118 protein-coding genes and 1 tRNA gene (1 of these 119 cut by a window edge) are annotated in these 109,321 nt (G+C 66.2%); 32 read left to right on the top strand and 87 right to left on the bottom strand.

Going from position 1 to position 109,321, the window contains the following annotated elements; translation table 11 throughout:
• A protein-coding gene (locus NUW50_RS20090; RefSeq protein WP_258290967.1) for an OmpA family protein crosses the window boundary here: on the bottom strand, positions 1–921 show its beginning. 1,023 nt of this gene lie to the left of the window's left edge; only the first 921 of its 1,944 coding nucleotides appear in the window; it begins with the start codon at positions 919–921; its stop codon lies beyond the left edge, outside the window.
• 59 nt (positions 922–980) lie between these two features.
• Positions 981–1,958 carry a 4-hydroxybenzoate octaprenyltransferase gene (gene ubiA, locus NUW50_RS20085; protein WP_258290966.1) on the bottom strand — a complete coding sequence of 326 codons (978 nt, stop codon included), beginning with the start codon at positions 1,956–1,958 and terminating at the stop codon, positions 981–983.
• An 11-nt stretch (positions 1,959–1,969) separates the two neighbouring features.
• Here ubiA and NUW50_RS20080 point away from each other — a divergent pair, with 11 nt between their 5' ends.
• The 4 genes from NUW50_RS20080 to NUW50_RS20065 all read left to right on the top strand — a co-directional run bounded on the left by NUW50_RS20080 (position 1,970) and on the right by NUW50_RS20065 (position 5,172).
• Positions 1,970–2,692 carry a 16S rRNA (uracil(1498)-N(3))-methyltransferase gene (locus tag NUW50_RS20080; protein ID WP_258290965.1) on the top strand — a complete coding sequence of 241 codons (723 nt, stop codon included), beginning with the start codon at positions 1,970–1,972 and terminating at the stop codon, positions 2,690–2,692.
• A complete protein-coding gene (locus tag NUW50_RS20075; RefSeq protein ID WP_258290964.1) occupies positions 2,689–3,231 on the top strand; it encodes a hypothetical protein in 543 nt (180 codons plus the stop codon). The genes NUW50_RS20080 and NUW50_RS20075 overlap by 4 nt, the downstream gene beginning before the upstream one ends.
• 102 nt (positions 3,232–3,333) lie before the next feature.
• Positions 3,334–4,704, top strand: coding sequence for a glutamate--cysteine ligase (locus NUW50_RS20070; protein ID WP_258290963.1), 1,371 nt, complete (start codon positions 3,334–3,336; stop codon positions 4,702–4,704).
• A gap of 225 nt (positions 4,705–4,929) precedes the next feature.
• A complete protein-coding gene (locus NUW50_RS20065) occupies positions 4,930–5,172 on the top strand; it encodes a hypothetical protein (RefSeq protein WP_258290962.1) in 243 nt (80 codons plus the stop codon).
• Between the two features lie 143 nt (positions 5,173–5,315).
• Here NUW50_RS20065 and plsY read toward each other — a convergent pair whose 3' ends face one another.
• From plsY to NUW50_RS20040, 5 genes are all read right to left on the bottom strand, one after another.
• Positions 5,316–5,924 (bottom strand): glycerol-3-phosphate 1-O-acyltransferase PlsY, encoded by a 609-nt coding sequence (plsY, locus tag NUW50_RS20060; RefSeq protein WP_258290961.1) that lies wholly within the window; start codon positions 5,922–5,924, stop codon positions 5,316–5,318.
• Positions 5,917–7,197 carry a dihydroorotase gene (pyrC, locus tag NUW50_RS20055; RefSeq protein WP_258290960.1) on the bottom strand — a complete coding sequence of 427 codons (1,281 nt, stop codon included), beginning with the start codon at positions 7,195–7,197 and terminating at the stop codon, positions 5,917–5,919. Before pyrC ends, plsY begins: the two co-directional genes overlap by 8 nt.
• Positions 7,198–7,283: 86 nt before the next feature.
• Positions 7,284–7,907 (bottom strand): aspartate carbamoyltransferase catalytic subunit, encoded by a 624-nt coding sequence (locus tag NUW50_RS20050; RefSeq protein ID WP_258290959.1) that lies wholly within the window; start codon positions 7,905–7,907, stop codon positions 7,284–7,286.
• A gap of 114 nt (positions 7,908–8,021) precedes the next feature.
• On the bottom strand, positions 8,022–8,648 hold the full coding sequence (locus NUW50_RS20045) for a hypothetical protein (RefSeq protein ID WP_258290958.1): 627 nt from the start codon (positions 8,646–8,648) through the stop codon (positions 8,022–8,024).
• A gap of 137 nt (positions 8,649–8,785) precedes the next feature.
• The gene (locus NUW50_RS20040) at positions 8,786–9,742 is read right to left on the bottom strand and encodes an aspartate carbamoyltransferase catalytic subunit (protein ID WP_258290957.1); all 957 of its coding nucleotides are present in this window, start codon (positions 9,740–9,742) and stop codon (positions 8,786–8,788) included.
• A 173-nt stretch (positions 9,743–9,915) separates the two neighbouring features.
• Between NUW50_RS20040 and NUW50_RS20035 the strand changes: the two genes are divergently transcribed.
• From NUW50_RS20035 to NUW50_RS19990, 10 genes are all read left to right on the top strand, one after another.
• Positions 9,916–10,704: a uracil-DNA glycosylase gene (locus NUW50_RS20035; RefSeq protein ID WP_258290956.1), complete on the top strand. Its 789-nt coding sequence runs from the start codon at positions 9,916–9,918 to the stop codon at positions 10,702–10,704.
• 9 nt (positions 10,705–10,713) lie between these two features.
• Entirely contained in the window at positions 10,714–11,259 is a 546-nt protein-coding gene (moaB, locus tag NUW50_RS20030; protein ID WP_258290955.1) for a molybdenum cofactor biosynthesis protein B, read from the top strand.
• 180 nt (positions 11,260–11,439) lie between these two features.
• Positions 11,440–12,942, top strand: coding sequence for an efflux RND transporter periplasmic adaptor subunit (locus NUW50_RS20025; protein ID WP_258290954.1), 1,503 nt, complete (start codon positions 11,440–11,442; stop codon positions 12,940–12,942).
• A gap of 9 nt (positions 12,943–12,951) precedes the next feature.
• Entirely contained in the window at positions 12,952–16,335 is a 3,384-nt protein-coding gene (locus NUW50_RS20020; RefSeq protein WP_258290953.1) for an efflux RND transporter permease subunit, read from the top strand.
• A 158-nt stretch (positions 16,336–16,493) separates the two neighbouring features.
• A complete protein-coding gene (locus tag NUW50_RS20015; protein ID WP_258290952.1) occupies positions 16,494–17,423 on the top strand; it encodes an AEC family transporter in 930 nt (309 codons plus the stop codon).
• The gene (locus NUW50_RS20010) at positions 17,417–17,881 is read left to right on the top strand and encodes a YaiI/YqxD family protein (RefSeq protein WP_258290983.1); all 465 of its coding nucleotides are present in this window, start codon (positions 17,417–17,419) and stop codon (positions 17,879–17,881) included. Before NUW50_RS20015 ends, NUW50_RS20010 begins: the two co-directional genes overlap by 7 nt.
• Positions 17,871–18,491 (top strand): HAD family hydrolase, encoded by a 621-nt coding sequence (locus tag NUW50_RS20005; protein ID WP_258290951.1) that lies wholly within the window; start codon positions 17,871–17,873, stop codon positions 18,489–18,491. Before NUW50_RS20010 ends, NUW50_RS20005 begins: the two co-directional genes overlap by 11 nt.
• A complete protein-coding gene (locus NUW50_RS20000) occupies positions 18,488–19,408 on the top strand; it encodes an ornithine cyclodeaminase family protein (protein WP_258290950.1) in 921 nt (306 codons plus the stop codon). The genes NUW50_RS20005 and NUW50_RS20000 overlap by 4 nt, the downstream gene beginning before the upstream one ends.
• Positions 19,393–20,187: a phytanoyl-CoA dioxygenase family protein gene (locus tag NUW50_RS19995; RefSeq protein WP_258290949.1), complete on the top strand. Its 795-nt coding sequence runs from the start codon at positions 19,393–19,395 to the stop codon at positions 20,185–20,187. The genes NUW50_RS20000 and NUW50_RS19995 overlap by 16 nt, the downstream gene beginning before the upstream one ends.
• Positions 20,187–21,122, top strand: coding sequence for an alpha/beta fold hydrolase (locus tag NUW50_RS19990; RefSeq protein WP_258290948.1), 936 nt, complete (start codon positions 20,187–20,189; stop codon positions 21,120–21,122). The genes NUW50_RS19995 and NUW50_RS19990 overlap by 1 nt, the downstream gene beginning before the upstream one ends.
• Positions 21,123–21,131: 9 nt before the next feature.
• Here the strand turns inward: NUW50_RS19990 and NUW50_RS19985 are convergent, their stop codons facing one another.
• The gene (locus NUW50_RS19985; protein ID WP_258290947.1) at positions 21,132–22,385 is read right to left on the bottom strand and encodes an MFS transporter; all 1,254 of its coding nucleotides are present in this window, start codon (positions 22,383–22,385) and stop codon (positions 21,132–21,134) included.
• 231 nt (positions 22,386–22,616) lie between these two features.
• Between NUW50_RS19985 and zapE the strand changes: the two genes are divergently transcribed.
• From zapE to NUW50_RS19970, 3 genes are all read left to right on the top strand, one after another.
• Positions 22,617–23,684, top strand: coding sequence for a cell division protein ZapE (zapE, locus tag NUW50_RS19980; protein WP_258290946.1), 1,068 nt, complete (start codon positions 22,617–22,619; stop codon positions 23,682–23,684).
• A 194-nt stretch (positions 23,685–23,878) separates the two neighbouring features.
• Positions 23,879–24,526 (top strand): peroxiredoxin, encoded by a 648-nt coding sequence (locus NUW50_RS19975; RefSeq protein WP_258290945.1) that lies wholly within the window; start codon positions 23,879–23,881, stop codon positions 24,524–24,526.
• Between the two features lie 72 nt (positions 24,527–24,598).
• Positions 24,599–25,000: a (R)-mandelonitrile lyase gene (locus tag NUW50_RS19970; protein WP_258290944.1), complete on the top strand. Its 402-nt coding sequence runs from the start codon at positions 24,599–24,601 to the stop codon at positions 24,998–25,000.
• Positions 25,001–25,056: 56 nt separating this feature from the next.
• On the opposite strand, the gene NUW50_RS19965 is transcribed toward NUW50_RS19970, so the two are convergent.
• From NUW50_RS19965 to NUW50_RS19910, 12 genes are all read right to left on the bottom strand, one after another.
• The gene (locus tag NUW50_RS19965) at positions 25,057–25,287 is read right to left on the bottom strand and encodes a hypothetical protein (RefSeq protein WP_258290943.1); all 231 of its coding nucleotides are present in this window, start codon (positions 25,285–25,287) and stop codon (positions 25,057–25,059) included.
• Positions 25,288–25,716: 429 nt separating this feature from the next.
• The gene (locus tag NUW50_RS19960; RefSeq protein ID WP_275982263.1) at positions 25,717–26,505 is read right to left on the bottom strand and encodes an amino acid ABC transporter ATP-binding protein; all 789 of its coding nucleotides are present in this window, start codon (positions 26,503–26,505) and stop codon (positions 25,717–25,719) included.
• A 12-nt stretch (positions 26,506–26,517) separates the two neighbouring features.
• The gene (locus NUW50_RS19955; protein ID WP_258290942.1) at positions 26,518–28,182 is read right to left on the bottom strand and encodes an amino acid ABC transporter permease; all 1,665 of its coding nucleotides are present in this window, start codon (positions 28,180–28,182) and stop codon (positions 26,518–26,520) included.
• Position 28,183: 1 nt separating this feature from the next.
• Positions 28,184–29,401 (bottom strand): amino acid ABC transporter permease, encoded by a 1,218-nt coding sequence (locus NUW50_RS19950; RefSeq protein WP_258290941.1) that lies wholly within the window; start codon positions 29,399–29,401, stop codon positions 28,184–28,186.
• Between the two features lie 174 nt (positions 29,402–29,575).
• Positions 29,576–30,595 (bottom strand): amino acid ABC transporter substrate-binding protein, encoded by a 1,020-nt coding sequence (locus tag NUW50_RS19945; protein WP_258290940.1) that lies wholly within the window; start codon positions 30,593–30,595, stop codon positions 29,576–29,578.
• 219 nt (positions 30,596–30,814) lie between these two features.
• Complete coding sequence (locus tag NUW50_RS19940; protein WP_258290939.1) at positions 30,815–31,522, bottom strand: ATP12 family chaperone protein; 708 nt, start codon at positions 31,520–31,522, stop codon at positions 30,815–30,817.
• Positions 31,519–32,187 (bottom strand): HAD-IA family hydrolase, encoded by a 669-nt coding sequence (locus NUW50_RS19935; RefSeq protein WP_258290938.1) that lies wholly within the window; start codon positions 32,185–32,187, stop codon positions 31,519–31,521. Before NUW50_RS19935 ends, NUW50_RS19940 begins: the two co-directional genes overlap by 4 nt.
• A complete protein-coding gene (locus NUW50_RS19930; RefSeq protein ID WP_258290937.1) occupies positions 32,187–33,218 on the bottom strand; it encodes an RluA family pseudouridine synthase in 1,032 nt (343 codons plus the stop codon). The genes NUW50_RS19935 and NUW50_RS19930 overlap by 1 nt, the downstream gene beginning before the upstream one ends.
• On the bottom strand, positions 33,215–33,592 hold the full coding sequence (crcB, locus tag NUW50_RS19925; RefSeq protein WP_258290936.1) for a fluoride efflux transporter CrcB: 378 nt from the start codon (positions 33,590–33,592) through the stop codon (positions 33,215–33,217). The genes NUW50_RS19930 and crcB overlap by 4 nt, the downstream gene beginning before the upstream one ends.
• Positions 33,593–33,687: 95 nt before the next feature.
• Positions 33,688–35,037, bottom strand: coding sequence for a replication-associated recombination protein A (locus tag NUW50_RS19920; RefSeq protein WP_258290935.1), 1,350 nt, complete (start codon positions 35,035–35,037; stop codon positions 33,688–33,690).
• 69 nt (positions 35,038–35,106) lie between these two features.
• Entirely contained in the window at positions 35,107–35,694 is a 588-nt protein-coding gene (locus NUW50_RS19915; protein WP_258290934.1) for an acyl-homoserine-lactone synthase, read from the bottom strand.
• Between the two features lie 75 nt (positions 35,695–35,769).
• Entirely contained in the window at positions 35,770–36,363 is a 594-nt protein-coding gene (locus tag NUW50_RS19910; protein WP_258290933.1) for an autoinducer binding domain-containing protein, read from the bottom strand.
• Positions 36,364–36,734: 371 nt separating this feature from the next.
• Between NUW50_RS19910 and NUW50_RS19905 the strand changes: the two genes are divergently transcribed.
• Positions 36,735–36,932 carry a hypothetical protein gene (locus NUW50_RS19905; protein WP_258290932.1) on the top strand — a complete coding sequence of 66 codons (198 nt, stop codon included), beginning with the start codon at positions 36,735–36,737 and terminating at the stop codon, positions 36,930–36,932.
• Between the two features lie 80 nt (positions 36,933–37,012).
• On the opposite strand, the gene rplQ is transcribed toward NUW50_RS19905, so the two are convergent.
• The 7 genes from rplQ to rplO all read right to left on the bottom strand — a co-directional run bounded on the left by rplQ (position 37,013) and on the right by rplO (position 42,260).
• The gene (rplQ, locus tag NUW50_RS19900; protein ID WP_258290931.1) at positions 37,013–37,432 is read right to left on the bottom strand and encodes a 50S ribosomal protein L17; all 420 of its coding nucleotides are present in this window, start codon (positions 37,430–37,432) and stop codon (positions 37,013–37,015) included.
• Positions 37,433–37,575: 143 nt separating this feature from the next.
• Positions 37,576–38,592 (bottom strand): DNA-directed RNA polymerase subunit alpha, encoded by a 1,017-nt coding sequence (locus NUW50_RS19895; RefSeq protein WP_258290930.1) that lies wholly within the window; start codon positions 38,590–38,592, stop codon positions 37,576–37,578.
• A 116-nt stretch (positions 38,593–38,708) separates the two neighbouring features.
• The gene (rpsK, locus tag NUW50_RS19890) at positions 38,709–39,098 is read right to left on the bottom strand and encodes a 30S ribosomal protein S11 (protein ID WP_258290929.1); all 390 of its coding nucleotides are present in this window, start codon (positions 39,096–39,098) and stop codon (positions 38,709–38,711) included.
• A 12-nt stretch (positions 39,099–39,110) separates the two neighbouring features.
• The gene (gene rpsM / locus NUW50_RS19885; RefSeq protein ID WP_258290928.1) at positions 39,111–39,479 is read right to left on the bottom strand and encodes a 30S ribosomal protein S13; all 369 of its coding nucleotides are present in this window, start codon (positions 39,477–39,479) and stop codon (positions 39,111–39,113) included.
• 195 nt (positions 39,480–39,674) lie between these two features.
• Entirely contained in the window at positions 39,675–40,316 is a 642-nt protein-coding gene (locus NUW50_RS19880) for an adenylate kinase (RefSeq protein WP_258290927.1), read from the bottom strand.
• Entirely contained in the window at positions 40,313–41,671 is a 1,359-nt protein-coding gene (gene secY, locus NUW50_RS19875; protein WP_258290926.1) for a preprotein translocase subunit SecY, read from the bottom strand. The genes NUW50_RS19880 and secY overlap by 4 nt, the downstream gene beginning before the upstream one ends.
• Positions 41,672–41,774: 103 nt before the next feature.
• Entirely contained in the window at positions 41,775–42,260 is a 486-nt protein-coding gene (gene rplO, locus NUW50_RS19870) for a 50S ribosomal protein L15 (protein WP_258290925.1), read from the bottom strand.
• Between the two features lie 230 nt (positions 42,261–42,490).
• Here rplO and NUW50_RS19865 point away from each other — a divergent pair, with 230 nt between their 5' ends.
• Entirely contained in the window at positions 42,491–43,195 is a 705-nt protein-coding gene (locus tag NUW50_RS19865; protein WP_258290924.1) for a VIT1/CCC1 transporter family protein, read from the top strand.
• A 195-nt stretch (positions 43,196–43,390) separates the two neighbouring features.
• Here the strand turns inward: NUW50_RS19865 and rpmD are convergent, their stop codons facing one another.
• The 37 genes from rpmD to NUW50_RS19680 all read right to left on the bottom strand — a co-directional run bounded on the left by rpmD (position 43,391) and on the right by NUW50_RS19680 (position 73,382).
• Positions 43,391–43,582: a 50S ribosomal protein L30 gene (gene rpmD / locus NUW50_RS19860; RefSeq protein ID WP_258290923.1), complete on the bottom strand. Its 192-nt coding sequence runs from the start codon at positions 43,580–43,582 to the stop codon at positions 43,391–43,393.
• Positions 43,583–43,593: 11 nt separating this feature from the next.
• A complete protein-coding gene (gene rpsE / locus NUW50_RS19855; protein ID WP_258290922.1) occupies positions 43,594–44,175 on the bottom strand; it encodes a 30S ribosomal protein S5 in 582 nt (193 codons plus the stop codon).
• 171 nt (positions 44,176–44,346) lie between these two features.
• A complete protein-coding gene (gene rplR, locus NUW50_RS19850; RefSeq protein WP_258290921.1) occupies positions 44,347–44,706 on the bottom strand; it encodes a 50S ribosomal protein L18 in 360 nt (119 codons plus the stop codon).
• A gap of 10 nt (positions 44,707–44,716) precedes the next feature.
• A complete protein-coding gene (gene rplF / locus NUW50_RS19845) occupies positions 44,717–45,250 on the bottom strand; it encodes a 50S ribosomal protein L6 (protein WP_258290920.1) in 534 nt (177 codons plus the stop codon).
• Positions 45,251–45,263: 13 nt separating this feature from the next.
• Entirely contained in the window at positions 45,264–45,656 is a 393-nt protein-coding gene (gene rpsH / locus NUW50_RS19840) for a 30S ribosomal protein S8 (RefSeq protein WP_258290919.1), read from the bottom strand.
• 12 nt (positions 45,657–45,668) lie between these two features.
• Positions 45,669–45,974, bottom strand: coding sequence for a 30S ribosomal protein S14 (rpsN, locus tag NUW50_RS19835; RefSeq protein ID WP_258290918.1), 306 nt, complete (start codon positions 45,972–45,974; stop codon positions 45,669–45,671).
• Positions 45,975–45,990: 16 nt separating this feature from the next.
• A complete protein-coding gene (gene rplE, locus NUW50_RS19830; protein WP_258290917.1) occupies positions 45,991–46,554 on the bottom strand; it encodes a 50S ribosomal protein L5 in 564 nt (187 codons plus the stop codon).
• The gene (gene rplX, locus NUW50_RS19825; RefSeq protein WP_258290916.1) at positions 46,554–46,859 is read right to left on the bottom strand and encodes a 50S ribosomal protein L24; all 306 of its coding nucleotides are present in this window, start codon (positions 46,857–46,859) and stop codon (positions 46,554–46,556) included. Before rplX ends, rplE begins: the two co-directional genes overlap by 1 nt.
• Positions 46,859–47,227: a 50S ribosomal protein L14 gene (rplN, locus tag NUW50_RS19820; RefSeq protein WP_258290915.1), complete on the bottom strand. Its 369-nt coding sequence runs from the start codon at positions 47,225–47,227 to the stop codon at positions 46,859–46,861. The genes rplX and rplN overlap by 1 nt, the downstream gene beginning before the upstream one ends.
• A gap of 76 nt (positions 47,228–47,303) precedes the next feature.
• The gene (rpsQ, locus tag NUW50_RS19815; RefSeq protein ID WP_258290914.1) at positions 47,304–47,543 is read right to left on the bottom strand and encodes a 30S ribosomal protein S17; all 240 of its coding nucleotides are present in this window, start codon (positions 47,541–47,543) and stop codon (positions 47,304–47,306) included.
• Between the two features lie 4 nt (positions 47,544–47,547).
• Entirely contained in the window at positions 47,548–47,763 is a 216-nt protein-coding gene (gene rpmC, locus NUW50_RS19810; RefSeq protein ID WP_258290913.1) for a 50S ribosomal protein L29, read from the bottom strand.
• 182 nt (positions 47,764–47,945) lie between these two features.
• Positions 47,946–48,359, bottom strand: a complete 414-nt coding sequence (gene rplP / locus NUW50_RS19805; protein WP_258290912.1) for a 50S ribosomal protein L16 — start codon at positions 48,357–48,359, stop codon at positions 47,946–47,948.
• A gap of 12 nt (positions 48,360–48,371) precedes the next feature.
• Positions 48,372–49,088: a 30S ribosomal protein S3 gene (gene rpsC / locus NUW50_RS19800; protein ID WP_258290911.1), complete on the bottom strand. Its 717-nt coding sequence runs from the start codon at positions 49,086–49,088 to the stop codon at positions 48,372–48,374.
• On the bottom strand, positions 49,088–49,477 hold the full coding sequence (gene rplV, locus NUW50_RS19795; RefSeq protein WP_258290910.1) for a 50S ribosomal protein L22: 390 nt from the start codon (positions 49,475–49,477) through the stop codon (positions 49,088–49,090). Before rplV ends, rpsC begins: the two co-directional genes overlap by 1 nt.
• Positions 49,478–49,479: 2 nt before the next feature.
• Entirely contained in the window at positions 49,480–49,758 is a 279-nt protein-coding gene (gene rpsS / locus NUW50_RS19790; protein ID WP_258290909.1) for a 30S ribosomal protein S19, read from the bottom strand.
• 3 nt (positions 49,759–49,761) lie between these two features.
• Complete coding sequence (gene rplB / locus NUW50_RS19785) at positions 49,762–50,601, bottom strand: 50S ribosomal protein L2 (RefSeq protein WP_258290908.1); 840 nt, start codon at positions 50,599–50,601, stop codon at positions 49,762–49,764.
• Positions 50,602–50,728: 127 nt separating this feature from the next.
• Positions 50,729–51,025, bottom strand: a complete 297-nt coding sequence (locus NUW50_RS19780; RefSeq protein WP_258290907.1) for a 50S ribosomal protein L23 — start codon at positions 51,023–51,025, stop codon at positions 50,729–50,731.
• Entirely contained in the window at positions 51,022–51,642 is a 621-nt protein-coding gene (gene rplD / locus NUW50_RS19775; RefSeq protein WP_258290906.1) for a 50S ribosomal protein L4, read from the bottom strand. The genes NUW50_RS19780 and rplD overlap by 4 nt, the downstream gene beginning before the upstream one ends.
• Positions 51,632–52,489: a 50S ribosomal protein L3 gene (rplC, locus tag NUW50_RS19770; RefSeq protein ID WP_258290981.1), complete on the bottom strand. Its 858-nt coding sequence runs from the start codon at positions 52,487–52,489 to the stop codon at positions 51,632–51,634. The genes rplD and rplC overlap by 11 nt, the downstream gene beginning before the upstream one ends.
• 14 nt (positions 52,490–52,503) lie before the next feature.
• Entirely contained in the window at positions 52,504–52,815 is a 312-nt protein-coding gene (rpsJ, locus tag NUW50_RS19765; protein ID WP_258290905.1) for a 30S ribosomal protein S10, read from the bottom strand.
• Positions 52,816–52,886: 71 nt separating this feature from the next.
• The gene (tuf, locus tag NUW50_RS19760) at positions 52,887–54,062 is read right to left on the bottom strand and encodes an elongation factor Tu (RefSeq protein ID WP_258290886.1); all 1,176 of its coding nucleotides are present in this window, start codon (positions 54,060–54,062) and stop codon (positions 52,887–52,889) included.
• Between the two features lie 74 nt (positions 54,063–54,136).
• Positions 54,137–56,254 carry an elongation factor G gene (fusA, locus tag NUW50_RS19755; protein ID WP_258290904.1) on the bottom strand — a complete coding sequence of 706 codons (2,118 nt, stop codon included), beginning with the start codon at positions 56,252–56,254 and terminating at the stop codon, positions 54,137–54,139.
• A gap of 12 nt (positions 56,255–56,266) precedes the next feature.
• Complete coding sequence (gene rpsG / locus NUW50_RS19750) at positions 56,267–56,737, bottom strand: 30S ribosomal protein S7 (protein WP_258290903.1); 471 nt, start codon at positions 56,735–56,737, stop codon at positions 56,267–56,269.
• An 11-nt stretch (positions 56,738–56,748) separates the two neighbouring features.
• The gene (rpsL, locus tag NUW50_RS19745; protein WP_258290902.1) at positions 56,749–57,120 is read right to left on the bottom strand and encodes a 30S ribosomal protein S12; all 372 of its coding nucleotides are present in this window, start codon (positions 57,118–57,120) and stop codon (positions 56,749–56,751) included.
• Positions 57,121–57,387: 267 nt separating this feature from the next.
• Positions 57,388–58,314 carry a DMT family transporter gene (locus NUW50_RS19740; protein WP_258290901.1) on the bottom strand — a complete coding sequence of 309 codons (927 nt, stop codon included), beginning with the start codon at positions 58,312–58,314 and terminating at the stop codon, positions 57,388–57,390.
• Positions 58,311–59,123: a putative rhamnosyl transferase gene (locus NUW50_RS19735; protein ID WP_258290900.1), complete on the bottom strand. Its 813-nt coding sequence runs from the start codon at positions 59,121–59,123 to the stop codon at positions 58,311–58,313. Before NUW50_RS19735 ends, NUW50_RS19740 begins: the two co-directional genes overlap by 4 nt.
• Positions 59,124–59,158: 35 nt before the next feature.
• Entirely contained in the window at positions 59,159–60,022 is an 864-nt protein-coding gene (locus tag NUW50_RS19730) for a putative rhamnosyl transferase (RefSeq protein WP_258290898.1), read from the bottom strand.
• A gap of 98 nt (positions 60,023–60,120) precedes the next feature.
• On the bottom strand, positions 60,121–60,552 hold the full coding sequence (locus NUW50_RS19725) for a MarR family winged helix-turn-helix transcriptional regulator (RefSeq protein WP_258290897.1): 432 nt from the start codon (positions 60,550–60,552) through the stop codon (positions 60,121–60,123).
• Between the two features lie 260 nt (positions 60,553–60,812).
• Positions 60,813–65,066 carry a DNA-directed RNA polymerase subunit beta' gene (rpoC, locus tag NUW50_RS19720; protein WP_258290896.1) on the bottom strand — a complete coding sequence of 1,418 codons (4,254 nt, stop codon included), beginning with the start codon at positions 65,064–65,066 and terminating at the stop codon, positions 60,813–60,815.
• A 68-nt stretch (positions 65,067–65,134) separates the two neighbouring features.
• Positions 65,135–69,271 (bottom strand): DNA-directed RNA polymerase subunit beta, encoded by a 4,137-nt coding sequence (gene rpoB / locus NUW50_RS19715; RefSeq protein WP_258290895.1) that lies wholly within the window; start codon positions 69,269–69,271, stop codon positions 65,135–65,137.
• 236 nt (positions 69,272–69,507) lie between these two features.
• Entirely contained in the window at positions 69,508–69,885 is a 378-nt protein-coding gene (gene rplL, locus NUW50_RS19710) for a 50S ribosomal protein L7/L12 (RefSeq protein WP_258290894.1), read from the bottom strand.
• 72 nt (positions 69,886–69,957) lie between these two features.
• Positions 69,958–70,476 carry a 50S ribosomal protein L10 gene (gene rplJ, locus NUW50_RS19705; RefSeq protein ID WP_258290893.1) on the bottom strand — a complete coding sequence of 173 codons (519 nt, stop codon included), beginning with the start codon at positions 70,474–70,476 and terminating at the stop codon, positions 69,958–69,960.
• Between the two features lie 439 nt (positions 70,477–70,915).
• Entirely contained in the window at positions 70,916–71,614 is a 699-nt protein-coding gene (rplA, locus tag NUW50_RS19700; protein ID WP_258290892.1) for a 50S ribosomal protein L1, read from the bottom strand.
• 4 nt (positions 71,615–71,618) lie between these two features.
• Positions 71,619–72,071, bottom strand: a complete 453-nt coding sequence (rplK, locus tag NUW50_RS19695; RefSeq protein ID WP_258290891.1) for a 50S ribosomal protein L11 — start codon at positions 72,069–72,071, stop codon at positions 71,619–71,621.
• Between the two features lie 128 nt (positions 72,072–72,199).
• Entirely contained in the window at positions 72,200–72,733 is a 534-nt protein-coding gene (gene nusG, locus NUW50_RS19690; RefSeq protein ID WP_258290890.1) for a transcription termination/antitermination protein NusG, read from the bottom strand.
• 208 nt (positions 72,734–72,941) lie between these two features.
• Complete coding sequence (gene secE, locus NUW50_RS19685) at positions 72,942–73,139, bottom strand: preprotein translocase subunit SecE (RefSeq protein WP_258290889.1); 198 nt, start codon at positions 73,137–73,139, stop codon at positions 72,942–72,944.
• Between the two features lie 167 nt (positions 73,140–73,306).
• A tRNA-Trp gene (locus tag NUW50_RS19680) sits at positions 73,307–73,382 on the bottom strand.
• A 99-nt stretch (positions 73,383–73,481) separates the two neighbouring features.
• On the opposite strand from NUW50_RS19680, the gene NUW50_RS19675 reads away from it, so the two are divergent.
• Positions 73,482–74,027 carry a glycosyltransferase gene (locus NUW50_RS19675; protein ID WP_338001373.1) on the top strand — a complete coding sequence of 182 codons (546 nt, stop codon included), beginning with the start codon at positions 73,482–73,484 and terminating at the stop codon, positions 74,025–74,027.
• A 21-nt stretch (positions 74,028–74,048) separates the two neighbouring features.
• Here NUW50_RS19675 and NUW50_RS19670 read toward each other — a convergent pair whose 3' ends face one another.
• From NUW50_RS19670 to NUW50_RS19655, 4 genes are all read right to left on the bottom strand, one after another.
• Positions 74,049–74,705 (bottom strand): CatB-related O-acetyltransferase, encoded by a 657-nt coding sequence (locus NUW50_RS19670; protein ID WP_258290887.1) that lies wholly within the window; start codon positions 74,703–74,705, stop codon positions 74,049–74,051.
• A gap of 183 nt (positions 74,706–74,888) precedes the next feature.
• Entirely contained in the window at positions 74,889–76,064 is a 1,176-nt protein-coding gene (gene tuf, locus NUW50_RS19665) for an elongation factor Tu (protein ID WP_258290886.1), read from the bottom strand.
• A gap of 91 nt (positions 76,065–76,155) precedes the next feature.
• Positions 76,156–76,695, bottom strand: coding sequence for a hypothetical protein (locus NUW50_RS19660; protein WP_258290885.1), 540 nt, complete (start codon positions 76,693–76,695; stop codon positions 76,156–76,158).
• Between the two features lie 120 nt (positions 76,696–76,815).
• A complete protein-coding gene (locus tag NUW50_RS19655) occupies positions 76,816–77,691 on the bottom strand; it encodes a 3-hydroxybutyryl-CoA dehydrogenase (RefSeq protein ID WP_258290884.1) in 876 nt (291 codons plus the stop codon).
• A 159-nt stretch (positions 77,692–77,850) separates the two neighbouring features.
• Between NUW50_RS19655 and NUW50_RS19650 the strand changes: the two genes are divergently transcribed.
• Both NUW50_RS19650 and NUW50_RS19645 read left to right on the top strand, forming a co-directional pair.
• Positions 77,851–79,089 carry an Hsp70 family protein gene (locus tag NUW50_RS19650; protein ID WP_258290883.1) on the top strand — a complete coding sequence of 413 codons (1,239 nt, stop codon included), beginning with the start codon at positions 77,851–77,853 and terminating at the stop codon, positions 79,087–79,089.
• 129 nt (positions 79,090–79,218) lie between these two features.
• Entirely contained in the window at positions 79,219–80,043 is an 825-nt protein-coding gene (locus NUW50_RS19645) for a DUF6473 family protein (RefSeq protein WP_258290882.1), read from the top strand.
• A 106-nt stretch (positions 80,044–80,149) separates the two neighbouring features.
• Here NUW50_RS19645 and NUW50_RS19640 read toward each other — a convergent pair whose 3' ends face one another.
• From NUW50_RS19640 to NUW50_RS19615, 6 genes are all read right to left on the bottom strand, one after another.
• On the bottom strand, positions 80,150–81,076 hold the full coding sequence (locus NUW50_RS19640; protein ID WP_258290881.1) for an electron transfer flavoprotein subunit alpha/FixB family protein: 927 nt from the start codon (positions 81,074–81,076) through the stop codon (positions 80,150–80,152).
• Positions 81,076–81,834, bottom strand: coding sequence for an electron transfer flavoprotein subunit beta/FixA family protein (locus NUW50_RS19635; protein ID WP_258290880.1), 759 nt, complete (start codon positions 81,832–81,834; stop codon positions 81,076–81,078). Before NUW50_RS19635 ends, NUW50_RS19640 begins: the two co-directional genes overlap by 1 nt.
• A gap of 148 nt (positions 81,835–81,982) precedes the next feature.
• On the bottom strand, positions 81,983–82,549 hold the full coding sequence (locus NUW50_RS19630; protein ID WP_258290879.1) for a cob(I)yrinic acid a,c-diamide adenosyltransferase: 567 nt from the start codon (positions 82,547–82,549) through the stop codon (positions 81,983–81,985).
• Positions 82,550–82,610: 61 nt separating this feature from the next.
• Positions 82,611–82,817 carry a twin transmembrane helix small protein gene (locus NUW50_RS19625; RefSeq protein WP_258290878.1) on the bottom strand — a complete coding sequence of 69 codons (207 nt, stop codon included), beginning with the start codon at positions 82,815–82,817 and terminating at the stop codon, positions 82,611–82,613.
• A gap of 26 nt (positions 82,818–82,843) precedes the next feature.
• Positions 82,844–83,662, bottom strand: coding sequence for an SDR family NAD(P)-dependent oxidoreductase (locus NUW50_RS19620; RefSeq protein ID WP_258290877.1), 819 nt, complete (start codon positions 83,660–83,662; stop codon positions 82,844–82,846).
• A gap of 69 nt (positions 83,663–83,731) precedes the next feature.
• Complete coding sequence (locus tag NUW50_RS19615) at positions 83,732–84,277, bottom strand: SH3 domain-containing protein (RefSeq protein WP_258290876.1); 546 nt, start codon at positions 84,275–84,277, stop codon at positions 83,732–83,734.
• Positions 84,278–84,570: 293 nt separating this feature from the next.
• Between NUW50_RS19615 and NUW50_RS19610 the strand changes: the two genes are divergently transcribed.
• From NUW50_RS19610 to NUW50_RS19600, 3 genes are read left to right on the top strand one after another with little or no spacing between them, the layout of a single operon-like run.
• Positions 84,571–86,883: a DNA topoisomerase IV subunit A gene (locus NUW50_RS19610; protein WP_258290875.1), complete on the top strand. Its 2,313-nt coding sequence runs from the start codon at positions 84,571–84,573 to the stop codon at positions 86,881–86,883.
• Between the two features lie 38 nt (positions 86,884–86,921).
• Positions 86,922–88,133: a YjgN family protein gene (locus NUW50_RS19605; protein ID WP_258290874.1), complete on the top strand. Its 1,212-nt coding sequence runs from the start codon at positions 86,922–86,924 to the stop codon at positions 88,131–88,133.
• The gene (locus tag NUW50_RS19600) at positions 88,130–89,272 is read left to right on the top strand and encodes a M48 family metallopeptidase (protein WP_258290873.1); all 1,143 of its coding nucleotides are present in this window, start codon (positions 88,130–88,132) and stop codon (positions 89,270–89,272) included. The genes NUW50_RS19605 and NUW50_RS19600 overlap by 4 nt, the downstream gene beginning before the upstream one ends.
• Before the next feature lie 17 nt (positions 89,273–89,289).
• On the opposite strand, the gene NUW50_RS19595 is transcribed toward NUW50_RS19600, so the two are convergent.
• From NUW50_RS19595 to NUW50_RS19565, 7 genes are all read right to left on the bottom strand, one after another.
• Positions 89,290–90,147, bottom strand: a complete 858-nt coding sequence (locus tag NUW50_RS19595; RefSeq protein WP_258290980.1) for a lysophospholipid acyltransferase family protein — start codon at positions 90,145–90,147, stop codon at positions 89,290–89,292.
• A gap of 65 nt (positions 90,148–90,212) precedes the next feature.
• The gene (locus NUW50_RS19590; RefSeq protein WP_258290872.1) at positions 90,213–90,491 is read right to left on the bottom strand and encodes an HPr family phosphocarrier protein; all 279 of its coding nucleotides are present in this window, start codon (positions 90,489–90,491) and stop codon (positions 90,213–90,215) included.
• A gap of 9 nt (positions 90,492–90,500) precedes the next feature.
• Positions 90,501–90,890, bottom strand: coding sequence for a PTS sugar transporter subunit IIA (locus NUW50_RS19585; RefSeq protein ID WP_258290871.1), 390 nt, complete (start codon positions 90,888–90,890; stop codon positions 90,501–90,503).
• A 5-nt stretch (positions 90,891–90,895) separates the two neighbouring features.
• The gene (gene rapZ, locus NUW50_RS19580) at positions 90,896–91,756 is read right to left on the bottom strand and encodes an RNase adapter RapZ (RefSeq protein ID WP_258290979.1); all 861 of its coding nucleotides are present in this window, start codon (positions 91,754–91,756) and stop codon (positions 90,896–90,898) included.
• Positions 91,757–91,815: 59 nt separating this feature from the next.
• Positions 91,816–92,268, bottom strand: coding sequence for an HPr kinase/phosphorylase (locus tag NUW50_RS19575; protein ID WP_258290870.1), 453 nt, complete (start codon positions 92,266–92,268; stop codon positions 91,816–91,818).
• An 82-nt stretch (positions 92,269–92,350) separates the two neighbouring features.
• Complete coding sequence (locus NUW50_RS19570) at positions 92,351–94,057, bottom strand: sensor histidine kinase (RefSeq protein ID WP_258290869.1); 1,707 nt, start codon at positions 94,055–94,057, stop codon at positions 92,351–92,353.
• A gap of 36 nt (positions 94,058–94,093) precedes the next feature.
• The gene (locus NUW50_RS19565; protein ID WP_258290868.1) at positions 94,094–94,795 is read right to left on the bottom strand and encodes a response regulator transcription factor; all 702 of its coding nucleotides are present in this window, start codon (positions 94,793–94,795) and stop codon (positions 94,094–94,096) included.
• Positions 94,796–95,155: 360 nt separating this feature from the next.
• On the opposite strand from NUW50_RS19565, the gene NUW50_RS19560 reads away from it, so the two are divergent.
• Positions 95,156–96,754 (top strand): phosphoenolpyruvate carboxykinase, encoded by a 1,599-nt coding sequence (locus tag NUW50_RS19560; protein WP_258290867.1) that lies wholly within the window; start codon positions 95,156–95,158, stop codon positions 96,752–96,754.
• 100 nt (positions 96,755–96,854) lie between these two features.
• On the opposite strand, the gene NUW50_RS19555 is transcribed toward NUW50_RS19560, so the two are convergent.
• Positions 96,855–98,525, bottom strand: coding sequence for a thiamine pyrophosphate-binding protein (locus NUW50_RS19555; RefSeq protein ID WP_258290866.1), 1,671 nt, complete (start codon positions 98,523–98,525; stop codon positions 96,855–96,857).
• Between the two features lie 69 nt (positions 98,526–98,594).
• Here NUW50_RS19555 and NUW50_RS19550 point away from each other — a divergent pair, with 69 nt between their 5' ends.
• The gene (locus NUW50_RS19550) at positions 98,595–99,134 is read left to right on the top strand and encodes an NADPH-dependent FMN reductase (RefSeq protein ID WP_258290865.1); all 540 of its coding nucleotides are present in this window, start codon (positions 98,595–98,597) and stop codon (positions 99,132–99,134) included.
• 16 nt (positions 99,135–99,150) lie between these two features.
• Here the strand turns inward: NUW50_RS19550 and NUW50_RS19545 are convergent, their stop codons facing one another.
• On the bottom strand, positions 99,151–100,182 hold the full coding sequence (locus NUW50_RS19545; RefSeq protein WP_258290864.1) for an NAD(P)/FAD-dependent oxidoreductase: 1,032 nt from the start codon (positions 100,180–100,182) through the stop codon (positions 99,151–99,153).
• 52 nt (positions 100,183–100,234) lie between these two features.
• Here NUW50_RS19545 and mnmD point away from each other — a divergent pair, with 52 nt between their 5' ends.
• Positions 100,235–100,963 carry a tRNA (5-methylaminomethyl-2-thiouridine)(34)-methyltransferase MnmD gene (gene mnmD, locus NUW50_RS19540; protein WP_258290863.1) on the top strand — a complete coding sequence of 243 codons (729 nt, stop codon included), beginning with the start codon at positions 100,235–100,237 and terminating at the stop codon, positions 100,961–100,963.
• Positions 100,960–101,832, top strand: coding sequence for a DMT family transporter (locus NUW50_RS19535; RefSeq protein WP_258290862.1), 873 nt, complete (start codon positions 100,960–100,962; stop codon positions 101,830–101,832). Before mnmD ends, NUW50_RS19535 begins: the two co-directional genes overlap by 4 nt.
• Positions 101,833–101,929: 97 nt before the next feature.
• Here NUW50_RS19535 and NUW50_RS19530 read toward each other — a convergent pair whose 3' ends face one another.
• Genes NUW50_RS19530 through ilvD form a run of 4 tightly spaced genes read right to left on the bottom strand, consistent with a single transcriptional unit; the run spans position 101,930 to position 105,604 of the window.
• Positions 101,930–102,295: a hypothetical protein gene (locus NUW50_RS19530; RefSeq protein WP_258290861.1), complete on the bottom strand. Its 366-nt coding sequence runs from the start codon at positions 102,293–102,295 to the stop codon at positions 101,930–101,932.
• A gap of 28 nt (positions 102,296–102,323) precedes the next feature.
• The gene (locus tag NUW50_RS19525) at positions 102,324–103,097 is read right to left on the bottom strand and encodes a DUF6478 family protein (RefSeq protein ID WP_258290860.1); all 774 of its coding nucleotides are present in this window, start codon (positions 103,095–103,097) and stop codon (positions 102,324–102,326) included.
• A gap of 28 nt (positions 103,098–103,125) precedes the next feature.
• Positions 103,126–103,866, bottom strand: a complete 741-nt coding sequence (locus NUW50_RS19520) for a hypothetical protein (RefSeq protein WP_258290859.1) — start codon at positions 103,864–103,866, stop codon at positions 103,126–103,128.
• Positions 103,867–103,870: 4 nt separating this feature from the next.
• Complete coding sequence (gene ilvD / locus NUW50_RS19515; protein ID WP_258290858.1) at positions 103,871–105,604, bottom strand: dihydroxy-acid dehydratase; 1,734 nt, start codon at positions 105,602–105,604, stop codon at positions 103,871–103,873.
• Between the two features lie 312 nt (positions 105,605–105,916).
• Here ilvD and NUW50_RS19510 point away from each other — a divergent pair, with 312 nt between their 5' ends.
• The 3 genes from NUW50_RS19510 to NUW50_RS19500 all read left to right on the top strand — a co-directional run bounded on the left by NUW50_RS19510 (position 105,917) and on the right by NUW50_RS19500 (position 109,171).
• The gene (locus NUW50_RS19510) at positions 105,917–106,819 is read left to right on the top strand and encodes a CPBP family intramembrane glutamic endopeptidase (RefSeq protein ID WP_258290857.1); all 903 of its coding nucleotides are present in this window, start codon (positions 105,917–105,919) and stop codon (positions 106,817–106,819) included.
• Between the two features lie 67 nt (positions 106,820–106,886).
• Entirely contained in the window at positions 106,887–107,900 is a 1,014-nt protein-coding gene (gene accD / locus NUW50_RS19505) for an acetyl-CoA carboxylase, carboxyltransferase subunit beta (RefSeq protein ID WP_258290856.1), read from the top strand.
• Positions 107,897–109,171 carry a bifunctional folylpolyglutamate synthase/dihydrofolate synthase gene (locus tag NUW50_RS19500; RefSeq protein WP_258290855.1) on the top strand — a complete coding sequence of 425 codons (1,275 nt, stop codon included), beginning with the start codon at positions 107,897–107,899 and terminating at the stop codon, positions 109,169–109,171. Before accD ends, NUW50_RS19500 begins: the two co-directional genes overlap by 4 nt.
• Positions 109,172–109,321: the final 150 nt, after the last annotated feature.

Genomic DNA, 109,321 nt, shown 5'->3' with positions numbered 1-109,321 from the left:
ATCGACATCCGAGATCGTCACCGCCCCGGCCCCGAGTTCCTTAACCGCGCCGATCGCCAGCACCGCCGCATCGGCCCAACGCGGGCTGGGCGCCCCCATGCCGATCACGCAATTGGTCTTGCCCGCCATCCCCGCCGCCAGCGCGGCCTGCACGATGCGGCGCTGCGCCTCGGCGGTATCGGCCGAACAGGCATCGAAGCGGGCGCGACCGTTGCCGTCGATCAGGAACCGCAGGGTGAAGGGGGTGATCGCCGGCCGCGGGGCAGTGATGTCGAGCGCCACCTTCAGCCCGTCCGGCGCCTTGCGGGCCAGTTCGGATTCCAGCCGATGCTTGTCGGACAGGCTGTCGGACATGCCCGAGACCTTGACCTGATCGGCCGAGATCGAGATTTTCGCCCGCGCCAGCATCTCGAGAGCATCGAGCCCGTATTCGACCGAGCGGTCCCAGCCCTCGGGCACCGGATGGTCGGCGCTTTCCAGCAGGTCCACCACCTCGCCCCCGGACGACAGTTCGTTCACCCGGGCCAGGAAGGCATCGCGGTCCATGGCCTTGGGCAGCAGGCCGATCAGGGAGAAATCATCCTCGTTGCGCAGCACCTCGATCGAGAAATGCGGCGGCTCGATCTGCGCTTCGACAACGTCGATCTGGTCCAGCACCCGGGCGGAATCGACGACGGTTCCGGCGGCGGTCAGTGCACGAAAGCGGATCGCCTCGGACGGCGCCGTGCCCATCACCTTGACCTGCAGGCCATCGACCGAGACCCGCGCCCAGTCATAGCCGGACAGACGCAGCACCTGGACGACATCCGACAGCGACCGCGCCTCGATCATCCTGACCAGCAGGCCCGAGGCCAGGATCGCCAGGATGGCGGCCACTGTCAGGGCGGTGATGGCGGGAAGGCGTCGGGCGATGGCGTTCATCTGGGGCTGGGGGTTGTTGCTGCTCGCCGTTGTCTAGGCGGTTGGCCGCGGGGCTGCAATCAAAGAGCCGCTGCCAAGGCAAGAAACAGCCCAGCTATCAGGCCGCTGTCGCGATTCGAGCGGAACAGGCGCAGGCAGTTTTCCGGATCCTCCGTATCGAGATGGCGCAGTTGCCAGACCAGATGCCAGCCCATCGCCCAGGGTGCCGCCAGCGCCAGCACCAGCGCCAGGACATTGCGCCCCGGCCCGTAGGCGAGCATCACCGCCACCCCCATCAGGATGACCGTTGCGACCAGGAAGCCGCGCAGCCAGGCGTGGGTCGCGGCGCCGAACAGCCGGGCCGTCGAGCGGACACCGATCAAGGCGTCGTCCTCCTTGTCCTGATGCGCATAGATCGTGTCGTAGAACAGCGTCCACATGATGCCGGAGAGATACAGCGCGACCGGCGCGGCACTCAGGCTGCCGGTCACCGCCGCCCAGCACAGCAGCGCGCCCCAGTTGAAGGCCAGCCCCAGGAACACCTGCGGCCACCAGGTGAAGCGCTTGGCAAAGGGGTAGATTGCCACCAGTGCCAGCGAGCCGACGCCCAGCCAGATCGCCAGCGGGTGGAAGGTCAGCAGGATCAGGAAGGCCAGCCCGGCCTGCGCCACCATCCAGACCGCCGCGGCCCTGACCGAAACCCGGCCGGAAGGGATCGGCCGCGACCGGGTGCGGGCCACCTTGCCGTCGATGTCGCGGTCGGTGATGTCGTTCCAGGTGCAGCCGGCGCCGCGCATCAGAAAGGCCCCGGCCCCCGAGGCGACGAAGACCCAGAGCACGGTCCAGCTGTAGCCCACCGTCCCGGCAGCCAGCAGCGCCCCCCACCAGCAGGGCAGCAGCAACAGCCAGGTGCCGATCGGACGGTCGGCCCGGCTCAGCCGCAGATAGGGCCGGGTGGCGGGCGGCGCCAGGCGATCGACCCAGTTGTCGGTGGCGTCGGCAACCTGTCCGGTCGCTTCGGGCCGATCACTCTCTGGCAATGTCACGGGGTCGGTCATAGATTGATTGCATGTCCGAAGCGTCTCTTCGCCTCTACCTAGACCAGCCCTTGGCCCCGGGGCAATCCGTGGCCTTGTCGCAAGACCAGGCGCATTACCTCTCGACAGTGATGCGGCAGGCGGCCGGCTCGGTCTTTCTGGCCTTCAACGGGCGGGACGGCGAATGGCAGCTGCGGCTGATCGAGATCAACAGGCGCCGCGGGCTGGCGGTGGTCGAGCATCAGACCCGCGAACAGGGCCTGCCGCCCGACCTCTGGCTGCTCTTTGCACCGATCAAGAAGGCGCGGACCGATTTCATCGTCGAGAAGGCGGTCGAGATGGGGGCGGCGCGGATCCTGCCGGTCATGACCGCGCATACCAATTCGGAACGCATCCGCCAGGACCGGTTGCAGGCTCATGCCCGCGAGGCCGCCGAGCAATGCGGCGCGACCTTCGTGCCGCCGGTGGCCGAGCTGACCAAGCTGGGCAAGCTGCTGACCGGCTGGCCCGAGGACCGGCGGCTGGCCTTCTGCGACGAATCCGCCCCGCCCGGTCCGGCCTTCGCCAACGCGGCCCCCGGTCCCTGGGCCCTGCTGATCGGACCCGAGGGCGGATTCAGCGGTGCCGAGAGGGCACAGCTACTGGCAAAGCCATTCGTGACACAAATCCGCCTTGGTCCGCGCATATTGCGGGCCGATACTGCCGCCGTTGCGGCATTGGCCCTGTGGCAGAATGCAGTAGGTGACTGGAGATGAGTTTCATTCGTCCTGAAGTCAGAAGCGGCCTGTGGCGCTGGCGCGAGACGCTGGCCGGATTGCTTGTCGGAGGCTTCGGACTCTGGGGCGCGATCGGCAGCGAAGGCGCCGCGGAAATGCTCGGCTATGCTTTCACGGTGGCGGGTGCGGTGCTGACCTTTGCCGGGATTCAGCGCGCCCGGTTCCGGATCGGCTCGGATGGGCCGGGGCTGGTCGAGGTGACCGAAGGCCAGGTGACCTATTTCGGACCCAACGACGGCGGCACCATCGCGGTGAACGACATCGCGCTGGTCGAGCTCGACCCCAAGGCGCGGCCGCATGCCAGCTGGCTGCTCACCGAGAACGGCCAGCCGCCGCTGGCGATCCCGACCACCGCGCAGGGTGCCGATGCCTTGTTCGACGTCTTTGCCGCGCTCGACGGTATCCGCACCGAGCGGATGCTGGCCGAGCTGAAGAAATCCCCCAGCAAGCGGGTGGTGATCTGGCAATCGCCCAAGCCTCTGAGCCACGCGGTGGCGATTCCCTCGGCGCTGCACTGAAGCAACGCGGCGGACCTGCCAGAGAACCCGCCGCCCCGCATTGACTTCGGCGCCAAAAGCCCACACCTCTGGCATCCCGTAACCCGCGCCGGAGCCTGTGACATGTCTATACCCCAATCCGGTGGCGGACCGATCGAACGGCCGGAGCAACTGGCCGAATATCTGGCCGAAGGCTGCAAGCCCAAGGCCGACTGGCGGATCGGGACCGAGCACGAGAAATTCGGCTATTGCAAGGACACGCTGCTGCCGTTGCCCTACGAGGGGAAGCGCTCGATCAAGGCGGTGCTGGAAGGGCTGCGCGACAGTTTCGGCTGGGAGCCGGTGCTGGAGGCCGGCAACATCATCGGGCTGATCAAGGACGGCGCCAATGTCTCGCTGGAACCCGGCGGGCAACTGGAGCTGTCGGGTGCGCCGCTCGAATCGATCCACCAGACCTGCGACGAGGTGAACGAGCATCTGCGCGAGGTCCGCGAGGTGGCCGACAAGATCGGGGTGGGGTTCATCGGTCTGGGCGCGGCGCCGATCTGGACGCATGAGCAGATGCCGCTGATGCCCAAGGGCCGCTATGTGCTGATGAACGAATACATGGGCCGGGTCGGCACCCATGGCAAGCAGATGATGCGGCGGACCTGCACGGTGCAGGTCAATCTCGACTTCGGCTCGGAAGCCGACATGGTCGAGAAGTTCCGCGTCTCGCTGGCCCTGCAGCCGGTGACGACGGCGCTGTTTGCCAATTCGCCCTTCTTCGAGGGCAAGCCCAACGGGCACAAGTCCTGGCGCAGCCGGATCTGGCGCAGCCTGGACGACAGCCGCACCGGGATGCTGCCCTTCGTCTTCGAGGATGGTTTCGGCTTTCAGCGCTATGTCGATTACGTGCTCGATGTGCCGATGTATTTCGTCTACCGGGACGGCAACTACATCGACGCCCGCGGCCAGTCGTTCCGCGATTTCATGGCCGGGAAACTCCCCGCGCTGCCGGGCGAGATCCCGACGCTGTCGGACTGGGCCGACCATCTGACGACGATCTTCCCCGAGGCCCGGCTGAAGAGGTTCATCGAGATGCGCGGCGCCGACGGCGGGCCGTGGCGGCGGCTCTGCGCGATGCCGGCGCTCTGGGTCGGGCTGATCTATGACCAGTCGAGCCTCGATGCCGCCTGGGATCTGGTCAAGGACTGGGACGCGGAAACCCGCGAGGCGCTGCGGGTCTCGGCCTCGGTGGACGGGCTGGCCGGCGGCGCCGGCGGGATCAAGATGCTCGACCTCGCGCGCGAGGTCGTGGCGATCGCCGAAGCCGGCCTGAAGGCGCGCGCGGTGCCCGGCGCCGGCGGGCTGGTCCCGGACGAGACGCATTTCCTCTCGGCCGTGAAGGACACGCTGGAAAGCGGCAAGACCCCGGCGGACGAATTGCTGGAGCATTACCACGGCGATTGGCACGGCGACCTGACCCGGATCTACGCCGAATACAGCTATTGATACCGATTGTTCGAATCAGGATACGCGCACCCGGCACCGATAATTCATTGCCCTTCGACAGCGCTGTTTCCGCCCCTCGGGCGGTCTTGTCGCAAAAAGTGAGGCAAATAGGTGACAGAACTGTATCTATGTCGTGCTGCGGCAATCTGCCCTAGATTTTGATTGACGTGAGGTAATTTTCTCGAAAATATTTTTGGACGCGTCATTAATTTGGAAGGGACAGTCATGCGTCAGGCAATCATCAATTCACTCGACATTCTAATCTGGATCATGGGCGGCCTCATCGCCCTTGGCGGTGTTGTCGGCGGCATCATGGTGCTGGCTCAGGGCGAGGCGATGGGCCTTGTCTTCATCATCGGCGCCCTGCTTTACGCGATCATCTTCATGGGCATGTTCTTCCTGATCATCGGGATGCACAACAACACCCGGCGGACCGCCGAAGCGGTCGAGAAGCTGGCGATGCGCTGATGCCGCGGCGCCTTCGGGCGCCGGTGGCCAAACGGCAGACGGAGGCCCCGGGCGCGGGGCAGACCGACGGATTAGCTTGCCCCCGGACGTCCGATTAGGCGTGCCGGGGGCATTTCGTTCGGACAGGTCGATGAACGCCGCGATCAGCCCTTCTGGCCGATCCGGGTCTCGGTCCCGGCCTTCAGGCGCTTGATGTTGTCGCGGTGCCGATACCAGACGATCAGCGCCAGCAGCGTGGTCAGCACCATGTATTCCGAGCGGCCCAGCAGCACCGCCCAGAGCGGGCTCATCGCCACCGAGACCAGCGCCGCGGCCGAGGAATAGCGGCTGGCCGCCGCCATCACCAGCCAGGTGGCGCAGCAGGCCAGTCCAAGCGGCCAGTAGAGCGCCAGCAGCGTGCCCAGGAAGGTCGCCATGCCCTTGCCGCCGCGAAACCGCAGCCAGATGGGGAAGCAATGGCCCAGGAAGGCCGCGAGGCCCGCCAGCTGCGCGGCGTCCTCGGCCAGCAGCCAGCGCGCCAGCAGCACCGCCACGCCGCCCTTGCCGGCATCGAAGACCACCGTCAGCGCGGCGGCCGTCTTGTTGCCGGTGCGCAGAACATTGGTGGCGCCGATATTGCCCGAACCGATGCGGCGCAGATCGCCCAGCCCGAACAGTCGGGCCATGACGATGCCGAAGGGCACGGACCCCAGCAGATAGGCCGCCAGTGCGGTCAGCGCCATCAGGCCATTGGGTGTCACAAACTCAGGCATCGGCGGTCATCCCGTGAACGATCTCGCCCGCGACGAGCGTCATCCGCACCTTGCCCTGCATCCGGGCGCCGTCAAAGGGGGTGTTCTTGGATTTCGAGCGCAGCGCGAAGCGATCCAGCACGAAAGGCGCATCCGGGTCGAAGACCACCAGATCGGCGGGCGCTCCGGGCGCCAGCCGTCCGGCATCGAGCCCCAGGCGCCGGGCCGGATTCAACGACAGGGCGCGGAACAGCTGCGGCAGGGTCAGTTCTCCCGAATGGAACAGGCGCAGCGCGGCGGGCAAGAGCGTCTCCAGCGCCACCGCACCCGAAGCGGCCTCGTCGAAGGGCAGGCGCTTCGATTCCTCGTCCTGCGGCGTGTGCATCGAGGAGATCACGTCGATCAGCCCGTCGGCGACGGCCTCGACCATCGCCTTGCGGTCATCCTCGGAACGCAGCGGCGGCTTGACCTTGAAGAAGGTCCGGTAGTCGCCGACATCGAATTCGTTCAGGGTCAGGTGATGGATCGAGACCCCCGCCGTCACGTCCAGCCCGTTGGCCTTGGCCCGGGCCAGCGGCGGCAGGGCGCGGGCGGTGGTGATCTGGTCGGCGTGGTAGCGGACGCCGGTCATCTCGACCAGGCCGATGTCGCGGTCGAGCCCGATGCGCTCGGCCATCGGCGAGACATGCGGCAGGCCCTTGAGGCTGGCGAACTTGCCCGCGGTGGCGGCGGCGCCCAGCGACAGGCCCGGTTCCTGTGGGTGGCCGATGACCAGGGCGCCGAGGCTGCGGGCATAGGTCATCGCGCGTGTCAGGACCTTGGTATCGGTGACGACATGGTCGCAATCGCTAAAGGCGATCGCCCCGGCATCCAGAAGAAAGCTGATCTCGACCATCTCGCGCCCGGCCCGGCCCTTGGTCAGGGCCGCCATGTGGCGGATGTTGACCCGGGCCGCATCGCGGGCGCGGCGGGTGACGAATTCCAGGATCTCCGGGGTGTCGATCGCCGGGTCGGTATCGGGCCGGGTGACCATGGTGGTGACGCCCCCCGCCGCAGCCGCCAGCCCGGCCGAGCGGAAGCTCTCCTTGTGCCGTTCGCCGGGTTCGCAGACCTTGACGCCGATATCGACGATACCCGGCGCCAGGCAGGCGCCGGCACAGTCGATCTGCTCCACCACGTCGGGCGGCGGCGCCCCGACCGAGACGATCCGGCCCTTGTCCAGCATCACGCCGCCCGTGGTGACGGTCCCGGCCTCGGGGTCGATCAACCGGGCATTGCCAAGGTAGAGTGCCATTGCCGCTCCTGTCCGGGGGGCCCCAAGCGGGGCATCTGCCCGGGGGTCATAACGCGGGCGCGGCGCGGCTGGCAACCGTGCGCCGGTCAGGCACGGACGGCGGCAGCACCGTTCATGGCGGCCTGCGCATCGCGCATCAACGCAAAGACCCTGCGCGGGCTCTCGATCCTGCGAAAGCCGACCGGATGCACGGTGGTCCTCGGCCCGCGATAGCGGCGGCTGCTGCCGGTGCCGGTATAGCCCCCGGCTCGATGCACCACGCGCTCGGCGAACCACAGGTTGCCGATCTCGCCATCGTTCAGGATCAGCCGGGTATCGGGTTCGATCGGATAGCGCTCCAGCTTGCGGCCCCGCAGGGTGTCCGTGGCGATATAGGCGGTGCGGTCGCTGAGCGTGTACCAGGTCCGGCCGCGCAGATAGGCATCCCAGAACAGCCGTCCGACGACCATGTAGAGCCCGACCGCCACGAAGGGCAGGCCGAAGAGCGGGAAGAAGCGGAAGACGTCCGGGCCGGACATCCGGTGAAAGCCGCCGGTGATCGAGGCGGCGCCGAGAACCCAGAACACCGCGAATCCCGCGAAGAACAGGCCGAAGACGCTCTGCACCGACAGCAGATCGGTCCAGATCACGCCGCCGCGCGGGCGGCCCTGCCACAGAATGCGTTCGCCCGGGTCCAGGATATCGTCCCAGCCGCCGCGGTCATCGGTCATGCCGACCCTCCCCTGCTTTCGATCCCCGCATCACCTCCGGAACCTTGCCGCCATGATCGGCATCCCGGGGCCCGCTGTCACCTGACAACCACCGTCATCCGGCGGGTTTTCGGGCTAGGCTGGCTTGCGGGTCTCGGTCTTGGTGCCGCCCTTGCCGCGCGCCGCCCGCAATGCGGCGGCGGCAGCTTCGGCATCGGCCTGGCGCAACCCGGGAAATCCCAGCAGCCGACGCACCGGCGCCCGCATTCCCGGCACGTCGTTGCCGGTCCGGACCAGGGCGATGTTGTAGCCCCAGAGCGCCTGCCATCCCCGCTTGCCAAGGTCCTCTGCCCGGGGCTCGGCCTCTTCGCCCAGCGGATAGAAATGCGCCCCGCCCGGGGAACAGATCGCGGCAAAGCGGTCGGTGACGGCATAGCGGGTCTTGCGGCGCTGGCTCCGGTTCAGCATCGGAATACCGACAAGAAAGCCGAGGGCGACCAGCATCGGCAGGCTGCCGAAGACGATCGCCAGCCCCGTCGATCCGCCCAGTTCGGCCCGGTTGGCCCAGAGGATCGCCCAGACCCCCAGCCCGATCAGCAGCAGCGCCCAGCCGAAGCCCCGGACCACCCCGACCGCACGCGGCGCGGCGACGGACATGTCGGGGCGGCCATGCCAGAGGATCGTCTCGCCGGGGCGCAGGAGCCGGCCCCAGATGTCGGGAATTTCCGCGTCCGTCGTGACAGGCGCCTGTGGGTCGGTCATCTTCATTCTCCCGGTCGGGCCGAAGCCCGGCAGGAATCCGGAGCAGCGACGAATGGGAAATGTTTATCGCGTTATGCGCCGGACGCAACCGCTGCCGGTCTTCGCCACGGTGCCGGAGCCCCGCCGTGCGCCCCTTGCTAGACCATCACCCGGCGCGGCGTGTTCCGCGCCTTGAGGTTGCGGGCCAGCAGGTCCATCGCGGCCATACGCACCGCCACACCCATCTCGACCTGTTCCTGAATGACGCTGCGGTTGATGTCGTCGGCGATGGTGCCGTCGATCTCGACCCCGCGATTCATCGGCCCCGGGTGCATGACGATGGCGTCGTCCCTGGCCTTGGCCAGCTTTTCGGCATCCAGCCCGAACCGGTGGAAATACTCGCGTTCCGACGGGATGAAGCCGCCGTCCATCCGCTCTTTCTGGAGCCGCAACATCATCACCACATCGGCGCCGGCCAGCCCTTCCGCCATGTCGTCAAAGACCTCGACGCCCCAATCGACGGCGCCGGGCGGCAACAGCGTCGGCGGGCCGATCAGGCGGACCCGGTTCTCCATTTTGCCGAGCAGATGGATGTTCGACCGCGCCACCCGGCTGTGCGCGATATCGCCGCATATTGCCACCGTCAGCCGGTGCAGCCGGCCCTTGGCGCGGCGGATCGTCAGCGCGTCGAGCAGAGCCTGGGTCGGATGCTCGTGCCGTCCGTCGCCGGCGTTCAGCACGGCGCAATTGACCTTGGAGGCCAGCAGGTTCACCGCCCCGGACGAGCCATGCCGCACCACCAGAAGGTCCGGCCGCATCGCGTTCAGCGTCAGGGCGGTGTCGATCAGCGTCTCGCCCTTCTTCACGCTGCTGGTGGCCACGCCCATGTTCATCACATCGGCGCCCAGCCGCTTGCCCGCCAGTTCGAAACTGGCCTGGGTGCGGGTCGAGTTCTCGAAGAACATGTTGATCTGGGTCAGCCCGGCCAGGACCGGATCGGGGCGCTGGCCGCTGCGGTTCTGCTCGGCATAGCGGTCGGCGAGGTCGAGTAGGCTGCGAATCTCATCCGGATGAAGCGGTTCGATTCCCAGAAGATGGTCCTGACCGAAGATCATGGGCGCTTGTCCTTTTGGGCGTTATAGGAAGCGCGGCCCGGTGCGGCAACAACCAACACGGGCGGCCTTGTTCCCGGGCGGTGACCCGACCCCAGGGATCGAGATTTCGCACCGCTGCGCGCCGGTTCGCCAAAGCCGTTTACCTTGCCGGGCCGCCGCCGTAGGTTTGCGCCATGCTGGACTCGCCCGACGATCAGGAGTTTCACGCCTTGAAGGCGGCGCTTGACTGGCAGGTCGAGATGGGCGCCACCGATGCCATCTCCGACGCGCCGATCGACCGCTATGCAGCCCCGCCGCCGCCCCCCAAGCCGCAACCTGCCGCCGCGCCGGCCGGCCGGATGCCCCCGGCCCCCGGACCCGACCCGGTGGCCGAAGCGCGGGCCGCCGCCGAGGCCGCCACCACGCTCGACGCGCTGCGTGCCGCCATGGCCGCCTATGACCATTGCGAATTGAAACGCGGCGCCCGGCAGCTTGTCTTTGCCGATGGCAACCCTTCCGCCCGCGTGATGATCGTCGGCGAAGCGCCGGGGCGCGAGGAGGACCGCGCCGGCCGCCCCTTCGTCGGTCAGGCGGGGCAGCTGCTGGACCGGATGCTGGCCGCCATCAATCTGGCGCGAACCAGCGAAGACCCGGCCGGCGCGGTCTATATCACCAATGTCCTGCCCTGGCGCCCGCCAGAGAACCGCGACCCCTCGCCCGAGGAAATCGCCATGCTGAAACCGTTCCTGGAACGGCATGTGGCGCTGGTGAACCCCGAGCTTCTGGTGGTGATGGGCAACCATGCCTGCATGGCGCTGCTGGGCAAACGCGGCATCACCCGGCTGCGCGGACAATGGGACGAAGCCCTGGGCCGCCCGGCGCTGCCGATGTTCCACCCCGCCTATCTGCTGCGCTCACCGCATGAGAAGCGCGCCACCTGGGCGGATCTTCTGGCGCTTCAGGCGCGGTTGCGACAGTCATAGGGGGCCGGCATGGCGATCGACGACAGCAAGGCGTTCATCCCGGTCCGCATCGCGGTGCTGACCGTCTCGGACACGCGCAGCCTCGACGAGGACCGCTCGGGGCAGGTGCTCGTGGACCGGATCGCCGAGGCCGGGCACCACCTTGCCGCGCGCGAGATCGTCCGCGACGAGCGTGACCAGATCGCGGCCAGGCTGCGGGAATGGATCGCCGATCCCGGGATCGACGTGGTCCTGTCCACCGGCGGCACCGGGCTGACCGGGCGCGACGTGACGGTCGAGGCGCATCGCGATGTCTACGAGAAGGAGATCGACGCCTTCGGCACCGTCTTCACCATCGTCTCGATGCAGAAGATCGGCACATCGGCGGTGCAGAGCCGCGCCACCGGCGGCGTGGCGGGCGGCACCTATCTCTTTGCCCTGCCCGGCAGCCCCGGCGCCTGCCGCGACGCCTGGGACGAGATACTGAAGGCCCAGTTCGACTATCGCCACCGGCCCTGCAATTTCGTCGAGATCATGCCGCGTCTCGACGAGCATCTGCGGCGCAAGAAGGGCTGATTTTCGGGCAAAACCGGCCCAGACCCGAAAAAATTGGCCCGACCCGCAAGATTCCGCGACGGAATCCGCCGGTTCGGGCGTAACACCCTTGTTGATTGGAATTGTGTGGGTCTGAGGCTAATCTCTCACCCCGGGCGTGCGCCCTTCCGCGGCGCCATCTGATGAAAGGTCGCGCAGCGCATGCGGTTTCTTCGGCGCAGTCTGGTCGGGCTGTTTCTCATGTCCCTGACATTGGCGGTGCTGGCCCTGGCGGGTCAGACGCTCTGGTCGTCGATCCAGGCCCGGCTGTCGGACGAACCGCCGGCCCGCCGCGCTGCCGAACGGGTCTATGCCGTCAATGTGGTCACGGTCGAGCCGCAGGAGATCACCCCGGTGCTCTCGGTGTTCGGTGAAATCCGTTCGCGGCGCACACTCGAGATACGGGCCACCGCGCCGGGGCGGGTGGTCTGGCTGGCCGATGCCTTCGAGGAAGGCGGCGAAGTGACCGAGGGCGAGACCCTGGTGCGGATCGACCCCGCCGACGCCGCCTCGGCGCTGCGGGTGGCGGAAAGCGACATGGACGAGGCCGAAGCGGAACTGGCGCAGGCGACCAAGGCCATCGAACTGGCACGCGACGATCTGGCGGCGGCGGAAAGCCAGGCCGCCCTGCGCGAGCAGGCGCTGGCCCGCCAGAAGGACGCCAAGAACCGCGGCATCGCCACCGATACCTCGGTCGAGGATGCCGAACTGGTCGCCGCCTCGTCGCGGCAGGCGGTCCTGTCGAAACGCTCGGCGCTGGCCCAGGCCGAGGCGCGGGAGGCACTGGCCAGAACCCGGCTGAGCCGGCAGGAGATCATCGTGGCCGAGGCCGAGCGTGCGCTGGCGGATACCGAGATCAAGGCCCCGTTCTCGGGGACGCTCTCGGGCGTCACGCTGGTGACCGGGCGGCTGGTCGCCAACAACGAGAACCTGGCCCAGCTGATCGACCCGAATGCGCTGGAAGTGGTGTTCCGGCTTTCGGCTTCGGAATACGCGCGACTGCTGGACGCGCAGGGCAGGCTGATCCCGGCGCGGGTGCAGGTGGGGCTGGACGTGGCGGGGATCGACCTCACCGCCGAGGGCGCGATCGAGCGCGAGAGCGCGGAGGTGGGCACCGGCCAGACCGGGCGGCAGATCTTCGCCCGGCTCGATCGTCCGCGCGGGCTGCGTCCCGGCGATTTCGTCTCGGTCCGGATCCGCGAATTGCCGCTGGAGAATGTGGCGTTGCTGCCCTCGACCGCCGTCGGCGCCGATCAGACCGTGCTGGTGGTCGGGGACGGGGACCGGCTGGAGCGGGTGACGGTCGAGACCCTGCGGCGGCAGGGGGATTCGGTGATCGTCCGCGCCGGTGCGCTGGCCGGCCGCGACGTGGTCGAGGAACAGACCCCGCTGCTGGGTGCAGGCATCCGGGTCCGTCCGATCCATCCCGGCGCCGAAGCCGCCGCGGGCGATGCCACGGCGCCGGCCCGTCCGGGCCCCGAGGCGGCAGGTGCCGAGACCGAGATGGTCGAGCTGACCGACGAACGCCGGGCCAGGCTGGTCGCCTATGTCGAAGGCAACACCCGCCTGCCCGCCGAAGCCAAGCAAAGGGTGCTGGCGCAGTTGCAGGGCGACAGGGTCCCCGCCGATGTGGTGGCGCGCCTCGAACAGCGGATGGGCGGCTAGGCGATGGCGATGCGCGCGCCGAGCCGAGGCGTCACCGGGATCCTCAGCTATTTCACCCGGCACCGCACCGCCGCCAACCTGCTGCTGGTGCTGATGCTGGCCGCCGGCCTGGCGGCGTTGCCGCGGATGCGGGCGCAGTTCTTTCCCGATGTCGTCATCAACGAGATCACCGTCTCGGTGGCCTGGTCGGGCGCCGGGGCCGAGGATGTCGACAGCGCCATCATCTCGGTCCTCGAACCGGCGCTGCAGGCCGTCGAGGGCGTGACGGCCTCGGAGGCGCGGGCGACCGAGGGGTCGGCCCGGCTGACGCTGGAATTCGAGCCGGGCTGGGACATGTCCCGCGCCTCGGACGATGTGCAGGCCGCCGTCGACGCGGTGAGCAATCTGCCGGACGGCGCCGAGGATCCCGAGGTCCGGCGCGGCAACTGGCGCGACCGGGTGACCGACGTGGTGGTGACCGGCCCGGTCGATACCGCCCAGCTCGGCCGCTATGCCGATGAGCTGGTCGCGCGGCTGTTCACCCGTGGCGTCACCCGGACAACGATCTCCGGCATCGCGGCACCGGAAACCGTGGTCGAGGTGCCCTCGGCCTCGCTGATCCGCCATGACGTGACCTTGACCGAGATCGCCGATGCCATCGGTGCCGAGGCCGCCGCCAGCCCGGCCGGCAATGTCGGCAGCGCCAACAGCCGGATCCGGACCGGGGTCGCCAAACGCTCGAAGGAAGAGATCGAGCGCATTCCGCTGCGCTTCAACCCCGACGGCTCGACCCTGACCATCGGCGATGTGGCAACGGTGAAGGTCGGCACGGTGGATCGCGATTCGGCCTATTTCGTCGGTGACAATCCCGCGATCACGGTGCGGGTGGACCGCAGCGACGAAGGCGACGCCATCGAGTTGCAGAAGATCGTCGAAGAGGTCGCCGCCGACCTGCAGACGACCCTGCCGCAGGGCGTGACGCTGGACCTGATCCGGACCCGTGCCGCCGAGATCACCGGCCGGCTCGACATCCTGATCCAGAACGGCCTGCAGGGGCTGGCGCTGGTGGTGGTGCTGCTGTTCCTGTTCCTGAACGCCCGGACCGCCTTCTGGGTGGCGATGGGCATCCCGGTCTCGATGACCGCCACCATCGCGCTGATGTACGGTTTCGGCATCTCGCTCAACATGATCTCGCTCTTCGCGCTGATCATCACCACCGGGATCATCGTCGACGACGCGATCGTGGTCGGCGAACATGCCGATTTCCGGGCCCGGAAACGCAAGGAACACCCGACCGAGGCCGCCGAGAATGCCGCCATGCGGATGGCGGCGCCGGTCTTTTCCTCGACCACCACCACGGTCATCGCCTTTCTGGGGCTGGTGGCGATCGGTGGCCGGTTCGGCTCGATCCTGTTCGACATTCCGTTCACCGTCTCGGCGGTGCTGCTGGCCTCGCTGATCGAGTGTTTCCTGATCCTGCCGCATCACATGGCCCATGCGCTGGCCCATATCGGCGAACGGCGCTGGTACGATTGGCCCTCGCGCACCTTCAACCGGGGCTTCGACTGGGTCCGCAACCGGATCGCCCGGCCGCTGATCACGCTGGTGATCTGGGCCCGCTACCCCGTCCTGGCGGGGGCCGTGCTCTTCCTGGCCTTCGAAGCCGCGATCTTTGTCCGGGGCGACCTGCAATGGCGGTTCTTCAACTCGCCCGAGCAGCCGACGATCTCGGGCAACATCGCCATGCTGCCCACGGCGACACGGGAGGACACGCTGGCCCAGTTGCGGGAACTGCAGCGCGCGACCGATGCCATCGGGGCGAAATACGAGGCCGAGTACGGGGTCAACCCGCTGTCCTATGTCATGACCCAGATCGGCGGCAACTCGGGCCGGGGTCTGTCCGGAGCCGAGACCAAGGAAGACTACCAGCTCGGCGCCATCTCGATCGAGCTGATCGACCCCGACCTGCGGCCCTATTCCTCGTTCCAGCTGGTCGCCGATCTGCAGAAGGAGGTCCGCACCCTGCCGCTGGCCGAAACGATCTCGTTCCGGGGCTGGCGCCAGGGGCCGGGCGGCGACTCGATCTCGATCGACCTCTACGGCGCCGATGCCGAACGGCTGAAGGATGCCGCCGAGGCGCTGAAGACCGCGCTGGCGACCTTCCCCGAAGTCTCGGCGCTGGAGGACAGCTTGGCCTATGACAAGGACGAGCTGATCCTGGAACTGACCCCGCAGGGCCATGCCCTGGGCTTCACCATCGATGCCCTGGGCCGCGAGTTGCGGAACCGGCTGAACGGGATCGAGGCGGCAGCCTACCCGGACGGCACCCGCTCGGCCACGATCCGGGTGGAACTGCCCGAATCGGAACTGACCGCCGATTTCCTCGACAAGATCCGGTTGCGCTCGGCCTCGGGCGACTACGTCGCCCTCGGCGATATCGTCACCGTCACCCGGCGTTCGGGATTTTCGACCATCCGGCGCGAGAACGGGCTGCGGCTGGTCACCGTCTCGGGCGACCTCAGCGAGGACGATCCGGCGCGCGCCACCGAGGTGCAGCAGGCGATCGTCGAGACGATCCTGCCGAAGCTGGAAGAGGAATACGGCGTGCAGAGCCAGCTCGGCGGGCTGAGCCAGCAGGAGAACCAGTTCCTCTCGGATGCGATCTTCGGTTTCGTCTCGGCGCTGACCGGGATCTATCTGGTGCTGGCCTGGGTCTTCGCCTCCTGGACCCGGCCGGTCGTGGTGATGGCGATCATCCCCTTCGGGCTGATCGGCACGATCTACGGCCATGTGCTCTGGCAGGTGCCGCTGTCGATGTATTCGGTGGTGGGGATGATCGGCATGACCGGGATCATCATCAACGACTCCATCGTCCTGGTCTCGACCGTGGACGAATATGCCGAGAAACGCGGCTTGTTCCCGGCGATCGTCGATGCGGTGGCCGACCGGCTGCGACCGGTCCTGCTGACCACGCTGACCACGGTGCTGGGGCTGGCGCCGCTGCTCTATGAAAGCTCGGCTCAGGCGCAGTTCCTGAAACCGACGGTCATCACCCTGGTCTACGGGCTGGGTTTCGGCATGGCGCTGGTGCTGCTGGTGGTGCCCGCGATGCTGGCGATGCAGACCGACATCGGGCGCCAGATCTCTGCGGCGCAACACGCGCTGCGGGCCGGCCGCCGCGCCCTGCCGGTGGCGCTGCCCTCGCTGATCTATGCGGCGGCGATCGCGGCCTGGTTCGCGGCGACACTCGGATCGGTTCTGGTGACCGGCGAGATGGCCGGCCCGCTGGCCGGGCTCGGCAGCGGCCGGGCGCTGGCTGCCGGTCTCTTCATCGCCGGCTCGGCGGCAATGGCACTGGCGATCTGGATTCTGGCGGCGGTGACAGTCGGTTTCCAGCGGCTGCGCCGGTCCTGAGCGCGGGCGCCTCTGGAGGGAGTACTTGCCCGGCAGCGCGCATCTTCGGGTCGGCAATGTTTTTGGGGGGAGTGGGCCGCGATGCGGCAAGAGCCCACCCTGCCCCTGCGCCGCTGCGCCCACTGGTTCCGCCGGGCGCTGCATGCTAGGGGCCGGAAATGCTCGCGGTCTTTCTCAAAACCCTGCCGTTCTTCCTGATCATCGGCCTTGGCTGGGCGGCCGGGCGGCGGCGTTTCTTCACCGAGGAAGCCACCGCCTATCTCACCCGCTTCGTCTTCTATTTCGCGCTTTCGGCGATGCTGTTCCGGTTTTCGGCCAATCTCTCGCTGGGCGATGTGCTGGACTGGTCGCTGATCGGCGCCTATCTGACCGCCACGCTGACGGTCTATGTCTTCGCCACCCTGGTCGCGCTGGCCCGCAAGGTTCCGGCGGCCGAGGCCGCCTTCGAGGCGCAATGCGCCGTCATCGGCAACATCGGTTTTCTCGGCCTGCCGATGCTGGGGCTGCTGATGGGAGAGCGGGCAATCATCGGGATCATGCAGATGCTGGCGGTCGATCTGATCTTCTTCTCCTCGCTGATCGTCATCATCATCACCGCCACCCGCGAGGGCCGGATCACCGCCCGGACCTTGGGCAATGTCCTGATGGGACTGGTCGAGAATCCGATGATCGTCGCCATCGTGCTGGGCCTGGCCTGGTCCGGGCTCGGCATCCCCGTGCCGACGCCGATGGAGGAATTCCTGACCCTGCTCGGCGCCGCCGCGACTCCCGGCGCGCTGTTCGCCATCGGCGCTTCGCTGGCCACGAAATCGGCGGTGCGGCTGGAGGTGGCGGGCTGGATCAGCTTTCTCAAGCTGGTGGTGCATCCCGGCGCGGTCGCCATTGCCGCGCTCTGGCTGTTCGACGTGCCGCGCCAGATGGCGGCGGTGATGATCGCCGCCGCCTCTCTGCCAGTTGCGGGCAATGTCTATATCCTTGCCGCGCATTACGGGGTCGCGCCGCAAAGGGTCTCGGCCTCGATCCTGATCTCCACCGCGCTCAGCGTCGTCACGGTGTCGCTGGTGCTCAGCTGGGTGCTGCTCTGGTGATCTGGGTCGATGCCGATGCCTGCCCGGTGAAGGCCGAGGTCGAGACGGTCGCGACGCGGCTGCGTCAGCCCTGCCGCATGGTCTCGAACGGCGGTATCCGGCCAAGCGCCAACCCGCTGGTCGAGATGGTCTATGTCGCCGCCGGGCCGGACGAGGCCGACAAGCATATCGCCGAGGCCTGCGGGCCGGGCGACGTGGTGATCACCACCGACATCCCGCTGGCGGCGAAATGCGTGGCGGCGGGGGCGCGGGTGCTGAAACCGAACGGAGAACCCCTGACCCGGGCCAATATCGGCAATGTGCTGGCGACCCGCGATCTGATGGCCGACCTGCGCGCCGCCGATCCGTTTCGCCAGGGCGGGGGCCGGACCTTTACAAAGGCCGACCGCTCCCGTTTTCTGGACGCATTGGACCGGGCCGTCCGGGCCGCAGAGCAGGACAGCCAGGATGACAATTGACGCAGTGGTTTTCGACATCGGCAACGTGCTGATCGAGTGGATGCCGGAGAAATACTACGATCGGGTCTATGGTCCCGAACGCCGGGAAAAGCTGTTTTCCGATGTCGATCTGCACGGGATGAACATGCTGGTGGACCTGGGGCATGACTTCAAGGACACGATCTATGGCTGGGCCGGCACCAATCCCGAATACGCGCAGGAAATCACCGACTGGCATGACAACTGGCTGGAACTGGCGCAGCCGGTGATCCACCACTCGGTGCGGCTGATGCGGGCCCTGCAGCGCAAGGGGGTCCCGGTCTTCGCGCTGAGCAATTTCGGCGTCGGCAGCTTTGAACTGGCCTGCACCCGCTACGAGTTCCTGACCGAGTTCGACCGGACCTATATCTCGGGGCGGCTGAAACTGGCCAAGCCGGATCCGGCGATCTATGCCCATGTCGAGGCCGATTGCGGGATCGCGCCCGAACGGCTTCTGTTCACCGACGACCGGCCCCAGAACACCGCCGCCGCCGAGGCGCGCGGCTGGAAGACGCATGTCTTCACCGAACCCGACGCCTGGGCGGAGCGGCTGGTGTCCGAAGGGCTTCTGACAGCGGGAGAGGCAGAATGACCCCGACCTTCATCCCCTTTGCCGAGGGCGAGGCGCGGCTCGACTGGCTGCGGTTGACCGAAGCACTGGAGTCAGGGCATCGCCTGCCCCGGGCCGAGATCGGCGACACCTTTCTCTACCGCGGCAAGGATACCCTGCTGTCGCGCTCGGCCTGGATCGACGGGCTGGGACTGGCGGTGAAATCGGCGACGATCTTTCCCGGCAATCCGGCTGCGGGCAAGCCGACGGTGAATGGCGGGCTGTGTCTGTATTCCGATACCGACGGGATGCTGGAAGCGGTGGTCGATTTCCACCTGGTGACCAAGTGGAAAACGGCGGGTGACAGCCTGCTGGCAGCGCGGAAACTGGCCCGGCCGGACAGCCGCAAGGTGCTGATCGTCGGGGCCGGAACGGTGGCGACCTCGCTGCTGGCGGCCTATGGCGCGGCCTTTCCGCAGGCAGAGTTCACGGTCTGGAACCGCAGCCCGGCCGGGGCCCGGACGCTGGCCGCCGCGCATCCGGGCGTCACGGTGGCGGCGGACCTGGAAGCGGCGGTGAAGGCGGCGGACATCATCGCCTCGGCGACGATGGCGACCGAGCCGCTGATCCGCGGCGACTGGCTGCAACCGGGCCAGCATGTCGATCTGATCGGCGCCTATCGGCCCGACATGCGCGAGACCGACAACCGGGCCCTGCAGCGGGCGCGGGTCTTTGTCGACAACCGCGCCACGGTGCTGGACCACATCGGAGAGCTGAAGATCCCGCTGGCCGAGGGCGCCTTTGCCCGCGAGGACGTGGTGGCCGACTATTACGACCTGCCCTCGGGCAGGTTCCGGCGGGAAAGCGACGACGAGATCACCCTGTTCAAGAACGGCGGCGGCGCGCATCTGGACCTGATGACGGCGCGGCATATCCTCGACGCATGGAACGCCGGATGATATCCGAGGCCGAGATCGCACGGTTTCAGGAGGATGGCTGCCTCGTGATCCGCGGTCTCTTTGCCGACTGGGTCGATGTCATGGCCGCCGGCGTGGCCCGCAACATGGCCGACCCCGGCCCCTATGCCAGCGAGAATGCCGTCACCGAGGGGCGCTTCTTCGACGATTACTGCAACTGGCAGCGGATCCCCGAGTTCGAGCGTGTGGTGCATGACAGCCCGGCCCCGGATCTGGCGGCGCGGGTCATGCGGTCAGAGAGGGTGCAGTTCTTCCATGATCATGTCCTGGTCAAGGAGCCCGGCACGCCGAAGCCGACCCCATGGCATGCCGACGCGCCCTATTACTTTGTCGAGGGGCAACAGACGGTGTCGCTCTGGCTGCCGCTCGACCCGGTGCGCGAGGCCAGCCTGCGGATGATCGCCGGCTCGCATCGCTGGGACCGGATGGTCCGGCCGGTGAAATGGGCGGCGGGCGAGGATTTCTACGCGGGCGGCGACTGGATGCCGGTGCCCGACCCGGATGCCGACCCGGGCCGCAACCGGGTTCTGGAATGGCCGATGGAGCCGGGCGATGCGGTTCTCTTCGACTTTCGCACCGTGCATGGCGCACGCGGCAACATGGCGACCAGCCGGCGCCGGGCCCTGTCGCTGCGCTTCGTCGGCGACGATGCCCGCTATGTCGAGCGGCCCGGCCGGACCTCGCCACCCTTTCCGGGGCACGGGATGCAGCCCGGCCAGCGGCTGCGCGAGGATTGGTTTCCGGTGATCCGGGGCGGCTGATGGGCTGGGTGGTCCTCCTTGCCCTTGTTGTGCTGGCCGGGGCGCTGCCGATCCTGGCCGAACGACGCCGAAACCCGATCACCGAGACCCAGCGGCGCACCGCGCCGGGCGGCTTTGCCGATCTGACCGGCGGGCTGACCCATTACCGCTGGTTCGGCCCCGAGGGCGGGCCGGTCATGGTGCTGGTGCACGGGGTGAGCAGTTCGGCCTATGTCTGGGAGGGACTCGTGCCGCGGCTGATCGCAAAGGGTGCTCGTGTGCTGGTCTATGATCTCTACGGCCGCGGCCTCTCGGACCGCCCGGCAACGGCCCAGACCCGGTCCTTCTTCGTCCGCCAGCTGCGCGAGTTGCTGCAGGATCAGGGGGTCGAGGACGGCTTCACCCTGATCGGCTATTCGATGGGCGGCGCCATCGCCACGGTTTTTGCCGCCGAAGAGGCCGAGCGGATCGACAAGCTGATCCTGATCGCGCCCGCCGGGTTGATCCAGCGCCGGGCGCCCTTTGTCGATTTCTGCCGCAGGGTGCCCTATCTGGGCGACTGGCTGTTCGGCCTTTTCGGCGGCATCGCCCTGCGCCGGGGACTGGACCCGGATGCCCCTTCGACGGTGCCGACCATCGCTGCCCGGCAGGCCGCCGAGACCCGCACCCAGGGTTATCTCCGCTCGGTCCTGTCCTCGCAGCGCTATTTCCTGGCCGAACCGCTGGCCGACGACCTGGCCGAGGTGAGGCGGATGCAGGTGCCGACCCTGGCGATCTGGGGCACGGCGGACCGGGTGATCCCGCTGCGGGCCATGGGCGAACTGGCCCGGGCCAACCGCGAGGCAAGACAGGCCGAGGTGGCGGGGGCCGGGCATGGTCTGGTCCACAGCCACCCCGAAGAGGTGAACCGGGCGATCCAGACCTTCCTGCGCGAGATCGACGGCCCTCCGATCTGACCGCTGTCCTCAGGTCGCGGCGGCAAGGTTCTTGCGCTTGCCCAGCGGGATCTCCTTGATCGGCAGGTGCAGCACCGCCGACAGCGCCCCGACTCCGACGCCGATCCACCAGACCAGCGTGTAGTCGCCGTAGATGTCATAGAACTTGCCGCCCAGCCAGGCGCCCAGAAAGCTGCCCAGCTGGTGGCTGAAGAACACGATGCCGTAGAGCGTGCCCATGTAGCGCAGCCCGTAGATATGCGCGACCAGGCCCGAGGTCAGCGGCACCGTCGCCAGCCAGAGCGACCCCATGCCGACCGAGAACAGGATCACCGAAGCGGGCGTGATCGGCAGCATGATGAAGGCGGCACCGATGAGCGTGCGCAGCGCGTAGATGCCCGCCAGAAGGTATTTGCGCGAATAGTACTTGCCCAGCCAGCCCGCGGTCAGCGTGCCGACGATATTGGCCATCCCGATGAAGGACAGCGACACGGCCCCCAGGATCGCGGTCGAACCGATGCCCATCGCGGCCAGGGTTCCGGTCGGGTCGATGGCGCCGCAAAGCTGGGTGACGAGCGCCGGAAAATGCGCGGTGATGAACGAAAGCTGATAGCCGCAGGAGAAGAAGCCCAGGAAGATCAGCGTGAAGGTCGGATCGCGGGCGGCCTTGCCGAGGATCTGGCCCAGGCTGTCCTCGAGCTCGGTCCGGGTCGCCATGCGCTCGGTCTTCATCATCGGCAGCACCGCCAGCACCGCGATGATGGACAGGGCGAAGACCACGAAGACCGTCTGCCAGGGCATGACCTGCAGCAAACCGGCGGCGACGGGCGCGCCGATCACCTGCCCGCCCGAGCCGGCGGCGGTGACAATGGCCAGCGCCATCGAGCGGTTCTCGTCCGAGGCCGCCCGGCCGACCACCGCCAGCACCACGCCAAAGCCCGTGCCGGCGATGCCGAAGCCGATCAGGACGTTGTAGAACTGATGCGCCTCGGGGCTGGTGGCGCCGGCCGACAGCAGCAGACCCGCGGCATAGAACAGCGCCCCCAGGATGATCGCCTTGCGATCACCGATCTTCTCGGCCAGCGCGCCGAAGATCGGCTGACCGACTCCCCAGGCCAGGTTCTGGATCGCAATGGCCAGGGAAAACTCGGCGCGGGGCCAGTCGAACTCGCTGGCAATCGGTATCTGGAACACCCCGAACGAGGCCCGGATGGCGAAGTTGATCAGGATCACGATGCAGCCGCCGACAAGGACGGGGGTGATCAGGCGACGGCTGTCGGTCATGGCTGAACTCGCGCGGGAACAGGGAGCAGCAGCTTCCGGCAGATCGGCGGCGGCGTCAAATCGCGGTTGGTGCAGCGGCCGATCAGCCGACGTGATGGGAGAGGCCCGAAAGCGATGCCCGGCCTCGGACCGGCATGGCCTGGCTGGTCCGGCCCCGAGCTGCGCCCCCGGCCGCAGGGCCGGGCGGTTTCATCGGCTTTCCTCTCCGCCTCCGGCCTTGTATCTGGGGCCATGACCGTTGATCTGAGCGCCCGTTACGACAGTCTTGCAGCCCGCGGTGAGCTGGTGCCCGATCCGGCGCAGCGGGCCGTGCTGCCGCTGTTCCAGACCATCCTCGACTGGGCCGCGGTGCCCGAGAAGAAGGGCCTTGCCGGCCTGTTCTCCAAGGCCCCGCCACCGCCCAAGGGTCTCTATCTCTGGGGCGGCGTCGGGCGCGGCAAGTCGATGCTGATGGATCTCTTCGTCGAGGCCGCCGAATGCACCAAGCGCCGGGTGCATTTCCACGGCTTCATGCAGGAAGTGCAGGCCGGCCTGCATGCGGCACGCAAGAGCGGCGCCGACGATGCGCTGCGCCCGGTGGCCGAGGCGGTCGCGGCCGAGGTCCGGCTGCTGGCCTTCGACGAGATGCAGATCACCGACATCGCCGATGCGATGATCGTCGGACGGCTGTTCCAGATCCTGATGGAGGCCGGGGTGGTGATCGTCACCACTTCGAACAGGCCCCCCGACGATCTCTACAAGGACGGGCTGAACCGGGCGCTGTTCCTGCCGTTCATCGCGCTGCTGAAGCAGCGGATGGTGGTGCATCACCTGGCGCATGAGACCGACTATCGGCAGGACAGGCTGGCCGGAAGCCCGGCCTATTTCGTGCCCGCCGATGCCGCAGCGCGGGCCGAGATCGACCGGATCTGGACCGAGTTGACCGGCGGCGAAGGCGCGCCGCTGGTGCTGCGGGTCAAGGGCCGCGAGGTGCGGCTGCCCGAGGCGCGGGACGGGGTTGCCCGCGCCAGTTTCTGGGATCTCTGCGGCACCGCCCTGGGCCCGGCCGACTACCTGGCCGTGGCCGAAGCCGTGCGGGTACTGATCCTGGAGGACGTGCCGCAACTGTCGAGCGAGAACTTCAACCCGGCGCGACGCTTCGTGACCCTGATCGACGCGCTCTACGAAGCTCGGGTCCGGCTGATCGTCAGCGCCGCCGCCTGGCCGGAGAAACTCTACATCGAAGGTGAAGGCAGCTTCGAATTCGCCCGCACCGCCAGCCGCCTGCGCGAGATGATGTCGGCGGATTGGGCACAATAGTCCCGTTCCCGCCGCGAACCCGGACAATCCTCCCGCTTCTTCGCCGAATCCGGTCCGTTTTCGGACCGTTTTCCCGGGTGGCGCGAAGGCTTTCCCTGAATCGCATTCAATGGCGGCTTTGAGTCGCAGGGGCATTCCCCAAGGCCCGGCAGATGCCTATATTTCGCGTCGGAAAGATTTTTCAGGAGAGAGCCATGGGCCTGCGTATCAACGACACCGTTCCCAATTTCACCGCCGAAACCAGCCAGGGGACGATCCAGTTCCACGACTGGATCGGAGACAGCTGGGCAATTCTCTTCAGCCACCCCAAGGACTTCACCCCGGTCTGCACCACCGAGTTCGGCGCCGTCGCGCAACTGGCCGACGAATGGGCCAAGCGGGGCACCAAGGTCATCGGCCTCTCGGTCGACGGTGTTGACGAGCACAAGGAATGGATCGGCGACATCGAAACCGTGGCCGGTGCCAAGGTCGGCTTCCCGATCATCGCCGACACCGACCTGAAGGTCTCGAAGGCCTTCGACATGCTGCCCGCCGAAGCCTATCTTCCCGATGGCCGCACCCCGGCCGACAGCGCCACCGTTCGCGCGGTCTTCATCATCGGGCCGGACAAGAAGGTGAAGCTGATCATGGTCTACCCGATGTCGGTGGGCCGGAACTTCGCCGAAGTGGTGCGGGCGCTGGACGGTCTGCAGAAGACCTATGACGCGCCGCTGGCCACCCCGGCCAACTGGGAGGTCGGCCAGGACGTGATCGTCGCCACCTCGCTGAACGACGAGCAGGCCGAAGAGAAATACGGCAAGCTGGACAAGAAACTGAAGTATCTGCGCTTCGCCAAGGCGTAGGTTCTGGTTACCCCCGGCGCAGGACGCGCCGGGGGTTCTTCGTTCCGGACCGGACCAGAAAGGGCGCAGCGCATGAAGATCATCCCCAACGGCAGCCGCCCCTCGGCCAGTGCGCCGGCGCATTACTTCACCGGCGCGGTGCGGTTCGACCCGGTGATCGCTGCGCCCGATCCGGCGCGGCACCAGGCCCTGCTGGTGACGTTCGAACCCGGCGCCCGAACCCATTGGCATACCCATCCGCTGGGCCAGACGCTGCGCATCCTGTCGGGGGTCGGCCGGGTGCAGGTGCGCGGCGAGGCCGTACGGCAGGTCGGCCCCGGCGACACCATCTGGTTCCCGCCCGGCGAAGAGCATTGGCACGGCGCAGCGCCCGATTGTGCGATGGTGCATCTGGCCATCCAGGAGGCGCTGGACGGCGAAACGGCTGACTGGCTGGAGCCGGTCTCGGACAGCGACTACGGCGCGACGCCCTAGGACGGCCCGCGGGCGCGGCGACAGGGGCCGGGTGACAATCGCGTCACCCCGCCCCGCTAGAAGCGAAAGCCATCGTTACGCGGCAGATGATCGACCCGCGGTATCCCGATGTCGCGCCGCAGGTGATCGCTCAGCCGCCTTGCATCATGCGCCCTCGTGCTGCCCGTCCCGCGCAGCAAGGCCCGCAGCGCCGCGACCAGCACCTTCCAGGCCCCGTGTTCGGCGATCGCCTGTTCCAGATTGATCGGCAGATGCCCAGCACCCGCCCGTGTCGGCATATGTGTCATGATCCCAAACCGGACGCCTTTCGGCGCACAGCTTCCCTAGGTGAAATGACGGGTCCGAAACCGGCAGACAGCCAGAGGCCGGGCCCGCGAAATGTCTTGAGTCAGAAGGGGTTGGGCGCCGTTTTGTCGGCAGGCCCGAAACCGGTCAGCGTCGCGAGAGACGCGGCCCGAAGGCGCTGAGACCGGGCGCTCCGCCATGCAGGGGGGCGGCGGTGCAGGTGATCGCGAATGCAGTCATGAAGCGCCCTCCTTTGCTATGGGTGCGATTGGTGTCCGCGATGTGCACCGGCAACCCGGCCCAAGGCAAGCCCGGGTTGTGACCGGTTGCCGCAGCGACACGCGACATGGTATTTTTGCAACAGGCGCCGCGCCGACCGCGGCAGGTCGCGCGGGGCCGGGCTGTAGCCGCCCGGCCCCGGATTGTCGTCCTCAATGCCCGAGGATCTGGCTCAGGAACAGCTTGGTCCGATCCGACTGCGGATTGTTGAAGAATTCCTGCGGCTCGTTCTGCTCGACGATCTGACCCTGGTCCATGAAGATCACCCGGTTCGCCACCGCCTGGGCAAAGCCCATCTCGTGGGTCACGCAGAGCATCGTCATGCCCTCTTCCGCCAGCTCGATCATCGTGTCGAGCACTTCCTTGATCATTTCGGGGTCCAGCGCCGATGTCGGCTCGTCGAAGAGCATGATCCTGGGCTTCATGCAAAGCGACCGCGCGATGGCGACGCGCTGCTGCTGTCCACCCGAAAGCTGACCGGGATACTTGTTGGCCTGCTCGGGGATCTTCACCTTGCGCAGGAAATGCATCGCGGTCTCTTCGGCTTCCCGCTTCGGCGTCTTGCGCACCCAGATCGGCGCCAGGGTGCAGTTCTCCAGGATCGTCAGATGCGGGAACAGGTTGAAGTGCTGGAAGCACATCCCGACCTCGGAGCGGATCTTGTCGATGTTCTTGAGATCCGAGGACAGTACCGTGCCGTCGACGGTGATCTCGCCCTGCTGATGCTCCTCCAGCGCGTTGATGCAGCGGATCAGCGTCGATTTGCCCGAGCCCGAAGGGCCGCAGATCACGATCCGCTCGCCGCGATAGACCGTCAGGTCGATGTCACGCAGGACGTGGAACGTTCCATACCACTTGTTCATGTTGGTGATCTGGATCGCGACCTCGTTCGAGACCTGCATCTGGCTGCGGTTCACTTCGCGTTCGATAGCTTCTGCCATTGTCAGCTCTCCTTAACGATGATCGGTGTGGAGCTTCTGCTCCAGCCATTTGGAATAACGCCCCATGGTGAAGCAGGTGATGAAGAACATCAGCCCCACGAAGATATAGAGCTCCCAGTAGATCCCGTGCCATTCCGAGTTGGCGCGGATCGAGTTGGTCAGGTTCAGGATGTCGAGGATGCCGATGAAGGTCACCAGCGTCGTATCCTTGAACAGGCCGATGAAGTTGTTGACGATCCCGGGGATCGAGATCTTCAGCGCTTGCGGCATGATCACCAGCCGCTGCGCCTGCCAGTAGTCGAGCCCGAGCGAATCGGCGCCCTCGTACTGGCCCTTCGGCAGCGCCGCCAGACCGCCGCGGATCGTCTCGGCCATATAGGCCGAGGCGAAGAGCGTCACCATGATGATCACCCGCAGGATGATGTCGAAGTTGGTCCCCGGCGGCAGGAAGTAGTTCAGCAGCAGCGAGGCGGTGAACAGCAGGGTGATCAGCGGCACGCCACGGATGAACTCGATGAAGCCCACGCAGAGCGTATGGACGATGAACAGGTTCGACTGCCGCCCGAGCGCCAGCACGACGCCCAGCGGCAGCGACAGGGCGATGCCCGCCACGCCGATGATGATCGAGACCATGAAGCCACCCAGATCGCGGGATTCGACCGCCTGGATGCCCCAGCCCTGGGTGGTGCCCAGGTGCAGGATCGCCGTGTTGAACACCGCCGTCAGGTCCGGCGCCACCGCCGCGCCCCATGCAAAGAAGATCGCCAGACCGGCAACCGCCTGCAGCACGGCCGGCTGACTGGCCAGGGCGTGGCGCATGACCAGCACTGCCAGCCAGCCGCCCAGGGCCAGCCAGATCAGCATCCACAGCGGCACGCCATCGTTGAGGATCGCCACCAGGTTGGGTCCGACCACGAGCCAGAAGATCACCGTCGCCAGGACCCCGGCGATGATCCCCGCCAGGGCGCCCAGGGCCGCATCGAACAGCTTGAAGCCGACATAGCCGACCCCGAAGCCGCCCAGGGCCGCCAGCGGCCCCCAGATGGTCCCGCCCCACACCAGCCAGACCAGCAGGAACGGGTAGATCGCCGAGAAGATCAGCATGAAGTTCCGGGTCAGGTCGAAGCGATAGACCGCGGCCGAGGCGGCGGCGAAGATCAGCATCAGGACGAAGGCGTTGCCCGACCCCAGGATGCCCCAGTAGGTGCCCCAGACCATCAGCCCCGACAGAACGAACAGCGTCAGCGCGACGATGCCGCGGGTCCGCGCCTGCCAGTCGGCGAACAGCACCGGCGCCAGGGCAACCGCCAGCAGCAGCAGGGTCATGTTCGCGCGCCAATAGAGCTCACGCGGGTAGAAACCATAGAGCAGCTGCTTCCAGCGCTCGGTGATGACCCCGAAACAGGCCCCGGTTTCGGCCCCGTGCTCCTTCAGGATTTCGCGGCACTCGTCCAGCGAGCTGGCCCGCCAGACCGAATTGGCGAACCAGGGGAACATCGCCCAGAGCAGCCATGCCACCACGGCCAGCGAGACCACGGTGAGGATGCCGTTCATCCAGGACGAGAACAGATTGTCCCGCAGCCAGCGCAGCACACCGCTCTCGCCCAGGGGCGGCTCGGCCTGCGGCAGCATCCTGTCGCGGACATAGGGGGTGGTTTGGGCTTGAAGATCGCTCATCTCAGCGCTCCTTCAGCTTGACGGAGCGGTTGTAGACATTCGCCACCGCCGAAATGATCAAGGACAACACCAGGTAGACCAGCATCATCAGAAGCATGCATTCGAGCTCGCGCCCGGTCTGGTTCAGCGTGATGCCGCCCAGGGTCGAGCGCAGGTCCATGTAGCTGACCGCCAGACCCAGAGACGTGTTCTTGGTCAGGTTCAGCCATTGCGAGATCAGAGGCGGAATGATGATCCGCAGCGCCTGCGGCAGGATCACCAGGTTCATCGTCCGGCCCGGCCGCAGACCCAGGGCATAGGCTGCCTCGGTCTGGCCGCGCGACACCGCCATGATCCCGGCGCGCACGTTCTCGGCGATGAAGGCGCCGGTATAGAGCGACAATGCCAGGGTCAGGGCGACGAAGGAATTCTCGATCTTGAACCCGCCCTGGAAGTTGAACCCTTTCAGCGCCGGGTAATCCAGCGAGATCGGCTGCCCCAGGACAAAGAAGGCCAGAACCGACGGCACGATCAGGGTCGCCAGCCCGATCCAGAACACCGGAAGGATGTCGCCGGTCGCCGCCTGCCGCTTGTGGGCATAGGAGCGGAACCAGATCAGCGCCGCGACCGACAGGATAAAGACGATCAGGACCCCCAGGGCCGGGGTCTCGAACACCAGCCGCGGGATGTAGGTGCCGCGATTGGTGAAGGCGACGGAATCGTTGAACAGCATCGAGGCGGTCGGATTCTCGCCCCGGAACTGGTTCGGCGAGGGCGTGGTGTTGGTCAGGATAGCGAACAGCGCGATGATCCAGAGCACCACCGGCACATTGCGCAGACCCTCGACATAGACGGCCATCAGGCGCGCCGTCAGCCAGTTCTTCGACAGCCGCAGCACACCGACCAGCACCCCGATAAGCGTCGCCAGGATACAGCCGCAGAAGGCGACCATCAGGGTATTGAGCAGACCGACCAGCGCCGCATCGAAATGCGTCGAGTTGCTGTCATAGGGGATCGCGGTCTGGTTGATGTCATAACCGGACCGGTTCCACAGGAATCCGAAGTTGAAATCCTTTCCCAGCGTCTCGAGGTTGACCTTGGTGTTGTAGACCAGCCAGCTCAGGATCAGCAGAAAGCCGATCAGCGCCGCGACCTGGATCGTCATCGACCGGTAGCGCCGGTCGTAGATCAACATCGAAAAGTGGAATGGTTCCGAGACGGGCTCGGTCATAGTCGCCATGTGTAGCTCCCCGTTGTCACCAGTGCTTTCCGATCGTCATTGCGGGTCTTTGCCCGCCCGGAGCCCGGTGTTGGTCGTCTGTCCGTCTTGTTCGCGCATGTCGCCGGCCGGGTGAACCGTTCGGCAGATGGAAGAAGGGCGCGGGAAATCCCGCGCCCTGCCTCGGTTCAGGTCTTACCGGAACGGCGGTGCATACTGCAGGCCGCCATCCTTCCATTGCGCGTTTAGGCCGCGCGCCAGACCGATCGGGGTGTTCTCGCCGATGTTCTTCTCGAAGATCTCACCATAGTTGCCGCCGGCCTTGATCGCCTGATAGGCCCAGTCCTTGCTGAGGCCGATCATCGCGCCATATTCGCCTTCGGTCCCCAGCAGACGGTTGATCTCGGGGTTGTTGGTCGGCGCCTTGGCCATCTCGTCGATATTGGCCGAGGTCACGCCCAGCTCTTCCGCGGCAACCAGCGCATAGTAGGTCCAGCGGACGATATCGCCCCAGGCGTTGTCGCCGTGGCGCACCGCCGGCCCGAGCGGCTCTTTCGAGATGATCTCGGGCAGGATCACGTGATCGCCCGGGTTCTCGAAGGTGGCGCGGGTCGCGGCCAGGCCGGACGCGTCGGTGGTGAACACGTCGCAGGCGCCGGCCAGATACTGCTGGGCCGCCATGGCGTCATTCTCGACCGGAACCGGCTCGTAGCTGATGTTGTTGACCCGGAAGAAGTCGGCCAGGTTCAACTCGGTCGTGGTGCCGGTCTGGATGCAGACAGTGGCGCCGTCCAGTTCCTTCGCCGAGGTCACGCCCAGCGACTTCGGCGCCATGAAGCCCTGACCGTCATAATAGTTGATCGCGACGAAATCGAGCTTGAGATCGGTATCGCGCGAGAAGGTCATGGTCGAGTTCCGGGCCAGCATGTCGACTTCGCCCGAGGCCAGCGCGGTAAAGCGGGTCTGACCGGTGGTGGGCGTGAATTCGACGGCATCCGGATCCGAGAAGATCGCGGCGGCCACGGCGCGGCAGATCGCAATGTCGAAACCGTGCCAGACGCCATTGGCATCCGGAGCGGCAAAACCGGTCAGGCCGGTGTTCACACCGCAGATCAGTTTCCCGCGGGCCTTGACGTCATCCAGCGTTGCTGCCGATGCTGCAGCGGCCGTCAGACCGGCGGCGGTTAGCGCGCCAAGAAATACGGTCTTCTTCATTTTTACCTCTTCCTGATTTTTCCGCCTGCAGGCAGGCACGTTTATTCCGGCCCTGTCCGGCCGGGGGCGATACTCTTGGGGTTTATCCCTCTCAAGTGGGCCGAGTTTGGTCGCAATCATCACCGCAGGTCAAGGGCGACATAAGGAATATCACTGAGTTACGCTGGCAGAGCCTCAAGCCGACGGCGCCGGAACGCCCGGCCCCGGACGGGCTTTCGCTCAGAGACGGCAGAGTCTCAGGAACTCCGCGGCGTCATGGAAGGCCTGCCGCCGGGACTCGGCCGCCGCTTCGGCCTCGGCATCGCTGCCCCAGAGCCGGGCCTGGAACTCTTCATCGACCCGCGACAGGCGCCAGGCCTGCTCGGGGTCGAGCACCGCGCCCGCCACCGACAACCCCAGAATCAGCGAGCCGGACAGCGCCACCAGATCGTGGAACGCCGTCAGTTCGAAGACGCTCAGCCGCGCCACTTCGGCGTCCAGCCGGGCCAGCGCCTCCGGGTCCTGCGCCACCGGCATCACCCCGGCGGTGACCCGCAACCGGGCGCCCAGCGTCTCGGCGGCCCAGTCCAGCGGCGCATCCCAGGCGCTCTGGGCATCGACCAGTTCCTGCGGATGGCTGGCGCGGTAGCACAGCAGATCGCTGCCGCCGTAGTCCGCCACGATCCGGACCACCTCGTCCAGCGAGGCGGCCACCTTGTCCAGCGCCGTATTGGCGGTGCGGGTATGCGGCATGGTCGCGGGGTCGAGCCGTTCGCCCTGCGCCTGCCATTCGGCGGCCACCGCCTCGGCCAGCGGAAGGTTCGGCAGAATCAGCGGCGCCTTGGAAGGGGTGCGCACCGGGCGGCTGTCGAGATGCACGGCAAAGCCCTGCGCCTCCGGCACCGCCTGCGCCTGGGTCCAGAACCGTTTCGGCAGCGTCCCGGTCATTGCGCCAGCTCCAGGATCAGCGCCTCGAGCCCGGCGAAATCCTCGGCCAGGTGGTCCGCCCCCGCCGCCTGCAGCCGGTCCGCCCCATGATAGCCCCAGGTCACGCCGATGGTCGCCATCCCGGCGGCCCGGCCCATGGCAATGTCGAATTCCGTATCGCCGATCATCGCCGCCCTGTCCGCCTCGGACCCGGTTTCGGCCAGCGCCGCCAGCAGCATGCCCGGATGCGGTTTTGACGGGTGGTCGTCGGCGCATTGCGCGGTGACGAAATGGCGTCGCAGGTCATGGGTGTCGAAGACCGAATCGAGTCCGCGCCGCGATTTTCCGGTGGCGGCGCCGATCAGCAGGTCCGGCATCGCGCCCAGGCGCTCCAGCCCCTCGGCCACGCCGGGATAGAGCGGCGCTCCGGCCTCGCCCATCCGGGTTCGGACCGCGCTGAAGGCATCCTTGTAGCCCGCGACCAGGGCCGCCCGGCTCGATTCGTCCAGATTCGGGTGCAGATGCGCGAAGGCTTCCGGCAGCGACAGGCCGACGATCTCCAGCACCCTCGCATGCGGCAGGCGTTCCAGCCCGGCCGCGTCATGGGCGTGATCCATCGCGGCGCCGATATGGTGCTGGCTGTCGACCAGGGTGCCATCGACATCGAAAACCGCCAGAAAGCTCATCACTGGTCCTCGAACGGATCGACGGGCACATCGAACTTCGACCAGCCCAGCGTCTTCCAGGTCCGCGCCATATGCTCGGGCAACTCGGCCGTGATCCGGACCTGCGCCCCGGTCATCGGGTGCTTGAAGCTCAGGCTCCGCGCGTGAAGATGCAGCTTGCGGCTGATCTCGCCGCCCATGCCCGCGCCCCAGCCATCTCCGAGGTTCTCCTGGCTGGTGCCGCCGTATTTTCCGTCACCGATGATCGGATGCCCGAGTTCGGCCATATGGACCCGCAACTGGTGGGTCCGCCCGGTCATCGGCACCATGGCCACCCAGCTGGCCCGGGTGCCCAGCTTGTCGAGCACCGCGTAATCGGTCGTCGCCCGCTTGGCGCCCTCGGTCTTGTCGATCTTGGCCGGATGGATCGCCCTCATCTTCTCGTCGCGCGGGTGCCCGCCCTTCACGAGACCATAGCGAATCGTGCCCATCGCCGGTTTTGGAACCCCCGCCACCGCCGCCCAGTAGATCTTGCGCATCGAGCGGTCACGAAACATCTCGTTCAGCTTGCGCGTCATCGAGGCGGTCCGGCCCAGCAGCAGCACCCCCGAGGTGTCCTTGTCGAGCCGGTGGATCAGCGAGGGCTTCTCGGGCTTGCCGAATTTCAGATGCGCGGCCAGACCGTCCACATGCCGCTCGCCCTGGCCCGAACCGCCCTGGCTGGGCAGGCCGGGAGGCTTGTTGATCGCGATGATGTAGTCGTCCTGATAGATCACCGCGTTCCGGATCATCTCGATGTCGCTGGCCAGCGCCGGGGCGACCCGCTCGGGCAGCGGCGGCTGATAGTCCGGCAGCGGCGGAATCCGGACCTGCTGCCCGGCCTCGATCCGGGTGGCGCCCCTGACCCTGCCGCCATCGACCCGGATTTCGCCCTTGCGGCACATCTTCTCGATCTGCACCTGGCTCATATGCGGGAACTGCTTGCGGAACCAGCGGTCGAGCCTCTGGTCGCCATCCTCCGGTCCCACGGTCAGGGTCTGAACCCGGCTCATGCCGTCAGGCTCCTCGCAAAGGTCAGGCCGGCCAGAAGCGCCGCCAGCGAGACGATCACCGAGGCCAGCACATAGGCCGCAGCCGGAACGCTGTCGCCGCGCTCCCACATCGTCACCGCATCCAGCGAGAAGGCCGAGAACGTGGTGAACCCGCCCAGCAGCCCGGTCATCAGCAGCGGCGCGAAACGGTTGGCCGACAGATGCCCGAGCGCCACCACCAGCACCCCCATCAGGAAGGAACCGACGACATTGACGATCAGCGTCGCCCAGGGGAAGCCCGGACCGAACAGGCGCAGCGCCGCCACCGCGGTCAGATACCGGGCCGAGGCGCCGATCGCGCCGCCGAGAGCAACTTGTCCAAGGGTCTGGATCATGGCGGCGTTCTTCCGGCGGCGGCGACGGAATGTCAATCGGCGTGGCCGGATCGGTGCGGTTTCGTTGCGTTCGGCGGGGTCCGCAGAGCGCGACCTCAGCCCCCGGACCCGGCGCTTCCCTTCCGCTTCGCCCGCAATCCGGCAAAATAGTCGATCCGCTTCTTCAACTCGCGTTCATAGCCCCGTTCGACCGGCTGGTAGAGCACCGGACGCCTCAGCCCGTCCGGGAAGTAGTTCTGCCCCGAGAAACCGTCCTGCTGGTCGTGGTCATAGGCATAATCCTTGCCGTAGCCGATATCCTTCATCAGCCGGGTCGGCGCGTTGAGGATGTGCTTTGGCGGCGGCTCGCTTCCGGTCTTCTTCGCCAGCGCCATCGCCTCCTTGAAGGCGCTGTAACCGGCGTTCGATTTCGGAGCCAGCGCCAGATAGACCACCGCCTGCGCCAGGGCCAGTTCCCCCTCGGGACTGCCCAGCCGTTCGTAGAGTTCCCAGGCATGCAGGCAGATCGTCTGCGCCTGCGGGTCGGCCAGCCCGATATCCTCGACCGACATCCGGGTGATCCGTCGTGCCAGGAAGCGCGGGTCCTCGCCGCCCTCCAGCATCCGCGCCAGCCAGTAGAGCGCCGCGTCGGGGTCCGAGCCGCGCACCGATTTGTGCAGCGCCGAGATCAGGTTGTAATGCTCTTCGCCCGACTTGTCGTATTTCGACGCCCGCCGCATCAGCCGTTTGGTCAGCGCCTCGGTGTCCAGCTTGCCGTCCGGCTTCCAGGCCATCACCTGTTCGATCAGGTTCAACAGCGCCCGACCGTCGCCATCCGCCATCCCCAGCAGCGCCTCGCGCGCCTCGGCCTGCAGCGGCAGGGCCCGGCCCAGGGCCTGTTCCGCGCGCTGCGCCAGCCGCTCCAGATCGACCAGCGTCAGCCGGTTCAGGATCATCACTTGCGACCGGCTGAGCAGCGCCGCGTTCAGTTCGAAGGACGGATTCTCGGTGGTCGCCCCGACCAGCAGGATCGTCCCGTCCTCCATATGCGGCAGAAACCCGTCCTGCTGGGCCTTGTTGAACCGGTGGATTTCATCGACGAACAGCAGCGTGCCCTTGCCGGTCCGGCGCCGCATCTGCGCCGCCTCGAACACCTTGCGCAGCTCCGGCACGCCCGAGAAGATTGCCGAAATCTGCACGAAATGCAGGTCGGTCTCATCCGCCAGCAGCCGCGCGATCGTGGTCTTGCCCACCCCCGGCGGCCCCCAGAGCACCAGCGACGACAGCGACCCCGCCGCCAGCATCGAGGTCAGCGGCGCCTCGGGCCCCAGCACCGCCTCCTGGCCGATCACCTCGGCCAGGGTCTTCGGGCGCAGCAGGTCGGCCAGCGGACGATGCCCGCCGGGCGCGGCCTGCGCCGGGGCGGCGTCATTGGGGTCGGGGGTCTTGTCGAACAGATCGGCCATGGACGGAACCTAGGCCCGGGCGGCCGCATGGGAAAGGGGCGACCGGGCCCCCTGCCCCGGCATGGCGCCCTAATGCATCTTTTGCGCCAGTCCGATCCGGACACAGACCGACCGTTCGTTCTCGATCTCCAGGACCGGCCCCGCGGGCTGACAGTCGATCCCCGAGCGTCGCGCCAGGCGTGGCGAATGTTCGGGGATCAGCCCCAGCAGCGAGGTCGCCCCCAGCTTGCGGGCCGACATGACCATTTCCGAGATCAGCATCATCTGTACCCTGAGCCGCAGCCTGGCCGGCACCGAGGGCGACACGAAGACCCGGCTGCTTTCCCAGATATGGTCGGCAACCGGCGCCTCGTCCCACAGGAGGTTGCTGGGAATGCTGTCCAGCAGCCCCCGTTGGGCATCGCGGATCATGTAACTGTAGATGCCGCAGCGCGCTGTGGTCGGCGTCAGCCGGACACCGGCCAGGATCTGGCCCAGCTCGTGCACCGCCACCCAGCGGCTGGCGGGCGTGTCATACTGGTCGAACTCCATCCCATCGGCATGCGGCAGTTGCCAGTTGTTGCGGACGATGAAGGTATCATGCCTGGCCCGCAGCATGTTGGCGAACAACTCGCCATGCATGTGGAGATTGGTGATAGAGAGAGTGGTGACTTCCATGGCAGCCTCTAGCTTCGGGTTTGGAAACCTTGGGCGAGGCCATGGTGGCCGCTGGCCGGCGCTGCAGCATCGCTATCATAGCAGGCGGTATTCCCGTGCCTTGCGGATAGCCTGCGCGGTGGTCCGTGCGCGAAGCCGGGTTCGGGCCGCCAGCAGCCGCGCCTTCAGGGCGCTTTCCGAAATCCCCAGCTTCGCGGCCGCTGCCGTGTGCCGATACCCGTCCGCCAGTAGCCGAAGCGCCTCAACCTGCGCCTTGGTCAGTTCGGTCGGCGGCTCCGCTGCCTCATGTAGTTGCCTCACGATATCCTTTGCCGCGTCGATCTCGGAATCCGAGAATTCCCGGTCCGACCGCGCCATGCCGACGATCGAGCGCGAGGTGATCGGCCCGAAGGACACGACCATGCCGTAGGTCAGGCCGTAGCGCCGGGCCTGACCCAGTATGTTGAACGGGTCGGGCAGCTTGATCTCGCTCCAGCGGGTCGCCCCCTTGACGCCCAGACCCCAGAACACCGCCGGGTCGCGCAACGCATAGGCGTTCTCGTCGTATCGCTTCTGCCATGCCTCGTGATAGGTCCGCACATAGACCAGCGGAGCTGCGAAGCGGATATGCAGCCCGGCCGAATAGCCCAGCGGCGCCATCCGCTCCAGATCAGAGAACAGCATCGCCATCGACCGGCGCCCGGCCGGTGGTTCCCCGGCCGCGTCCGCAGCATCAATCGCGTCCAGATACATCGGTTGTTTTGGTTGCCACACGCCCCTTGCCCCCCTGTCGTGCCTCTCGGCACCATTCTCCCTGCGATCCCCCGACCGCACATATGTCGCCGTCTCGTCCGGGATCTGGCAGCAACCCCGCGAACGAGTCAACCGGCGATTGCCTGGCTGTCGCCCCGTGTCTGCCTAAGGTGGAGGCAAACACCTCCAAGCGCGACAAGGTGTTGCAGGTTGCAATCAAATAATTGAATGGTTTGGCGAAACAATTTGTGGTTGAATTGACGTCAATTCAGGATTGACGGATTCGGGTTCCGCAAATGGGGGTTTGCATGATGGATCAGGACGCCGAACTGCGGCGCCGTATCGCGGCGCTCAGCGCCGCCGATCGGCAGGCGCTCATGGCCCGGCTGGGGCTGACGGAAGGACACACCGATAGCGAGGCCGCGCAAGAGCGGTTGGAGCTGTCGATCGCAAAAAAGAAGTCGCCCTCGGCCCCGCGTGCCGCGGCGGAACACCGGGCAAGCTAGCACCACGACACACGAAAAGGCCCGCGTCATGATCGACGCGGGCCTCATGTCTTTGCCAGTCAGGCACCTGGCCGGGGCGATCAGCCCTCGGCGGCCTCCTGGGCTTCCAGATAGGCGCGGTCGGCCTTGCCCTTGGCTTCCGGATCACGGTCCACCAGTTCGACGATCGCCATCGGCGCCATGTCGCCATAGCGGAAGCCGGCCTTCAGAACCCGCACGCAGCCACCGTTGCGCTCCTTGTAGCGAGGACCGAGCACCGAGAAGAGCTTCTCGACATGCATGTCCTGCTTCAGCTGCGCCGCAGCCTGGCGACGGGCGTGCAGATCGCCGCGCTTGCCCAGCGTGATCAGCTTTTCCACGATCCGCTTCAGATCCTTGGCCTTGGGCAGCGTGGTCTTGATCTGCTCATGCTCGATGACCGAGCCGGCCATGTTGGCGAACATCGCCTTGCGGTGTTCATGGGTGCGGTTGAGTTTCCGGTAACCGTTGCCGTGATTCATGATGTCATTCCTTCGTGTTTTGCTTTGTCCGGCAGGTCCTGTCGCGTGGCCTGCTCACCTTGGGGCACCATGCCCGGTCGTCCGATGCGTGATATCACGCACCCCACAGGACCGGCCCGTAGGGTGCGTGCTTGCACGCAGCGCTAGAACTGGTCTTCGAACTTCTTCGCCAGATCCTCGATGTTCTCCGGCGGCCATTCCTCGACATCCATGCCCAGGTGCAGGCCCATGCCCGACAGCACTTCCTTGATCTCGTTCAGGGATTTGCGGCCGAAGTTCGGGGTCCGCAGCATTTCGGCCTCGGTCTTCTGGATCAGGTCGCCGATATAGACGATGTTGTCGTTCTTCAGGCAGTTGGCCGAACGCACCGAAAGCTCCAGCTCGTCCACCTTCTTCAGCAGCAGCGGGTTGAATTCCAGCCCGTCGTCCGCCGTGCCCTCGCGGGTCGATTCCGGCTCGTCGAAGTTGACGAAGATCGACAGCTGGTCCTGCAGGATGCGGGCCGCATAGGCCACGGCGTCATCCGGGGTCAGGCTGCCGTCGGTCTCGACCTTCAGCGTCAGCTTGTCGTAGTCCAGCACCTGGCCCTCGCGGGTGGGCTGCACCTCATAGCTGACCTTCTTGACCGGCGAATAGATCGCGTCGATCGGAATCAGCCCGATCGGAGCGTCTTCCGGGCGGTTCTTGTCGGCCGAGACATAGCCCTTGCCGGTCGCCACGGTCAGTTCCATGAACAGCTCGGCACCATCGTCCAGGTGGCAGATGACGTGATCGCGGTTCAGAACCTCGACCCCGGCACTTTCCGAGATGTCCCCGGCGGTCACGACGCCCGGCCCCTTGGCCGAGATCGACACCCGCTTGGGTCCGTCCACATCCATGCGGAGCGAGACGCCCTTCAGGTTCAGCACGATGTCGGTGACATCCTCGCGGACGCCCGCAACGGACGAAAATTCATGCAGCACGTTGTCGATCTGCACGCTGGTGATCGCGGCGCCCTGAAGCGACGACATCAGCACGCGACGCAGGGCGTTGCCCAGCGTCAGGCCGAATCCGCGCTCCAGCGGTTCGGCAATGACCGTCGCCTGACGTCCCGGCTCGTTGCCCGGCTTGACGTTCAGTTGCGTCGGTTTGATCAGGTCTGCCCAGTTCTTGTGGATCATGCGACTTGCCTCCATTCCTGTTTCCGCGCCCATGTCCGTTGGCGTGGAAACCCCCGAGGGTCAAAATAACGATCCCGGGCCGCAACCATGTGCGCCCCGGGTGCAACCGGTAAAGCTCAGACCCGGCGACGCTTCGGCGGGCGGCAGCCGTTGTGGGCAATCGGCGTCACATCACGGATCGAAGTGATGTTGAACCCGACGGCCGCCAGCGCGCGCAGCGCCGATTCGCGGCCGGACCCCGGGCCCTGCACTTCGACTTCGATGGTTTTCACACCATGCTCCTGCGCCTTCTTGCCCGCGTCCTCGGCGGCCATCTGCGCGGCGTAGGGGGTCGATTTCCGCGATCCCTTGAAGCCCATGGTCCCGGCCGACGACCAGGCAATCGCATTGCCCTGAACGTCCGAGATCAGGATCTTGGTGTTGTTGAAGGACGAGTTCACATGCGCCACACCAGCGGCGATGTTCTTGCGCTCTTTGCGCTTCGTGCGGGTTTTTTCGCGTGCCATTCTCGCGCCCCCCTATTTCTTCTTGCCGGCAATGGCCTTTGCGGGGCCTTTGCGGGTGCGTGCGTTGGTATGGGTGCGCTGGCCACGGACCGGCAGGTTGCGGCGGTGGCGCAGGCCACGGTAGCAGCCAAGATCCATCAGACGCTTGATGTTCATCTGGGTCTCACGACGCAGGTCGCCTTCGACGGTCACGTTGGCGTCGATGAACTCGCGGATCGTGAGCACTTCGGCGTCGGACAGTTCGTTGACCCGGCGCGAAGTGTCGATGCCGACAGCAGCACAGATCTCTGCGGCTTTGCTCGGGCCGATGCCGGTGATGTAGGTGAGTGCGATGGGAACCCGCTTTGCAGTCGGGATATTGACGCCGGCGATACGTGCCACGTGTCTCTTCCTTTCGTTGCGGTTCCGTAGTGCCGGAACCTTTTTTCACAACGTCGGCCCGTGGCGGTTTCCCGCGACGGGCCTGGCTGTCTGATGATCTTGCGCGGCAGGGTGCGACCCCGGCGCAAACTGATTCCCTTTCGGGATGGGTTGCAGTACGGGCTTAACGGTCGTCCGTCAAGACCGATTGACCGCTCAGCCCAGCACGGCCTTGATCTCGGCCGCCACGGCGTCGATCTCGCCCATGCCGTCCACCGTCCGCAGGTGGCCCTTGGCATAGTAATAGCCGATCAGGGGCGAGGTCTGCTTGTAGTATTCGAACAGCCGCGTCTTCAGGCTTTCGGCATTGTCGTCGGCACGGCGCTTGAACTCGGTGCCGCCGCAGACGCTGCACTTGCCGTCGGCCGGGATCGGCTTGGTGGTGTCGTGGTAGACCTCGCCGCAGGACCCGCAGGTCGAACGCCCCGAGACCCGGTCCACCAGCGCCTCGTCGTCCACCTGCATCTCGATGACGACATCCAGCTTCTCGCCACGGCCGTCCAGCAGCTGGCCCAGGGCATCGGCCTGTTTCAGGGTGCGCGGGAAACCGTCGAAGATGAAGCCGCCGGCCTTGTCGCCGTCCAGCTTCTCGGCAATCAGCCCGATGACGATCTCGTCGGTCACCAGCTCGCCGCGATCCATCACCGCCGCGACCTGCTTGCCCATCGGGGTGCCGCTGGTCCGGGCCTCGCGCAGCATGTCTCCGGTCGAAAGCTGGATCATGCCCCGCTCATCGACCAGCCGACGCGCCTGGGTGCCCTTGCCGGCCCCTGGCGGGCCGAGGAGGATGATGTTCATCGTCTGACTGTCCCCTTGCTTGCCCCGCGCTTCTTGCCGCGCAGCTGCGACTTCTCGATCAGGCCCTCGTACTGGTGCGCCAGAAGATGCGACTGCACCTGGTTGATCGTGTCCATGGTGACCGAGACCACGATCAGCACCGAGGTGCCGCCGAAGTAGAACGGGATCGCGAACTGGGACCGCAGGATTTCCGGCAGCAGGCAGACCGCCGCCAGATAGGCCGACCCGACGACCAGCAGACGAGCGACGACATAGTCGAGGTAATCGACCGTCTTGGCGCCGGGGCGAATGCCGGGAATGAAGCCGTTCTGGTTCTTCAGGTTGTCCGCCACGTCTTCCGACTTGAACGCCACGTTGGCGGTGTAGAAATAGGTGAAGAACACGATCATGCTGGCGAAGAACAGCAGATACAGCGGCTTGCCGGGGCCGAAATAGGCCAGGATCGTGGACATGATCGGCCCGGTCGCGCCGCCCGAGAAGGTCGAGATCGTGGTCGGCAGCAGCAGCAGCGACGAGGCGAAGATCGCCGGGATCACGCCGGCCGGGTTGACCTTGACCGGCAGGTGGCTGGTGCCCCCGTCATAGACCTTCATCCCGACCTGGCGGCGCGGATACTGGATGTGGATCTTGCGCAGCGCCCGCTCCATGAAGACCACGAAGGCCATGACGGCGATGACGATGAAGATCACCGCGATGATGACGCCGGGGCTGACGGTGCCGGACCGGCCCGAGGCCAGGAACTGCGCCAGGGCCTGCGGGATTTCCGCGACGATGCCGACGAAGATGATCAGCGAGATGCCGTTGCCGATGCCGCGGGCGGTGATCTGCTCGCCCAGCCACATCAGGAACATCGTGCCGCCCAGCAGGGTGATGATGCAGGCCGCCCGGAAGGTGAAGCCCGGATCATGCGCCAGGTTGCCGGCCTCCAGGCTGGCGGCCAGGCCATAGGCCTGGAACAGCGCCAGCACCACGGTGCCGTAGCGGGTATACTGGTTGATCTTCTTGCGGCCCTGTTCGCCCTCTTTCTTCAGCGCTTCGAGCTGCGGCACCATGCTGGTCATGAGCTGCACGATGATCGAGGCCGAGATATAGGGCATGATGCCCAACGCGAAGATCCCCATGCGGGAGATCGCCCCGCCGGTGAACATGTTGAAGATGCCCCCCAGTCCGGAGGAGGCCGAATCCATGAACTCCCTCAACGCGGTGCCGTCGATCCCCGGCACCGGGATATAGGTCCCGATCCGGTAGACGATCAGCAGCCCGATCGTGAAGAAGATGCGCTGTCTCAGTTCGGTCGCCTTGCCGAGCGTCGCCCAGCTGAGGTTGGCGGCCATCTGTTCCGCGGCGGATGCCATTGGAGCCCCTTCGATGACAGCGCCGCCAGACCGGTTTCCGGTCGGCGGCGCCAAGGTAAAACCTGTGCGGGATGTAAGCAGCCCTGCGGCTGCCCACAAGCCGTTATTCAGCCGCCGCGGTCTCGCGGGTCTTTGCAGTCAGCGTCAAAGTGCCGCCGGCCTTCTCGACCGCAGCCTTGGCGGCCGCCGAGGCGCCGGTCAGCGCGATCTTCAGCGCCACCTTCAATTCGCCCTTCGCCAGCAGACGGATACCGTCCAGCTTGCGGCGCACGATGCCGGCCTCGACCAGCGAATCCTCGGTCACCTCGACCTTCGGATCGATCCGCTTGGCATCGACGAACTTCTGCAGCGTGTCGAGATTGATGACCGCGTAGCTCTTGCGGTTCGGCTTGGTGAAGCCGCGCTTCGGCAGGCGCCGGTAGAGCGGCATCTGGCCGCCTTCATAGGCGTTGATCGCAACGCCCGACCGCGAGGTCTGGCCCTTGATCCCGCGCCCGGCGGTCTTGCCCTTGCCGGACCCCGGACCGCGGCCAACCCGCATCCGTTTCTTCGTCGCACCGGGATTGTCCCGGAGATCGTTCAGTTTCATGTCGCTTCTCCTTGCCGGATGCGACCCCCAGCGACGGGAGCGGCCGACCACGGCTTGCTGATTGGTTCTCGACCCGGTGTCCGGGCCACCGCTGGCCTCTACACGTTCAGGCCGCCGCAGGCAAGGGCCAAGGCGGCCGGGGCCGGCCTGATCCAGATCAAGGCGCCGCGACGTCCTCTCCTGTCCTCTCGGACGCAGCCGCCGCCGACACGCAAAGGACCACGGACCAGATGACCAACGTCTCCGCCCACCCCGGTCAGCCCCATTACATCAACCGCAGCAACTGGCTGCGCGCCGCGGTGCTCGGGGCCAATGACGGGGTTGTGTCGGTCTCGTCGCTGATCGTCGGGGTCGCAGCGGCCGAACCCAGCCATAGCGCCGTGCTGATCGCCGGTGTCGCCGGCCTTACCGCCGGGGCGATGTCGATGGCGGCGGGGGAATATGTCTCGGTCTCGTCGCAGTCCGACATCGAAAGCGCCGACATCGTCCGCGAGACCGACGCGCTGCGGGATTTCCCCGAAGAGGAACTGGCCGAACTGGCCGGCATCTACCGCGAGAAGGGGCTGAGCGACGAAACCGCGCTGCTGGTCGCAAGGGAACTGACGGAAAAGGATGCACTGGCCGCGCATGTCCGCGACGAGTTGGGGCTCTCGGACACGCAGCGCGCCAACCCGCTCCAGGCCGCACTGGCCTCGGGCCTGACCTTCAGCGTCGCGGCGGCGGTGCCGCTGCTGGCGGCGGTGCTGGCACCGGTCGACACGATCATCCCGACCGTCCTGATCGTCACCGTCCTTGCCCTGGCCGCGCTCGGCGCCCTCGGCGCCCGGGCCGGCGCGGCGCCGATCCGCAAGGCCGTGATCCGGGTCGTCACCTGGGGGGTCTTCGCGATGATCGTCACCGCGGGGGTCGGCTATATCTTCGGGGTCACGCCCTGATCGGGGGCAGGGAGCGGTGGTGCCTTCAACCTGACGGGTGGGGACTTTCCCGGAAACATGCGGAATGGCCCGGAATTCGCCGCCGTGCGCGGCGTGCCGTTCCACCGCGACTATTGGCCGCCGAACGAAAAAACGCCCCGGACTCTCCGGAGCGTTTCAATCTGTCGGGATCGAGCCGCGGCTTGCCGCGCCCTGTCAGCCCCGCTCTTCGATGATCTTCACCATATGGGGAATCTTGTTCACCATGCCGCGGATGCTGGGCGTGTCTTCCAGCTCGCGGGTGCGGTTCATCTTGTTCAGTCCCAGACCCACCAGCGTCGCGCGCTGGTCGGCCGGGCGGCGGGTCGGCGAAGCGATCTGCTTCACCACAATGGTTTTCTTGGCCATCTTGGCGCTCCTCAGGCTTCGGCGTCGGCAGCGGCTTCAGCCGCTTCGGGCGCATCCGGGCGTTTCAGAATGTCGGCGACCTTCTTGCCGCGACGCTGCGCCACCGACCGGGGCGAGGCTTCGCGCTTCAGGCCGTCCATCGTGGCGCGGATCATGTTGTAGGGGTTCTGCGAGCCCAGCGACTTGGCGACGATGTCCTGGATGCCGAGCATCTCGAACACGGCACGCATCGGACCACCGGCGATGATCCCGGTCCCCGCCGGGGCGGTCCGCATCACCACACGACCGGCGCCATGACGGCCTTCCATGTCGTGGTGCAGGGTCCGGCCTTCGCGCAGCGGCACCCGGACCAGGCCGCGACGGGCCTGCTCGGTCGCCTTGCGGATCGCTTCCGGCACTTCCTTGGCCTTGCCCTTGCCGAAGCCGACACGGCCCTTCTGGTCGCCGACGACGACCAGCGCCGCAAAGCCAAAGCGCTTGCCGCCCTTGACGGTCTTCGACACCCGGTTGATCGCCACAAGGCGGTCGGCAAATTCCGGGTTCTCATCACGGCGGTCGTCGCGGCGTCCGCCTCTGTTCGGTTCACGAGCCATGCGGCTATCCTTCAACTCTGGCGCCAGGCGCCGTTACATCTCGATCCTTGGTGCGCCACCGGCGCCCGGATCATCGGGATGGCCGAAACCATCCGCAGTGTCCGTGATGGCGCGTGCGTACACGCGCCATACGGGGTCGGCAGGGTGCATGCCTGAGCACGCACCGCGCCCTCAGAACTTCAGGCCACCCTCACGCGCAGCCTCGGCCAGAGCCTTGATCTTGCCGTGAAAGAGGAAACCGCCGCGGTCGAAATAGCAGGTTTCGACGCCCGCCTTCTTCGCCCGCTCGGCGATCGTCGCGCCGATCTTGGCGGCCGCCTCGACATTGTTCTTGCCGACGACGCCCAGGTCTTTCTCCAGCGACGAGGCCGAGGCGACAGTCACGCCTTTCGCATCGTCGATCAGCTGGGCGCTGATGTTCTTGGACGACCGGTGAACCGACAGCCGCAGCCGTCCGTTCGAGGTCTTCCGCAGGGCATTCCGGACGCGCAAACGGCGCTTCAGGAACAGATCTCGCTTGGTATTTGCCATGTTCCCGGTCCTACTTCTTCTTGCCTTCCTTGCGGAAGATATACTCGTCCTTGTACTTGATCCCCTTGCCCTTGTAGGGCTCGGGAGCACGCCATTCGCGGATGTTCGCCGCGACCTGGCCGACAAGCTGCTGGTCGATACCTTCCACAACGATTTCGGTCTGTTTCGGCGTGGTGACAGTCACCCCGGCCGGAACCTCGAAATCCACGTCATGGCTGTAGCCGAGCGCCATCTTCAGGACATTGCCCTGCATCTGGGCCCGGTAGCCGACGCCGTTGATCTCGAGCTCTTTCTTGAAGCCTTCCGAAACGCCGATGACCAGGTTCTCGATCATGGTGCGGGTCATGCCCCACTGCTGACGAGCTTCCTTGGTCAGATCGACCGGCTTCACCACGATCTCGCCGTCTTCCATCGTGACGGTGACGGCATCGCGGAAGGTGAAGCTGCGGGTGCCTTTCGGCCCCTTCACTTCGACAACCTTGCCGTCGATCTTGGCTTCCACGCCTTTCGGCAGCGGGATCGGCTTCTTTCCGATACGCGACATGCTTCCGGCCTCCTTAGAATACGGTGCAGAGCACTTCGCCGCCCACATGGGCCGCCCGTGCTGCTGCATCCGACATGACACCTTTCGGCGTCGAGACAATGGAAACGCCAAGGCCCTGACGAACCTGCGGGATGTCCCGCACGCTCATGTAGACCCGGCGACCGGGGGTCGAAACGCGCTTGAGTTCGCGGATCACCGGGGTGCCTTCGAAATACTTCAGATCGATGACCAGTTCCGGGTGCCCATCGGCGCCCGTGCCCGCTTCATATCCGCGGATATAGCCTTCGTCCTTCAGCACATCCAGCACCCAGGCGCGCAGCTTCGAAGCCGGCGTCCTGACCTGGCTCTTGCCACGCATCTGCGAGTTGCGGATCCGGGCGAGCATATCTCCGAGAGGATCGTTCATACCATGCCCTCCTTACCAGCTCGACTTCACAAGGCCGGGGATCTGGCCCAGCGAGCCCAGCTCGCGCAGCGCGATCCGGCTGACCTTGAGTTTGCGGTAATAGGCGTGCGGACGCCCGGTGAGCTGGCAGCGGTTGTGCAGCCGGACCGCGCTGGAATTGCGCGGCAGCTTCGCCAGTTTCATCGTCGCCTTGAAACGCTCTTCCATCGGCTTCGATTGGTCTTCGATGATCGCCTTCAGCGCAGTGCGGCGGGCAGCATACTGGTCAACCAGCTTCTGGCGCTTCACTTCGCGTTCGACCATGGATTTCTTTGCCATTGATGTCTCTCCAGGCTCAGCTGTTGAACGGCATGTTGAAAAGCTTCAACAGCGCCTTGGCTTCTGCATCCGTCTTGGCGGTGGTGCAGACGATGATGTCCATGCCCCAGACCTCGTCGACCTTGTCGAAGTTGATCTCGGGGAACACGATATGTTCCTTCAGGCCCATGGCATAGTTGCCGCGGCCGTCGAACGAATTGCCCTTCACGCCGCGGAAGTCGCGGACCCGCGGCAGCGCCACGGTGATCAGACGATCGAGGAATTCATACATCCGGTCGCCGCGCAGGGTGACCTTCGCGCCCAACGGCATCATTTCCCGGACCCGGAAACCGGCGATCGACTTCTTGGCGACCGTGGTCAGGGCCTTCTGGCCGGCGATGATGGTCAGATCCTCGACGGCCGACTTGGCCTTCTTCGAATCCTTCACTGCCTCGGCGCCACAACCGATGTTCAGCACGATCTTGTCGAGCCGCGGGATCATCATGTCGTTCTTGTAGCCGAACTGCTCTTTCAGCGCGGCGCGGAGCGACTGCTGGTACAGCGTCTTCAGGCGCGGGGTATAGCTGGCTTGGTCCAACATCAGATCACCTCCCCGGTGGTCTTGGCAAAGCGGACCTTCTTGCCGTCTTCCATGCGGAAGCCGACGCGGGTCGCCTTGTTGTTGCTGTCCAGGATCGCCAGGTTCGACAGGTCCAGCGGCATCGCCACCGGAATGCGTCCACCCTGGGTGGCCTGGGTCTGGCGGCGGTGGCGGATGGCGATGTTGATGCCCTCGACGACGGCCTTGCCGGCCTTCGGGTCAACCGACCGGATTTCCCCGGTCTTGCCCTTGTCCTTGCCGGTCAGGACGATGACCTTGTCGCCTCGTTTCAGTTTCGCGGCCATCAGAGCACCTCCGGCGCAAGGCTGATGATTTTCATGAAGTTCTTGGCGCGAAGCTCGCGCACCACCGGCCCGAAGATACGGGTGCCGATCGGCTCCATGTTGTTGTTGATGATGACGGCGGCGTTGCGGTCAAAGCGGATCGCCGTGCCGTCCTCGCGGCGCACTTCCTTGGCGGTGCGAACGACGACGGCCTTGCGGACGTCCCCCTTCTTCACGCGACCGCGCGGAATGGCTTCCTTCACCGAAACGACGATGATGTCACCGACCGAGGCATAGCGGCGGTGCGACCCGCCGAGAACCTTGATGCACTGCACCCGGCGTGCGCCGGAGTTGTCAGCGACATCCAGATTCGTCTGCATCTGGATCATTTGGTTTCTCCCGACCTGTAGAGCCGCCCTTCCGGGTCATTGACTCCAGGGTTTCGATCAAACCGAAGGGTATGACTTAAGCCGAAGCTTCGGTCACGACCCTCCAGCGTTTGGTTTTCGAGACCGGCGCGCATTCTTCAATGCGAACCTTGTCACCGATCTTGAAGCTGTTGGTCTCGTCATGCGCCCGGTACTTCTTGGTCGCGCGAACCGTCTTGTGCAGCAGCGGATGCTTGTAGCGACGCTCGACCGCGACCGTGACGGTCTGGTTGTTCTGGTCGCCGGTGACGGTGCCTTGCAGGATACGCTTGGGCATGGGCTTACTCCGCCGTCGTGGCTGCAGCGGCAGCCTTTTGGTTCAGGGCCGTCATCACCCGGGCAACGTCGCGGCGGACGATGCGCATGCGGGCGGTGTTCTCGAGCTGGCCGGTGGCCTGCTGGAAGCGGAGGTTGAAAGCCTCCTTCTTCAGCGCGACAAGCTGATCGCGGAGCTGGTCCGGCGTCTTGTCCTTGAGTTCGGTGCTGGCTTTCGCCATTTCGGTCGTCCTTTCAACATCACCGGAGGGCCCGACATGGTCACCCTGATACCCGGTGGAGCTAGCAGTGAAGGCGCCCCTATAGAGGGGCGCCCGGCATTACGCAAGCCCCATGATGGGCCTGCCTGTCGTTCGGGCCGTGTCGGCACCGCGAGACGGGCGTTCTGCCCCCCCTTCGGTCCCTACCAGTCGGCGCGAACGATCGTCTTGGTCTTCACCGGCAGCTTCATCGCCGCCAGCCGCAGGGCTTCGCGCGCGGTGGTTTCGTCCACGCCGTCGATCTCGAACATGATCCGGCCCGGCTTCACCTTGGCCGCCCAGTACTCGACCGAGCCCTTGCCCTTACCCATCCGCACTTCGGTGGGCTTTCCGGTCACCGGCACGTCCGGGAACACCCGGATCCAGACCGATCCCTGGCGCTTCATGTGGCGGGTCAGGGCGCGGCGGGCCGCTTCGATCTGACGCGCGGTCACACGCTCGGGCTGGGTGGCCTTCAGGCCGAACGAGCCAAAGGCAAGGTCGTAACCGCCCTTGGCTTCGCCGTGAATCCGGCCCTTGTGTTGCTTGCGGAATTTCGTCCGTTTCGGTTGCAGCATCTGCTTGTCTCCTTAACGGTCGCGGCGCGGACCACCGGAACCACGCGGGCCCGGGCCGTCTTGCAGCTCTTGTTGCTTGCGATCACGGGCCGAGGGATCGTGCTCCATGATCTCGCCTTTGAAGATCCAGACCTTCACGCCGATGATCCCGTAGGGGGTCTTGGCTTCGGCCAGGGCATAGTCGATGTCGGCGCGCAGGGTATGCAGCGGCACGCGGCCTTCACGATACCACTCGGTCCGGGCGATCTCGGCACCGCCGAGGCGACCGCCGACGTTGACCCGGATGCCCAGGGCACCCATCCGCATCGCGTTCTGCACCGCCCGCTTCATGGCACGGCGGAAGGCAATCCGGCGCTCCATCTGCTGGGCAATGGATTCGGCGACCAGCGCGGCGTCCAGTTCCGGCTTGCGCACCTCGACGATGTTGAGATGCAGTTCGCTGTCGGTGATCGCGGCCAGCTTCTTGCGCAGACCTTCAATGTCCGCGCCCTTCTTGCCGATGATCACGCCCGGACGGGCGGTGTGGATCGTCACCCGGCACTTCTTGTGCGGCCGCTCGATGATGACCTTCGACACGCCGGCCTGGTAGCACTCCTTCTTGATGAACTTGCGCATCGCAAGGTCTTCAAGCAGCAGATTGCCATAGTCCTTGGTGTCGGCATACCAGCGGCTGTCCCAGGTGCGGTTGACCTGGAGACGCATGCCGATCGGGTTGACCTTCTGTCCCATTATGCTTGCTCCCCGGCGGCTTCGACCTGACGGACCTTGATGGTGAGTTCCGAGAACGGCTTCAGGATCTTGCCGTAACGGCCACGCGCCCGCGGACGGCCGCGCTTCATGACCAGGTTCTTGCCGACATAGGCCTCGGCGACGACCAGTTCGTCAACGTCGAGGTTGTGGTTGTTCTCGGCATTGGCGATCGCGGACTGAAGGCATTTCTTCACGTCCTGCGCGATCCGGCGCTTCGAGAACGTCAGGTCAACCAGAGCCTTGTCCACGGACTTGCCGCGGATCATCTGGGCAACCAGGTTCAGCTTCTGCGGCGAGGTCCGAAGCATCTTGGCCTTGGCCATGGCTTCGTTGTCTGCCACGCGGCGGGGGTTCTTTTCCTTGCCCATGACTACTTCCGCTTCGCTTTCTTGTCCGCGGCATGACCGTGATAGGTCCGGGTCGGCGAGTATTCACCGAACTTCTGACCGATCATGTCTTCCGTGACGTTGACGGGGATATGTTTGTGGCCGTTGTAGACGCCAAACGTGAGACCCACGAATTGCGGCAGGATCGTCGAGCGACGCGACCAGATCTTGATGACTTCGTTGCGGCCGGATTCGCGGCTCTTTTCGGCTTTCTTCAGCAGAAACGAGTCGACGAACGGGCCCTTCCAGACAGAACGCGACATAGCTCAGCGCCCCTTCTTTTTGGCGTGGCGCGAGCGGAGAATGTACTTGTCCGTCGCCTTGTTGGTGCGGGTGCGGTTGCCCTTGGTGCCTTTGCCCCAGGGGGTGACCGGGTGCCGGCCGCCCGAGGTGCGGCCTTCGCCGCCGCCATGCGGGTGATCGATCGGGTTCATCGCAACGCCGCGCACCGTCGGGCGGACGCCCTTGTGACGCATCCGGCCGGCCTTGCCGAAGTTCTGGTTCGAGTTGTCGGGGTTCGACACCGCGCCGATGGTCGCCATGCATTCCTGCCGGACCAGGCGCAGCTCGCCCGAGGACAGCCGGACCTGCGCGTAACCGCCGTCCCGGCCGACGAACTGGGCATAGGTGCCCGCCGCCCGCGCGATCTGGCCGCCCTTGCCGGGCTTCAGCTCGACATTGTGGACGATGGTGCCGATCGGCATGCCCGAGAACGGCATCGCGTTGCCCGGTTTCACGTCGACCTTGGCGCCCGAGATCACCTTGTCGCCGATTGCCAGACGCTGCGGCGCGAGAATGTAGTTCTCGGTGCCGTCCTCGTACTGGATCAGCGCGATGAACGCGGTCCGGTTGGGATCGTATTCGATCCGGCCGACGACCGCCGGCATGTCATGCTTGGTGCGCTTGAAATCCACGATGCGGTAGAGCCGCTTCGCGCCGCCCCCCTTGTGCCACATCGTGACTCGTCCGGTGTTGTTCCGTCCGCCCGTCTTGGTCAGACCTTCGGTGAGGGTCTTGACGGGGCGGCCTTTCCACAGCTCCGAACGGTCGATCAGAACCAGCCCGCGCTGGCCAGGCGTCGTCGGCTTATACGACTTGAGTGCCATGCTTTCTGTCTTCCGTTATTGCAGGGCCCCGATGTGGCGCCCTCGTTTGCTTTAGGGCCCCGTAGGTCCCGGTTACTAAAAAGTCAGCGGCCCCCAAGTTTGGGGGCCGAAGATTCGGCGCCTTCTATCAGAGCCCCGTCGTGACGTCGATGGTGTTGCCATCCTCGAGCGTCACATAGGCCTTCTTCACGTCGCGCCGGGTGCCCGGCTTGCCGCGAAAGCGCTTGGTCTTGCCTTTGGTGACGACGGTATTCACCGCCTTCACCTTGACGCCGAAGAGGTTTTCCACCGCTTCCTTGATCGTCGTCTTGGTCGCCGACTTGGCCACTTCAAAGACCACGGCGCCATGTTCGGACGCCATGGTGGCCTTCTCGGTGATGATCGGCTTCACGACCACGTCGTAGTGCTTCGGTTCAGCGCTCATTTCAGGCGGGCCTCCAGAGCTTCGACAGCCGCCCGCGTCAACACCAGGGTGTCGCGGCGAAGGATGTCATAGACATTGGCGCCCATGGTCGGCAGCACATCGACACCGTCGAGGTTGGCCGCCGCGCGGGCGAAGTTTTCGTTGACCGTGGCGCCGTCGATGACCAGCACGCGCTTCCAGCCCAGGGCCTTGATCGCCTTGGCCAGCGCGCCGGTCTTGGGTTCCGCCATGTCGGCGGCCTCCAGGATCACCAGGTCGCCGCTGGCGGCCTTCGACGACAGGGCATGCTTCAGACCGAGAGCACGAAACTTCTTCGGCAGGTCGTGGGCATGGCTGCGCGGCGTCGGCCCCTTGTAGGTACCACCGTGACGGAAGATCGGCGCGCCCTTGTCACCGTGGCGTGCGCCGCCGGTGCCCTTCTGGCGATAGATCTTCTTGGTCGAATAGCTGACCTCGGACCGGCCCTTGACCTTGTGGGTGCCGGCCTGGCTGCGCGAACGCTGCCAGCGCACCATCCGGTGCAGGATGTCGGCCCGCGGTTCCAATCCGAAGATCGCGTCGGGGAGGTCGATGTCGCCCGCCTTCTTGGCGTCGAGCTTGATGACGTCAGCCTTCATTTTTCTCGTCTCCTTCCGGCGCTGCACCTTCGGCCGGAGCCTCGGCCGCGGCCTTCTCGGCGGCTTCCATCGCAGCCTGCTCGGCAGCAGCAGCCTCGGCCTTGGCGGCCTCTTCGGCGGCGGCAGCCTCGGCGGCGGCAGCTTCAGCGGCCTTGCGGGCCTCTTCCGCCATGCTCTTCAGCCCGGCCGGCAGCATGACATTCTCGGGCACCGGCTTCTTCACCGCGTCCTTGACCGTGACCCAGCCACCCTTGGTGCCCGGGACCGCGCCCTTGATCATGATCAGGCCGCGTTCGCTGTCGGTGCGCACCACCTGCAGATTCTGCGTGGTGACCCGGACGGCGCCCATGTGGCCGGCCATCTTCTTGCCCTTGAACACCTTGCCGGGGTCCTGGCACTGGCCGGTCGAGCCGTGCGACCGGTGCGAGACCGAGACGCCGTGCGTCGCCCGCAGGCCGCCGAAGTTGTGCCGCTTCATCGCACCCTGAAAGCCCTTGCCGGCCGAGGTGCCCGAAACGTCCACGAACTGACCTTCGAAATAATGGTCGGCGGTGATTTCCTCACCGACGCCGATCATGTTCTTCGGATCGACCCGGAACTCGGCAATCTTGCGCTTCGGCGCCACCTTGGCGGCGGCGAAATGGCCGCGCATCGGGGCCGTGGTGCGGCTGGCCTTGGCCGTGCCCGCGCCAAGCTGGACGGCCGAATAGCCATCCTTCTCGGCGGTGCGCTGCGCCACCACCTGCAGGTTGTCGAGTTGAAGAACGGTAACGGGAACCTGCCGACCGTCTTCCATGAACAGGCGGGTCATCCCCACCTTCTTTGCAATAACGCCAGAGCGCAACATATCGGTCACCCTCCTCAGTTGAGCTTGATCTCGACGTCCACGCCGGCGGCGAGGTCGAGCTTCATCAGCGCGTCCACCGTCTGCGGGGTCGGATCGACGATATCGAGCAGCCGCTTGTGCGTCCGGATCTCGAACTGGTCGCGCGACTTCTTGTCGATATGCGGCCCGCGGAGAACGGTGAACTTCTCGATCTTGTTCGGCAGCGGGATCGGACCCCGGACCGTGGCACCGGTGCGCTTGGCGGTCTGGACGATTTCCGCGGTGCTGGCGTCCAGCACGCGGTAATCGAACGCCTTCAGGCGGATGCGGATATTCTGCGATTGCATGTCTTTGCCTTTCGCGGCCTTGGTTGAGAGGTGGAGCCCGGGCTCATCCCGGACCCCACGTCGAACCGGTCTTACTTGATGATCTTCGAGACGACGCCCGAGCCGACGGTGCGGCCGCCTTCGCGGATCGCGAAGCGGAGTTTTTCCTCCATCGCGATCGGTGCGATCAGCTCGACCACGAACTTCAGGTTGTCGCCCGGCATCACCATCTCGGTGCCTTCCGGAAGCTGGACCGTCCCGGTCACGTCGGTGGTCCGGAAGTAGAACTGCGGCCGGTAGTTGGCGAAGAACGGCGTGTGCCGGCCGCCTTCATCCTTGGTCAGGATGTAGACCTCGGCCTCGAACTCGGTATGCGGCGTCACCGAACCCGGCTTGCACAGCACCTGGCCCCGCTCGACACCGTCGCGCTCGATCCCGCGCAGCAGCAGACCAACGTTGTCGCCCGCCTCGCCCTGGTCCAGCAGCTTGCGGAACATCTCGACGCCGGTGCAGACCGTCTTCTTGTTGGCGTTCAGCCCGACGATCTCCATCTCTTCGCCGACCTTGATCACGCCGCGCTCGATCCGGCCGGTGGCAACCGTGCCGCGGCCCGAGATCGAGAACACGTCCTCGACCGGCATCAGGAAGGGCTGGTCCACCGGACGCGCCGGGGTCGGGATGTAGGAATCCACCGCTTCCATCAGCGCACGGATCGAATCCTCGCCGATCTCCTTGTCGCGGCCTTCCAGCGCCGCCAGCGCCGAACCCTTGATGATCGGAATGTCGTCACCGGGGTAGTCGTAGGACGACAGAAGCTCGCGCACTTCCATCTCGACCAGTTCCAGAAGCTCCTCGTCATCCACCTGATCGACCTTGTTCAGGTAGACCACGATATGCGGGATGCCGACCTGGCGGCCCAGCAGGATATGCTCGCGGGTCTGCGGCATCGGGCCGTCCGCCGCGTTCACCACCAGGATCGCGCCGTCCATCTGCGCCGCACCGGTGATCATGTTCTTCACATAGTCGGCGTGGCCGGGGCAGTCGACATGCGCGTAGTGCCGCGTCTCGGTCTCGTATTCCACATGCGCCGTCGAGATCGTGATCCCGCGCGCCTTCTCCTCCGGCGCCGCGTCGATCATGTCATAGGACTGAAAGTCACCGTAGTACTTGGTGATCGCGGCGGTCAGAGTCGTCTTGCCGTGGTCAACGTGACCGATCGTGCCGATGTTCACATGCGGCTTGTTGCGTTCGAACTTTGCCTTGGCCATTTGTCTTCTCCTGTCAGCGGTGGTGCGCCGTGGCGCACCCTACGGGGTGTAGGGTGGGCGGATCGCCCACCACGTCATGCGTATTTCTTCTGGATTTCGTCCGAGATGTTCTGCGGAACCGGCTCGTAGTGGTCGAACTGCATGGTGAACACCGCACGGCCCGAGGACATCGAGCGCAGGGTGTTGATGTAGCCGAACATGTTGGCCAGCGGCACGAAGCAGTCGATGACGATCGCGTTGCCGCGGGTGTCCTGCCCCTGAACCATGCCGCGACGGCTGGTCAGATCGCCGATGATGCCGCCGGTATATTCCTCCGGGGTCACCACCTCGACCTTCATGATCGGCTCCAGCAGCTTGGCGCCGGCCTTCTTCAGGCCCTCGCGCATCGCGGCACGGGTGGCGATCTCGAAGGCCAGGACGCTCGAGTCCACGTCGTGGAAGGCACCGTCGACCAGGGTCACCTTGAAGTCGATGACCGGGAAGCCCGCCAGCGGACCCGAATCCATCACCGACTTGATGCCCTTCTCGACACCCGGGATGTATTCCTTCGGCACCGCACCACCGACGATCTTCGATTCGAACGAATAGCCTTCGCCCGGCTCGGTCGGCGCGATCTCCAGCTTGACGCGGGCGAACTGGCCCGTGCCGCCGGTCTGCTTCTTGTGGGTGTAGTCGATCTCGGCCTCGCGGCTGATCGTCTCGCGATAGGCCACCTGCGGCGCACCGATGTTGGCCTCGACCTTGAACTCGCGCTTCATCCGGTCGATCAGGATGTCGAGGTGAAGCTCGCCCATCCCCTTCATGATCGTCTGGCCGCTTTCGAGATCGGTCTCGACCTGGAACGACGGGTCTTCCGCCGCCAGACGCGCCAGCGCGATGCCCATCTTCTCCTGGTCGGCCTTGGTCTTCGGCTCGACGGCGATCTCGATCACCGGCGCGGGGAAGGACATGGTTTCCAGGACCACCGGGTTGGCCGGATCGCAGAGCGTGTCGCCCGTGGTGGTCTCTTTCAGGCCAGCAAGCGCGATGATGTCACCCGAATAGGCTTCGGTGATCTCTTCCTGCTTGTTGGCATGCATCATGACCATCCGGCCGATCCGCTCTTTCCGCCCCTTGGTGGCGTTCAGAAGCTGGTCGCCCTTCTTGACCACGCCGGAATAGATCCGGGTGAAGGTCAGGCTGCCCATGAAGGGGTCGTTCATGATCTTGAAGGCCAGGCCCGAGAACGGCTGCGTGTCATCCGCCGAACGCGGCTGGTTGCGGGTCTCGGTCTCGTCGCCGGGCAGGAAGCCCATGTAGGGCGGCACGTCCAGCGGCGAGGGCAGCAGGTCGATCACGGCGTTCAGCATCGGCTGCACGCCCTTGTTCTTGAACGAGGAGCCGCAGAGGATCGGCACGAACTTCAGCTCCAGGGTGCCCTTGCGCAGCAGGGTGCGCAGGGTCTCCGGGTCGGGCTCGTTGCCTTCCAGGTAGGCTTCCATGGCGTCGTCGTCCATCTCGACGGCAAGCTCGACCATCTTGTTGCGCCATTCGTCGGCATCGGCCTTGAGACTGTCGCGGATGTCCTGCTGGAACCAGGATGCGCCCAGGTCATCGCCCTGCCAGACCCATTCCTTCATGGTCACCAGGTCGACGATGCCTTCCAGCTTGTCTTCCGAACCGATCGGCAGCTGGATCGGGCAGGGAACCGCGCCGGTGCGCGAGGAGATCATGCTGACGCAGTTGTAGAAATCGGCGCCGATCTTGTCCATCTTGTTGACGAAGACGATCCGCGGAACCTTGTAGCGGTCGGCCTGGCGCCAGACGGTTTCGGTCTGCGGCTCGACCCCGGCGTTGCCGTCCAGCAGCACCACGGCGCCGTCCAGAACGGCCAGCGAACGCTCGACCTCGATGGTGAAGTCGACGTGGCCGGGGGTGTCGATGATGTTGAACCGGTGCTTGTCGCCCTGCGGGTTCTTGCCGTCCTCGGTCCGCTCCCAGAAGGTCGTCGTCGCAGCCGAGGTGATGGTGATCCCCCGTTCCTGCTCCTGCTCCATCCAGTCCATCGTCGCGGCGCCGTCATGGACTTCGCCGATCTTGTGCGACTTGCCGGTGTAAAACAGCACGCGCTCGGTCGTCGTGGTTTTACCCGCGTCGATATGCGCGATGATGCCGAAGTTGCGGTAGTGATCGAGAGTGTAATCGCGTGCCATTTTATCCGAACCTTACCAGCGGTAGTGGCTGAACGCTTTGTTCGCGTCGGCCATCTTGTGGGTGTCTTCCCGCTTCTTCACCGCGGTGCCACGTCCCTGGACGGCATCGACCAGTTCACCGGCCAGACGCTCTTCCATGGTGTGTTCGTTGCGGTTCTTCGCGGCGGTGATCAGCCAGCGGATCGCCAGAGCCTCACGGCGCTCGGGACGAACCTCGACCGGGACCTGATAGGTCGCGCCACCAACCCGGCGCGAGCGAACCTCGAGCGACGGCTTGATGTTGTCGAGCGCCTCGTGGAACACTTCCACCGGCTCTTTCTTCAGCTTTTCCTGCACCCGGTCGAACGCGTTGTAGACGATGCGCTCGGCGACGGACTTCTTGCCGTCGATCATCAGGTTGTTCATGAACTTGGTCAGGATGCGGTCGCCGAACTTGGCGTCCGGCAGGACTTCGCGCTTCTCGGCGGCATGACGACGGGACATCTGTTAAATCCTCACTTCGGACGCTTGGCGCCGTATTTCGAACGACGCTGACGACGGTCTTTGACGCCCTGCGTATCGAGCACACCGCGCAGGATGTGATAGCGGACGCCGGGAAGGTCTTTGACCCGGCCGCCGCGGATCAGCACGACCGAGTGCTCTTGCAGGTTGTGCTTTTCGCCCGGAATGTAGCTGATGACCTCGTAGCCATTGGTCAGGCGCACCTTGGCGACCTTCCGCATGGCCGAGTTCGGCTTCTTCGGCGTCGTCGTGTAGACGCGCGTGCAGACTCCACGCTTCTGCGGGCAGGACTCGAGGTGTAGCGACTTCGAGCGTTTGACTTTCGGCTGCCGCGGCTTGCGGATCAGCTGTTGGATCGTTGGCATTCCGGTTCCCCGTACAACGTCTTCATTTCATCAGCATTCACGCGTCCGTGAATGCACAAAAACCGCATGCGTCCCCTTCGTTCGCGGGAACGACGCGGTGGAATTCCAGAGGATCGGGGCACAGGCCCGGATCGTGACCACTTCAGTACTGTTTGGCCCTGCACAAAAAGGCCCCATGACGGGACCCCCGTGACCGGGTGCGCGCCGTATATGGGGAGTCGGATACCTTGTCAACAGCGCCCCGACGCCGGATCGCCCGCGGCGGGCCTATCGGATGCGCAGCGGCACCGGCCCCTCGGGGCGTTTCACGGCGCGCTCGCGATACAGGGTGAACAGCCCCGTCGCCACCACGATTCCGGCGCCCAGCAGGGTCAGCCCGTCGGGCCAGTCGCCAAAGACCACCAGTCCCAGGATCAGCCCGAAGACCAGCCCGGTGTAGCGGAACGGTGTCACCGCCGCCAGGTCTCCGACCCGCATCGCCATGATCGAGAACATGTAGCCCAGAATCACGAACAGCGCCGCGCCCGCCATCAGCGCCGCCGCGGTCAGGTTCAGCGGCACCCATGGCGTCGTCGTCGAGGCGGCCAGGGCAAACAGCGTCGCCCCCAGCGACGAGCTGACCGCCACCGTCATCGACGGCACCTTCGGGTCCAGCTTCCGCGTCACCAGGTCCCGCAGCGTCACCGTCGCCACCGCTGCCAGCGCCAGCAGGGTGAAATGGTTGAACCCGTCCGGCCCCGGCCGCACGATCAGCAGCACCCCCATGAAGCCGACCAGGATCGCCGACCAGCGCCGCCAGCCGACCGGCTCCCGCAGAAACAGCGCCCCGGCCAACGTCACCGTCAGCGGCAGCGCCTGCAGGATCGCCGTGGCATTGGCCAGCGGCAGGTTGAACAGCGCCCCGATATAGAAGATCGCCGACAGGGCCTCGGCAATGCTGCGCACCACGACCCGCCACCTGTCGCCGCGGCTCAGGTCCCAGCGAAGCCCGCCCGTCGCCAGCCCGATCGCCGCCAGCAACACCGTCGTCGCGATGCCCCTCATGCCGATCGCCTGATACAGCGGCAGATGCGCCCCGAGCGCCTTCATGAAGGTGTCGTTCAACAGAAAGGCCAGCATCGACGCCATCATGAACAGCGCGCCGCGCAGGTTGTCGCTGATCCCGCCGCCGGACGCCGCGGTGCCGCTACTCATGCCAGCGCCTTCAGCTCGGCCGGCCGCAGCCCGAAGGACTCGCGCAGGATCCGGTTCACCTGGCCCTGCCCCAACTCGCGCTGGCTGCCCGAGAAATGCGGGTTCGACTTGTTGTCGCGATGCAGGGTCCGCAGATAGACGAAGCTCTCGGCATCCGACCAGCAGTCGAAATACTGCGCCAGCGCCCGGTGGTTGCGGACATAGACGTTGTCCTCGTAACCCGCCGGCGCCACCAGCGCCGCCCCGACGCTCAGCGGAGTCCGCTCGCGGGCATCGAATATCTCGTTCCGGCCCTCGCGGAAGCGCAGGTAGAAGCCGCGGTTGAAGCCCAGTGCCATCGGCCGGTCCGGCGCCTGCACCACCTGCAGCCTCTCGGCCAGGCGCCGCAGCCGGGCGACATGGCCCAGGTCCACCGCGTCGTCGTCATCCAGCCGGAAACTGGTCCGGTGGCTGAAGCCCTCGGCCGGCAGCGACTGGAACGCCGCCTTGATCGCCGGATAATGCAGCATCGGCGGCATCGCCACCACCCGCGCCCAGGGATGCGGCGCCAGCAGGCTGTCCAGCCGCTCGCGCCAGCGCGTGGGCAGGGTCTCGGCGGTCAGGAAGAGCACGGTGAAATCCGGGTCGCTCTGCCGCGCCAGCGCCGGCAGGCACAACGCCTCGAACATCGCGAAACGCCTTGCCAGCCGCGCCTCGTCGAAGAGGAATTCCTGCATCGCCTCGACGGAATCGAAGCCGGGATAGAAGTCCCCCGTGGTGACCAGAGAGAACCGGACCAGCCCGACGATCTGATTGCAAAACCCGTCCATTCAGCCCGATCCCGACCAAGCGCATCCCGGCTGACCTACGTCCGCGCCGCCGCGATGTCCAGCAAGCGCCGGGCCAGCGCCTCCAGATCGACATGGAAGCGTTTGCGCAGCACGGTCTCGAACCGCTCCTCGGACAGCGGATACCGGTCCCGTCCCCGGCCGATCGGGCTGTCGTTGCCGCCATGCGCGCCACGCAGGAACATGATCTCGTCGCTCTGCGACACCACGGGCATGTAGTACCACATCCTGTCGTGCCGCGTGTCGAGGATGAAGCGGTCGTCCGCGGGCCGGTTCACGAAGACCAGCCCCGCGGTCCAGAGATGCGCGAAGCGCGGCTCGTAGGACATCAGCTCGCCGTCCCAACGCAGCACCAGGCCGCGGACATAGTCCAGCGCGAAGTTCCTCTTGTGGTCCAGTATCCCCAGGACCGCCGCCAGGTCGCGCCGGGTCCGGGCGACGAAACTGCCGGCCACCGCGTCGTCATCGTCCAGCCGGAACTGCGCCAGCACCGTCGCCTCGGGATGGACATGGCGGCGCATCGCCTCGGCGCAGATCTCGCGGTGCGGGCCCGGTGGCGCATATTCGACGACGATCTGCGGAACATCCGCGACCAGCGCCAGAACCCGGCCGCGCCAGGGCTCGGGCAGGTCCTCGCCCAGCAGCAGCACAAGGGTGAAATCCGGGTCGGTCTGGGCCCGCAGCCCCGGCAGGCAGACATGCTCGAACCAGGCCAGCCGCCGATCCAGCCGCGCCGGGTCATACAGCATCGCGCGCCGCGCCTCGATCGTCCCGTGCTCGGTCTGGAACCCGCCGATGCCGGGGACCGAGAACCTGCACAGGCCGATGATCTGCAGCACCTCTTCGCGGCCCTCGGGATGGTCGGCTGGCATCTCGGTCATGGGCGAAGGTTATGGCAGGCCGGCGGAAAAGGGCAATGACCGACCGGCCGGGCACAACCGGGAGCAACAGGCGGACAAGGGCGGCAGGGGCGATCCTTTCAGCCGGTCTCCCCGGATGCTTCGGGCGCCCGGCCGCCCAGGCTGTCGCGCAGCTCCCGGGTCAGCTCGGCCAGGGTGGCGGCCTTTTCCGGGCCGATCTTCTCTTCGATCATCTTGTCGATGCTGTCCCAGGCGGCGTGGATCTCGTCCAGCAGGCCCTTGCCGCGCGGGCTCAGGCGCAGGACGTTGCGCCGCGCTTCGGCGGGATCGGTCTGCCGCGAGACAAGCCCCGCCGCGATCAGCCGCGCGGTCATCGTGCTCATGCTGGCCGCCGTGATGTCGAACAGTTGCGCAAGCTCGACCTGCGACGCCGATCCCATCTTCGCCAGCGCATCCAGGACCCGCGCCTGCCGGGGGCCGAGGTCGATGTCCGACAGTCGCCGCCGCAGGGAATCCTCGACCAGATCGGCCGCATGAAGAAGGAAGTGCATGTGGAAATCGTCGCCGGCCATGCAATAGTTAGTAGGTTAACCGATTGTGTGGAGCAAGCCCCGAATCCGACGACCGATCGCGCAGGGCAAGGCGCGGCGCGTCGGCGGCCGCGGATTGGGGAATTGTTAACCATGATAGGCGTCCCCACGGGTTTTCCCGTTGTTTCAATGACTTGACCCCCCGTCCCCATGGGGACAGGCCCGAAAACGGAAAAAGGCCCCGCTTTCGCGGGGCCTCCTGTCTGCCATTCCGGCTGCGATCAGTCGCGGCTTTCGGGGGTCTCGACCAGGGTCGAGTCGAACTCGTCCCCGCCGACCACATCCTCGGTCGGGGCAGCCAGCCGCGCCGCGGCCTCTGCCTCGGCCCGCGCCGCATCGATCACCTTCTGGTCGCGCTCCTGGGCGATCTTGCGAATCTTCATCGACGCACCGCCGGTCCCCGCCGGGATCAGCCGCCCGACGATGACGTTCTCTTTCAGCCCGACCAGCTTGTCGCGCTTGCCCATCACCGAAGCCTCGGTGAGAACCCGCGTGGTCTCCTGGAACGAAGCCGCCGAGATGAACGACCGGGTCTGCAGGCTCGCCTTGGTGATCCCGAGCAGAACCGGTTCGCCGGTGGCGGGACGTCCGCCCTTGGCAATGGTCTTCTCGTTCTCTTCGGCGAACTCGGCCTTGTCGAAGTTCTCGCCCTTGAGCATCGTCGTATCGCCGGAGTCGAGGATCTCGATCTTCTGCAGCATCTGCCGCACGATCACCTCGATGTGCTTGTCGTTGATCTTCACGCCCTGCAGGCGATAGACGTCCTGCACTTCGTCGATCAGGTAGTCGGCCAGCGCCTCGATCCCCAGGATCCGCAGGATGTCATGCGGCGCCGGATTGCCGTCCATGATGTAATCGCCCTTGGTGACATAGTCGCCTTCCTGAACCGGAATGTGCTTGCCCTTGGGCACCATGTACTCGACGGGCTGGAAGCTGTCGTCCTCCGGCTCGATCGTGATACGGCGCTTGTTCTTGTAGTCGCGGCCAAAGCGCACATAGCCGTTGATCTCGGCAATGATCGCGTGGTCCTTCGGACGCCGCGCCTCGAACAGTTCCGCCACCCGCGGCAGACCACCGGTGATGTCCTTGGTCTTGGCGCCTTCGCGCGGGATACGCGCAACGACGTCGCCGGCCTTGACCTCCTGGCCATCCTCGACCGACAGGATCGCATCGACCGACATGGCATAGGTGATCGGGTTGCCGTCGTCCTTGCGGACCGGCTCACCGGTTTCCTTGTCCATGATGATGATCTCGGGCTTCAGGTCGTTGCCGCGCGGCGCCGAGCGCCAGTCGGTCACGATCTTCTGGGTCATGCCCGTCGCCTCGTCGGTGTCCTCGCGCACGGCAATGCCGGCGATCAGATCGACGAACTTGGCGACGCCGGCCTTGTCGGCGATGATCGGCAGGGTGTAGGGGTCCCATTCGAACAGCTTGTCGCCGCGCTTGACCTTCTGGCCTTCCTTCACATGGATCTTGGTGCCGTAGCCGACCTTGTGCGCGGCGCGCTCTTGGCCGTTCTCGTCCATCACCACGACCTGCATGTTCCGGCCCATGACGACCAGTTCGCCGGCCGCGTTCTCCAGCAGGTTGGCGTTGCGGAATTCGATCACGCCTTCCTGGTTGGTTTCGAGGAACGACTGCTGGCCACCCTGGGCAACACCGCCGATGTGGAAGGTCCGCATCGTCAGCTGGGTGCCCGGTTCGCCGATCGACTGCGCGGCGATGATGCCCACCGCCTCGCCTTCGTTGACCATCGTGCCACGGGCCAGGTCGCGGCCGTAGCACATCGCGCAAACGCCTTCCTCGGCCTCGCAGGTCAGCGCCGAGCGGATCCGCACCGAGGTCACGCCGGCGCTGTCGATCAGGTCGGCCTTGCGTTCGTCGATCAACTCGCCGCGGCTGACCAGCACCTCGTCGGTGCCGGGCCGCAGCACGTCATCCGCAGAGGTCCGGCCCAAAACCCGCTCGGCCAGCGAGGACACGACCTCGCCGTCGTTGACCGCCGCTTCCGCGGTGATCGCGCGTTCGGTGCCGCAGTCATGCATGCGCACGATGCAGTCCTGCGCGACATCGACCAGGCGCCGGGTCAGGTAACCCGAGTTCGCGGTCTTCAGCGCGGTGTCCGACAGGCCCTTCCGGGCACCGTGGGTCGAGTTGAAGTATTCAAGAACGGTCAGGCCTTCCTTGAAGTTCGAGATGATCGGGGTCTCGATGATCTCGCCGGACGGCTTGGCCATCAGGCCGCGCATCCCGCCGAGCTGCTTCATCTGGGTGACCGAGCCACGGGCGCCGGAATGGGCCATCATGTAGACCGAGTTCGGCTCACCCTCGGCGCCTTCGGCGTCGGTGGGCTTGGCCGAGATGGTCTTCATCATCGCATCCGTCACCTTGTCGTTACACTTCGACCAGGCATCCACGACCTTGTTGTACTTCTCGCCCTGGGTGATCAGGCCGTCCATGTACTGCTGTTCGAAATCCTTGACCTGCTCACGGGTCTCGTCGACCAGCTGCCACTTGTTCTCGGGGATCACCATGTCGTCCTTGCCGAAGGAAATCCCGGCCTTGAACGCCTCGCGGAAACCCATGGTCATGATCTGGTCGCAGAAGATCACGCTCTCCTTCTGACCGCAGTAGCGATAGACGGTGTCGATGACCTGCTGCACTTCGCGCTTGCGCAGCAGACGGTTGACCAGATCGAAGGGCGCCTTCGCGTTCAGCGGCAGCAGCGCGCCCAGGCGCAGACGGCCCGGCGTGGTGTCGTAACGCTTCCAGATCTCGTTGCCTTCGTCGTCGATCTGCTTGACCCGCGCCTTGATCCGGCTGTGCAGATGCACCTCGCCGGCGTTCAGCGCATGCTCGACCTCGTCGACCGAGGTAAAGACACTGCCTTCACCGATCAGGCCCTTGCGATCCATCGAGGTGTAGTAGAGCCCCAGGATCATGTCCTGCGACGGCACGATGATCGGCGCGCCGTTGGCCGGCGACAGCACGTTGTTCGTGGACATCATCAGCACACGGGCTTCCAGCTGGGCTTCGAGGCTCAGCGGGACGTGGACGGCCATCTGGTCGCCATCGAAGTCGGCGTTGAAGGCCGAGCAGACCAGCGGGTGCAGCTGGATCGCCTTGCCTTCGATCAGGATCGGCTCGAACGCCTGGATGCCCAGACGGTGCAGCGTCGGCGCCCGGTTCAGCATCACCGGATGTTCGCGGATCACCTCGTCCAGGATGTCCCAGACCTCGGGTCGTTCCTTCTCGACCAGTTTCTTCGCCTGCTTGACCGTGGACGACAGCCCCTTCGCTTCGAGCCGCGAATAGATGAACGGCTTGAACAGTTCGAGCGCCATCTTCTTCGGCAACCCGCACTGGTGCAGCTTCAGTTCCGGCCCGGTCACGATGACCGAACGGCCCGAGAAATCGACCCGCTTGCCGAGCAGGTTCTGACGGAACCGGCCCTGCTTGCCCTTGAGCATGTCCGAGAGCGATTTCAGCGGCCGCTTGTTGGCGCCGGTGATGACCCGGCCGCGACGGCCGTTGTCGAACAGCGCATCGACCGATTCCTGCAGCATCCGCTTTTCGTTGCGGACGATGATGTCCGGCGCACGCAGCTCGATCAGCCGCTTCAGGCGGTTGTTCCGGTTGATGACGCGACGGTAGAGGTCGTTCAGGTCCGAGGTCGCGAAGCGGCCGCCGTCCAGCGGCACCAGCGGGCGCAGTTCCGGCGGGATCACCGGCACCACGGTCAGCACCATCCATTCGGGACGGTTGCCCGACTCGATGAAGTTCTCGACGATCTTCAGACGCTTGATGATCTTCTTCGGCTTCAGTTCGCCGGTGGCTTCCTTGAGGTCGTGCCGCAGCTGTTCGGCCGTCGCTTCAAGGTCGATCGCCGCCAGCATCTCGCGGATCGCCTCGGCGCCGATATTCGCCTGGAAAGCGTCGGCGCCGTACTGGTCCTGGGCGTCGTTGTACATTTCCTCGGTCAGCAGCTGACCGTAGTTCAGATCGGTCAGGCCCGGCTCGATCACGACGTAGTTCTCGAAGTAGAGAATCCGCTCCAGATCGCGCAGGGTCATGTCCAGCATCAGGCCGATCCGGGACGGAAGCGACTTGAGGAACCAGATATGCGCGACAGGGGCCGCCAGTTCGATATGGCCCATGCGTTCGCGACGGACCTTTTGCAGGGTGACTTCCACACCGCATTTCTCGCAGACGACGCCGCGATACTTCATCCGCTTGTATTTGCCGCAGAGGCATTCGTAGTCCTTGATCGGCCCGAAGATGCGGGCGCAGAACAGCCCGTCACGCTCGGGCTTGAAGGTCCGGTAGTTGATCGTCTCGGGCTTCTTGATCTCGCCATAGGACCAGCTCAGGATCCGCTCCGGCGAGGCCAGGGAAATCTTGATCTCGTCAAAGGTCTTGATCGGCGCAACCGGGTTGAACGGGTTGGCGTGGTTGTGGGTGAGTTCCTGGTTCATTTTCAAATCCTTGAATTCGGGGGAGGAATTCGCAGGACGGGTTGCCCCGTCCTACAGGAGAGGGGGGATTATTCCTCTTCCTCCGCATCCAGGAGTTCCATGTTGAGGCCCAGACCGCGGACCTCCTTGACGAGAACGTTGAACGATTCCGGAACCCCGGCCTCGAAGTTGTCCTCGCCCTTGACGATCGACTCGTAGACCTTGGTCCGGCCTGCCACGTCGTCCGATTTCACCGTCAGCATTTCCTGCAGGGTGTAGGCGGCGCCGTAGGCTTCCAGCGCCCAGACCTCCATCTCGCCGAAGCGCTGACCGCCGAACTGCGCCTTGCCGCCCAGCGGCTGCTGGGTGACGAGCGAATACGGCCCCGTCGAACGGGCGTGGATCTTGTCATCGACCAGGTGGTGCAGCTTCAGCAGGTACTTGGCCCCGACGGTGACCTTGCGGGCGAATTTCTCGCCCGTGCGGCCATCGTAGAGATCGGACTGGCCCGAAGTATCGAAGCCGGCACGAATCAGCGCGTCGTTGATGTCGGCCTCCTTGGCACCGTCGAAGACCGGGGTCGCGATCGGAACGCCGTTGGTGACGTTGCTGGCGCATTCCAGAAGGCGCTCTTCGTCCAGGTCCTTGATGTCCTCTTCGTAGACATCCTCGCCATAGGCGATCTTCATCGCGTCGCGGACCGGGGTCATGTCGCCCGAGCGGCGATACTCGGCCAGGGCTTCGCCGACCTGCTGGCCCAGACCGCGCGCGGCCCAGCCCATGTGGGTCTCGAGAATCTGACCGACGTTCATCCGGCTGGGCACGCCCAGCGGGTTCAGAACGAAGTCGACCGGAGTCCCGTCGGCCAGGAACGGCATGTCTTCCATCGGCACGACCTTGGACACGACACCCTTGTTGCCGTGCCGACCGGCCATCTTGTCGCCCGGCTGCAGCTTGCGCTTCACCGCCACGAAGACCTTGACCATCTTCATCACGCCCGGAGGCAGGTCGTCGCCGCGGCGGACCTTCTCGACCTTGTCCTCGAACCGATGCTCGAGCGCGCGCTTCTGGGCTTCGTATTGCTCGTTCAGCGCCTCGACATGCATCGCTTCCTGCTCTTCGGCCAGGGCGAGCTGCCACCATTGGCCACGGCTCAGCGTGCCCAGCAGTTCCTCGTCGATCACGGTGTTCGGCTTGACGCCTTTCGGCCCCTTCACCGCGGTCTTGCCCAGCAGCATCTCCTTGAGACGCGCATAGGTGTTGCGGTCGAGGATCGTCAGCTCGTCGTCCCGGTCACGGGCAAGGCGTTCGACTTCCTCACGCTCGATCTGCAGGGCGCGTTCGTCCTTCTCGACGCCGTGCCGGTTGAAGACCCGCACTTCGACGATGGTGCCGAAATCGCCCGGCGGCAGCCGCAGCGAGGTATCGCGCACATCCGACGCCTTTTCCCCGAAGATGGCGCGCAGAAGCTTTTCTTCCGGCGTCATCGGGCTTTCGCCCTTGGGCGTGATCTTGCCGACCAGAATGTCGCCCGGGCCCACTTCGGCGCCGATATAGACGATCCCGGCCTCGTCGAGGTTGCGCAGGGCTTCCTCGCCGACGTTGGGAATGTCGCGGGTGATCTCTTCCGGGCCCAGCTTGGTGTCGCGGGCGGCAACCTCGAATTCCTCGATATGGATGCTCGTGAACACGTCGTCACGGGTGATCCGCTCGGAAATCAGGATCGAGTCCTCGTAGTTGTAGCCGTTCCACGGCATGAAGGCGACGATGACGTTCTTACCCAGGGCCAGTTCGCCCAGATCGGTCGAGGGACCATCGGCGATGACCTCGTTCTTGGTCACCCTGTCGCCCACCTTCACCAGAGGTCTCTGGTTGATGCAGGTGTTCTGGTTCGAGCGCTGGAACTTGCGCAGGCGGTAGATATCGACGCCGGGATCGCCCGGGTCCAAGTCCTCGGTCGCGCGGACAACGATCCGGGTGGCGTCCACCTGGTCGATGATCCCGGCGCGCCGCGCCATGATCGCGGCACCACTGTCGCGGGCAACGACGCCCTCGATCCCGGTGCCGACGAAGGGGGCCTGGGCCTGCAACAGCGGCACCGCCTGGCGCTGCATGTTCGAGCCCATCAGCGCCCGGTTGGCGTCGTCGTTTTCCAGGAACGGGATCAGCGAGGCCGCGACCGAAACCAGCTGTTTCGGCGAGACGTCGATGAAGCTGATCGATTCCGGCGGGTTGAGCATGAATTCACCGGCCTGACGGGTCGAGACGAAGTCATTCTCGAACCGGCCGTTCTCGTCCAGCTTGGCGTTGGCCTGCGCCACGGTGTGGCGCATTTCCTCGGTTGCCGAGACATATTGCACGTCGTCGGTCACCTGGCCGTCGACGACCTTCCGGTAGGGGGTCTCGATGAAGCCGTACTTGTTCACGCGGGCGTAGGTGGCCAGCGAGTTGATCAGGCCGATGTTCGGCCCTTCCGGCGTTTCGATCGGGCACATCCGGCCATAGTGGGTGATGTGAACGTCACGAACCTCGAAGCCCGCGCGTTCCCGCGTCAGACCGCCCGGCCCGAGCGCCGAGAGGCGGCGCTTGTGCGTCACTTCCGACAGCGGGTTGGTCTGGTCCATGAACTGCGACAGCTGCGAGGAGCCGAAGAATTCGCGCACCGCAGCCGCGGCCGGCTTGGCGTTGATCAGGTCCTGCGGCATCACCGTGTCGATCTCGACCGAGGACATCCGCTCCTTGATCGCGCGCTCCATGCGGAGCAGGCCGACGCGATACTGGTTCTCCATCAGTTCGCCGACCGAACGCACCCGGCGGTTGCCGAGGTGGTCGATGTCGTCGATGTCACCCTTGCCGTCACGCAGATCGACCAAGGCCTTGATGCAGGCGATGATGTCTTCCTTGCGCAGCGTCCGCTGGGTATCGGCCACGTCCAGATCGAGACGCATGTTCATCTTGACCCGGCCGACGGCCGAAAGGTCATAGCGCTCGCTGTCGAAGAACAGGGTGTCGAACAGCTGGCTGGCGGCTTCCACGGTCGGCGGCTCGCCCGGGCGCATGACCCGGTAGATGTCCATCAGCGCGGTGTCACGGTTCAGGTTCTTGTCCATCGCCATGGTGTTGCGGATGTAGGCGCCGACATTGACGTTATCGATGTCGAGCACCGGGATGTCGGTGATCCCGGCATCCAGCAGATCCTTCAGCGTCCCGCCGATGACCTCGCCGTCCTTGTCCAACTCCCAGGTCAGCTCGTCGCCGGCCTCGACATAGATCGCGCCGGTTTCCTCGTCGATGATGTCCTTGGCGACGAACTTGCCGACGATCTGCTCGAAGGGCACCAGAAGTTCGGTGACACTGCCTTCGTCCAGCAGTTTCTTCACCGTGCGCGGCGTCACCTTGTCACCGGCCTTGCTGATGACTTCGCCGGTCTTGGCATCGACCAGATCGAAGGCCGGGCGGGTGCCCCGCACCCGCTCGGGGAAGAACGGGGCGACCCAGCCCTTGTTCTTCTTCAGCTTGTATACGACGGTGTCGTAATAGGCGTCCATGATCGCCTCCTGGTCCAGCCCGAGGGCATAGAGCAGGGTCGTCACCGGCAGTTTGCGGCGACGGTCGATCCGCGCATAGACGATGTCCTTGGCGTCGAATTCGAAGTCGAGCCACGAGCCGCGATAGGGGATGATCCGGCAGGCGAAGAGCAACTTGCCCGAGGAATGGGTCTTGCCCTTGTCATGGTCGAAGAACACCCCGGGCGAGCGGTGCATCTGGCTGACGATCACCCGCTCGGTGCCGTTGACGATGAAGGTGCCGTTCGGCGTCATCAGGGGCATGTCGCCCATGTAGACGTCCTGCTCCTTGATGTCCTTGACCGACTTGGCGCCGGTGTCCTCGTCCACATCGAACACGATCAGACGCAGCGTCACCTTCAGCGGCGCGGCATAGGTCATGTCGCGGGTCTGGCACTCATCGACATCGTATTTCGGTTTCTCCAGTTCGTAGTCCACGAACTCGAGCACTGCGGTCTCGTTGAAATCCTTGATCGGGAAGACCGACTGGAACACGCCCTTGATGCCTTCGCCATCTTGCGGCACGGGCTGATCGCCCGAAGACAGGAACAGGTCGTAGGAGGATTTCTGAACCTCGATCAGGTTCGGCATCTCCAGCACTTCACGAATCTTGCCATAGTTCCGGCGGAGTCGCTTCTGGCCGATGATTTTCGAAGACATGCGCGTTGTCACCTTTCGTTTGCGCTTGGCCACGAGCGTCGGGTCTCGCCTGCGGCCAGCAAACAGGGGGTTCGGAACCATTCTGCAGGGCCCGCCCAAAGGCCCCATCCCGTTCCGGTGAACCTCACCTTGAAAAGTCCCCGCCCCTGCGGGGCCTTTTCAAGACAGGTTCGGCTGGACCCGGCTTCGCCGGATCCAGCCTTGATTTCTGAGTTGGGCCAAAGCCCGCACGCCGATTAGGCGAGTTCCACTTCGGCGCCGGCAGCGGTCAGCTTTTCCTTGATGTCTTCGCCTTCGGCCTTCGTCACGCCTTCCTTGACCTTGCCGCCCGCTTCGACCAGGTCCTTGGCTTCTTTCAGCCCCAGGCCGGTGATCGTGCGGACTTCCTTGATCACGTTGATCTTGTTCGGGCCGGCGCTCTTCAGCACGACGTCGAACTCGGTCTTTTCCTCGGCGGCATCCGCCGCACCGCCCGCAGCCGGGCCGGCCATCATGACGGCGCCACCGGCGGCCGGCTCGATGCCGTATTCGTCCTTCAGGATCGTTTTCAGTTCCTGCGCTTCCAGCAGGGTCAGACCGACGATCTCTTCGGCAAGTTTCTTCAGATCAGCCATTTTCTCATCCGTTCCTAATTCTAGATGTGTTCCAACGGGTGTTTCGCGAACCCCGCAGGTTCATCAGTTGCTTCAGGCCGCCTCGGCACGCTCTTCGATGGTGCTGAGGATACCCGCGATGTTCGAAGCAGGCGCGCCAACGGCCCCGGCGATGTTCGCGGCAGGCGCCCCGATGCAGGACGCGATCGAGCTGATGAGCTCTTCGCGCGACGGCATCTTGGCGACGGCCGAAACCCCGGCAGGGTCCAGCGCCGTGCCACCCATTGCGCCGCCGAGGATCACGAACTTGTCGTTGTCCTTGGCGAACTGATCCGCGACCTTCGCAGCTGCGACAGGGTCCTCGGAATAGGCGAGCACGGTCATACCCGTGAGAAGACTGGCGATAGAAGCCGCCGGCGTTCCGTCTAGGGCGATTTTGGCGAGCGTGTTCTTGGCAACGCGGACAGAGCCTTCAGCTTCGCGCATGCGCGCACGAAGACCCTGCATTTCCGCAACCGTCAGACCTGCGTAGTGTGCAACCACAACCACGCCAGAGCTTTCGAAGATCTGGCCGAGTTCCTCGACCACTTTCTCTTTTTGGGCTCTATCCACAGTTTCACTCCAAGTTTGGAGGGATAACCCTCCGGCTCAAGTCTGCCGGGACGAAGGAGTCCCGACATCGGGTCCTTACGGGTCCTAACCAATCGCCCCCGAAACCGATCGAAACGGCCCAGGGAATTGTTCATTTCCCGTCTCAGGCAGGAATTATGGCCGGAAACCGACCACCCGCCGTCTCGGACGAAGTATCCGGGCGGCCGCGAATCTCGGGGTCACCTGGACGGCGGGTAATTAAGGGCTTTGCAACGGAATGTGAAGAGGCAATTTGCAGCGGTAACGCCGCAGCGCCGCAATTGTCCGGTCCGACCCCGCCCCGCAGGCGCCGCGACCGGCCTTTCCGCCCCAGTCCGGAGCCGCCCGGAACAGGCAAGGGGCGGACCCTGCGGCCCGCCCCTGCAATCCTTCACGGCACGGGCAGTCTGCCCGGCACCCGTCAGTTTCCGGTGGCGCTCGCCAGGTCGATGGAAACACCCGGCCCCATGGTCGAGGAGATCGAGACCTTCTTCATGTAGGTGCCCTTGGCGCCCGCCGGCTTGGCCTTCTGCACCGCATCGACCAGCGCACGGATGTTCTCGGCCAGCTTGGCGCCGTCGAACGAAGCCTTGCCGACGCCGGCATGGATGATTCCGGCCTTCTCGGCGCGGAACTGCACCTCACCGCCCTTTGCGGCCTTGACCGCCGCAGCGACATCCATGGTCACCGTGCCGACCTTGGGGTTCGGCATCAGGTTGCGCGGGCCCAGCACCTTGCCCAGACGACCGACGATCGGCATCATGTCCGGGGTGGCGATGCAGCGATCGAACTCGATCTTGCCGCCTTGGACGATTTCCATCAGGTCCTCGGCGCCGACGATGTCGGCCCCGGCTTCCTTGGCCTCGTCCGCCTTGGCGCCGCGCGCGAAGACCGCGACGCGGACCGTCTTGCCGGTGCCGTTCGGCAGGTTCACGACGCCGCGCACCATCTGGTCGGCGTGGCGCGGATCGACACCCAGGTTCAGCGCGACCTCGACGGTCTCGTCGAACTTGGCATTCGCCGCGCCCTTGACCAGCGCCACCGCGTCCTCGACGCTCAGCATCGACTTGCCTTCAAAGCTGGCGCGGGCCGCTTTCGTCCGTTTTCCAACATGTGCCATGCGCTTAACCCTTCACCTCGATGCCGATCGACTTGGCCGAGCCGACGATGATCTGCATCGCGGCCTCGACGGACGTGGCGTTCAGATCCTTCATCTTGGCTTCAGCGATCTCGCGGATCTGCGCGGCGGTCACGGTGCCGGCGGTGGTCCGGCCCGGCGTTTCCGAGCCCTTCGGCCGGTTGCGCTTGCCCTCCGGCTTCAGCCCGGCGGCCTTCTTCAGGTAGAACGACGCCGGCGGGGTCCGGGTCTCGAACGAGAAGGACTTGTCGACGTAATAGGTGATCACGGTCGGAATCGGCGCACCGGCTTCCATCTCCTGCGTCTTGGCGTTGAACGCCTTGCAGAATTCCATGATGTTGATCCCGCGCTGACCCAGAGCGGGGCCGATCGGCGGGGACGGGTTCGCTTGTCCGGCCTTGACCTGAAGCTTCAGGGTGCCGGCGACTTTCTTGGCCATGATGGCCCTCCTTTCACCACGCTGCGGGCGCGTCCCGCGGCGTTTCGGTTAAGTGGTCCGGCCGTGCGGCGCGCCGCCGTGCCTCCCACGCTTGAGCCCCCGGCGCCAAGACCCCGGCGGGCGATCGCTCAGAGTTCTTTCGAAACCTGAGTGAATTCCAGTTCGACCGGGGTTGCCCGGCCAAAGATCGACACCGCGACCTTCAGCCGCTGGGCGCTTTCGTCGACTTCCTCGACCATGCCGTCGAAACCTTCGAACGGGCCGTCGGTGACTTTCACCTTCTCGCCGATGTCGTAGAAGATCAGCGTCCGCGGCGAGGCTTCGCCCTCTTCGACCCGGTTCAGGATCTGGTTCACCTCGGCATCGCGCATCGGCATCGGGCGGCCCTGCGGCCCCAGGAAGCCGGTGACCCGGTTGATCGAGTTGATCAGGTGATAGCCGCGGTCGGTCATCTCCATCCGCACCAGCACATAGCCGGGCATGAAGCGCCGCTCGGTGGTGACCTTCTTGTTGCGGCGCACCTCGATGACTTCCTCGGTCGGCACCAGGACTTCCTCGATCTCGTCCTCAAGGCCCTTCTCGGCAACCGAGGTCCGGATCTGCTCGGCGACCTTCTTCTCGAAGTTCGAGAGGACACTGACCGAATACCACCGCTTCGCCATGCCTGACTTGCCCTTTTGCCACCCGACCGAAGGATCGGGGAATTTCACTTGCCGGAACCTTGCGATGTCTCGCGTCCGACGCTTGCAGGAACACAAACGCCGCGCAACGCGAATCGTGGCGCGGAATAGGTCCCGGAAACTTGGGCCTCTTACAGCCACCCCCCTGCGCTGGCAAGGGAGAAGGTGGCGCGACCGGCCCGGACCCGTCCTAGCCGAACATGCCCAGCACCGCCTGCAGACCGGTGCGGATCGTCAGATCGACGAGAAAGAAGAACATCGCGGTCAACGCCGCCATGACAAAGACCATCACCGTGGTCAGCACCACCTCGCGCCGGTTGGGCCAGGTGACCTTGCCGACTTCGGCACGGACCTGTTGCAGGAACTGGAGCGGGTTCAGCGTGGCCATGAGATTTCCTTGCGGCAAGCGCCAAGTCGGCGGCGGTCTGGTGTGGTTCTTGTGTCGATCTGCGGCAGATACGCCGAAGCGGGCCGCATTTCAAGGCACCCTGCAGTCCGGATGCCGGGCTGAGGCCCCGCGGCGACAAGGCGGCGTTCCGGGCGTCGGAAGCGGCCTGGCAGGGGCAGCAGGGTTCGAACCCGCGACCTACGGTTTTGGAGACCGTCGCTCTACCAACTGAGCTATACCCCTAAGGCCGCCCGCTAGATACTTGCGCCTTGTCGGCTTGGCAAGGGCGTCACGACCCGTCCCGGCGGCACCGGGGCCGGGAATGACGAAGTTCCGGCCGCGTTGCATGAAAGGGACATCACCGCCGACGGAATCCGCCCCTCCTTTCCGACCCCGTCGACCTGCAGCTTATTCCGGGTAGCGAGACGTCGGATCTCCGAATTGTGGCAGTATCTGCAACGAGACTCCTTCACGGCCCAGCCGCCTGTTCAGGTTCCTGGCATTTGCCGGTGGTCTTGTCTCTCGAGCGCTCGGGGCTTTCGAAAGACCCCGGAGGGCTGCAGTTTCCAGCCGGTCGCGGCGCGGTTCCGGACCCCGGGACTGCTGATCTATACCGGCCCGAAGGAGAAGGCATCGGTTCTCGACTTCCATCACCTTCAACTCTGGCTGAAGATGCCGACGCCGATCCGCATGGAAAAGCCGATGTTCGTGCGCGGGGCGCATCATGACAACGACAGCGGTCCGGGCGAATACAGCCGACGGATGCGCAGGTTCCGCTTCAGGATGGCGCGCCTGCCGACCTACATGCGGCGCCGGTTCGGAATTGATGTCGAGGCCCTGCAGGCAAACCGGGATGCCTGCAAGGCCGAGGTTCCTGACGCCGCCTGAAGCCAGGCCGGGCAGTCGGCCTCAGGCCAGGGCCTCCAGCGCATCGATATCGGCGCGGGCCAGGGCCGGCACCGCCGCTTCGATCCGCGCCTCGGGCCAGTCCCACCAGGCCAGCGCGTTCAGTCGCGCCACGGTCCCGGGCTGAAAGCGCATCCGCAGCACCCGCGCCGGATTGCCCGCGACAACGGCGTAATCCGGCACCGCGCCGCGCACCACCGCCCCGGCCCCGACGATGACCCCGTTGCCCAGCCGGGCCCCCGGCAGGATCAGCGCGCCATGGCCGATCCAGACATCGTTGCCGATCTCGGTATCGGGCAGGCCGCGGAAGCTGTCGCGGTAGGTCTCGAGCAGCGCATGGTCGAAGATCGCGAAGGGATAGGTGCTGGCCCCGTCCATCGGGTGGTTGGCGCTGGCGGTGATGAAGGTGGCGCCGTGGGCGAATTGCCCGAACCGCCCGATCCGCAGCCGCTCCGGCGCGCCGGGATAGAGATAGGGCGCGATTCGGGCCGCCCAGCCCCCGGGCGATTCGGGCGGCGCGAAATCGTTCATATAGGTGAAGTCGCCGATCTCGATGTTCGGATGCGAGATCACCCGGTTGAGATTGACCATGTTCGGATGCGGCCTGCCATCGGGCAGGATCAGCGGATGCCGCCGCGCGGCGTCAAGAAAGGCAGACATGAGACGTCCTTCTGAAATCGTTTCGGGAACGGGTTCAGAGCGTCTTGTCCACCTTCACCTCCATCGACTGATGCCGGCTGTCTAGGGGCTTTGCCGAGTCGGATCAAGCGCGGTGACGCGGCAAGAAGAACGCCGCCCGGCGGGACCGGACGGCGCTGACTGCAATCGGACCTGTGTCCGGTCTTACTTGATGATCTTCGAGACGACGCCCGAGCCGACGGTGCGGCCGCCTTCGCGGATCGCGAAGCGGAGTTTTTCCTCCATCGCGATCGGGGCGATCAGCTCGACCACGAACTTCAGGTTGTCGCCCGGCATCACCATCTCGGTGCCTTCCGGAAGCTGGACCGTCCCGGTCACGTCGGTGGTCCGGAAGTAGAACTGCGGCCGGTAGTTGGCGAAGAACGGCGTGTGCCGGCCGCCTTCATCCTTGGTCAGGATGTAGACCTCGGCCTCGAACTCGGTATGCGGTGTCACCGAACCCGGCTTGCACAGCACCTGGCCCCGCTCGACACCGTCGCGCTCGATCCCGCGCAGCAGCAGACCAACGTTGTCGCCCGCCTCGCCCTGATCCAGCAGCTTGCGGAACATCTCGACGCCGGTGCAGACCGTCTTCTTGTTGGCGTTCAGCCCGACGATCTCCATCTCTTCGCCGACCTTGATCACGCCGCGCTCGATCCGGCCGGTGGCAACCGTGCCGCGGCCCGAGATCGAGAACACGTCCTCGACCGGCATCAGGAAGGGCTGGTCCACCGGACGCGCCGGGGTCGGGATGTAGGAATCCACCGCTTCCATCAGCGCACGGATCGAATCCTCGCCGATCTCCTTGTCGCGGCCTTCCAGCGCCGCCAGCGCCGAACCCTTGATGATCGGAATGTCGTCGCCGGGGTAGTCGTAGGACGACAGAAGCTCGCGCACTTCCATCTCGACCAGTTCCAGAAGCTCCTCGTCATCCACCTGATCGACCTTGTTCAGGTAGACCACGATATGCGGGATGCCGACCTGGCGGCCCAGCAGGATGTGCTCGCGGGTCTGCGGCATCGGGCCGTCGGCCGCGTTCACCACCAGGATCGCGCCGTCCATCTGCGCCGCGCCGGTGATCATGTTCTTCACATAGTCGGCGTGGCCGGGGCAGTCGACATGCGCGTAGTGCCGCGTCTCGGTCTCGTATTCCACATGCGCCGTCGAGATCGTGATCCCGCGCGCCTTCTCCTCCGGCGCCGCGTCGATCATGTCATAGGACTGAAAGTCACCGTAATACTTGGTGATCGCGGCGGTCAGAGTCGTCTTGCCGTGGTCAACGTGACCGATCGTGCCGATGTTCACATGCGGCTTGTTGCGTTCGAACTTTGCCTTGGCCATATCGCGGGCGCCTTATTCAGAAAGGGGGCCACAAGCGGCCCCGGTTCAACATCGCGGGCGATGTAGAGTCCCGCGACGAGAAAAGCAAGCCTCACTTCGCCGGTTGCGGACTGGTTCCCGGCTGCACCGGCGCGTCGCCGGTGAACCACTCGGGATGCTCGCGCAACCATTCCTCGATCTTCCTGGCTGCGTTCACCGACAGTTTCCGCATCTGCTCTTCGCGGGTCTGGGTCAGACCCGAGCCGAGCAGGGTCTTCTCGCTGACCCCTTCCCAGACCGTCAGATTCTCGGGCTCTGCATTCAGCTTGCCGTAGGGCGTCCAGACATTGGCCGAGATCAGCAGCACCGACTTCGGCTTGACCACCAGCGGAATCCCGGTCTGCGCCAGCGCATAGGCCTGGACCTTGATCGCGATATGGTAGGTGCCCTCGCCCTTGAAGCGGCTGAAGCGTTCGTCGATGGCCTGCTCCAGGCTCGCCTTCCATTCGGCATCGGTGGCCTTGCGCGACAGCGGCCCGATCTTGGGATTGTCGACCACGACGATGTTGTAGCCGAGCGAGAAATCGCCCAGCGGTTCCGGAGCCTTGGACAGATCCTCGGGCGCGGCGCAGGCCGCAAGAATAACGGCCATCAGGCCAATCAGGAAAAAGCGGGGATTCGGGCGCAATGTCATAACCATCCTCAATCGGGTTCCGGCCCGCCTATCCGATCCGGCCGGTTCAGGCAAATCAACTCGGCGATTCGCGCGGGCTCAGCGGGTCGGAACCGGGACCTCGCCACGATAATCATAGAAGCCGCGCCGTGTCTTGCGGCCCAGCCAGCCGGCCTCGACATATTTGGTCAGCAGCGGACAGGGCCGGTACTTGGTATCGGCCAGCCCCTCGTGCAGGACGTTCATGATCGCCAGACAGGTGTCCAGACCGATGAAATCGGCCAGTTCCAGCGGCCCCATCGGGTGGTTCGCGCCCAGCTTCAGGCTCTGGTCGATCGAGACCACCGAGCCGACGCCTTCATAAAGCACATAGACCGCCTCGTTGATCATCGGCATCAGGATACGGTTGACGATGAAGGCCGGGAAATCCTCGGCCATGGTCGGGGTCTTGCCCAGCCGCTCGACCACCGCCTTGCAGGCCGCATAGGTCGAATCGTCGGTGGCGATGCCGCGGATCAGCTCGACCAGCTGCATCACCGGCACCGGGTTCATGAAATGGAACCCCATGAACCGCTCGGGCCGGTCGGTGCGCGCCGCCAGCCGGGTGATCGAGATCGACGAGGTGTTCGAGGTCAGGATCGTCTCGGGTTTCAGATGCGGCACCAGCTCGGCAAAGATCGCCTGCTTGATGCTCTCCTTCTCGGTCGCGGCCTCGATCACCAGATCGGTCCGGCCCAGATCGGTCAGCACCCCGGTGGTGGTGATCCGCGCCATGGCGGCGGCCTTTTCCTCGGCGCTGATCTTCTCGCGGGACACCTGCCGGTCGAGGTTCCTGTCGATGATCTCGACCGCCGACTTCAGGGCCTCTTCCGAAATGTCGTTCAGAAGCACCTGGTATCCCGCCAACGCCATCACATGCGCGATGCCGTTGCCCATCTGCCCGGCGCCGACCACACCTACGCTTTCGATCTCCATCGTCTCCCGCCTTTCTCGTAACTCGCCGGACCTTATGCACCCGGCTTTCCCGGAGGCAAGGGGCGCGGCCCGGGTTCGGGGCAAAGCGGTGCTTGCGTCCACCACCCGCTGCGGCTAAGCCCGCCGCCCTGCCCGACCCGCCCAGACAGGAGCCGAGCCATGTCCGACGCCACACTTGCCATCGACTTCGGCACCTCGACTTCCGCCGCCGCCGTGCTGGCCGACGGCAAGCCCTGGCGGATTCCGGTCGAGACCGGCGCCGACACCTTGCCCACTGCCGTGTTCTTTCCCGCCGGCGGCGGAGCGATGCGGATCGGCGCAGCGGCGGCGCGGGCGCAGACGGCCGGCGACGAGGGCCGCTACATGCGCGGCCTGAAAAGCGTGCTGGGCACCGATCTGATGCATCAGACGCGGCTGATCGCCGGACGGCGGCTGAGCCTGACCGATATCCTCAGCCAGTTCCTGGCGACCCTGAAGGAACGCGCCGAAACCGCCACCGGCCTGCGTTTCCGCCGCGCGCTGTCGGGCCGTCCGGTGCGGTTTCACAGCCGTGATGCCGCCCGGAACGCGCGGGCCGAGGAGGATCTGCGGGCCTGCTATCTGGCCGCCGGCTTCGAGGAGGTGCGCTTTCGCCTGGAACCCGAAGCCGCCGCCCTGGCCGCGCATGGGCTGGGCAAGGAAGGCGAGACCGGGATCATCGTCGATATCGGCGGCGGCACCTCGGACTTCTCGGTCTATGCCAGCGACGGCGGGCGCCCGCGGATCCTGGCCAGCCACGGCATCCGGCTGGGCGGGACCGATTTCGACCATGCCGTCTCGCTGCGCCACATCATGCCGCATCTCGGCCATGGCGGCGAATTGCGGCGCGAGTTCGGGCCCGGGCTGCTGCCGGTGCCGCCGGCGCTGTTCGTGGACCTGGCACGATGGGAGACAATTCCCTTCCTCTACACCCCCGAGACCCGACGCGAGGCCAAGGCGATGGCCGCCCAGGCGGTGGAACCGCAGAAACTCGGCCGGCTGGTCACCGTGCTGCGCGACGAGCTGGGCCATGACCTGGCCTTCGCCGCCGAGCGCGGCAAGATCGCGGCCAACGGGCCCGAGGGCGCTGCGCAGATCGGGCTGGGCCTGGTCGAGCCGGGGCTGGCGGCGCCGATCGACCGCGCCTCGCTGGATGCGGCGCTGTCCGGCTTTGCCGGCAAGCTGACCGAGGCCGCCGAACAGACGCTGGCCGATGCCGGGGTGCCGGCCGACTCGATCCGCGCGGTGATCCTGGTCGGCGGCTCCAGCCTGATGTCGCTGGTGACGGACGAGATGCGGACCCTGTTTCCGACCGCACCGCAACACCGGACCGAAGCCTTTACCGCGGTGGTCGACGGGCTGGCGCTGGCCACGGCCTGACGGCAGGGCGCATTCCCTCCAATTCGACACCAAACTCTGCGGCAATTCTCTCGAATGCCGTCTTTAGACATATCTCAATGGCTTTCACCGAGTCTCCGTCCGGGCAATGACAAACGGAAATGGTGGGACATGACCTTTGAACCTCTGGCGGCCACCAGGCTGGACTACCTGCACTGCCGCCACGGCAATTCGAAACTCCTGTTTCGCGGGCCGAAACGCAGGGCGGACGGCAACCATATCGCAGTGCTTGGCGGAACCGAGACCTATGGCAAGTTCACCGAGACGCCCTGGCCCGAGATGCTGGAACAGCTGGCAGCCGGCCCGACGCTCAACCTGGCGCAGATGAACGCCGGGCTGGACGTGTTCCTGAACGACGGCGCGGTGCAGGACATCTGCCGGCACGCCCGTGTCACGGTGATCGAGATGTCGGGGGCAGAGAACCTGTCGAACCGGTATTACGCGGTGCATCCGCGTCGCAACGACCGCTTCCTGCGGGCCTCGACCCTGCTCCGGTCGGCCTTCCCCGAAATCGACTTCACCGAGTACAATTTCACCCGGCATCTGCTGGCCGGGCTGCGCGCGACCTCGCCCGAGCGGTTCGCGGATGTCGTTGCCGAGTTGAAGACCGCCTGGGCGGCCCGGATGAAGAAACTGATCGGCAGGATCGGCGGCAGGGTGCTGCTGCTCTGGCTGTCGGATCACGCGCCTGACGCGCCGGTCGACGATCCGCTGCGGCACGGCAACGGGCTGTTCATCGACGCCGCGATGATCGACTCGCTGCGACCGCTGGTGTCGGGCGTGGTCGAGATCGTGGCCGACGCAGACGAACGGAAGCGTGGCATGGACCTGATGGTGTTCGACGAGATGGATGCCCCCGCAGCGACGGAAATGCTGGGCCCCGTCGTTCACAAGCGGGCGGCACGGGAAGTGGCCGAAGCGCTGCGGGCGCTCTGACGATTTTGTGTAAGTGGTTCGGAACCGGATGTTTTCCGGTTCGGTTGGCTTGGCGAGTAATGGGCCGGGGGGGGTGCCCCCGGCCCGCTGTCATCCGGTCTCGCCGTTACAGCTTTTCGGTCAGCTCCGGCAGCACGTCGAACAGGTCTCCGACCAGGCCGTAATCGGCGACCTGGAAGATCGGCGCCTCTTCGTCCTTGTTGATCGCGACGATGACCTTGGAGTCCTTCATCCCGGCCAGGTGCTGGATCGCGCCCGAGATGCCGACCGCGACATAGAGGTCCGGCGCCACGACCTTGCCGGTCTGCCCGACCTGCCAGTCGTTCGGCGCATAGCCCGAGTCGACAGCCGCGCGGGATGCGCCGACCGCCGCGCCCAGCTTGTCGGCCAGTTTCTCGATGATCGCGAAATCCTCTTTCGAGCCGACGCCGCGCCCGCCCGAAACGACGATCCCGGCGCTGGTCAGCTCGGGCCGGTCGCTGGCCGCCACCTTGTCCTCGACCCAGGAGCTCAGCCCCGGATCGGCTCCGGCGTCGATGCTTTCCACCGCGGCGCTGCCGCCGTCGCCGGCCGCGTCGAAGGTCGAGGTGCGGATCGTCATCACCTTGATCTTGTCCGAGGATTTCACCGTCTGGACCGCGTTGCCAGCATAGATCGGACGCTCGAAGGTCTCGGCGTCGATCACCGCGCTCACGTCCGGGATCACCATCACGTCCAGCAGCGCCGCGACCCGCGGCAGGATGTTCTTGGCATCGGTCGTCGCCGGTGCCGCGATATGCGTGTAATCGCCGGCAAGGCTGACGATCAGCGCCGCCGTCGGTTCCGCCAGACGATGCCCCAGGCTGGGGTCCTCGGCGCAGAGCACCTTGGCCACGCCCTCGATCGTCGCGGCCTCGTCGGCCGCCGCCTTGGCCGAGGCCCCGGCGCAGAGCACCGTCACCGGCCCCAGCCCCGCCACGGCACCGACCGCCTTGGCCGTCGCATCGCGGCCCAGGGCGCCGTCCGTCACTTCTCCAAGCAGAAGAACCGCCATCAGATCACCCCCGCATCTTTGAGTTTCGTCATCAGCTCGTCCACTGTCTCGACCATGACCCCGGCCTTGCGGCCCTCGGGTTCCGAGGTCTTCACCACGGTCAGCCGCGGCGTGATGTCGACGCCGTAATCGGCCGGCGTCTTGCTGGCCAGAGGCTTGGACTTGGCCTTCATGATGTTCGGCAGGCTGGCATAGCGCGGCTCGTTCAGCCGCAGGTCCACCGAGACCACCGCCGGCAGCGTCACCTTGATCGTCTGCAACCCGCCATCGACCTCGCGCGTCACGCTGGCCGAGCCGTCCGCCACCTCGATGGCGCTGGCGAATGTCGCCTGGCCCCAGCCCAGCAGCGCCGCCAGCATCTGGCCGGTGGCATTCATGTCGTTGTCGATCGCCTGCTTGCCGGTCAGGATCATGCCCGGCTCTTCTTCCCGGGCGACCGCCGCCAGAAGCTTCGCCACCGCCAGCGGCTCGATATCGGTGGTCACCTCGTCCGTGGCCTCGATCAGGATCGCCCGGTCGGCGCCCATCGCCAGAGCGGTCCGCAGCGTTTCCTGCGCCTGCTTGACGCCGATCGACACCGCGACGACCTCGGTCGCAACGCCTTTCTCGCGCAGACGGATCGCCTCTTCGACTGCAATCTCGTCGAACGGGTTCATCGACATCTTGACGTTGGCGAGATCGACTCCGCTGCCGTCCGACTTGACCCGGACCTTTACGTTGTAGTCGATCACGCGCTTTACCGGCACAAGCACCTTCATCGCGGTCTCCTCATAGTGTTCCCTGCGGTTCCTAGCGGCAACTCGCGCGACGATACAGACCAAAATGAGCCGTTAGCGCCAACCTACGCCGCGTCCGCGGACGGCGCGAGGTGCGCCGCAGGCGATCCGGGCGCCGGGCCGCGCCGGCCTAGCGGTTCGCCCCCGGCACCCAGAGCACGTCGCCGCCGGGATTGGCCACCCGCGACGCGACGAAGAACCAGTCCGAAAGCCGGTTCAGATAGCGCACCGCCGCCGGATTGACCGACTCGCGCGCGGCCAGGGCCACCGCCAAACGCTCGGCGCGGCGGCATACCGTGCGGCACAGATGCAGATGCGCGGCCAGGGCCGTGCCGCCCGGCAGGATGAACGAGCGCAGCGGCGACAGATCGGCATTCATCGCGTCGATCTCGGATTCGAGCCTTGCGACCTGCGCATCGGCCAGCCGCAGCGGCGGGTATTCGGCCTCGGCGTCCTTCTCCATCTCGGGCCGGCAGAAATCGGCGCCGAGGTCGAACAGGTCGTTCTGGATCGCCGCCAGCCGGGTCTCGATCTCGCCCGCCGCATGCAGCCGCGCCAATCCGACGCAGGCATTGGTTTCGTCCACCGTTCCATAGGTCTCGACCCTCGGGTCGTCCTTGGGCACCCTGGTGCCGTTGCCCAGGGCGGTGTCGCCCGTGTCGCCGGTGCGGGTGTAGATGCGGTTCAAGACCACCATGGCGTGCTCCTCTCGCACTGTCGGACCGGGGTCGGCCCCCTTGCCGTCCCGGACCCGGGTTTCAGCCGCGGGCGCTGCGAATCGCAACCACGATCAGGATGATCAGAATCGCCACCGCCTGCGCACCGACACGGTAGCGCATGATCTTGTTGGCGTATTTGCGATTGAACTCGCCGCCCTTGGCGAAGGTTCCCAGACCGAACATCAGGATCACCAGCACCACAAGCACCGCGACGGCGACAAGGATCAGCAGCGGGTCGTTGAACATGGCGGGGTCTCCTATGGCGCCGGGTATCAGGCCCGATCCAGTATAAGGTCGGAAAGTCGGGTCGGCAGCAGGCGTTTCAGCGCAGCCGCGAAATAAGTCGGCGTGGTCACCATGTAGCGTGCCCGCGGGCGCTTGCTTTCGAGCGCACGCACCAGCTTCTTCGACACGGCCGAGGCGGGAAGTTCGAACCGGTCGGTGCCGCCTTCGTAGAGCCGCGACATCAGCCCCCGGTATTCCTCTGCCCGGGCCGAGGCGCGCCAGTCGATCCAGCGCTCGAACTGCGGGATCGCGTTGACCCGGATCCGGCTGGTGATCGGGCCGGGCTGCAGCAGCACGACATGGATGCCGGTGCCCCTCATCTCCAGCCGCAGAACGTCGCTGAGCCCCTCGATCGCGAATTTGGTCGCCACGTAGGCGCCGCGCCACTTCAACGCCGCGAAACCCAGAACCGACGAGCAGTTGACGATCCGCCCGTGCCCCTGCGCCCGCATCACCGGGATCACGTGCCGGGTCAGCGCGTGCTGGCCGAAGAAGTTGTTCTCGAACAGGGCCCGCAGCGCCTCGACCGGCAGATCCTCGACCGCGCCGGGGCAGGCATAGGCAGCGTTGTTGTAAAGCGCGTCCAGCGTGCCGCCGGTGCGCTCCAGCACCTCGGCCAGGGCGGTGACGATCGAGTCGGGATCGGTGAGGTCGAGCCGGAAACTCTCCAGCCCCTCGTCGCGCAGCCGGGCGCTGTCATCCTCGGTCCGGCATGTCGCAAAGACCCGCCAGCCGCGCCGCGCCAGATGATGCGCCGCGTCATAGCCGATGCCCGAGGCGCATCCGGTGATCAGAATGGATTTCATGCTGCCCAATCGCTGCCCCGACCAGAGCTAGGGCGAATAGGGGCCAAGGTCCAGCCGTGTCGGCGGAGCCTAGCCGTTCGGCTCGCTGTCCTGAAGGAAGCGGCGCGCCATGTAGCCTTCCACGCCATCGCCCTGGATGCGGATCTTCACCCAGTCGTCGCTCGGGTCCGACAGGATTTCGGTCGCCTCGCCATAGGTCACCTTGCCGACCACCTCGTAGCTGGTCGAAGGACCCGAGCGGACATTCACCACATTGCCGGTGACATACCACACCTGGCTCTCGGCCAGCGCCGCCTGGATTTCATCGGCCACGGAAGGCAGATCGACAGGCGGGTCCGAGGACTCCACCGGCAGCTCTGCCACGACAGGGTCCGGCGCCTCGACCGCCGGGGGTTCGGATACCTCCGGCTCGACCGCCGCGACAACCGCGGCCGGTTCGGGCACCACAGGTTCGGCGGCCTGGGCCGGTTCGGGCGTCACCGGGGCCGTCCCGCCCTGGGCCACATCGACGTCCGGCGCCTCCTGCGGGTCGGCCGCCTCGGCCGGCGCCGGCTCGGGTGCTGCAATCCCCAGTTCGGCCATCTCCTCGGGCGAAAGGTCCCGGCCCCCGACCATCAGAGCAATACCAATACCCACTATCAACAGTAACGTCAGCCTGATCATCGTCCGTCCGTTTCCCTGGCTCCAGTTCATCATACCACGCCGCAACCCATGCGTCAGGTCCGTGCAGCGCCTACCACAATCGCTAAAATTATCAACGCCCTGACCCGCGGAACGTTCCGTTCCTTCCGGAAGAATCCCGATTCGCTCCCTTTCCGGCGACCGACCCGCAGGGGTGCCGCAGCAACCCGCCGGCAATTGCCGGATTCGATCTGGACCGGTCCCGGCCCAACGCTTACACAACATCCATGACGGATGAGACCGAAACCCCCAAGATCGACCCTTCGGAAGGCTCGGAGCCGCTGAGCCGGGCGATTGGCGAGCGCTATCTGACCTACGCGCTTTCGACGATCACCAACCGGGCCCTGCCCGACGCCCGCGACGGAATGAAACCGGTTCACCGCCGGATTCTCTATGCGATGCGCGAACTGCGCCTGTCCCCGACCGGGGGATTCCGCAAATCGGCGAAGATCTCGGGCGACGTGATGGGCAACTATCACCCGCACGGCGACCAGGCGATCTATGACGCGATGGCCCGGCTGGCGCAGGATTTCAACATCCGCTACCCGCTGGTGGACGGTCAGGGGAACTTCGGCAACATCGACGGCGACAACCCCGCCGCCAGCCGTTACACCGAGGCCCGGCTGACCGCGGCCGCCGAGGCCCTGATGGAGGGGCTGAACGAAAACGCGGTCGATTTCCGCGCCAACTACGACGGCACCCTGACCGAGCCGGTCGTGTTGCCCGCCGCCTTTCCGAACCTTCTGGCCAACGGGTCGAGCGGAATCGCCGTCGGCATGGCCACGAATATTCCGCCGCACAACATCGACGAACTCGTCGCCGCCTGCCTGCATCTGATCAAGACGCCGGACGCCCGCGACGAAACCCTGGTCAACTACATCCCCGGCCCCGATTTCCCGACCGGCGGGGTGATCGTCGAACCGCGCGAGACGATCATCGAGACCTACCGGACCGGACGCGGCGCCTTCCGCCTGCGGGCCCGCTGGGAAAAGGAACCGCTGGACCGCGGCATGTGGCAGATCGTGGTCACGGAAATCCCCTATCAGGTCCAGAAGTCCAAGCTGATCGAGCGGCTGGCCGAACTGATCCAGTTGAAGAAGGTGCCGATCCTCGCCGATGTCCGCGACGAAAGCGCCGACGACATCCGCATCGTGATCGAGCCCAAGTCCCGCACCGTCGATCCCGACGTGCTGATGCAGGCGCTGTTCCGCAACTCGGATCTCGAGGTCCGGTTCTCGCTGAACATGAACGTGCTGATCGACGGGCGGATTCCCAAGGTCTGTTCGCTGAAAGAGGTGCTGCGCGCCTTCCTCGACCACCGCCGCGACGTGCTGATCCGCCGCTCGACCCACCGGATGGAAAAGATCGACCATCGGTTGGAAGTGCTGGAAGGCTTCATCACCGCCTTCCTCAATCTCGACCGGGTGATCGACATCATCCGCTATGACGACGACCCGAAAGCGGCGTTGATGGCCGAGGACTGGGGCGTCAAGCGGGGCCGGGCGACCAGCGAAAAGGACTATGTCTCGCCGCTGACCCTGCCCGCCGCCGCCGAAGGGCTGTCGGAAGTGCAGACCGAGGCGATCCTCAACATGCGGCTGCGCAGCCTGCGGCGGCTGGAAGAGATGGAGCTGCTTGCCGAGCAGGACGCGCTGATGAAGGAGCGGGCCGAGCTGGAGGACCTGCTGGACTCGGAAAGCCTGCAATGGTCCCGGATCGCCGAACAGCTGCGCGAGGTGCGCAAGACCTTTGGCGCCAACAGCCCCGGCGGCGCCCGCCGCACCACCTTCTCCGAAGCCGTCGAGGTCGCCGAGGTCCCCTACGAAGCAATGATCGAGCGTGAACCGATCACGGTGATCTGCTCGAAAATGGGCTGGATCCGGGCGATGAAGGGCCACCAGCCGCCCGAGACCGAATTGAAGTTCAAGGACGGTGACGAGGGCCGGTTCTTCTTTCACGCCGAAACCACCGACAAACTGGTGCTGTTCGGTTCGAACGGGCGGTTCTACACGCTGTCGGCCAATACGCTGCCCGGCGGCCGCGGCATGGGAGAGCCGGTCCGGCTGATGGTCGATCTGCCGAACGAGGCCGAGATCGTCACGCTGACCCCGCATCGCGCAGGGCGCAAACTGCTGGTCGCCTCCTCCGCCGGCGACGGTTTCGTCGTGTCCGAGGACGAGGTCCTGGCCCAGACCCGCGCCGGCCGGCAGGTGCTGAACCTTTCGGGCAATGCCCGGGCCCAGGTCTGCCGGCCCGTCGAGGGCGACCATGTCGCCGCCGTCGGCGAGAACCGCAAGGTGCTGGTCTTCCCGCTGACCGAACTGCCCGAAATGACCCGCGGCAAGGGTGTCCGGCTGCAGAAATACAAGGACGGCGGCCTGGTCGATGCCACGACCTTCACCCTGGCGGACGGCCTGTCCTGGAAGGACCCTGCGGGCCGGACCCGGACCGAGACCGTGCTGGACGAGTGGCTGGGCAAACGCGCGGGCAGCGGCCGCATGGCGCCGCGCGGCTTCCCGCGGGACAACCGGTTCGACTGATGCGCGCGGGCGACATCCCCCGGGGTGCCCTGCCGCCAATGCCGTCGTCGCCCCTGCCCGATGCCGATCTGACCACCGAATTCGCCGGGCAGCGCGGGCGCCTGTTCTGGCTGGCGCTGCGCACCTCGATCCTGACGGTGCTGACCCTGGGGCTCTACCGGTTCTGGATGAAGACCCGGATGCGGCGCTACTACTGGTCGTCGATCCGGCCCGGAGGGGTGCCGCTGGAATATGTCGGCGAGCCGCTTGAGAAGCTTCTGGGCTTCCTGATCGCGGTGGTGCTGATGTCCTTCTACATCGGCATCGTGAACCTGGTCCTGATGTTCGCCAGCTTCGCGCTGTTCCACGGCAATACCTATGCCTATGTGATCTCCTTCATCGGCGTGATCCCGATCCTGTTCTTCGCGCAGTATCGCGCCCGGCGCTATGTGCTGGCCCGGACCCGTTGGCGCGGCATCCGCTTCGGCGTCGACAATGCCGCCTGGGGTTATGCGGTGCGGGCGCTCTGGTGGTGGTTCCTGACCATCATCAGCCTGGGCATCCTCTGGCCGCGCAAGACCTTCGCGCTGGAGAAATACCGCACCGACCGGACCTGGTTCGGCTCGGTCCGGCTGCATCAGGGCGGCCATCCCTGGATGCTGATGAATGCCTGCAAGCATTTCTGGATCGGCATCCTGCTGACCGCGATCGGCACCGCGGGCGCCTACGGGATGACCGACCCGGCCAGCGCACTCGGCTTCGGGCTGCTGGCGGTGCTGGGCATCGGCTGGACGCTCTTTGGCCTGGCCTACTGGCAGGTCGACAGCTTTCGCCGCCTGACCTCGACCAAGAGCCTGGGCGGGCTTCGGCTGACCGCCCGGCCCCGGCCCTGGCGTATCCTGCGGCACTATGTCCTGGGCTACGGCCTGACCCTGCTGGCCGTCTGCGTGCTGGCGATGCCCTTCATCGCGGCGCTGATCGCCACCAATACCGACCCGACCAACCTGTTCGACCCGCTGCCGGGCGCCGAGGCAGCCAAGCTCCGGGGCTGGCTGCTGGGCGCGGCGGGGGTGCTGGCCTATTTCCTCGTGTTCATCTTCTGGGGCGTGTTCCGACAGGTCTTTGTCGGCCTGCCGAACATGCGCCACTACGCCGAGACCCTGGTGCTGCAACAGCCCCTGGCCCTGAACGCCGTCACGCAACGCGCCCGCGACGAATTTGCCGAGGCCGAGGGATTTGCCGACGCGCTCGACCTGGGGGCCGCGATATGACCACGATCGTCGTCGGCGCCAGCCATGAACCCCTGCAGGCCTTCGCCGATCTCTTCGACGGTCGGTCGGCGCGGGCGCAACGGGTCGGCGTGACGATCGACGAGACCCCGACGGGCGGCGTGCTGCTGCTGGCCCTGCCCGACGGCGGCACCCTGCGCTGGCCGCTGGAAGCCCTGCGCTCGCCGCCCGACCAGGCCGACCGCACCGGGCTGATCCTGGCCCGGACCGGTGATCCGGCTGCGCGGCTGATGGTCGATGACAAGGTACTGATCCTCATCCTGCGCGCCCGTGCCCCCTTCCTGCGCCGCCGCCCGCCGGTCAAGGGCAAGGGGCGGCTGCTGGCCTGGGCCTGCGCGGCGGTCGCCTCGGTGGCGCTGATCGTCTTCGTGCTGGTGCCGGTGATGGCCGACCAGTTGGCCGAATACCTGCCGCCCGAAGGCGAAAAGGCCCTGGGCGACGCGACGCTGAAACAGATCCGCTCGGCCCTGTCGGAAAACGAGTTCGCGCCGATGGCGCTTTGCGAGACCCGCGACGGGCTGGCGGCGCTGGACAAGATGACGACCCGGCTGGCCGGCGACCTGGAACTGCCCTATCCGATCAACCTGCATGTGCTCGACAGCGACATCATCAACGCCTTCGCCCTGCCCGGCGGCCATGTGGTGCTGTTTCGCGGGCTGATCGACGCCGCCGAGCAGCCCGAGGAGGTGGCGGCGGTCTATGCACATGAACTCGGCCATGTGATCAACCGCGATCCGACCCGCTCGGCGCTGCGCTCGGCCGGCTCGATCGGGGTGATCGGGTTGCTGCTGGGCGATTTCGCCGGCGGAACCGTGGTGCTGTTCCTGACCGAACGGCTGATCGACGCCAGCTATTCGCAGGCGGCCGAGGCCGGGGCCGACGCCTTTGCGCATGAACTGCTGATCCGGAAACGGGTCCGCCCCGATGCCCTGGCGTCGATGCTTCAGCGGCTGAAGAAGAAATATGGCGACAACGAAGGGATCACCGCCCATTTCGCCGCGCATCCCAAGCTGGGCGACCGGATCGAGGCGGCGCGGCTGGCAGCCGAGCGGCTGGCCGAACCGCCCGTGCCGATCCTGACCGAGGCCGAATGGCAGGCGATGCAACGGATCTGCAGATAGGTCCGGCCGGGCGAGGTTCAGTCCTTGGGCACCTGATCCTTCAGCGCCAGGGTCCGCGCCCGAAGCCATTCGATGAACTCGCCGGGGCGGTCCTTCCAGGGTTCCATCTCCTCGGGCGTGATCGGCTCGCCGATCACCGGGGCCTGCGGCTTGTTCAGCGCATGGACGACCTCGTGCAGCAACAACCCCTGCCGCAGCGTCGCCGAGGTCTGCGCCGCGATCTGATACCAGCGCGAGTTCTGCCCGGGAAAGAACATCGGCACGACGGTGGCGCCCGAGCGGCGCACCAGCTTGGCGGTGAACGGGTTCCAGGGGGCCTCCACGGCCGGACCGAACCAGGTCTTGGCCGAAGCGACCTGACCGGAAGGGAACAGTGCGATCACGCCCCCCTTCTTCAGATGCTCCATGGTCTCGTTTCGCATCGCGATCGAGTTCTTGAAACTGTCTTCCTCGTGCGGGAAGGGCACCGCGATCAGGAATTCGCTGACTTCCTTGACCCCGGCCAGCAACGAGCGCGACAGGATCTTGTAGTCGGTCCGCACCTTGCCGATGGTGGCGGCAAAGATCATCCCGTCGACCAGCCCGTGCGGGTGATTCGAGACCACGACCACCGGCCCGGTCTTGGGGAAACGGGCGATCTGTTCGGGCGGGGTTTTCAGCTCGATGCCCATGACCTCCAGGGCCCGGTCCCAGAACGCGTTGCCCGATACCACGCCTTCGCGTTCGAACTGGCGGATCTTGCGCAGCAGGGTCAGCTTGCCGGTGGCCCATTCGACAGCCCGGATGGTCCGGATGCGCCACGGCTCCTGAAAGGTCTGCGCATAGCTCAGCTTGCGCTTGTCGTATGGGACATAGGCCGGGTCGCCCGTCCGCATCGGCCTGCTGTCGTCTGGCGCTTGCGTCACGTTTCGTTCCGTCCCCACCGACCCGCTAGACGGCCTCAGAAGTCTTCACCGAACCGGTCCGCGACCAGTGCCTCCAGCGCATCTGCCAATTCTTCAGCCTGAGCACCAGTGGTCCGGACGTCAATAGAACTTCCCTTCGCCGCTGCCAACATCAAAAGCCCCATGATCGAATCTCCGCCGGTTTCCTGCCCGTCCTTGGACACATAGGCACGGGCGTCATGCGCCTCGACCACTTCGACGAACTTTGCCGAAGCCCGCGCGTGCAGGCCCTTGGCATTCACGATCTTCAACTTGCGGATTACTTCGCCGTCCATGCGTCCGGCTTACCTGTGAACATCGAAACTGTCGATGTACTTGCGACCGGCGGCCAGGGATCCGCGCACCGCCTCGGGCACGCTCAGATGCCGCGACTTGGCCAGCTTGATCAGCATCGGCAGGTTCGCACCATAGAGAATCTGCCGATTCGACGGGTTGCAGGCCAGAAGCGAGAGGTTCGAGGGCGAGCCGCCGAACATGTCGGTCACCACGACCACGCCATCCCCTCCATCGACCGAATCAGCGGCGGCGCAAATCTCGGCCTGCTTGCGGTCCCGGTCGTGATCGGGCGCGATCGAGACGGTGCGAATCCCGGTCTGACGACCGACAACATGTTCGACCGCGGCCAGGTATTCCTTGGCCAATCCTCCGTGCGCGACAATCACTATGCCGATCACACCATCTACCCCGATCCGGAATCCGCAGCCGTGCTGCTGCGGCGTTCCAATTCCCTATGTCTTTTAGATACTTGCCAGCCCTCTGCTGCAAGTGCATTCGCCAACAATTCCGTCACGGCAACAGATCTGTGTTGCCCTCCGGTACATCCGAAGGAAATTGCCAGATGCGCCTTGCCCTCGTCCCGGTAGGCCGGGAGCAGGAACAGGGTCAGTCCACGCAATCTCTCGAAGAACTCGTCAAAGCGCGGGTCTTCAGCGACATAGGCCCGCACCTCGGGGGCCCGGCCATCCTTGGCCCGCAGCGCCGGGTCCCAGTAGGGATTGCGCAGGAACCGGCAGTCGAAGACCATGTCCACGGCCCGCGGCACCCCGCGCTTGTAGCTGAAACTGTGCAGCGACACCGCCAGCTTGGTCGCGCCCTCACTGTCGAACCAGCGCCGCATCTCCTCGCGCAGCTCATGCGGGGTCAGTTCCGATGTATCGATCAGGATATCCGCCCGGGCACGGATCGGAACCAGCAGGTCCATCTCCCGCTCGATCCCCTGGGCAGGGCTTTCGGCCGGGGCCATCGGATGCCGGCGCCGGGTCTCGGAATAGCGCCGCAGCAGCACGTCGGCACGGCTGTCGAGATAGAGCACGTCGATCTGGATGTTGCTCAGCCCCGACAGCCGGTCGATCAGTTCGATCACCGCATTGGTGGAGAAGTCGCGGTTCCGCACGTCCAGTCCCAGGGCCAGGGGCCGCTCGGGCGGCGCACCGTCCAGGAGCCGCGGCAGCAGGGTCAGCGGCAGGTTCGAGATCGTCTCGTAACCGAAATCCTCGAGCGCATTGATTGCCGTGGTCCGGCCCGAGCCCGAGGGGCCCATCACCAGGACAACCCGGTGATTGTGGCGTGCGGTGCTGAACTGATCCGGCCGGAGGGTGCTCAACTGATCCTCGTTTCCTTGAAAGACTGACCCTTGAGATATTGGATAAGCCCGGCAGCGAATGAAAGACCGGGAACGTTCAATATCAAGGGAATATCATGACCGGCAATCGTGATCGAGCGTTCCGGCGGCAGGCGCTCGCTCTCGGTCCGGTCCAGATCGACCGCCGCGACCAGCCGGGCCCGCTCCTGCGGATCGGCCGCCAGGATGCCGATGCCACGCGCCTCGATCCTGCCCCGGATCGTCTCCGGACAACTGGCCCAGAGCGCCCCTTTGCTGCATTGCACCAGCGTCGCGTCATCGGCCACCAGCCGTGCGCCATAGGCCATCAGCATCAGCGCCAGGCTCGATTTGCCGCTGCCCGAGGCGCCGGTGATCAGCAGGCCGGACGGCCCCAGGGCCACGCAGCTTGCATGCAAAGTGACGCCATCGTGATCTGCAGCCTGACTCATTCCACCCGCCCTTGGCACCCTCGCCGCGGGGCTGCGCGGTCGTGCGCCTGTTCCCTGCCCGGCCCGTGACCGGCGTGACGGATCAGACCGGCAGGCCGACCACGAAACGCGCGCCCAGCGGATCCGAGGTCACGTCGGCATCGGTCGGGCGGATGTTCTCGGCCCAGATCACGCCGCCATGCGCCTCGACGATCTGTTTCGAGATCGCCAGCCCCAGCCCGGAGTTGTTGCCGAAGTGATCCACCGGACGGTCCGAATAGAACCTCTTGAAGACCTTGGACAGCGCCCCTTCGGGAATCCCCGGCCCGGTATCCTCGACCACCACCAGCACCCTGTTTTCCCGGCGCCGCGCCCAGACCCGGATCGCGTCGCCTTCGTCGCAGAACGAGATCGCATTCGTGATCAGGTTGACGAAGACCTGCGCCAGCCGCGCCTCGAGCCCGTGAATCACGATCGGCTCGGGCGGCAGGTCGGAAATGAACTCGACCCCTTTGCCGCGCGCCTCGGCGCCCAGATACTCGGACAGATTGCCGAGCATCTTGAGCAGGTTGAAGGGCTGCTCTTCCTCCTTGACCAGCTCGCTGTCCAGCCGCGAGGCGTTCGAGATGTCGCTGACCAGCCGGTCCAGCCGCCGCGTATCATGCTCGATCACGTCCAGAAGCTTCTCGCGCTGATCATCGCGCTTGGCCACCCGCAGCGTCACCACCGCCGAACGCAGCGAGGCCAGCGGGTTCTTGATCTCATGCGCCACATCCGCCGCGAACTGCTCGTTGGCGTCGATCCGGTCATAGAGCGCCGTGACCATGCCGCGCAGCGCGCCCGACAGCCGCCCGATCTCGTCCGGACGCCCCGAGAGGTCGGGGATCCGGACCCGGCCCGGATTGACGGTGCGCTTGTTGCGGTCGCGGCCGATCTCGGCGGCGGCGGCCAGATCGGCCAGCGGGTTGGCGATGGTCGAGGCCAGCACGAGGCTCAGCCCGATCGACACGAGGATGGCGATGACGAACATCTGCAGGACCTGCTCCCGCTCCAGCCGGACCAGATGGTCGATGTCCCCGGCGCCCGAGCTCAGCGCCACCACGCCCACGGCGACGCCGTTGTGCATCACCGGGGCCGCCACCGAAAAGATCGTGCCCTCGGCCGAAACCACGTTCTCGCCGACCTGGGTCACGCCGGTCAGCGCCGCCGGCACCAGCCCGCGCAGGATTTCCCCGGCATCGGCGGCCGGCGCTTCCGAAGGACCGACGTTCAGAAGCCCGGAAATCCTGACCCAGATACCGTTCAGGAAATCGGTGATCACGGTCGAGCTCTCGTCGCGCTCCAGCCCCTCGATCGGCGGCGCGGCGTTGCGTTCCATGCCCTCGGTGGTCGCGATCAGCTTGCCGGCGCTGTCGAACAGATAGACCTGCAGGGTCGGGTCGATGTCGATGGTCTTCAGGGTCGCCGCTACGTCCGGCCCGTTGCTGGCCCTCAGGCTGACCGGAGCGCCCGCGGGCATCTGCACCTCGAAGATATTGGCCAGCAGCTCCGCCTGTCCGATCAGCCCGCGTTCATGCTGGGTGACAAGACTGTCGCGGAACGGGTTCAGGAACAGCACGCCGGCCACCAGAACCACCAGCGCCAGAAGGTTGAAGGTGACGATCTTGCGCGCCAGCGGCGAAGAGTTGAACGCCATCCAGCGCCGCGGAGCCTGCTGGGCACGCGCTTCCCGGTCGGCCGCGCCCTGCGGGCCGATCCAGTCCTCGCCAAGCACCACCTCGGCATCCCGCGTGTTCCGACTGTCCCGCATGTCTATTCTGGACGCGAGCGTCATGCCCCCCTCGCCCTACTCCTCGTTGTAGCGGTACCCGATCCCGTACAACGTTTCGATCGCCGAGAAATCATCATCGGCAGTCCGCATCTTCTTGCGCAGACGCTTGATATGACTGTCGATCGTCCGGTCGTCGACATAGACCTGATCGTCGTAGGCCACATCCATCAGCTGATCGCGGCTCTTCACGAAGCCGGGCCGCTGGGCCAGTGCCTGCAGCAGCAGGAACTCGGTCACGGTCAGCGACACTTCCTTGCCCTTCCAGGTCACCGAATGGCGCAGCGGGTCCATGCTCAGCGCGCCGCGCTGCATGACCTTGTTTTCCTCGCCGTCCGGGGTCTCGCCGGTGATCTGCGCTTCCTGCCGGCGCAGCAGCGCCCGGATCCGCTCGACCAGCAGACGCTGGCTGAAGGGCTTCTTGACATAGTCGTCGGCGCCCATCCGCAGACCCAGAACCTCGTCGATCTCGTCATCCTTCGAGGTCAGGAAGATCACCGGCATGGTGGTTTTCTGCCGCAGCCTCTGCAGCAGATCCATGCCGTCCATCCGGGGCATCTTTATGTCCAGAACCGCCATGTCCGGCAGGCGTTTCGAAAAAGCGTCGAACGCCGACTGCCCGTCATTGTAGGTCTCTACCTCGAAACCTTCGGCTTCCAGAGTCATCGAAACCGACGTCAGGATGTTCCTGTCGTCGTCAACCAGTGCAATCCTCGACATCTGAGGGGTCCTTGTCCTGCTCGTATTGCTTATTTTTTCTTGCATACTCACGTCAACATCCCCCGGAATCAACTACTAAGTGCGAATCACCTCTTCAGCAGCCCCATATCTGGGCCTGAAAACCTCAAGACATGGCTAATTTGCCTCACCTGAGGCGATTGCATGGCATTGATGCGACCGGTGTCGGCGGGGTCGCGCCGGTGTTGGCGCAAACATCGGGCTGTTTTCGCTAACGGTGACAAACTGCCCTATCGGCATGGAAAAACGCCGTGTTAAGTCCCCGCCATGGGTCCGCCCAAGGGCCCGAAACCTGCAATACAGAAAGTGTACCGCCGAACTGGCGGGACGGAGAGGATCATCATGACCGTTGGACGGGTAAACCCGAATTGTCGCCTCGAGGATCAGGGCATCAAGGGTGCGGGTACGGTCTATTATAACCTCAATGAAGCCGCGCTGATGGAAGAGGCGATCCGCCGGGGGGAAGGCAAGCTGGGCAATGGCGGGACGCTGCTGGTCTCGACCGGCAAGCACACCGGCCGCTCGCCCAAGGACAAGTTCGTCGTGCGTACCCCCGCCGTCGAACACAACATCTGGTGGGAGAACAACGGCCCGATGACGCCCGAGGCCTTCGACCAGCTGCACGAGGACATGCTGGCCCACATGAAGGGCGGCGACCTCTTCGTGCAGGATCTCTACGGCGGCGCCGACCCCGAGCATCGGCTCGACGTGCGCATGGTGACCGAACTGGCCTGGCACGGGCTGTTCATCCGCCACCTGCTGCGCCGCCCGGCCCGCGAGGAACTGGACGGGTTCACCCCGGACTACACGATCATCAACTGCCCCAGCTTCAAGGCCGATCCGGCCCGGCACGGCTGCCGCTCGGAAACCGTGATCGCGCTGAACTTCGATGCCAGGCTGATCCTGATCGGCGGCACCGCCTATGCCGGCGAGAACAAGAAATCGGTCTTCACCCTGCTGAACTACCTGCTGCCCGAAAAAGGCGTGATGCCGATGCATTGCTCGGCCAACCATGCCCCCGGCAACCCGGTCGACGCGGCGGTGTTCTTCGGCCTCTCGGGCACCGGCAAGACCACGCTCTCGGCCGACCCGAGCCGGACCCTGATCGGCGATGACGAACACGGCTGGTCGGATCGCGGCACCTTCAACTTCGAAGGCGGCTGCTATGCCAAGACGATCAACCTTTCGCCCGAGGCCGAGCCCGAGATCTACTCCACCACCACGCGCTTCGCGACGGTGATCGAGAACATGGTCTACGACCCCGAGACGCTGGAACTCGACTTCGACGACGACAGCCTGACCGCCAACATGCGCGCCGCCTATCCGCTGGAAGCGATCTCGAACGCTTCCGAGACCGCGATGGGCGGGCATCCGAAGAACGTGGTGATGCTGACCTGCGACGCCTTCGGGGTGCTGCCGCCGATCGCCCGGCTGACCCCGGCGCAGGCGATGTATCACTTCCTCTCGGGCTTCACCTCCAAGGTCGCCGGAACCGAGCGCGGCGTGACCGAGCCGGAACCGACCTTCTCGACCTGCTTCGGCGCCCCCTTCATGCCGCGCCGCCCCGAGGTCTATGGCGAACTGCTGCGGCAGAAGATCGCCAAGCACGGCGCCACCTGCTGGCTGGTCAACACCGGCTGGACCGGCGGCGCCTACGGCACCGGCAGCCGGATGCCGATCAAGGCGACCCGGGCATTGCTGGCGGCGGCGCTGGACGGCAGCCTGGCCGAGGGCGATTTCCGCAAGGATCCCAACTTCGGCTTCGAAGTGCCGACCTCGCTGAAAGGCGTCCCCGACGAGCTGCTCGACCCGCGCGGCACCTGGGCCGATCCCGAGGCCTATGACCGGCAGGCCGCGAAGCTGGTGGACATGTTCGCCAGCAATTTCGCCCAGTACGAGGCCCATATCGACGACGACATCCGCGCCGTCGCGATCGGCTGATCCCGGCACAGCCCGGTCTTGCGGACGACAAAGGGGGCAGCATCGCGCTGCCCCCTTTCTCTTCGGGTCCCGAATACTCCCGCCGGAGGCTCCGCCCGCCTCAACCCTGCGCGGCGGCCTGCTTGCGGCGCCCGACCTCGCGGGCCTCGCTCAGTGTCTGTCCCGGCGCCAGGGCTTCCGGGTCGAGACGCAGCTCGATCACCGCCATCCGCCCCGAGGCGACGGCGCGCTGCCAGGCGGTGGCGAAATCCTCGGTCCGCTCCACCGTCTCGCCATGGCCGCCATAGGCCCGGGCCAGCGCGGCATAGTCCGGGTTGGCCAGGATGGTGCCCGAGACACGCGCCGGATAGCTGCGTTCCTGATGTGCCCGGATGGTGCCGTACTGGCCGTTGTTGGCGACGATGGTGATCACGTTGGCGCCATGCTGCACCGCGGTGGACATCTCGTTCAGGGTCATCTGGAAACAGCCGTCGCCGGCAAAGCAGACCACCGGACGATCGGGGTAGAGCAGCTTGGCGGCGATCGAGGCCGGGAAGCCATAGCCCATGCTGCCGCTGGTCGGCGCCAGCATCGTGCCGTGGCGGCGGAAGCGCCAGTAGCGGTTCACATAGCCGGCATAGTTGCCGGCGCCGTTGGTCAGGATCGCTTCGGGCGGCAGCTGGTCGCGCAGCCAGCAGACGATCTCTTCCATCCGCACCGCGCCGGGCGTTTCCTGCGGCACCTGCCAGGCCTCGTAATCGGCGCGGGCCGCGGCGGTCCACTCGGCCCATGGCCCCGGCGCCCAGTTCATCCCGGCCAGCCGGGCGATGACTCCGGGCGCATCCGCCGTGATCGCCAGGTCGGTGCGATAGACCTGTCCCGGCAAATCGGGATCGGGATGGACATGCAGGATCGTCTTGCCCGGCGCCGCCGGGTCGATCAGCTCGTAGCCATTGGTGGCGATGTCCGCCAGCCGCGAGCCCAGGACCAGCAGCAGATCGGCATCGCGCAGCCGTTGCCCCAGCTTCGGGTTCATCCCGACCGCCAGGTCGCCGACGTAATTGGCCGAGGTATTGTCGAAATGCCCCAGCCGGCGGAACGACACCGCAACCGGCAGCCCGGCGGCCTCGGCGAAACGGCCCAGGTCATCCGCCGCCTGCTGGCTCCAGCCCGACCCGCCGGCGATGACCAGCGGCCGTTTCGCCCCCTGCAGGGCCTCGGCCAGCCGCGCCAGGTCGGCCTCGGCGGCAGCGGCCCGCGTCGGCGCGGTCGGCGCCAGGGCCGGCACGTCGGACAGTTCGGCCAGCATGTCCTCGGGCAGCGACAACACCACCGGGCCGGGCCGCCCGGAGCTGGCGACATGGAAGGCGCGGTTGACATATTCGGGGATCCGCGCCGGGTCGTCGATCTCGGCCGCCCATTTCGCCAGCGGCCCGAACATGGCGCGGAAATCGACTTCCTGGAACGCCTCGCGGTCGCGGTGGCTGCGGGCGATCTGACCGATGAACAGCACCATCGGGGTCGAGTCCTGCCGCGCCACATGCACCCCGGACGAGGCATTGGTCGCCCCCGGCCCGCGGGTCACGAAGGCCACGCCGGGCCGCCCGGTCAGCTTGCCCATCGCCTCGGCCATCATCGTGGCGCCGCCCTCCTGCCGGCAGACGACATTCTCGATCCCGCTTTCGTAGAGCCCGTCCAGAGCGGCCAGGAAACTCTCGCCGGGGACCGAGAACACCCGCTCCACCCCATGCAACTTCAGCTGGTCCACCAGTATCTGTCCACCGTGCCGCATCCGGGCCTCCACCTTGTCATCTCGTTTCGGCGGCATAAAACCGGGGACAACGCGGAAAGGGAAGAGCCGATGACAGAACCACGCCTCCTGGGCATTGCCGGAGCCCTGCGCGCCGGATCGACAAACCGGATGCTGCTGGCCGAGGCGATGCGCGCCTTCGGCCCCTGCCGGGCGGAGACCGCCGACATCCGGATGCCGCTCTACGATGGCGACGCCGAAGACGCCGAGGGGCTTCCGCCCGAGGCACAGCGGCTGGTCGAGCAGATCCGCGCCGCCGACGCGGTGGTGATCTCGACCCCGGAATACAACAAGAGCTTTCCCGGCGTGCTGAAGAACGCGCTCGACTGGATCAGCCGCGCCCGCCCCGGCCCGCTGACCGGCAAGCCGATGGCGATCATGTCCGCCGCCGATGGCCGCGCCGGCGGCGAGCGGTCACAATTCGCCCTGCGTCTGACGCTGGTGCCCTACCGCCCCGATCTGGTCAGCGGGCCCGAGGTGCTGGTCGGCAATTCCTCGGAGGCCTTCGACGAAGAGGGGCGCCTGATCGACCCGCGCTACCGCCGCGCCGTCGAGGCGTTGATGGCGGCGCTCAGGGCCAAGCTCGACTGACCCTGGCCGGGCCCGCCTAAAGATTGTCCTCGACCCGGAAGCCCGGCGGGATCCGGTCCTGCCCGTCCAGCATCAGATCGGCCATCACCGCTGCCACGCCGGGGGCCATGCCGAAGCCGATCTTGAAGCCGCCATTGGCGACATAATGGCCCTCCCGCCCCGGCCAGGGCCCCAGCATCGGCGCCCGGCTGCGGGCACGGGGACGGAACCCGGCCCACCGCTCCAGCACCGGCGCCTCGGCCAGCGCCGGCACCAGCCGCCGCGCCTTCGCGATGAGCGCCTCCAGCTTCTCGTCCGGTTCGGCGGTGGTGGCGTCGCGCTCGTCGGTCGAACCGATCGCGGTGGTGCCATCCTCATGCGGCACCACATGCAGCGCCTCGACGAACAGCTGCGGCGCCTGCGGGGCGGCATGGCCCAGCAGCGCCGCCTGCCCCTTGACCCCGCGCCCGACCGTCTTGCCCAATGCCTGCGACAGGGCCTCCAGCCCGGCCGCGCCCGAGGCATGCAGCACCATCCCCCGGTCCGGCGCCTCGGTCACGATCTCCACCCCCTGCGCCGCCAGCGCGCCCGCCAGCGCCGCCACCGCGCGGCGCGGATGCAACCGGGCGCTCAGCGTGTCGCGGATCAAGAGGCCCGAGGGGCTGGGCGGCTCCCAATCGGCGCCGCTGACCGGAACCACCTCCCACAGCGCCGCGCCATGCCAGAGCTCTGCCGCCGTCCCGGCCCGCCGCCGGGCCAGCGCCTCGGCATCGGCATCCGCCACCGGCTGCAGGCGGCCCTGTCGCGCATAGCCCGGCGACAGGCCCGAAGCGGCGGCAATTTCGGCCCAGAACCCTTCGGCGGCCAGCAGGCTGTCGAGCTGGAACTGCTTCTTCGGGTTCCAGTTCTCGGGGACATGCGGTGCCAGCGCGCCCAGCACCCCGCCCGAGGCCCCGGCCCCCGGCCCGCCCGGATCGACGACCCGCACCCGCGCCCCGCGCCGCGCCAGCGCCCAGGCGCAGGACAGGCCGAAAATGCCGGCGCCGCGCACTGTCACATCTGTTGCCATCCGCCGCCCTCCGCGCCAGTGTCCGGCCCGATGTCTAGGAGATCGGCGCGGGATGAACCAGAGCAGCAAGGGAGCGACAGCGGAACCGCCGGGCGAGGCGATCGACTGGCGCGACGGCGGCGTTCCGGTCTCGCGGCGCTTCGACGATCCGTATTTCTCGCTCGACGACGGGCTGGCCGAGACCGGGCATGTCTTCCTTCAGGGCAATGACCTGCCGCAGCGGTTTCGCGACGGGTTCCATATCGCCGAGCTGGGCTTCGGCACCGGGCTGAACCTGCTGGCGACCCTGGCGCTGTGGGACGCCAGCGAAGCGCCTGGCCGGCTGTGCTACAGCAGTTTCGAAGCCTTCCCCCTGGCGCCCGCCGACCTGGCCGAGGCGCTGGCCCATTTCCCCGACTTCGACCGCTGGGCGGCACCGCTGCTGGCGGCCTGGACGCAGGGAAAGCAGCGCTTCGACCTTGGGCCGGCGCAGGTCGAGATCATCCCCGGCGACGCCCGCGCCTCTCTGCCGGCATGGACCGGCCGCGCCGATGCCTGGTATCTCGACGGGTTCTCGCCGGCCAAGAACCCCGAACTCTGGCAGGACGACCTGCTGGCCGAGGTCGCCGCCCATACCGCGCCGGGCGGCAGTTTCGCCACCTATACCGCCGCGGGCCATGTGCGGCGGGCGCTGGAGGCGGCAGGGTTTGACGTTGCCCGGGTGCCGGGATACGGGCGCAAGCGGCACATGAGCCGCGGTCGGCTGCGGGCAACGGACAAGGCCGCGAAAGGGGCGCGATGAAAGAGCAGAACACCCGCGCCGGAATCGGCCTGATGGTCGCCACCACCATGGTCTTCGCGCTTCAGGACGGGCTCAGCCGCCATCTGGCCGGAGCCTACAACGTCTGGATGGTGGTGATGCTGCGCTACTGGTTCTTCGCCGCCTTCGTGCTGGTCATTGCCAGCCGTCAGGCCGGCGGGCTGCGCGCCGCGGCCGCCACCTCGCAGCCCGCCGTCCAGGCCCTGCGCGGGTTGCTGCTGGCCGGGGAGATCTGCGTCATGGTCGGCGCCTTCGTGCTGCTCGGGCTGGTCGAGGCGCATGCCGTCTTTGCCTGCTACCCGCTGCTGGTCGCAGCGCTTTCGGGGCCGATCCTGGGCGAGAGGGTCGGGTGGCGGCGGTGGAGTGCGATCGGGATCGGGTTTCTGGGCGTGCTCATCATCCTTGAACCGGGGTTCGGGGTGTTCAATCCCTTCGCGCTGGTGGCCTTTGCCTCGGCGTCGATGTTCGCGCTCTACTCGCTGCTGACCCGCTATGTCGCGCGCCGGGACAGTTCGGCGACGTCGTTCTTCTGGACCGGGATCATGGGGGCGCTGTTCATGACGCTGGTCGGGGTCTGGTTCTGGGAACCGATGACCGGACCGGACTGGGGATGGATGGCGCTGCTCTGCGTTCTCGGGGCGACCGGGCACTGGTTGCTGATCCGCTGCTACGAGGTGGCCGAGGCGAGCGCGGTGCAGCCCTTCGCCTATCTTCAGCTGGTCTTCGCCTCGGCCCTGGGCATCCTGGTGTTCGGCGAGAGCCTGCGGCCGAATGTGGCGATCGGGGCGGCGATCGTGGTGGCGGCGGGAATTTTCACCCTGATCCGGACCCGAATGGCCGCGAAGGGCTGAGCGCCCCCGGGGTGTCCCCATGGGGACACTTTGATTCCATTGGGTTTTTATTGGTTAATTTCGGGAAACCCGCGGTTTCGCGGGGATCGCGTGGCCTTCATGTCGTCTCGACGCAATGGCGGCGGAACGCCTTCTTCAGCATGTCCAGCTCGGCCCGCAGCAGGCCCAGTTCGGCACGGATGTCGTCTTCCAGCGGTTCACCGGTGATCACGGTGAAGCTCGCCAGCCGGGCGCCCGTCGCCTTGTCGCTGATCAGGAAGGTCTGCACCCCGTCGGCCAGCTGATCCGGCGGGATCGCCACCCGGACCAGATACTGCCCCGGCGCGTCCTCGATCTCGGTGATCGCGACGGAATGGACCGGCTGTTCGAGATGGGTCACCTCAAGCTCGGGCACCTCGCCGCCCTCGATCTGCAACACGCCTTCCCAGACGCCGGCATGGATACGGGTCTTGGTCAAGCTCATCCCGTTGTCCATCATCGGACCTCCATGATCAGAATTCCGCCCGCGGACGGCGGGCCAGCGTCAAGTCGTGCAGCACGATCTGGTTCATCTCGGGGCCTTCGAAGATCAGGTCGAGCCAGAGCTTCTCGACCCGCTTCTCGTTCAGATTGGTATAGGCGAGATCGAATTCGACGACGACCTCCTCGCCGTCCAGCGGCAATTCGCGGACGATCTGTTCGGTGTTCGGGCCATGGCGGATGTTGAGCCGCGCGAAGATCTCGATCTTCTTCTCGGTCTCCACCGCTGCGGCCAGCCGCACCAGATGCCGCCGCTTCAGCCCCTGCGCCGCTTCCGGCGGCAGGTCCAGGGCCAGAGAGAGAAACGAACCGTCGAAGCGGAACACGTCCATCCGCAGCCCGAAAGGGGCGATGTCCTCTTCCCTCGTGTTGCGGATCTGGCGGACGGTGAGCTCGGAAATCCGGCAGTCGTGAAACAGCGTCGCCTCGTCGCCGAACATGGTCCGGCTTTCCACCGCCGCCTTGCCCGGCGGCTGGATCGGACCGCGCCAGATTTCGGGGCGATATGCCCAGTCGCAATGCAGGGGCTTGGGGATCGCGTCGGACCCGATCAGCGGCAGGGTCAGGCGTTCGTCGGCGACGAAAAGCACCCGGTCGATGCGGCGGCGGATCTGCCGGGCCCGGCTGCGCATGCCGCGCAGGGTGGCGAGGTTGACGCTTTGAGCCTGGCGCGCGGCGCGGCCCCACATGCGCAGCGTCCGCCTGTGCAACAGCTGATCGGCCAATGCCCTCAACCCGATCGCCATGACCGCCCCTCGCCAGCCTCTTCGACAGTCATAGCGGGGGCGGGGCCCGCAGGAAACCGTTGAAATCGGCATCCGTGGCGCCGGCATCCGCCCGTGTCGCCGTGGCATCGCCGCTGTTCGCCTTGCGGATACGGGCCACCAGACCTTCGGCCAGGGCCCTGGCCCGGGCGCCGGTCAAGGGCCCCTCGGCAAAGCCGGTGACCGTGACGGTGACGATACGGCCCTTCGCGTCGAAGATCGCCCGCCAGTAGGTTGCATCCAGCGCCAGCGTCGGCGAGGTGTCGCGCACCTGAAGCCAGACGACGCCATCCCGGTCGCTGCTCTGCAGCAGGGTGACGGTCGAGGCCTTGCCCGAGCGGCTGAGCACCCTGCGCCCGGCCTCGGTCTTGAAATAGGCGATCAGCTTGTCTTCGGAACCGGCGACGACCGGCTGCGGATTGGGCGTGTCCGAGACCGACACCCCCAGCACCGCCCGGTTGCTGAGCGCCACCGAGCCGCCCCGCAGCACTTCGCAGCGGCGGAAGGCGGCGAAGGCGCCGGTCCCGGACGGATGCGAGGCCGACTCGTCGAGGCAGTAGCCCGGCGGGCCGGTCACGTCTATTCCGGCAGAGCTGAGCCGGACCGACTGCTTCAGCGCCGGACCCGAGCCGGACCCGCCGCCGGCGATGCCGCCCGCCGGCAGCTCCATGCAGCCGGACAGCGCCGCCACGGCCAGCAGGGCCAGGGCCGGGCGGCCGAGCCGCCGCAAGCGACCGGTGCCGGAAGCCATCGGCCTATTGGTCCATGTAGATATGGCCTTCCTCCTTGCCACCCGGATGGGTGACGGCGCCATAGCGTGCGACGCCGACGAGCTGGGCGTATTTCCACAGCGCGCCGGAGGAATACTGGGTCTTGCGCGGGCCTTTCCACTCGGCCTTGCGGGCTTCGAGTTCGGCATCGGTCAACGCCACCGAAATCTCGCCCTTCACCGCATCGAGGGTGATCATGTCGCCGTCCTTCAGCAGCGCGATCGGCCCGCCGAAGGCGGCCTCGGGGCCGACATGGCCGACGCAGAAGCCGCGGGTTGCGCCCGAGAAGCGCCCGTCGGTGATCAGCGCCACCTTCTTGCCCATGCCCTGGCCCGAGAGGGCGGCGGTGGTCGAGAGCATCTCGCGCATGCCGGGACCGCCGGCCGGGCCCTCGTTGCGGATGACGATCACGTCGCCTTCCTTGTAGTTGCGGTTCTGGACCGCCTCGAAGGCGTCCTCCTCGCAATCGAAGACCCGGGCCGGGCCGACGAAGACCTGTTCTTCGGCGCTCATCCCGGCGACCTTCACGATCGCCCCGTCGGGCGCCAGGTTGCCGCGCAGGCCGACGACGCCGCCGGTCTTGGTGATCGGGTTGGAAATCGGATGGATCACCTTGCCGTCGGCTTCGCGTTCGACCATGTCGATCTCTTCGCCGATGCTGCGCCCGGTGGCGGTCATGCAGTCCTCGTGGATCAGCCCCGCCTTGCGCAGTTCCTTCATCACCACCATGACGCCGCCGGCCTCGTGCAGGTCCTTGGCGACATATTCGCCGCCGGGGCGCAGGTTCACGAAATAGGGCGTGTCGCGGAAGATGTCGCAGACGTCGAAGAGGTCGAAGTCGATCCCGGCCTCATGCGCGATGGCCGGCAGGTGCAGGCCACCATTGGTCGAGCCGCCGGTGCAGGCCACCACCCGCGCCGCGTTCTCGAGCGACTTGCGGGTGACGACGTCGCGGGCCCGGATGTTGCGGGCGATCAGTTCCATCACCGCGTCGCCGGAAGCCTCGCCATAGGCGTCGCGGCTTTCGTAGGGCGCCGGCATCCCCGAGGAATTCGGCAGCGCCAGGCCGATGGCTTCCGAGACGCAGGCCATGGTATTGGCGGTATACTGGCCGCCGCAGGCGCCCGAGGTCGGGCAGGCGATCCGCTCGAGGATGTCGAGCTCGGCATCCGACATGTTGCCCGCCGCGTGCTGGCCGACCGCCTCGAACACGTCCTGCACCACCACGTCGCGGCCGTTCAGCTTGCCCGGCAGGATCGAACCGCCATAGAGAAACACGCTGGGCACGTTGAGCCGGACCATGGCCATCATCATGCCGGGCAGCGACTTGTCGCAGCCGGCGAGGCCGACCAGGGCGTCGTAGCAATGGCCGCGCATGGTCAGTTCGACCGTGTCGGCGATGGCGTCGCGGCTGGCCAGCGAGGAGCGCATGCCCTCGTGCCCCATGGCCATGCCGTCGGTGACGGTGATGGTGGTGAACTCGCGCGGGGTGCCGCCGCCGGCCTTGACGCCGGCCTTGACCGCCTGGGCCTGCCGGTTCAGCGCGATGTTGCAGGGCGCGGCCTCGTTCCAGCAGGTCGCGACGCCGACCAGCGGCTGGTGGATCTCGTCCTCGGAAATGCCCATGGCATAGAGGTAGGACCGGTGCGGCGCGCGCGAGGCGCCTTCGGTCACATGGCGGCTCGGCAAGACAGATTTGTCAAACTGGCGGTTTTTCATCGGCATCTCTCCGCGGCTGGTTCCGGGACTTGGGATAATCGTCGGACCACTGGCCTGCAAGGCGGATCGTCCCGCCGCCGCGGTTCAAGGACGGGTTTTCCGGACTTTCGGCCCCCGGCGGCGCGGCTAGATTGCGGCCAGTTGATTTCATGGAGCCCGTTATGCGCCTTTCGATTTTCCTGCCGTTGATCGCCCTTCCCGCCCTGCTGCTGCCGGCGCTGGTGCTGTCGGCGCTGAGCTGAGCGGCGCGGCATTGACATGCGGGGCCCCTGACCCGAGGTAGATCCGGCACCGAGACCGGAACCGACCCGCATGACCGCTGCTTTCGAACGTTTCATTGCCGCCGCCCGGCTGCGGCCCGCGATCTGGCGGCTGCTGCTGGGCATCGTCCTGATCGTGCTGGTCTACGTCGCCTGGCTGGCGGCCATGGCCGGGGTCATGGCGCTGCTGGGCGGGCGCGAGGGCCTGGGCCGGGGCATGGTGGCGATGGGCCAGGGCCGGAGCGCCGGGTCGATGCTGCTGTTGCTGCTCAGCTTCGGCGGGCTGGCCCTGGGCAGCGTGGTCGCGGCGCGGGTCATGCATCGGCGCGGGCCGGGCAGCCTGATCGGACCGGCCCGGCAGGCGGGGCGGGACTTCCTGGTCGCGGTGGCGGTGGTGGCGGTGGTCTATGCGCTGGTGCTGCTGCCCTGGGCCTGGCGGTTCGACGCGGTGCCGAACCTGCCCCTGTCACGCTGGGCGATGCTGCTGCCGCTGGCGCTGGCCGGGGTCGCGCTGCAGACCCTGGCCGAGGAGATCACCTTTCGCGGCTATCTGATGCAGCAGCTGGCGGCGCGGTTCCGCTCTCCGCTGGTCTGGATGCTGCTGCCGGCGCTGGCCTTTGGCGCCTTGCACTGGAACCCGGCCGAGACGGGCGGCAATACCGCGATCGTGATCGGCGCGATCGGGCTCTTCGCCCTGGCGGCGGCCGATCTGACCCGGCGTTCGGGCAGCCTGGGCGCCGCCTGGGGGATGCATTTCGCCAACAACTGCATCGCGCTGCTGATCCTGGCCACCGGCGACACCCTGCCCGGCCTGGCGCTGTGGCGCACCCCCTATGCCGCGACCGATCCGGTGATGGCCTGGGCGGTGGCGGGCGACTTCGTCTCGATCGCCCTGACCTGGGCGGTGCTGGCCCGCTGGCTGGCGCGGCGGGACCGGATTCTGTCGCGGCCGTGACCGGGCGCAGATTGCAAATCCGGACCCCAGCGACTATCTCCGGGCAGGTCTCAGACGGGAAGTGCGCATGAACTGGATCACCAATTACGTCCGGCCCACGATCAACTCGCTGTTCTCGCGCCGCGAAGTGCCCGAGAACCTCTGGACCAAATGCCCGGAGTGCGGAACCATGCTGTTCCACCGCGAGCTGAGCGACAATCTGAACGTCTGCACCAATTGCGACCATCACATGCATCTGACCCCGCGTGAGCGGTTCAAGCATCTGTTCGATGGCGGCGTGTTCACCGAGGTGAAAGTGCCGCAGCCGGTCGCCGATCCGCTGCAGTTCCGCGACCAGAAACGCTATCCCGACCGCCTGAAGGCGGCGCAGAAGGAGACCGGCGAGAAAGAGGCGATGCTGGTCGTCGAGGGCGAGATCGGCCGCACCCCGGTTGTCGCGGCGGGCCAGGATTTCTCGTTCATGGCCGGGTCGATGGGGCTTTATGTCGGCAATGCGGTGGTGGCCGCCGCGGAACGCGCGGTGCAGCTGAAGCGGCCGCTGATCATGTTCTCGGCCGCCGGCGGGGCGCGGATGCAGGAAGGCATCCTGTCGCTGATGCAGATGCCGCGCACCACGGTGGCGGTGCAGATGCTGAAGGAAGCCGGGCTGCCCTATATCGTGGTCCTGACCCATCCGACCACCGGCGGTGTCACCGCCAGCTATGCGATGCTGGGCGACATCCATATCGCCGAGCCGAACGCGCTGATCTGCTTTGCCGGCCCGCGGGTGATCGAGCAGACGATCCGAGAGAAGCTGCCGGAAGGCTTCCAGCGCGCCGAATACCTGCTCGACCACGGGATGCTGGACCGGGTGACGCATCGCAAGGCGATCCGGGACGAGCTGATGACGGTGCTGCGGATGCTGCTGGGCGAGCCGCCGGCGGTGAAGGGCGACCTGCCGGCGCCCGAACCCGCCGCCGAACCGGCGGCCGAGACACCGACGCCCGCAACCGAGCCCGAAGCCGCGGCCGAAACCGCCGAGACCAAAACCCCCGAACCCCCGAAAGCGGACGCATCCGAGCCGGTCGAGCCGAAGAAATGACGGCCCCGACCTCGGACGTCATCCTCGACCGGATGATGTCGCTGCATCCCAAGGTCATCGACCTGACGCTGGGTCGGATGGCGCGGCTGCTGCCGCGCCTGGGCGATCCGCAGCTGCGGCTGCCGCCGGTGATCCATGTCGCGGGGACCAATGGCAAGGGCTCGACCCAGGCGATGCTGCGCGCCGGGATCGAGGCCGCCGGGCAGAGCGCCCATGCCTATACCTCGCCGCATCTGGCCCGGTTCCACGAGCGGATCCGGGTGGCGGGCGAGATCCTGGCCGAGCCCGAACTCGCGGCGTTGCTGGCCGAATGCGAATCCGCCAATGCCGGCGAGGACATCACCTTCTTCGAGATCACCACCTGCGCCGCCTTCCTGGCCTTTGCCCGGACCCCGGCCGACTGGACCCTGCTGGAGGTCGGTCTGGGCGGCCGCTGGGACGCGACCAACGTGATCGGCCGGCCGAAGCTGTCGATCATCACCCCGGTCTCGCCGGATCACCAGCAGTATCTGGGCGAGACGCTGGTCGAGATCGCCGATGCGAAGGCCGGGATCATCAAGCGCGGGGTGCCCTGCGTGGTCGGCCCGCAACCGCCCGAGGCGATGGCGGTGATCGAGGCCGAGGCCGACGCCCGGGCGGCGCCGCTGCTGGTGCGGGGGCAGCACTGGATGTGCTGGGCCGAGCGCGGCCGGATGGTGTTTCAGGACGAGACCGGGCTGCTGGACCTGCCGCTGCCGAACCTGCCCGGCCCGCATCAGATCGACAATGCCGGCGCGGCGCTGGCGGCGCTGCGGCATCTGGGCTTTGACGAGGCGGCCTGCGAGGCGGCGGTGACCCGGGCGCATTGGCCGGGGCGGATGCAGCGCCTGCGGCATGGGCCGCTGGCTGCCGCGGCGCCGCGGGCCGAGCTCTGGCTCGACGGCGGCCACAACCCGGCCGGAGGGCGGGCGGTGGCGGCGACCCTGGCGGCGATGCCGGCCCGGGCGACGCATCTGGTGGTGGGAATGCTCAACACCAAGGATGTCGCCGGCTATCTGGCGCCGCTGGCCGAGGTCGCGGACAGCCTGCATGCGGTCTCGATCCCCGGCGAGCGGAACACCCTGCCCGCCGACGCCACCGCCGAGGCGGCGCGGGCGGCCGGATTCGCCGCGACCATCTCGGCGGGCGTGGCCGAGGCGGTGGCCGAGATCGTCGCAGCGGAGCCGGAGGCCAGGATACTGATCTGCGGATCGCTGTATCTGGCCGGCCATGTCCTGCGCGAGAACGGCTGAGACGGCGCCCCCCGGGAAAGCTGCGCGGCGGAGGCGGCGGCGATGGATCGGGCGGGCCACGCTTCCTGCCTGCGGCCGGCTTTACTTGGCAAATATCCTGGGGGTCCGGGGGCAAGGCCCCCGGCCGGGGGGGGGGGGCCGCGCGCCCCC

It is taken from the genome of Frigidibacter sp. ROC022 (assembly GCF_024723735.1).
GTDB lineage: Bacteria > Pseudomonadota > Alphaproteobacteria > Rhodobacterales > Rhodobacteraceae > SLM-1.
The sequence above is the reverse complement of the archived record's forward strand: the minus strand, read 5'-3'. Positions and strand labels throughout refer to the sequence as shown.

Excerpts from the sequence above, each read along its gene's own strand:
- ubiA (WP_258290966.1), bottom strand. The coding sequence starts at position 1,958 with ATGACCGACCCCGTGACATTGCCAGAGAGTGATCGGCCCGAAGCGACC.
- NUW50_RS20080 (WP_258290965.1), top strand. The coding sequence starts at position 1,970 with ATGTCCGAAGCGTCTCTTCGCCTCTACCTAGACCAGCCCTTGGCCCCG.
- NUW50_RS20075 (WP_258290964.1), top strand. The coding sequence starts at position 2,689 with ATGAGTTTCATTCGTCCTGAAGTCAGAAGCGGCCTGTGGCGCTGGCGC.
- NUW50_RS20070 (WP_258290963.1), top strand. The coding sequence starts at position 3,334 with ATGTCTATACCCCAATCCGGTGGCGGACCGATCGAACGGCCGGAGCAA.
- NUW50_RS20065 (WP_258290962.1), top strand. The coding sequence starts at position 4,930 with ATGCGTCAGGCAATCATCAATTCACTCGACATTCTAATCTGGATCATG.
- plsY (WP_258290961.1), bottom strand. The coding sequence starts at position 5,924 with ATGCCTGAGTTTGTGACACCCAATGGCCTGATGGCGCTGACCGCACTG.
- pyrC (WP_258290960.1), bottom strand. The coding sequence starts at position 7,197 with ATGGCACTCTACCTTGGCAATGCCCGGTTGATCGACCCCGAGGCCGGG.
- NUW50_RS20050 (WP_258290959.1), bottom strand. The coding sequence starts at position 7,907 with ATGACCGATGACCGCGGCGGCTGGGACGATATCCTGGACCCGGGCGAA.
- NUW50_RS20045 (WP_258290958.1), bottom strand. The coding sequence starts at position 8,648 with ATGACCGACCCACAGGCGCCTGTCACGACGGACGCGGAAATTCCCGAC.
- NUW50_RS20040 (WP_258290957.1), bottom strand. The coding sequence starts at position 9,742 with ATGATCTTCGGTCAGGACCATCTTCTGGGAATCGAACCGCTTCATCCG.
- NUW50_RS20035 (WP_258290956.1), top strand. The coding sequence starts at position 9,916 with ATGCTGGACTCGCCCGACGATCAGGAGTTTCACGCCTTGAAGGCGGCG.
- moaB (WP_258290955.1), top strand. The coding sequence starts at position 10,714 with ATGGCGATCGACGACAGCAAGGCGTTCATCCCGGTCCGCATCGCGGTG.
- NUW50_RS20025 (WP_258290954.1), top strand. The coding sequence starts at position 11,440 with ATGCGGTTTCTTCGGCGCAGTCTGGTCGGGCTGTTTCTCATGTCCCTG.
- NUW50_RS20020 (WP_258290953.1), top strand. The coding sequence starts at position 12,952 with ATGCGCGCGCCGAGCCGAGGCGTCACCGGGATCCTCAGCTATTTCACC.
- NUW50_RS20015 (WP_258290952.1), top strand. The coding sequence starts at position 16,494 with ATGCTCGCGGTCTTTCTCAAAACCCTGCCGTTCTTCCTGATCATCGGC.
- NUW50_RS20005 (WP_258290951.1), top strand. The coding sequence starts at position 17,871 with ATGACAATTGACGCAGTGGTTTTCGACATCGGCAACGTGCTGATCGAG.
- NUW50_RS20000 (WP_258290950.1), top strand. The coding sequence starts at position 18,488 with ATGACCCCGACCTTCATCCCCTTTGCCGAGGGCGAGGCGCGGCTCGAC.
- NUW50_RS19995 (WP_258290949.1), top strand. The coding sequence starts at position 19,393 with ATGGAACGCCGGATGATATCCGAGGCCGAGATCGCACGGTTTCAGGAG.
- NUW50_RS19990 (WP_258290948.1), top strand. The coding sequence starts at position 20,187 with ATGGGCTGGGTGGTCCTCCTTGCCCTTGTTGTGCTGGCCGGGGCGCTG.
- NUW50_RS19985 (WP_258290947.1), bottom strand. The coding sequence starts at position 22,385 with ATGACCGACAGCCGTCGCCTGATCACCCCCGTCCTTGTCGGCGGCTGC.
- zapE (WP_258290946.1), top strand. The coding sequence starts at position 22,617 with ATGACCGTTGATCTGAGCGCCCGTTACGACAGTCTTGCAGCCCGCGGT.
- NUW50_RS19975 (WP_258290945.1), top strand. The coding sequence starts at position 23,879 with ATGGGCCTGCGTATCAACGACACCGTTCCCAATTTCACCGCCGAAACC.
- NUW50_RS19970 (WP_258290944.1), top strand. The coding sequence starts at position 24,599 with ATGAAGATCATCCCCAACGGCAGCCGCCCCTCGGCCAGTGCGCCGGCG.
- NUW50_RS19965 (WP_258290943.1), bottom strand. The coding sequence starts at position 25,287 with ATGACACATATGCCGACACGGGCGGGTGCTGGGCATCTGCCGATCAAT.
- NUW50_RS19960 (WP_275982263.1), bottom strand. The coding sequence starts at position 26,505 with ATGGCAGAAGCTATCGAACGCGAAGTGAACCGCAGCCAGATGCAGGTC.
- NUW50_RS19955 (WP_258290942.1), bottom strand. The coding sequence starts at position 28,182 with ATGAGCGATCTTCAAGCCCAAACCACCCCCTATGTCCGCGACAGGATG.
- NUW50_RS19950 (WP_258290941.1), bottom strand. The coding sequence starts at position 29,401 with ATGGCGACTATGACCGAGCCCGTCTCGGAACCATTCCACTTTTCGATG.
- NUW50_RS19945 (WP_258290940.1), bottom strand. The coding sequence starts at position 30,595 with ATGAAGAAGACCGTATTTCTTGGCGCGCTAACCGCCGCCGGTCTGACG.
- NUW50_RS19940 (WP_258290939.1), bottom strand. The coding sequence starts at position 31,522 with ATGACCGGGACGCTGCCGAAACGGTTCTGGACCCAGGCGCAGGCGGTG.
- NUW50_RS19935 (WP_258290938.1), bottom strand. The coding sequence starts at position 32,187 with ATGAGCTTTCTGGCGGTTTTCGATGTCGATGGCACCCTGGTCGACAGC.
- NUW50_RS19930 (WP_258290937.1), bottom strand. The coding sequence starts at position 33,218 with ATGAGCCGGGTTCAGACCCTGACCGTGGGACCGGAGGATGGCGACCAG.
- crcB (WP_258290936.1), bottom strand. The coding sequence starts at position 33,592 with ATGATCCAGACCCTTGGACAAGTTGCTCTCGGCGGCGCGATCGGCGCC.
- NUW50_RS19920 (WP_258290935.1), bottom strand. The coding sequence starts at position 35,037 with ATGGCCGATCTGTTCGACAAGACCCCCGACCCCAATGACGCCGCCCCG.
- NUW50_RS19915 (WP_258290934.1), bottom strand. The coding sequence starts at position 35,694 with ATGGAAGTCACCACTCTCTCTATCACCAATCTCCACATGCATGGCGAG.
- NUW50_RS19910 (WP_258290933.1), bottom strand. The coding sequence starts at position 36,363 with ATGGCGATGCTGTTCTCTGATCTGGAGCGGATGGCGCCGCTGGGCTAT.
- NUW50_RS19905 (WP_258290932.1), top strand. The coding sequence starts at position 36,735 with ATGATGGATCAGGACGCCGAACTGCGGCGCCGTATCGCGGCGCTCAGC.
- rplQ (WP_258290931.1), bottom strand. The coding sequence starts at position 37,432 with ATGAATCACGGCAACGGTTACCGGAAACTCAACCGCACCCATGAACAC.
- NUW50_RS19895 (WP_258290930.1), bottom strand. The coding sequence starts at position 38,592 with ATGATCCACAAGAACTGGGCAGACCTGATCAAACCGACGCAACTGAAC.
- rpsK (WP_258290929.1), bottom strand. The coding sequence starts at position 39,098 with ATGGCACGCGAAAAAACCCGCACGAAGCGCAAAGAGCGCAAGAACATC.
- NUW50_RS19880 (WP_258290927.1), bottom strand. The coding sequence starts at position 40,316 with ATGAACATCATCCTCCTCGGCCCGCCAGGGGCCGGCAAGGGCACCCAG.
- secY (WP_258290926.1), bottom strand. The coding sequence starts at position 41,671 with ATGGCATCCGCCGCGGAACAGATGGCCGCCAACCTCAGCTGGGCGACG.
- rplO (WP_258290925.1), bottom strand. The coding sequence starts at position 42,260 with ATGAAACTGAACGATCTCCGGGACAATCCCGGTGCGACGAAGAAACGG.
- NUW50_RS19865 (WP_258290924.1), top strand. The coding sequence starts at position 42,491 with ATGACCAACGTCTCCGCCCACCCCGGTCAGCCCCATTACATCAACCGC.
- rpmD (WP_258290923.1), bottom strand. The coding sequence starts at position 43,582 with ATGGCCAAGAAAACCATTGTGGTGAAGCAGATCGCTTCGCCGACCCGC.
- rpsE (WP_258290922.1), bottom strand. The coding sequence starts at position 44,175 with ATGGCTCGTGAACCGAACAGAGGCGGACGCCGCGACGACCGCCGTGAT.
- rplR (WP_258290921.1), bottom strand. The coding sequence starts at position 44,706 with ATGGCAAATACCAAGCGAGATCTGTTCCTGAAGCGCCGTTTGCGCGTC.
- rplF (WP_258290920.1), bottom strand. The coding sequence starts at position 45,250 with ATGTCGCGTATCGGAAAGAAGCCGATCCCGCTGCCGAAAGGCGTGGAA.
- rpsH (WP_258290919.1), bottom strand. The coding sequence starts at position 45,656 with ATGAACGATCCTCTCGGAGATATGCTCGCCCGGATCCGCAACTCGCAG.
- rpsN (WP_258290918.1), bottom strand. The coding sequence starts at position 45,974 with ATGGCAAAGAAATCCATGGTCGAACGCGAAGTGAAGCGCCAGAAGCTG.
- rplE (WP_258290917.1), bottom strand. The coding sequence starts at position 46,554 with ATGTTGGACCAAGCCAGCTATACCCCGCGCCTGAAGACGCTGTACCAG.
- rplX (WP_258290916.1), bottom strand. The coding sequence starts at position 46,859 with ATGGCCGCGAAACTGAAACGAGGCGACAAGGTCATCGTCCTGACCGGC.
- rplN (WP_258290915.1), bottom strand. The coding sequence starts at position 47,227 with ATGATCCAGATGCAGACGAATCTGGATGTCGCTGACAACTCCGGCGCA.
- rpsQ (WP_258290914.1), bottom strand. The coding sequence starts at position 47,543 with ATGCCCAAGCGTATCCTGCAAGGCACCGTCACCGGCGACCAGAACAAC.
- rpmC (WP_258290913.1), bottom strand. The coding sequence starts at position 47,763 with ATGGCGAAAGCCAGCACCGAACTCAAGGACAAGACGCCGGACCAGCTC.
- rplP (WP_258290912.1), bottom strand. The coding sequence starts at position 48,359 with ATGCTGCAACCGAAACGGACGAAATTCCGCAAGCAACACAAGGGCCGG.
- rpsC (WP_258290911.1), bottom strand. The coding sequence starts at position 49,088 with ATGGGACAGAAGGTCAACCCGATCGGCATGCGTCTCCAGGTCAACCGC.
- rplV (WP_258290910.1), bottom strand. The coding sequence starts at position 49,477 with ATGGGCAAGGAAAAGAACCCCCGCCGCGTGGCAGACAACGAAGCCATG.
- rpsS (WP_258290909.1), bottom strand. The coding sequence starts at position 49,758 with ATGTCGCGTTCTGTCTGGAAGGGCCCGTTCGTCGACTCGTTTCTGCTG.
- rplB (WP_258290908.1), bottom strand. The coding sequence starts at position 50,601 with ATGGCACTCAAGTCGTATAAGCCGACGACGCCTGGCCAGCGCGGGCTG.
- NUW50_RS19780 (WP_258290907.1), bottom strand. The coding sequence starts at position 51,025 with ATGAGCGCTGAACCGAAGCACTACGACGTGGTCGTGAAGCCGATCATC.
- rplD (WP_258290906.1), bottom strand. The coding sequence starts at position 51,642 with ATGAAGGCTGACGTCATCAAGCTCGACGCCAAGAAGGCGGGCGACATC.
- rplC (WP_258290981.1), bottom strand. The coding sequence starts at position 52,489 with ATGTTGCGCTCTGGCGTTATTGCAAAGAAGGTGGGGATGACCCGCCTG.
- rpsJ (WP_258290905.1), bottom strand. The coding sequence starts at position 52,815 with ATGCAATCGCAGAATATCCGCATCCGCCTGAAGGCGTTCGATTACCGC.
- tuf (WP_258290886.1), bottom strand. The coding sequence starts at position 54,062 with ATGGCCAAGGCAAAGTTCGAACGCAACAAGCCGCATGTGAACATCGGC.
- fusA (WP_258290904.1), bottom strand. The coding sequence starts at position 56,254 with ATGGCACGCGATTACACTCTCGATCACTACCGCAACTTCGGCATCATC.
- rpsG (WP_258290903.1), bottom strand. The coding sequence starts at position 56,737 with ATGTCCCGTCGTCATGCCGCCGAGAAGCGCGAAGTCCTGCCGGACGCC.
- rpsL (WP_258290902.1), bottom strand. The coding sequence starts at position 57,120 with ATGCCAACGATCCAACAGCTGATCCGCAAGCCGCGGCAGCCGAAAGTC.
- NUW50_RS19740 (WP_258290901.1), bottom strand. The coding sequence starts at position 58,314 with ATGAGTAGCGGCACCGCGGCGTCCGGCGGCGGGATCAGCGACAACCTG.
- NUW50_RS19735 (WP_258290900.1), bottom strand. The coding sequence starts at position 59,123 with ATGGACGGGTTTTGCAATCAGATCGTCGGGCTGGTCCGGTTCTCTCTG.
- NUW50_RS19730 (WP_258290898.1), bottom strand. The coding sequence starts at position 60,022 with ATGACCGAGATGCCAGCCGACCATCCCGAGGGCCGCGAAGAGGTGCTG.
- NUW50_RS19725 (WP_258290897.1), bottom strand. The coding sequence starts at position 60,552 with ATGCACTTCCTTCTTCATGCGGCCGATCTGGTCGAGGATTCCCTGCGG.
- rpoC (WP_258290896.1), bottom strand. The coding sequence starts at position 65,066 with ATGAACCAGGAACTCACCCACAACCACGCCAACCCGTTCAACCCGGTT.
- rpoB (WP_258290895.1), bottom strand. The coding sequence starts at position 69,271 with ATGTCTTCGAAAATCATCGGCCAGAAGCGACTCCGCCGGAACTATGGC.
- rplL (WP_258290894.1), bottom strand. The coding sequence starts at position 69,885 with ATGGCTGATCTGAAGAAACTTGCCGAAGAGATCGTCGGTCTGACCCTG.
- rplA (WP_258290892.1), bottom strand. The coding sequence starts at position 71,614 with ATGGCACATGTTGGAAAACGGACGAAAGCGGCCCGCGCCAGCTTTGAA.
- rplK (WP_258290891.1), bottom strand. The coding sequence starts at position 72,071 with ATGGCCAAGAAAGTCGCCGGCACCCTGAAGCTTCAGGTCAAGGCCGGA.
- nusG (WP_258290890.1), bottom strand. The coding sequence starts at position 72,733 with ATGGCGAAGCGGTGGTATTCGGTCAGTGTCCTCTCGAACTTCGAGAAG.
- secE (WP_258290889.1), bottom strand. The coding sequence starts at position 73,139 with ATGGCCACGCTGAACCCGCTCCAGTTCCTGCAACAGGTCCGTGCCGAA.
- NUW50_RS19670 (WP_258290887.1), bottom strand. The coding sequence starts at position 74,705 with ATGTCTGCCTTTCTTGACGCCGCGCGGCGGCATCCGCTGATCCTGCCC.
- tuf (WP_258290886.1), bottom strand. The coding sequence starts at position 76,064 with ATGGCCAAGGCAAAGTTCGAACGCAACAAGCCGCATGTGAACATCGGC.
- NUW50_RS19660 (WP_258290885.1), bottom strand. The coding sequence starts at position 76,695 with ATGGCCGTTATTCTTGCGGCCTGCGCCGCGCCCGAGGATCTGTCCAAG.
- NUW50_RS19655 (WP_258290884.1), bottom strand. The coding sequence starts at position 77,691 with ATGGAGATCGAAAGCGTAGGTGTGGTCGGCGCCGGGCAGATGGGCAAC.
- NUW50_RS19650 (WP_258290883.1), top strand. The coding sequence starts at position 77,851 with ATGTCCGACGCCACACTTGCCATCGACTTCGGCACCTCGACTTCCGCC.
- NUW50_RS19645 (WP_258290882.1), top strand. The coding sequence starts at position 79,219 with ATGACCTTTGAACCTCTGGCGGCCACCAGGCTGGACTACCTGCACTGC.
- NUW50_RS19640 (WP_258290881.1), bottom strand. The coding sequence starts at position 81,076 with ATGGCGGTTCTTCTGCTTGGAGAAGTGACGGACGGCGCCCTGGGCCGC.
- NUW50_RS19635 (WP_258290880.1), bottom strand. The coding sequence starts at position 81,834 with ATGAAGGTGCTTGTGCCGGTAAAGCGCGTGATCGACTACAACGTAAAG.
- NUW50_RS19630 (WP_258290879.1), bottom strand. The coding sequence starts at position 82,549 with ATGGTGGTCTTGAACCGCATCTACACCCGCACCGGCGACACGGGCGAC.
- NUW50_RS19625 (WP_258290878.1), bottom strand. The coding sequence starts at position 82,817 with ATGTTCAACGACCCGCTGCTGATCCTTGTCGCCGTCGCGGTGCTTGTG.
- NUW50_RS19620 (WP_258290877.1), bottom strand. The coding sequence starts at position 83,662 with ATGAAATCCATTCTGATCACCGGATGCGCCTCGGGCATCGGCTATGAC.
- NUW50_RS19615 (WP_258290876.1), bottom strand. The coding sequence starts at position 84,277 with ATGGTCGGGGGCCGGGACCTTTCGCCCGAGGAGATGGCCGAACTGGGG.
- NUW50_RS19610 (WP_258290875.1), top strand. The coding sequence starts at position 84,571 with ATGACGGATGAGACCGAAACCCCCAAGATCGACCCTTCGGAAGGCTCG.
- NUW50_RS19605 (WP_258290874.1), top strand. The coding sequence starts at position 86,922 with ATGCCGTCGTCGCCCCTGCCCGATGCCGATCTGACCACCGAATTCGCC.
- NUW50_RS19600 (WP_258290873.1), top strand. The coding sequence starts at position 88,130 with ATGACCACGATCGTCGTCGGCGCCAGCCATGAACCCCTGCAGGCCTTC.
- NUW50_RS19595 (WP_258290980.1), bottom strand. The coding sequence starts at position 90,147 with ATGCGGACGGGCGACCCGGCCTATGTCCCATACGACAAGCGCAAGCTG.
- NUW50_RS19590 (WP_258290872.1), bottom strand. The coding sequence starts at position 90,491 with ATGGACGGCGAAGTAATCCGCAAGTTGAAGATCGTGAATGCCAAGGGC.
- rapZ (WP_258290979.1), bottom strand. The coding sequence starts at position 91,756 with ATGGGCCCCTCGGGCTCGGGCCGGACCACGGCAATCAATGCGCTCGAG.
- NUW50_RS19575 (WP_258290870.1), bottom strand. The coding sequence starts at position 92,268 with ATGAGTCAGGCTGCAGATCACGATGGCGTCACTTTGCATGCAAGCTGC.
- NUW50_RS19570 (WP_258290869.1), bottom strand. The coding sequence starts at position 94,057 with ATGCGGGACAGTCGGAACACGCGGGATGCCGAGGTGGTGCTTGGCGAG.
- NUW50_RS19565 (WP_258290868.1), bottom strand. The coding sequence starts at position 94,795 with ATGTCGAGGATTGCACTGGTTGACGACGACAGGAACATCCTGACGTCG.
- NUW50_RS19560 (WP_258290867.1), top strand. The coding sequence starts at position 95,156 with ATGACCGTTGGACGGGTAAACCCGAATTGTCGCCTCGAGGATCAGGGC.
- NUW50_RS19555 (WP_258290866.1), bottom strand. The coding sequence starts at position 98,525 with ATGCGGCACGGTGGACAGATACTGGTGGACCAGCTGAAGTTGCATGGG.
- NUW50_RS19550 (WP_258290865.1), top strand. The coding sequence starts at position 98,595 with ATGACAGAACCACGCCTCCTGGGCATTGCCGGAGCCCTGCGCGCCGGA.
- NUW50_RS19545 (WP_258290864.1), bottom strand. The coding sequence starts at position 100,182 with ATGGCAACAGATGTGACAGTGCGCGGCGCCGGCATTTTCGGCCTGTCC.
- mnmD (WP_258290863.1), top strand. The coding sequence starts at position 100,235 with ATGAACCAGAGCAGCAAGGGAGCGACAGCGGAACCGCCGGGCGAGGCG.
- NUW50_RS19535 (WP_258290862.1), top strand. The coding sequence starts at position 100,960 with ATGAAAGAGCAGAACACCCGCGCCGGAATCGGCCTGATGGTCGCCACC.
- NUW50_RS19530 (WP_258290861.1), bottom strand. The coding sequence starts at position 102,295 with ATGAGCTTGACCAAGACCCGTATCCATGCCGGCGTCTGGGAAGGCGTG.
- NUW50_RS19525 (WP_258290860.1), bottom strand. The coding sequence starts at position 103,097 with ATGGCGATCGGGTTGAGGGCATTGGCCGATCAGCTGTTGCACAGGCGG.
- NUW50_RS19520 (WP_258290859.1), bottom strand. The coding sequence starts at position 103,866 with ATGGCTTCCGGCACCGGTCGCTTGCGGCGGCTCGGCCGCCCGGCCCTG.
- ilvD (WP_258290858.1), bottom strand. The coding sequence starts at position 105,604 with ATGAAAAACCGCCAGTTTGACAAATCTGTCTTGCCGAGCCGCCATGTG.
- NUW50_RS19510 (WP_258290857.1), top strand. The coding sequence starts at position 105,917 with ATGACCGCTGCTTTCGAACGTTTCATTGCCGCCGCCCGGCTGCGGCCC.
- accD (WP_258290856.1), top strand. The coding sequence starts at position 106,887 with ATGAACTGGATCACCAATTACGTCCGGCCCACGATCAACTCGCTGTTC.
- NUW50_RS19500 (WP_258290855.1), top strand. The coding sequence starts at position 107,897 with ATGACGGCCCCGACCTCGGACGTCATCCTCGACCGGATGATGTCGCTG.